The organism is Acetobacter fallax (assembly GCF_011516735.1).
Lineage (GTDB): Bacteria > Pseudomonadota > Alphaproteobacteria > Acetobacterales > Acetobacteraceae > Acetobacter > Acetobacter fallax.
In genome coordinates this window covers 1-88,078 of sequence record NZ_WOSX01000014.1, presented here as the reverse complement: position 1 = coordinate 88,078, position 88,078 = coordinate 1, and the positions used below count along the sequence as shown (strand labels likewise).

At 58.0% G+C, this 88,078-nt stretch carries 73 protein-coding genes, 4 tRNA genes and 2 pseudogenes; 50 read left to right on the top strand and 29 right to left on the bottom strand.

Annotated elements, in window-relative coordinates; translation table 11 throughout:
- Positions 1–99: pseudogene (locus GOB85_RS09200) on the top strand (IS5/IS1182 family transposase); the annotation flags it as partial.
- A gap of 969 nt (positions 100–1,068) precedes the next feature.
- Here GOB85_RS09200 and GOB85_RS09195 read toward each other — a convergent pair.
- Together GOB85_RS09195 and glf are read right to left on the bottom strand one after the other, a co-directional pair.
- Positions 1,069–2,142, bottom strand: a complete 1,074-nt coding sequence (locus GOB85_RS09195; protein ID WP_173577189.1) for a glycosyltransferase — start codon at positions 2,140–2,142, stop codon at positions 1,069–1,071.
- 133 nt (positions 2,143–2,275) lie between these two features.
- Positions 2,276–3,427 (bottom strand): UDP-galactopyranose mutase, encoded by a 1,152-nt coding sequence (gene glf / locus GOB85_RS09190; RefSeq protein ID WP_173577190.1) that lies wholly within the window; start codon positions 3,425–3,427, stop codon positions 2,276–2,278.
- Between the two features lie 482 nt (positions 3,428–3,909).
- Between glf and GOB85_RS09185 the strand changes: the two genes are divergently transcribed.
- The 4 genes from GOB85_RS09185 (at position 3,910) to GOB85_RS09170 (ending at position 6,724) form a co-directional block, all read left to right on the top strand.
- On the top strand, positions 3,910–4,128 hold the full coding sequence (locus GOB85_RS09185; protein WP_173577191.1) for a hypothetical protein: 219 nt from the start codon (positions 3,910–3,912) through the stop codon (positions 4,126–4,128).
- Positions 4,129–4,187: 59 nt separating this feature from the next.
- On the top strand, positions 4,188–4,682 hold the full coding sequence (locus tag GOB85_RS09180; protein ID WP_173577192.1) for a kinase inhibitor: 495 nt from the start codon (positions 4,188–4,190) through the stop codon (positions 4,680–4,682).
- Positions 4,683–4,791: 109 nt separating this feature from the next.
- Complete coding sequence (locus tag GOB85_RS09175) at positions 4,792–5,559, top strand: DUF2076 domain-containing protein (protein ID WP_173577193.1); 768 nt, start codon at positions 4,792–4,794, stop codon at positions 5,557–5,559.
- A 925-nt stretch (positions 5,560–6,484) separates the two neighbouring features.
- Positions 6,485–6,724 carry a (2Fe-2S)-binding protein gene (locus GOB85_RS09170; protein WP_173577194.1) on the top strand — a complete coding sequence of 80 codons (240 nt, stop codon included), beginning with the start codon at positions 6,485–6,487 and terminating at the stop codon, positions 6,722–6,724.
- Between the two features lie 110 nt (positions 6,725–6,834).
- Here GOB85_RS09170 and GOB85_RS09165 read toward each other — a convergent pair whose 3' ends face one another.
- Both GOB85_RS09165 and guaD read right to left on the bottom strand, forming a co-directional pair.
- Complete coding sequence (locus GOB85_RS09165; protein ID WP_173577195.1) at positions 6,835–8,499, bottom strand: OprO/OprP family phosphate-selective porin; 1,665 nt, start codon at positions 8,497–8,499, stop codon at positions 6,835–6,837.
- 132 nt (positions 8,500–8,631) lie between these two features.
- Complete coding sequence (guaD, locus tag GOB85_RS09160) at positions 8,632–9,966, bottom strand: guanine deaminase (protein ID WP_173577196.1); 1,335 nt, start codon at positions 9,964–9,966, stop codon at positions 8,632–8,634.
- 365 nt (positions 9,967–10,331) lie between these two features.
- On the opposite strand from guaD, the gene GOB85_RS09155 reads away from it, so the two are divergent.
- Positions 10,332–11,261 (top strand): ion channel, encoded by a 930-nt coding sequence (locus GOB85_RS09155; protein WP_338421695.1) that lies wholly within the window; start codon positions 10,332–10,334, stop codon positions 11,259–11,261.
- A gap of 581 nt (positions 11,262–11,842) precedes the next feature.
- Here GOB85_RS09155 and GOB85_RS09150 read toward each other — a convergent pair.
- The 3 genes from GOB85_RS09150 to GOB85_RS09140 form a co-directional block, all read right to left on the bottom strand.
- Positions 11,843–13,600, bottom strand: coding sequence for a glycosyltransferase 61 family protein (locus tag GOB85_RS09150; protein WP_173577197.1), 1,758 nt, complete (start codon positions 13,598–13,600; stop codon positions 11,843–11,845).
- 133 nt (positions 13,601–13,733) lie between these two features.
- Positions 13,734–14,165: an EVE domain-containing protein gene (locus tag GOB85_RS09145; RefSeq protein WP_173577198.1), complete on the bottom strand. Its 432-nt coding sequence runs from the start codon at positions 14,163–14,165 to the stop codon at positions 13,734–13,736.
- Positions 14,162–14,455, bottom strand: coding sequence for a YciI family protein (locus tag GOB85_RS09140; RefSeq protein WP_173577199.1), 294 nt, complete (start codon positions 14,453–14,455; stop codon positions 14,162–14,164). The genes GOB85_RS09145 and GOB85_RS09140 overlap by 4 nt, the downstream gene beginning before the upstream one ends.
- A gap of 222 nt (positions 14,456–14,677) precedes the next feature.
- On the opposite strand from GOB85_RS09140, the gene GOB85_RS09135 reads away from it, so the two are divergent.
- The 8 genes from GOB85_RS09135 to GOB85_RS09100 all read left to right on the top strand — a co-directional run bounded on the left by GOB85_RS09135 (position 14,678) and on the right by GOB85_RS09100 (position 20,397).
- Positions 14,678–15,481, top strand: coding sequence for a heme ABC transporter permease (locus GOB85_RS09135; RefSeq protein ID WP_173577200.1), 804 nt, complete (start codon positions 14,678–14,680; stop codon positions 15,479–15,481).
- Positions 15,478–15,651, top strand: a complete 174-nt coding sequence (locus tag GOB85_RS09130; RefSeq protein WP_173577201.1) for a hypothetical protein — start codon at positions 15,478–15,480, stop codon at positions 15,649–15,651. Before GOB85_RS09135 ends, GOB85_RS09130 begins: the two co-directional genes overlap by 4 nt.
- A complete protein-coding gene (gene ccmE / locus GOB85_RS09125) occupies positions 15,648–16,166 on the top strand; it encodes a cytochrome c maturation protein CcmE (protein ID WP_173577202.1) in 519 nt (172 codons plus the stop codon). The genes GOB85_RS09130 and ccmE overlap by 4 nt, the downstream gene beginning before the upstream one ends.
- Positions 16,167–16,239: 73 nt before the next feature.
- Positions 16,240–18,219, top strand: a complete 1,980-nt coding sequence (locus tag GOB85_RS09120; RefSeq protein ID WP_173577203.1) for a heme lyase CcmF/NrfE family subunit — start codon at positions 16,240–16,242, stop codon at positions 18,217–18,219.
- A complete protein-coding gene (locus GOB85_RS09115; RefSeq protein ID WP_173577204.1) occupies positions 18,216–18,812 on the top strand; it encodes a DsbE family thiol:disulfide interchange protein in 597 nt (198 codons plus the stop codon). Before GOB85_RS09120 ends, GOB85_RS09115 begins: the two co-directional genes overlap by 4 nt.
- Positions 18,809–19,285 carry a cytochrome c-type biogenesis protein gene (locus GOB85_RS09110; protein ID WP_173577205.1) on the top strand — a complete coding sequence of 159 codons (477 nt, stop codon included), beginning with the start codon at positions 18,809–18,811 and terminating at the stop codon, positions 19,283–19,285. Before GOB85_RS09115 ends, GOB85_RS09110 begins: the two co-directional genes overlap by 4 nt.
- A gap of 39 nt (positions 19,286–19,324) precedes the next feature.
- Positions 19,325–20,056: a c-type cytochrome biogenesis protein CcmI gene (gene ccmI / locus GOB85_RS09105; RefSeq protein ID WP_173577206.1), complete on the top strand. Its 732-nt coding sequence runs from the start codon at positions 19,325–19,327 to the stop codon at positions 20,054–20,056.
- A complete protein-coding gene (locus GOB85_RS09100) occupies positions 20,053–20,397 on the top strand; it encodes a hypothetical protein (RefSeq protein WP_173577207.1) in 345 nt (114 codons plus the stop codon). Before ccmI ends, GOB85_RS09100 begins: the two co-directional genes overlap by 4 nt.
- Positions 20,398–20,853: 456 nt before the next feature.
- Here the strand turns inward: GOB85_RS09100 and GOB85_RS09095 are convergent, their stop codons facing one another.
- On the bottom strand, positions 20,854–24,696 hold the full coding sequence (locus GOB85_RS09095; protein ID WP_242011399.1) for a glycoside hydrolase family 99-like domain-containing protein: 3,843 nt from the start codon (positions 24,694–24,696) through the stop codon (positions 20,854–20,856).
- Positions 24,697–24,863: 167 nt separating this feature from the next.
- On the opposite strand from GOB85_RS09095, the gene metX reads away from it, so the two are divergent.
- The 15 genes from metX to ilvD all read left to right on the top strand — a co-directional run bounded on the left by metX (position 24,864) and on the right by ilvD (position 39,834).
- A complete protein-coding gene (gene metX / locus GOB85_RS09090; protein ID WP_173577208.1) occupies positions 24,864–26,096 on the top strand; it encodes a homoserine O-acetyltransferase MetX in 1,233 nt (410 codons plus the stop codon).
- 40 nt (positions 26,097–26,136) lie between these two features.
- Positions 26,137–26,799 (top strand): methionine biosynthesis protein MetW, encoded by a 663-nt coding sequence (gene metW, locus GOB85_RS09085; protein ID WP_173577209.1) that lies wholly within the window; start codon positions 26,137–26,139, stop codon positions 26,797–26,799.
- The gene (locus tag GOB85_RS09080; RefSeq protein WP_338421689.1) at positions 26,796–27,719 is read left to right on the top strand and encodes a BadF/BadG/BcrA/BcrD ATPase family protein; all 924 of its coding nucleotides are present in this window, start codon (positions 26,796–26,798) and stop codon (positions 27,717–27,719) included. Before metW ends, GOB85_RS09080 begins: the two co-directional genes overlap by 4 nt.
- Before the next feature lie 404 nt (positions 27,720–28,123).
- Positions 28,124–29,389, top strand: a complete 1,266-nt coding sequence (locus GOB85_RS09075) for a DEAD/DEAH box helicase (protein ID WP_173577210.1) — start codon at positions 28,124–28,126, stop codon at positions 29,387–29,389.
- A gap of 318 nt (positions 29,390–29,707) precedes the next feature.
- Positions 29,708–30,061 (top strand): hypothetical protein, encoded by a 354-nt coding sequence (locus GOB85_RS09070; RefSeq protein ID WP_173577211.1) that lies wholly within the window; start codon positions 29,708–29,710, stop codon positions 30,059–30,061.
- Positions 30,058–30,213: a hypothetical protein gene (locus GOB85_RS09065; RefSeq protein WP_173577212.1), complete on the top strand. Its 156-nt coding sequence runs from the start codon at positions 30,058–30,060 to the stop codon at positions 30,211–30,213. The genes GOB85_RS09070 and GOB85_RS09065 overlap by 4 nt, the downstream gene beginning before the upstream one ends.
- 54 nt (positions 30,214–30,267) lie before the next feature.
- Positions 30,268–30,750, top strand: coding sequence for a Cys-tRNA(Pro) deacylase (gene ybaK, locus GOB85_RS09060; RefSeq protein ID WP_173577213.1), 483 nt, complete (start codon positions 30,268–30,270; stop codon positions 30,748–30,750).
- A gap of 540 nt (positions 30,751–31,290) precedes the next feature.
- Positions 31,291–32,010, top strand: a complete 720-nt coding sequence (locus GOB85_RS09055; protein ID WP_173577214.1) for a glycosyl hydrolase 108 family protein — start codon at positions 31,291–31,293, stop codon at positions 32,008–32,010.
- A 60-nt stretch (positions 32,011–32,070) separates the two neighbouring features.
- On the top strand, positions 32,071–32,430 hold the full coding sequence (locus GOB85_RS09050) for a nucleoside triphosphate pyrophosphohydrolase family protein (protein ID WP_173577215.1): 360 nt from the start codon (positions 32,071–32,073) through the stop codon (positions 32,428–32,430).
- 154 nt (positions 32,431–32,584) lie between these two features.
- Positions 32,585–33,229, top strand: coding sequence for a CvpA family protein (locus GOB85_RS09045; protein ID WP_242011401.1), 645 nt, complete (start codon positions 32,585–32,587; stop codon positions 33,227–33,229).
- A 51-nt stretch (positions 33,230–33,280) separates the two neighbouring features.
- Entirely contained in the window at positions 33,281–34,780 is a 1,500-nt protein-coding gene (gene purF, locus GOB85_RS09040; RefSeq protein WP_173577217.1) for an amidophosphoribosyltransferase, read from the top strand.
- Positions 34,781–34,788: 8 nt separating this feature from the next.
- Positions 34,789–35,487: an SDR family NAD(P)-dependent oxidoreductase gene (locus GOB85_RS09035; protein WP_173577218.1), complete on the top strand. Its 699-nt coding sequence runs from the start codon at positions 34,789–34,791 to the stop codon at positions 35,485–35,487.
- Positions 35,488–35,514: 27 nt separating this feature from the next.
- On the top strand, positions 35,515–36,567 hold the full coding sequence (locus tag GOB85_RS09030) for an NAD(P)H-dependent flavin oxidoreductase (RefSeq protein WP_173577219.1): 1,053 nt from the start codon (positions 35,515–35,517) through the stop codon (positions 36,565–36,567).
- Between the two features lie 133 nt (positions 36,568–36,700).
- Positions 36,701–37,861, top strand: a complete 1,161-nt coding sequence (locus tag GOB85_RS09025; protein ID WP_173577220.1) for a glycosyltransferase family 32 protein — start codon at positions 36,701–36,703, stop codon at positions 37,859–37,861.
- A 110-nt stretch (positions 37,862–37,971) separates the two neighbouring features.
- A complete protein-coding gene (gene ilvD / locus GOB85_RS09020; RefSeq protein ID WP_173577221.1) occupies positions 37,972–39,834 on the top strand; it encodes a dihydroxy-acid dehydratase in 1,863 nt (620 codons plus the stop codon).
- A 735-nt stretch (positions 39,835–40,569) separates the two neighbouring features.
- On the opposite strand, the gene infC is transcribed toward ilvD, so the two are convergent.
- The 3 genes from infC to hrpB form a co-directional block, all read right to left on the bottom strand.
- Positions 40,570–41,091, bottom strand: a complete 522-nt coding sequence (gene infC / locus GOB85_RS09015; protein ID WP_173577252.1) for a translation initiation factor IF-3 — start codon at positions 41,089–41,091, stop codon at positions 40,570–40,572.
- Positions 41,092–41,301: 210 nt separating this feature from the next.
- The gene (locus GOB85_RS09010; protein ID WP_173577222.1) at positions 41,302–42,462 is read right to left on the bottom strand and encodes a S1C family serine protease; all 1,161 of its coding nucleotides are present in this window, start codon (positions 42,460–42,462) and stop codon (positions 41,302–41,304) included.
- 191 nt (positions 42,463–42,653) lie between these two features.
- Complete coding sequence (hrpB, locus tag GOB85_RS09005; protein ID WP_173577253.1) at positions 42,654–45,242, bottom strand: ATP-dependent helicase HrpB; 2,589 nt, start codon at positions 45,240–45,242, stop codon at positions 42,654–42,656.
- Between the two features lie 397 nt (positions 45,243–45,639).
- Between hrpB and GOB85_RS09000 the strand changes: the two genes are divergently transcribed.
- Positions 45,640–47,703, top strand: coding sequence for a protein-disulfide reductase DsbD family protein (locus tag GOB85_RS09000; RefSeq protein WP_173577254.1), 2,064 nt, complete (start codon positions 45,640–45,642; stop codon positions 47,701–47,703).
- Here the strand turns inward: GOB85_RS09000 and mntR are convergent, their stop codons facing one another.
- Entirely contained in the window at positions 47,704–48,162 is a 459-nt protein-coding gene (gene mntR, locus GOB85_RS08995; protein WP_173577255.1) for a manganese-binding transcriptional regulator MntR, read from the bottom strand.
- Between the two features lie 694 nt (positions 48,163–48,856).
- On the opposite strand from mntR, the gene GOB85_RS08990 reads away from it, so the two are divergent.
- Both GOB85_RS08990 and GOB85_RS08985 read left to right on the top strand, forming a co-directional pair.
- Positions 48,857–49,807, top strand: a complete 951-nt coding sequence (locus tag GOB85_RS08990; protein ID WP_173577223.1) for a glycosyltransferase family 8 protein — start codon at positions 48,857–48,859, stop codon at positions 49,805–49,807.
- 88 nt (positions 49,808–49,895) lie between these two features.
- Positions 49,896–50,633 carry a DNA/RNA non-specific endonuclease gene (locus tag GOB85_RS08985; RefSeq protein ID WP_173577224.1) on the top strand — a complete coding sequence of 246 codons (738 nt, stop codon included), beginning with the start codon at positions 49,896–49,898 and terminating at the stop codon, positions 50,631–50,633.
- 92 nt (positions 50,634–50,725) lie between these two features.
- Here the strand turns inward: GOB85_RS08985 and GOB85_RS08980 are convergent, their stop codons facing one another.
- Together GOB85_RS08980 and GOB85_RS08975 are read right to left on the bottom strand one after the other, a co-directional pair.
- A complete protein-coding gene (locus tag GOB85_RS08980) occupies positions 50,726–51,097 on the bottom strand; it encodes an RcnB family protein (protein WP_173577225.1) in 372 nt (123 codons plus the stop codon).
- 962 nt (positions 51,098–52,059) lie between these two features.
- A tRNA-Ala gene (locus GOB85_RS08975) sits at positions 52,060–52,135 on the bottom strand.
- 156 nt (positions 52,136–52,291) lie between these two features.
- Here GOB85_RS08975 and GOB85_RS08970 point away from each other — a divergent pair.
- Entirely contained in the window at positions 52,292–52,594 is a 303-nt protein-coding gene (locus tag GOB85_RS08970; RefSeq protein WP_338421692.1) for a YggT family protein, read from the top strand.
- A 261-nt stretch (positions 52,595–52,855) separates the two neighbouring features.
- On the opposite strand, the gene GOB85_RS08965 is transcribed toward GOB85_RS08970, so the two are convergent.
- The 4 genes from GOB85_RS08965 to thiC form a co-directional block, all read right to left on the bottom strand.
- Positions 52,856–53,200, bottom strand: coding sequence for a hypothetical protein (locus GOB85_RS08965; protein WP_173577226.1), 345 nt, complete (start codon positions 53,198–53,200; stop codon positions 52,856–52,858).
- Positions 53,201–53,309: 109 nt separating this feature from the next.
- A complete protein-coding gene (gene uvrA / locus GOB85_RS08960; protein WP_173577227.1) occupies positions 53,310–56,249 on the bottom strand; it encodes an excinuclease ABC subunit UvrA in 2,940 nt (979 codons plus the stop codon).
- A 289-nt stretch (positions 56,250–56,538) separates the two neighbouring features.
- Positions 56,539–56,961 (bottom strand): pentapeptide repeat-containing protein, encoded by a 423-nt coding sequence (locus tag GOB85_RS08955; protein WP_173577228.1) that lies wholly within the window; start codon positions 56,959–56,961, stop codon positions 56,539–56,541.
- A gap of 276 nt (positions 56,962–57,237) precedes the next feature.
- A complete protein-coding gene (gene thiC, locus GOB85_RS08950) occupies positions 57,238–59,091 on the bottom strand; it encodes a phosphomethylpyrimidine synthase ThiC (RefSeq protein WP_194298731.1) in 1,854 nt (617 codons plus the stop codon).
- Between the two features lie 1,052 nt (positions 59,092–60,143).
- On the opposite strand from thiC, the gene GOB85_RS08945 reads away from it, so the two are divergent.
- From GOB85_RS08945 to ung, 3 genes are all read left to right on the top strand, one after another.
- Positions 60,144–61,499 carry an MFS transporter gene (locus GOB85_RS08945; protein ID WP_173577229.1) on the top strand — a complete coding sequence of 452 codons (1,356 nt, stop codon included), beginning with the start codon at positions 60,144–60,146 and terminating at the stop codon, positions 61,497–61,499.
- A 332-nt stretch (positions 61,500–61,831) separates the two neighbouring features.
- A protein-coding gene (locus GOB85_RS08940; RefSeq protein WP_198912203.1) for an IS5 family transposase occupies positions 61,832–62,583 on the top strand; the annotation gives its coding sequence in 2 pieces (ribosomal slippage) (positions 61,832–62,162 and positions 62,162–62,583; 753 coding nt in all).
- A 79-nt stretch (positions 62,584–62,662) separates the two neighbouring features.
- Positions 62,663–63,364 (top strand): uracil-DNA glycosylase, encoded by a 702-nt coding sequence (ung, locus tag GOB85_RS08935; protein ID WP_173577230.1) that lies wholly within the window; start codon positions 62,663–62,665, stop codon positions 63,362–63,364.
- Between the two features lie 476 nt (positions 63,365–63,840).
- Here the strand turns inward: ung and ppa are convergent, their stop codons facing one another.
- A complete protein-coding gene (gene ppa / locus GOB85_RS08930) occupies positions 63,841–64,365 on the bottom strand; it encodes an inorganic diphosphatase (RefSeq protein ID WP_173577231.1) in 525 nt (174 codons plus the stop codon).
- 154 nt (positions 64,366–64,519) lie between these two features.
- On the opposite strand from ppa, the gene GOB85_RS08925 reads away from it, so the two are divergent.
- From GOB85_RS08925 to GOB85_RS08915, 3 genes are all read left to right on the top strand, one after another.
- Positions 64,520–64,593, top strand: a tRNA-Ile gene (locus tag GOB85_RS08925).
- A gap of 107 nt (positions 64,594–64,700) precedes the next feature.
- Complete coding sequence (gene ettA, locus GOB85_RS08920) at positions 64,701–66,380, top strand: energy-dependent translational throttle protein EttA (RefSeq protein WP_173577232.1); 1,680 nt, start codon at positions 64,701–64,703, stop codon at positions 66,378–66,380.
- 86 nt (positions 66,381–66,466) lie between these two features.
- The gene (locus GOB85_RS08915) at positions 66,467–66,973 is read left to right on the top strand and encodes a GNAT family N-acetyltransferase (RefSeq protein WP_173577233.1); all 507 of its coding nucleotides are present in this window, start codon (positions 66,467–66,469) and stop codon (positions 66,971–66,973) included.
- Positions 66,974–67,297: 324 nt separating this feature from the next.
- Here the strand turns inward: GOB85_RS08915 and GOB85_RS08910 are convergent, their stop codons facing one another.
- The 4 genes from GOB85_RS08910 to GOB85_RS08895 all read right to left on the bottom strand — a co-directional run bounded on the left by GOB85_RS08910 (position 67,298) and on the right by GOB85_RS08895 (position 73,698).
- Positions 67,298–70,117, bottom strand: a complete 2,820-nt coding sequence (locus GOB85_RS08910) for a Hint domain-containing protein (protein WP_173577234.1) — start codon at positions 70,115–70,117, stop codon at positions 67,298–67,300.
- Between the two features lie 461 nt (positions 70,118–70,578).
- Complete coding sequence (locus GOB85_RS08905; RefSeq protein ID WP_242011398.1) at positions 70,579–71,475, bottom strand: glycosyltransferase family 2 protein; 897 nt, start codon at positions 71,473–71,475, stop codon at positions 70,579–70,581.
- A gap of 9 nt (positions 71,476–71,484) precedes the next feature.
- Positions 71,485–73,041 carry a glycosyltransferase family 2 protein gene (locus tag GOB85_RS08900; RefSeq protein ID WP_173577235.1) on the bottom strand — a complete coding sequence of 519 codons (1,557 nt, stop codon included), beginning with the start codon at positions 73,039–73,041 and terminating at the stop codon, positions 71,485–71,487.
- Between the two features lie 198 nt (positions 73,042–73,239).
- Positions 73,240–73,698, bottom strand: coding sequence for a methylated-DNA--[protein]-cysteine S-methyltransferase (locus tag GOB85_RS08895; RefSeq protein ID WP_173577236.1), 459 nt, complete (start codon positions 73,696–73,698; stop codon positions 73,240–73,242).
- 124 nt (positions 73,699–73,822) lie between these two features.
- On the opposite strand from GOB85_RS08895, the gene mnmE reads away from it, so the two are divergent.
- From mnmE to GOB85_RS08865, 6 genes are all read left to right on the top strand, one after another.
- On the top strand, positions 73,823–75,160 hold the full coding sequence (gene mnmE / locus GOB85_RS08890) for a tRNA uridine-5-carboxymethylaminomethyl(34) synthesis GTPase MnmE (protein ID WP_277875891.1): 1,338 nt from the start codon (positions 73,823–73,825) through the stop codon (positions 75,158–75,160).
- Positions 75,161–75,171: 11 nt separating this feature from the next.
- Positions 75,172–77,034 carry a tRNA uridine-5-carboxymethylaminomethyl(34) synthesis enzyme MnmG gene (gene mnmG / locus GOB85_RS08885; RefSeq protein ID WP_173577237.1) on the top strand — a complete coding sequence of 621 codons (1,863 nt, stop codon included), beginning with the start codon at positions 75,172–75,174 and terminating at the stop codon, positions 77,032–77,034.
- On the top strand, positions 77,034–77,627 hold the full coding sequence (gene rsmG / locus GOB85_RS08880; RefSeq protein ID WP_173577238.1) for a 16S rRNA (guanine(527)-N(7))-methyltransferase RsmG: 594 nt from the start codon (positions 77,034–77,036) through the stop codon (positions 77,625–77,627). The genes mnmG and rsmG overlap by 1 nt, the downstream gene beginning before the upstream one ends.
- Positions 77,620–78,459: a ParA family protein gene (locus GOB85_RS08875; RefSeq protein ID WP_173577239.1), complete on the top strand. Its 840-nt coding sequence runs from the start codon at positions 77,620–77,622 to the stop codon at positions 78,457–78,459. Before rsmG ends, GOB85_RS08875 begins: the two co-directional genes overlap by 8 nt.
- A gap of 8 nt (positions 78,460–78,467) precedes the next feature.
- Positions 78,468–79,358 (top strand): ParB/RepB/Spo0J family partition protein, encoded by an 891-nt coding sequence (locus GOB85_RS08870; RefSeq protein ID WP_173577240.1) that lies wholly within the window; start codon positions 78,468–78,470, stop codon positions 79,356–79,358.
- An 83-nt stretch (positions 79,359–79,441) separates the two neighbouring features.
- A tRNA-Lys gene (locus GOB85_RS08865) sits at positions 79,442–79,517 on the top strand.
- Between the two features lie 77 nt (positions 79,518–79,594).
- Here GOB85_RS08865 and GOB85_RS08860 read toward each other — a convergent pair.
- Positions 79,595–80,425, bottom strand: a complete 831-nt coding sequence (locus tag GOB85_RS08860; protein WP_173577260.1) for an IS5 family transposase — start codon at positions 80,423–80,425, stop codon at positions 79,595–79,597.
- A gap of 269 nt (positions 80,426–80,694) precedes the next feature.
- On the opposite strand from GOB85_RS08860, the gene GOB85_RS08855 reads away from it, so the two are divergent.
- From GOB85_RS08855 to GOB85_RS08845, 3 genes are all read left to right on the top strand, one after another.
- A complete protein-coding gene (locus GOB85_RS08855; RefSeq protein WP_173577241.1) occupies positions 80,695–81,084 on the top strand; it encodes a hypothetical protein in 390 nt (129 codons plus the stop codon).
- Positions 81,085–81,588: 504 nt separating this feature from the next.
- On the top strand, positions 81,589–82,320 hold the full coding sequence (locus tag GOB85_RS08850; RefSeq protein WP_173577242.1) for an SDR family NAD(P)-dependent oxidoreductase: 732 nt from the start codon (positions 81,589–81,591) through the stop codon (positions 82,318–82,320).
- 476 nt (positions 82,321–82,796) lie between these two features.
- Positions 82,797–83,102 carry a hypothetical protein gene (locus GOB85_RS08845; protein ID WP_173577243.1) on the top strand — a complete coding sequence of 102 codons (306 nt, stop codon included), beginning with the start codon at positions 82,797–82,799 and terminating at the stop codon, positions 83,100–83,102.
- 102 nt (positions 83,103–83,204) lie between these two features.
- Here GOB85_RS08845 and GOB85_RS08840 read toward each other — a convergent pair whose 3' ends face one another.
- The 4 genes from GOB85_RS08840 to hemE form a co-directional block, all read right to left on the bottom strand.
- Positions 83,205–83,708, bottom strand: coding sequence for a Spy/CpxP family protein refolding chaperone (locus tag GOB85_RS08840; RefSeq protein WP_173577244.1), 504 nt, complete (start codon positions 83,706–83,708; stop codon positions 83,205–83,207).
- 161 nt (positions 83,709–83,869) lie between these two features.
- Positions 83,870–84,319 carry a protoporphyrinogen oxidase HemJ gene (gene hemJ / locus GOB85_RS08835; protein WP_173577245.1) on the bottom strand — a complete coding sequence of 150 codons (450 nt, stop codon included), beginning with the start codon at positions 84,317–84,319 and terminating at the stop codon, positions 83,870–83,872.
- A complete protein-coding gene (locus GOB85_RS08830) occupies positions 84,316–85,014 on the bottom strand; it encodes an HAD family hydrolase (protein WP_173577246.1) in 699 nt (232 codons plus the stop codon). Before GOB85_RS08830 ends, hemJ begins: the two co-directional genes overlap by 4 nt.
- A gap of 1 nt (position 85,015) precedes the next feature.
- Positions 85,016–86,125: a uroporphyrinogen decarboxylase gene (hemE, locus tag GOB85_RS08825; RefSeq protein WP_173577247.1), complete on the bottom strand. Its 1,110-nt coding sequence runs from the start codon at positions 86,123–86,125 to the stop codon at positions 85,016–85,018.
- A 366-nt stretch (positions 86,126–86,491) separates the two neighbouring features.
- Between hemE and GOB85_RS08820 the strand changes: the two genes are divergently transcribed.
- A complete protein-coding gene (locus tag GOB85_RS08820; RefSeq protein ID WP_173577248.1) occupies positions 86,492–87,151 on the top strand; it encodes a Maf family protein in 660 nt (219 codons plus the stop codon).
- Between the two features lie 91 nt (positions 87,152–87,242).
- Positions 87,243–87,318 (top strand) — tRNA-Ala (locus GOB85_RS08815).
- A 55-nt stretch (positions 87,319–87,373) separates the two neighbouring features.
- Here GOB85_RS08815 and GOB85_RS08810 read toward each other — a convergent pair.
- Positions 87,374–87,942: pseudogene (locus GOB85_RS08810) on the bottom strand (IS5 family transposase); the annotation flags it as partial.
- Between the last annotated feature and the right edge of the window lie 136 nt (positions 87,943–88,078).

Sequence of the window (88,078 nt, the reverse complement as noted above, 5' to 3'; positions counted from 1 at the left end):
ACGAAGGATGTCGAGACAACAATCTCGTCATCCTGCGCATGGTTGATGATTGCCCATATCCGCAGAGTTCTGCGAAAAATCAATCAAACCGCTTTCTGATTCAGGCTCTTAAAAGCTCCATCCTGCTTTCGCGTCCGGCGAAGGTGATCAGTATTGTTTTGCTCACGGATTGCAACCCCAGATTGTTTTACGCTCGTTTGATATCTGCACAGGATACACGGATTAATAAAACAGACCATGCCTCCGGAGTATCATCGATTATAAATTAGATGTTTAGTCGCATCGTTTGATGGTGAGTGTTTTCCAGAATATTGATGGTTCTTTTCCTCGTGACTGGCACAGAAAATCGTATGAAATGAACTTCAATGCCATAGAGGCTGCTGAAACTGCCCCGGCGTCGCCACAAACTACAATGCGTCAGATTCCGAGGGTCTGGCCTTTGACCTGTGTGAGGCCGGGAGGTGCAGGACTGACAGTGCTCTGCCCTGGAACCCGGCAAAGGCTTGCTTTTGTAAAGGCTCTGTTGTCGTTGCGTGTTAATCTGTGATTTTTCAAATGGTTAGAAGAATCCGGGCTCTGCCCGAACCCGGCAGGGACCGTCACGCGAAGGCGTGCTGCGCACGACGGCCCCTGCACCCCTATTGATGAATAATAAAATGGTTTCCAAAGGTCTGTGACCTTTGGTGGGTTCCAGGGCAAAGCCCTGGGAAGAAGCCAACACTTAACGACAACAGAGCCTTTGAAACCCATTTTATTGAACAGATCGGGGCGCAGGGGCCTGCGATCCCTTCCGGGTCCGGGCTTGAGCCCGGATACTCTCATCCACAGGTCAATCTTCACAGCCGCTGGTATTATTATGCTTCCAATCAAAGAAGGCTGACTTCAGGACGGTTTCAAAGCATATCTGCAGGCCCGGAGATTAATCTGCCCCGGCCTTATAATTCGCAAACGGTCCCGAAGCGCTGTTGTCGCGATTCCTCGCATGGCTTTGACGCAGAGACCTCTGGCGAAACCGGCTTATGCACCAGCCTTTCCGCCAGGAAACATCAGCATTGCAATTACGGAAAATTACACAAGTTGATGAGTAATTCTAACATATTCGTCAACGTAAGTCTCACTATTCAGAGAGCTACGCATATAGTCCTGCATATTCTTTACCATTTTTCCACGTCTTTCTTTGTCCTGCAGGAGATCCTGTACAGCTTTGGTCAAAGCTTCAGGATCATCCGGCGGAACAAAATAAACCATATCATCCGCGAAATAATCTCTGAGACCTCCGGTATCTGTCACAATACAGGGCACTCCCATCACGCCGGCTTCTTCTACGACCGTCAGGCCGCTCACGTAGTTATTTCGCTTTAAAGGCACAATGATAAGAATAGCTTTCGCGTAAAAAGCAGCCATATCATCATTTGTTTTGAGTCCGGCGATTTCCATATTCACGTGTTTGCTCGCGATCGCAATCGCGGATGCATTCTGTGTCGCCAGAAGAAATTTTGTATTCATCATTTGGGATGCGCAACCGGCCAGTGTCGTCCAGTCCCGACTGCGGTCATTGCCTACAGCAATGATATTTCCGACATCTTTTGCGACATAGGGGACCATTTCGTCACAGCGGATTCCAAATTTTGTGAATTCCACGCGATTACCCGGAAACATCCTCCGTGCGATGTCTGAGTTAATCTTGCTGTTGAACGTCAGTACATCAACATCCTTCAGCAACCACCGATAAAATTTTTGCCGAAGCCTGTTATGGGGCCATTTGTCAATCAGCCATACGCTTTGCCCGATGACTTTGATCCGGTTCAGATGCAACAGTTTCTTTAGCAGCATGACACCCAGAGTCTGGGATTCGTTATAGGTCCAAACCACATCAGTTCCGGATGTGATCTGTTTTCGGTTTCGCCATACCTGTATAAAATCGAAGCCCAAAATAAGTCTTGCTATGTACCGGACTGATTTTTCAAATAAATTTTCTTTAGCGATGTCTTCTGAATATGTAACTTTGATATTATCAGATGCTCCACGGTAATATCCATAAGCATAGGGTTCGTTAGTTCCAAGAATTTTTCCATTGCGAAATTTTTCATTCCAGTTCCTAGCACCATAACCGTAACTCAACTGGACAAATACGTTGATCATCACCACCTCATACCAAAGTAATTTTATATCGAAACAGCCCGGTGCCGGACTTCAGGAAATTTTCAGACAGATCCCGAAATCCGAATCAGCAGAGCTGGATGATTTTCGCCCACCCAGGCTGCGGGTGAAACGTTCAGCCCGGATCGACAAAGAAAGACGGCAATTCCGGTATGGAAGCCTGGAGAGCACTGTCGATTTTATTGCAGGCCGCCAGCGCCTCGCTGATGGTCACGTCCATGTCAAGATACCGATAGGTGCCCAGGCGCCCAAGAAAGGAAACACCCTTCTGTTCGCGTGCAAGTGCAATATAGCTGTCGAGCATACGTTTTTCGCTCACAAGACGGATCGGATAATAAGGTATGTCATTTTCACCTGCCAGACGGCTGTATTCACGGAAACAGACCGTCTTTGAGAACCTGTCCTGTTCCCATGGCGCGAAATGCTTATGTTCGGATATGCGGGTGAACGGAATCTGCTCGTCACAGTAGTTGATGACTGCTGTTCCCTGATGGTCTCCATCGTCAGTGAACCGCTCGAAGTCGAGTGTCCTGTAGCCAAGTCGGCCGAGCCTGAACCTGAAGTAGCGATCGATCGGGCCTGTATAAAAAGTATGTGTGAACTTCTCTTCAACACTCTCGAAGGGGCAGGACAGACGGAGATCAATACCATCTACGTCCAGAATTTTCCGGATGACAGAGGTGTAGCCTTCCTCCGGCATCCCCTGGTACGGATGGCTAAAATAATTGTCATCGTAATTGAAACGCAAAGGCAGACGCTTGAGGATAGAAGCGGGAAGTTCCGTCGGCTCCAGCCCCCACTGCTTGCGCGTGTAGCCATAGAAGAAGGCACGATAGAGTTCCGGACCGATCATGCTGAGCGCCTGTTCCTCAAAGGAGCGGGGGTCAGTGATGGATTTATCAGCTTTTGAATCGATGAAGGCCCGGGCTTCTTTCGGCCCCATGGTGGTACCGAAAAACTGGTTGATAGTGAGCAGATTGACCGGGAGTGTGTAGACGCGCCCGCCTGAGATGGCCTTGACGCGATTGACATAGGGCTGAAATGTTCCGAAGCGTCTGACGTAGTCCCAGGCGTGCTGATCAGCAGTGTGAAAAATGTGAGGGCCATAGCGGTGTACCATCACGCCGGTTTCCGCATCACGTTCAGTGTGACAGTTGCCACCAAGATGCGGACGCTCATCCAGAAGCGTCACTTTGTGCCCGCGTTCAGCGAGATGACGAGCGATAATGGCTCCGCTGAAGCCGGCCCCCACGACGCAAAAAGACATTGCAACTTCTCCCATGCAACAATACAGAATCAATATTTCTTGTATTAATACATGAATAATTTTTTTTGATAAGTGATCATCAGATGGATTTCGATATTATGATTTTCATAATGTCCGTTTATGCGATACCCACAGAGAATCCGGTAACCTGATCCACGCAAACAGGCAGAGCAGTTTCATCCCCTCACCTTTCACCATGTTGCCCAGTCCTTTCAATGCCCGGTGACAAAAAAGCCCTGGTCTCAAATCACAGGCAGCGGCTCCTGTTTCATACAATTTCCCATCAGGAAGCCCATCTCGGGTATTTCGCCAGAAAAACATACCAGTTCAGGGGAAGCACACCTCACAACAGCTCTCGAGGCAACCCTTTTCCCAGCCAGGCACGCCGACCCGCAATTCCCTTTCCGGGGTTGAACCTCCCGGCGCACAGGGCCATTTTCTCCGGCAGACGGACTATTCCGGATCGTAAAAAAGGAAACTCTATGTCCTATGCCCTGCTCGACGCCGCGCGCGTCGCAAAAGCAGCCAAAACCTCGCTTGACGTGCTGAAATCAGCCAGTGAATCTTCAGAAGCGCACCAGCGCAAGATGATCATGGTCGAGCGCATCGCCGCTCTGGCCAGCGCTGCCGCCGAATCGCCATCAAATGATGGCGTCACCCTCACCTCCGAGGAATTCTGGCTCATCAGCCTGAACTGGTAAGTACGGACCGCGTTTCACGCAGGAGCGCACTTCCACGAAAGAGAAAGGAACAGAGTGCCATGGCGTTCACCCTGACCAGCACAGCCTTCGTCAATGGCGCGACCATGCCGCAGGCGCAGGTTTATTCCGGTATGGGCGAGACAGGCGGCAATCTGTCTCCTCCTCTGGCGTGGAAAGACGCACCCGCCGGGACAAAGAGCTTCGTCGTCACGCTCTATGACCCCGATGCCCCGACCGGCTCCGGCTGGTGGCACTGGGTCGTCATCAACATCCCGGCAGGCATAACTGCCCTGCCTGAAGGCGCCGGATCGGGTAAAGGCGGCCTCCCCGAGGGCGCCCTGCAACTCCGCACCGATTTCGGCGTCCCCGGTTACGGTGGCGCAGCTCCGCCACCCGGACGCGTACACCGTTACATCCTGACGGTGACAGCTCTTGATGTGCCGAAACTCGATGTCCCGGCGGAAGCAACACCCGCTATGATCGGTTTCATGCTGAACCAGCATCACCTGGCCTCCGCGCAGATCACCGTTCTCTACGGACACGACAGAAAATAGGCCTGTCCCGGCGATAGCCGGGCAATATGGGGCAGCCTTGCGATTTGCATCACTTGTCCCCACACTATGATGTGAGCTGATTTTTCACGGCCTTGAGGGGTTAAGCAGGATGACCAACGAAGAACGCGATCTGATCGCCAAATTCATCGCCCGGGTTGGCGGCGCGCCTCAGTCCGGTTTCGGCAGCGTGCCAGCCACAAGCCCGTCTCTGCCGCCAGTCGACCCGCAGGCAGACCAGTTCATCGCCGAAAACTTCCAGAAATACCCGGAAGCCCGTTATCGGATCACCCAGATGGCCGTGGTCCAGGAAGCTGGTCTGGTTGAGGCGCAGAACCGCATCCGTGAACTTCAGTTCCAGCTTCAGCAGGCCCAGCAGGCGCTCCAGCAGCAGTCGCAGCAGAAACCTGCCGGTGGCGGCTTTCTCGGCGGCCTTTTTGGTGGTGGTCAGCAGCAGCGCCCCCAGAACGCCCCCCCTCCGGGCTGGGGCGGACAGCAGGGCTACGCACAGCCGCCACAGATGCAGCCAATGCCTCCTGGCTTCCAGCCCGGCATGTTTCAGCAGCGCGGCACTGGTTTCCTTGGCTCAGCGCTCACTACAGCGGCCGGCGTCGCGGGCGGCATGATGGCGGCCAATGCACTGACCGATCTCTTCAGTGGCCATCACGGTGGAGCCGACGCTGGCGGCTGGGGCACGGGTGCGCCAGGCGAAACTATTATCAACAACAATTACGGCACCGATCCGTCCGCGTCGTCGGACCCGTTCGCAGGTCAGGGCACGGCAGTTGATCCGGGCTTCGACGCCGGCGGTGGCTCAGGTGGTGACTGGGGCGGCGGCGGTGACGACTGGGGCGGTGGCGGCGATGACCAGTCGTTCTAAGACTGAAGCATTTTCGCAATGATCAGGATTCTGCTCTGACCATTGCCTGAACTGGCGACGCTGCCCGGTGGACGGGATGCGTCGTTTTTTCTGAAAAAATGTGGCTGCCGACGAGCTGCCAGGACCGCATGTGACGCCTGTGGATAACAGTGAGGCAGTAGTCACGCATTCAGATGTTCACAGAACGATCAGGGCAGTGCAGTGCAACCCAGGCATTGAGTTAAACCGCTGTGACGTAGCCCAAAGCGGGGTTTTGCTCCGTTTTCCGGCGAAGGCGCGCCTTTGTAAAAGCTCTGTTCGCGTGTCAGGTGCCGGCACCTTCTCAGGGCTTTGCCCTGGAACGCGCCAAAGGTCGCAGACCTTTGGAAAGGCTCTGTTGTCATTAAGTGTTGATCTGTGATTTTTCAAATGGTTAGCAGAATCCAGGCTCTGCCCGAACCCGGCAGGGACCGTCACGCGAAGGCGTGCTGCGCACGACGGCCCCTGCACCCTGATTGATGAATAATAAAATGGTTTCCAAAGGGCTGCGACCTTTGACGGGTTCCAGGGCAAAGCCCTGGGAAGAAGCCAACACTTAATGACAACAGAGCCTTTGCAAACCCGCTTATTTGTCCAAAACAGACAGGAGTGAAGGGGGCCGCGACTCCTTTCGGGTTCAGCCAGAGTCCACTTCACTGTCGGCTTTAACTCAGTGCCTGTGGGCGCGCTTCCATGCTCTGAGATCTCACATGCAAGGTCGCAGACCTTCTTTCAATCCACTCACTATCAGAAAAAACCGGATGCAAATCTGCCGCTTTCGTGGCTCTGAGGACAGAATTCCGAGGGTTGCCTTCTGTCACCTGACAGCATCGTGTTGAGAATAGTATTGCGAAGCGTTCGCATTTATGGTTCTTTGGCGCGTCCTGAGTAGGCAAGAGGCGTTCGGATGTTCATCTGCTCCTGTAACGGTTTGACGGATAAAGATATTCACGCTGCGGTCGACGCAGGGGCGACGCGCCCGCAGGAAGTTTATGCTGCTAAGAAGTGCCGGGCAAAGTGCGGTAACTGCGTGCCGGGCGTTGTCTGCATGCTCCGCCAGGCGTTGCGGGACCAGAAAGCACTCACTGCCGCTCTGCGGAATGTTGGCGAGATGTCGGACAGGGGAACGATGCAGGCTGTAGCCTGACGGAAAACAGCGCTCGCGGTGCCCCGGAGCGCTGTCTGGTCTGTTTCGGGAAATTTCGTCGCTTAAATTTCCCGAAAATCAACTTCCGAAGTAAGTAGTAACCTGTTTCCTCAGAATGTTGCCTGGACGCGGGCAGCAAGAGAGTTTCCGTTTCTTCCGAAGATATCGACAGAGCCATCGTTGCTGTTGCGGCTGACAATGAAGTGGTTGAAGTCCACCATTACGCGGAAATGCCGGTTCGGATACCAGTTCAGACCGCCGGACCAGACTGTCTGCTGGCCACCACGAAGACCATTCGGGCTGTCAGGATGACTGTTAAGATCTGAGACGCTGTAACGCCCGGACACTTCAAGCGCTCCCCAGTGCCCTGTTGCCGGGTTGAATTCCTCGGACTCAGGCACGCCAGGTGCGGAAAACGCGCCCTCTTTGATGTTATAGGCACGGGCTTTGCCGAACAGGGTGTAGTTCGCAGCAGCATACCAGCCCTGGAAGCCGAGCGACGGCATGGAGGCGCCGCCGTTCTGACGGGAGCGATCAACACCAATGTGGTAGTATTCGCCCTTAAGCAGCAGGTTTCTCCAGCGAAGACCGGCTTCCGGCCCCGCTGCCCACACATTCGCGACGTTTGTAATGGTGCCTGTAGAGAGCAGGCTGTCCTCTCCGAGATTAACTTCCGGACGCTGGCTCAGCTTGAACGTGCGACCACCTGTGCCGTCACTTGGCCTGATAGCTGACAAAGCTGATACACCGAGATGCAGATCCCAGTTTTTGGTCGCGACCGGACGCCCTGCGGCCCGGAATGTTGCGCCGGTCTGGCTGTCACCGACATTGCCGTCACCACCGTAATAGCCGCTGGCGTTCCGGCCACCGAACTGCTGCCCGGTGAAGTAAGCAGCAACCCACCAGCGTTTTTCGTAGTGCAGGCCGCCGATTGAGAACCTGGCGTCGCCAGCGGCGATGCTGCGTGCGATATCGGTGATACCCGGACGTTCCATCATTTCGAAGTCGTTGGAACTCTCGGAGTCTTCTTCCGTCACGCGCGGCTGGAAATAGCCGACCGTCAGAATCGTGTTTTTCAGACCGGCATAGTTGAGGTTGGCTTCATAGAGCCCGACCACACCGTCATTGTTGCTGCCCGCAAAGTCAGGTGTGACGTTTGCAACCCAGTTTTTGTAGCGCCACGTCAGCGGCACACGCAGGCGACGGGCATTGGAAGTGAAGGAATTGAATTTCCCCTTCTGTTCACTACCCCGTGGCGCGACACCGATAAACCCGCCGAAATCCTCATGGAAGGCGAGACCGATCGAAAAGGCATATTTGCCGTCTTCGGACTGGATCGTCGGGCGACCGTTGGGGAAGCCGATCCGCATGCCGCCGACATGAACTTCCTCGCTGTCTCTGGAGGAATGCTGGAAATCCTGCCATGAGCTGACGATGCCACGATCCGAGACGGGACGTCCGTCACCGGAAGCATGATACGTCGCGGTCCGTGTAGGCTGTCCGAACTGAATGCCGGCATCCGGCCTGCCGCTGTAGTTCGGCTCGACAGGCGTGGCCGATGTGACGGCATGGCGTCCCCCGACGACCTTCTGATGCGGCTGTTTATGCAGCTCCGTGCGCATCATGGTCATTTCATGACGCATCTCAGCCATTTCACGACGAAGTTCAACAACTTCCGCGTCAGTGGTGGAAGCGCTCGCAGGAGACACACTGAAGAGAGGGATGCTCGTCAGCATGGTGACAGAAAGAAGTAGAAAACGGGTTTTTACAGGCATCGACCTCTGTCCGGCGCGGTTGGATGACAGCCTGTTAAGCTGTTACGACGCCGAACGGGGTTAAGCTTGGGTGACAGTGTTATGTCGGTTTTATGACACTCCGTTTTCTCCGGTTTTCAGCCGGAAATGCTATCAGGCAAACATGTCGCCATCACGGTCATACACGCGTGCGCCGTTCGCCCAGGTAGCCCGCACGCAACGCTCATCTCCCAGGGTCATCAGTACAAAGAGCAGCTCCTCCAGGCTCTCGCAGCGTTCCGTGCGATACGCCAGAAGCGGGGTCGCGCGGGGATCGAGAATACAGAGATCTGCCTCGAAACCCGGTGCGATTGTCCCGATCGTATCGTCGAGATGCAGGGAATGCGCCGCTCCGGCAGTGGCGAGCCAGAGAGCCTGGGCCGCATGCAGGCGGTGGCCGGTCATCAGCGCAACCTTGTAGGCCTCGCCCATGGTGCGGAGCTGAGAGAGCGATGTGCCCGCACCGACATCCGTTCCCAGACCCACCCGCACCGGGCGACGCGGATTCAGCGCATCGAACAGGCGAAAAGCACCGCTTCCGAGAAAGAGATTCGATGTCGGGCAATGTGCCAGAGCAGCACCGCTTTCATGACAGCGGCAGAATTCGGTCTCGCCAACATGAATGGCATGACCAAAAATACTGCGTGGCCCGACGAGACCGGCATGGTCGTAAACATCGAGATAAGATGAGCGTTCAGGGTAAAGGTGACGAACGGCCTCGATTTCGTCAGTGTTTTCGGCAAGGTGGGTCTGCATGAAAACGCCAGGATGATGACGGAGCAGATCACCGGCGGCCTCAAGCTGTTCCGGTGTGCTGGTGATCGCAAAGCGCGGTGTCACAGCATAAAGCTGGCGGCCCTTGCCGTGCCAGCGCCCGATCAGCCGTACCGAATCGTCATAACCCTCTTTGACGGTGTCACGCAGATTATCAGGTGCGTTCCGGTCCATCAGCACCTTGCCCGCAATCATTCGCGTGCCGATCCGATCTGATTCGGCAAGAAAGGCATCCACAGAATGGGCGTGAACCGTGCAGTAAACCGCAGCGGTGGTGGTGCCGGAGCGCAGAAGCTCAGTCATGAAGCGCTTCGCGGTGTCTTTTGCGACTACCGGGTCCGCGAACGCGGCCTCAGCCGGAAAAACGTAACGCTCCAGCCATTCCAGAAGCTGCTCGCCCCAGGAGGCAATGACGGGAAGCTGCGGATAATGGACGTGCGTGTCGATGAAACCGGCTGAAATCAGCGAGTCACCATAGTCAACGATGTCGGTATCGGCAGGCAGCGTATCACGCAGGGTTGTGGCCGGACCGACCGCGCTGATTTTTCCGTCCGCGATCAGAACCAGCCCGTCTTCTTCGATCACAAGGCTGTCGGAGGGAGAAACATCGAAAGGACTGGCGCGAAATGTGACGACACGGCCTCGGAGCGCGACTGATCGGGACTGGGTTTTCACGGCTGGCGTGCTCCAAAAGAAAAAAGCTGCGTGTCAGCAGGCAGGGAAAAGACACGATGTGTTGAATCCTGCCTGTTAACCTGAACAAACGCGGGTGTTCCATGCATAAACGACCCGTGGTCGTCATTTTATCCGCCGCTTATTGGAAGGACGACTAAAAGCAGGCCCGTCCGGAGAGGTTCTGCAGAGCGACGGGAGAGGATGCGGTGAAACGGATCTGGCGGCGTCTGAATACGCAGCAGGCATCAGCCCATGGAAAGACATGGGGACAGACAGATGAGCCGGACGACAATCCTGCGGAACCGGCAGAGCCGGAAGATGAAAAGCTCGGCGCTGACGACAGAAAGGGAAAGAAAGCCCGGTCGATCAGCACAAAGGAGGCAGTGCGCCGGTTCAGAAAGCATGCGCTGGACGAAAAAGATCACAGTGATGTCGTCCGGGTCGGCCTGAAAGATGCCCTGTGGTCAGATCTTTATCATCATGCTCTGACCGCCAACTGGTTCAGTTTCACCCTGTGGGCGGTCGTTTTCTACATTGCGGTCAATCTGTTCTTTGCGCTGCTCTACGCAATGGTCCCCGATCAGGTTTCAGCGCCACATCCGCCGTCCCTGCCCGATCTGTTCTTTTTCAGCGTGCAGACACTCTCTACCGTGGGGTATGGCGTCATGGCGCCGTCAGGCCCGGTGGCGAACACGATCGTCTCGCTGGAAGTGCTGATGGGCATGATGATCAACGCCCTTGCCACGGGCGCGGTCTTTGCCAGGATCGCCCGGCCGCGGGCACGAATCATCTTCAGCAATAAAGCCGTGATCTCGGATGAAAACGGTGTGCCTGCACTGTGTATCCGCATCGCGAACTGCCGTCGGAGTGTGATCCTGTCACTGGACGTGGAGGTCGCGCTCTCGCGGCTGACAGTGACGCATGACGGACATCTCGAACGGCAGTTCGAACCGCTGTTACTTGTGCAGGCGCATGTGCCGGTGCTGCGCTTCGCCTTCGTTCTGGCGCATGTCATCACCGAAGCCAGTCCGCTGCATAAGCACACGATCCGGGAACTGGATGCGGAAGAAGGTGAGATCATCGTGACCGTGACCGGCACAGACGAGGCGATGGGTCAGACCGTATTCTCCCGGACATCCTACGCATTTGATCGTGTCATGAATAATCATCGCTTCGTCGATATCGTTCATAGCCATCCGGGTGGCGGAATTTCCGTCGACTACTCCCGTTTTCACGACATCGAGACCCATGCGCCAAAAGCCGGAGCAACAAAGGAGCCGGTACATCCGGCGTAAGGGTTGTTTCATAGTACCGGCGGTTATGAAGATTGACCTGTGGCCGGGAGCATCCGGGCTCTGCGCCCCGATCTGTTGACTAATTAAAAGTGGTTGCCAAAGGCTCTGTTGTCATTAAGTGTTGGCTTCTTCTCAGGGCTTTGCCCTGAAACCCACCAAAGGTCACAGACCTTTGGGAACCATTTTATTATTAATCAATCGGGGTGCAGGGGCCTGCGGTCCCTGCCGGGTTCGGGCAGAGCCCGGATTCTGCTAACCCTTTGAAAAATCAAAGATCAACACGTAACAACAACATAGCCTTTCCAAAGGTCTGAGGCCTTTGGTGGGTTTCAGGGCAAAGCCCTGCCAGCCCCACACCCATCAAACCTTACACCGGTCAAAGAACAGACCCTCTGGTATAATACCAGCCAGCATTGAGGCTGATACACGGAAAGAGAGCCCCGGGGCTCCGCCCCGTACCCCGCCAAAGGTCGCAGGCCTTTGGAATCCGCTTTATTGGTCAACAGATCGGGGTGAAGGGGCCTGCGGTCCCTTCCGGGTGCGGGCAGAGCCCGGCCTCTCCTGCAGGTCGGGATCAGAGTTCAGAAAGCATCGTCAGGCAACAACCCGGAAAGCGGTCCCTCCAACCGGGGCGCAGATGATGTGTCGTCGCTAACCGGCACGCCATAGACTTCGACCTGTTCCAGACTCAGGCAGTCCCGGCTTTCAAGAAATACGCGCACCCAACGCGCCGCCACAGCAGTCCGGCCTTTGCGATCAGTCTTCGGATCCCGGAAATTATCTGCCTGCCAGCAGAGCGCATTCCCGTCATTACCGCCAAACACGCCGTGATCCGCCGGCGTCATGAGAATGCGCCATGAATTGCCGTCCAGCGAGACCGCAATGCTCAGCGCCGCAACGCGCGCCATCACCTCGGTCGTGCCCATCCGGTTGAAGACCCGGATTTCACGCAATCTGAACGGACTGCCAAGATCAACCTGCCACCAGGGCCTGTCTTCCAGCTTTGTCTGGAACCAGTTCTTTCCGTCAACAACGCCACTGACGCCCCGCGCGGCTTCGCGTTCCGGTGTGGGCTCGGTCGACCAGACCGAAACGGAGCTTTGCATGGCCGGTCGACCGGAAGCGATATTCGGAAGCTCCGCAGTATCGGACTGTATTGTCTCTCTGCGAAGATTGGGATGACTGAACTGCCCGGTGAGGCAGGCGCGGAAAGACTCTGCTTCGAATCCGACGCCTGAGGGGTCGTCCGGAATGGACGTGCCGAATATATAACCTGTGATCTGACCGAGGCGCTCGCCAATGCCCGATTGCAGGGCGTCGAATGCCACGGGTGGCTGCGCATGAATGGCGGCGACCCGCAGGCCCGGCCGGCTGAAGATCGAAGAATGAAGAGCCGAACCATAAGAGCCGACGACTTCGCGTGCCCCCCGAAACAGGGAGACCTGCTCAGGAATGGACAGCAATTCAGGTCGTAAGACGGTGAAATTCTGTTCGCGTGCGATGTCTTCGGCCTGCTCAAGCCCGTAGAGCTTCCGACCAAACTGCGCGCCTCGTGTAATGTACACGCGCCGCAGAGAAGAGGGGGGCACCAGCCCTGTCTGGTCGATCATCTCGTTGATGGTTGCAACAGCGTCCGCATACATCGGGTGACAGCGGCCGGACAGTCGCATCGCTGTCGGGACGATCAGCGTCCTGCACTGAAGGACTTCTTTATCGGGATCGTGGCGCAGAATCTGTTCATCACCGAGACCCATGACCCGCAATAAATCCCGCCCGAACGCTCCCATATTCGTCGGGAGAAGAATCCGCACGTCCTTCAGGCTGATCCCGGCAAGGGCAAGAAGATGGAATTTGGGCAGGAAGTCCACCATCCAGTGGCCATAGATCTGGTGACCATTCGTAGCCAGCAGAACGACCGGATCATCGACAGCGCGGACGACACGGTTTCCGGCTTCCCGCTCAGCACTATCTTCACTGAAGCGTGCGACGGACGCCTCATCTTCAGGATTAAGCGCGATATCGCCGCATTTCAGTCGGATGCCGTTCTGAACAAGCAACGCGCCGGTCTGAAACCAGGGACCGATCACCGTGACATCATGCAAACCGTAAACATAAATATGCGGCATGACGTCCTGGCCGCGAAAATAATCAAGAGACTCCGCGGAACAGTCGCCATAAAGAAATGCCGGATCGGGCCGCGGGCGGCGAAGGCCGTCAGCCAGCACCAGACATTCGGCGGCCGGCGGCTTTGTCGTGCGGGGCGGCCGCGTGCCAAAATGAATCATGGCGCGTCCGGCGACCTCGCGGATGTCGGCCACCCCAATGAAATCTTCCGTCACGTGGACCTCTCTGCCGGTTGTTGCGAAGCTGCTCAGGACGCAGTCTGCACCGTGCCATTCAGTACAGAATACAGATGCAGAAACTCTTTCTGTGACGCTTCGCAGAACACATCACCTGGTTCAGACCGATGGCTCAGGACTGCCAGCCGCCCATCTGGCAGAGCTGTTTCCAGTGCTCGGATGAGACCGGAACGACAGATAGCCGGGACTGGCGTACGAGAGCGAGATCAGCAAGCGTGGACTCGGCTTTGATCTCAGCCAGTGTCACCGGACGCGGCATCGGCCCGACGGCTTTCACGTCAACGCAGACCCATGAGCCGTTTTCCGCCGTCGGGTCAGGATAGGCCTCGCGTGCGATCTCGACCACGCCGACGATCTCCCGCCCCTGGTTGGAATGGTAAAAGAAGGCCAGATCGCCTTCTTTCATGGCGGCAAGATTCTTTTTTGCCTGATGATTCCGCACCCCGGTCCAGGGCTCGACATCATTGGCAACCTGTTCGTCCCAGGAGAAAGCATCGGGTTCGGATTTGACCAGCCAGTAGCAACGTGCGGCGGAACGGCTCATTCGGCCAGAGTTCCGTCACGGAATACGGTGCGCAGCGGGCGAATCACGACGCTTTCGAACAGACCGACCTTCGCGTAAGGATCGCTTTCGGCAAATCCTTCGGCCGTGGCCCGGTCAGGCACATCGATAAGCAGCATGCTTCCGCCTGGTTTGCCGTCAGCACCCATCATCGGGCCGGCGAACTGAATCTGTGAGGCATAGGTTTTCAGATAAGCCAGATGTTGTCCGCGTGTGGCGGAACGGATTTCAAACAGGCCGGGTTTGTCGGTGCAGATAATGGCGAACAGCATGGAAGGCTCCGTCTTGAGATCAGGGAGGGCCGCCTATGCGCCAGGCGACCCGTGCCAAACACTCCATGATAGTGTAGGAGAACCCTCCGCACGACCCCCCGGCTCCGTTCACGTTCCGTCTTTCGCGCATGCAGGCGGTGTGTCACAGAATGGTACGTTATATCGGGGCATTACTCTAACGGTAACGGGCGTTCTCTCTCGCCCAGGCAGGAACGACAGATTTTGAGCGCGACGCCGACACTGACAGAGCGGGCAGGAGCCCTGTTTCACCGCTATGCCAATCCCGGTCGTTTTCTGCGTCTGGGGGTGAAACTGCAACCCTGGCTGACCTGGCCTGCTCTGATTCTGAGCGTGACCGGTCTTGTCTGGGGGCTGTTTTTCTCTCCGGCGGACTGGCAACAGGGCGATTCCGTGCGGATCATGTATGTACATGTTCCCTGCGCCTGGCTCGCCTCCTCCGGCTATTTCGCGCTGGCCGTCTGCTCAGTGCTGTCCCTGGTCTGGCGCCATCCGCTGGCCGATCTGGCCGCTGTGGAAATTGGTCCCGTTGGTGCCTGCGTGACAGCGACGTGCCTTGCCACCGGCTCCCTCTGGGGCAAGCCGATGTGGGGCACCTGGTGGGTCTGGGACGCGCGTCTGACTTCGGTGCTGGTCCTCTTCTTTCTTTATCTCGGCCACATCGCCCTGATCCGCGGCTTCGATGACCCGCAGCGAGGCTACCGCGCCGCCGCGATCCTTGCCCTCGCCGGGGCGGTCGATCTGCCGATCATCAAGTTCAGTGTGCAGTGGTGGAACACCCTGCACCAGCCAGACAGCATCACGCTGCGTGGAGCGCCGACCATGTCTCACGCCATGCTGTGGCCGCTCCTGGTCTGCACGCTCGGTTTCACGCTGGGATTTGCCGCGATCGTCGTAGCGAGACTGAGGGCCGGAGTGATGGAGAGCCGGATACGCAGTCTGCTGTCCAGCCCGCGCAGAAATGGCGAGGCTGATACCAGCGGTGCCGTCGGGGAGTACGCGGCATGACGCACCTGCCTTATATTATTACCTCATACGGTCTCGCGATCGGGCTGGCGCTGTTTCTCTCGATCGGAGCGGCGCTTCGGCTCCGTCGGGACCGTGCGCGTCTCGCGGCACTTGAAGCGACACGCGGAGCTGGCCGGGCACGCGGAACCGGCCAGGGAGAGACGGCATGAAGCGCAAGACCCGTCGTCTGTGGCTCGTGATCACCTGCGTGGCTGCCCTCGGAACTGCTGCGGGCCTCACGCTTTCAGCGTTTTCCTCCAATATCCAGCTTTTCATGACTCCGTCTCAACTGAACGCCAAACCGCCTCCGGCTGACCGGACTGTTCGCCTTGGCGGCATGGTTGTGGCCGGTTCCGTGAAGCGGGACCGTAAAGGCGATACCCCGATCAACCGGTTTGACGTGACTGACGGGCAGTCCGCCGTCACGGTGAGTTTTGAAGGCATTCTGCCGGATCTGTTCCGCGAGGGGCAAAGCGTGGTGGCCGTCGGCTCGATGGCTCCTGGCGGCGGGTTCATGGCATCCGAAGTGCTGGCCAAGCATGATGAGACATACATGCCTAAAGAAGTGGCCGAAGCGTTGCAGAAATCCGGTAAGTGGGACCCGAAATTCGGGCCGCCGCCGAATGCGGCGAGCTGGAACGCGATGACGCAGAAGCAGGCATCCGCGTCGGTGCAGGGTAAATAAGAGTGATGACTGAGACCGTATTTGTGACGACCGGGCGGGACGTCTGCTTCCCCGGCAACCGGAGTCCGAACGTATGAGTCCCGAACTGGGTCGTTTCGCCCTGTCTCTGGCCTGCGTGTTCGCGCTGGCGCAGACCATTCTGCCACTGATCGGCGCGCAACGCCGCGACCGTCGCCTGATGGCCGTCGCCCCGGGACTGGCGGTGGGACAGCTGATCGCCCTGGCGGCATCATTCCTGTGCCTCGTCAACGCGGCGATCACCAACGATTTCTCCGTCTCCAACATTCTGGAGAACAGCGCCGTCGCCAAGCCCCTGCTCTATAAAATCAGTGGCGTCTGGGGAAACCACGAAGGCTCGATCCTCCTCTGGGCGATGATTCTGGGCATCTGTGGCGCCGCCGTCGCCGCGTTCGGACGCAACCTGCCCTCCGCGCTCCGTGCCCGCGTTCTCGCCGTGCTCGGTGGTGTCGCCGCCGGGTTCGAGCTGTTCTGCCTCACCACTTCCGACCCGTTCGACCGTGTCTGGCCTGCCCCGCTTGATGGTCAGGGCATGAACCCCCTGCTCCAGGATCCGGGCCTCGCCTTCCACCCGCCCATTCTCTACACCGGCTATGTCGGCTTCGCCGTTCCTTTCGCCTTCGCCATCGCCGCACTCATCGAAGGCCGCGTCGATGCCGCCTGGGGCCGCTGGGTCCGCCCCTGGGCCGTCGCCGCCTGGGCCTTCCTGACCTGCGGCATCGCGCTCGGCTCCTGGTGGTCGTATTATGTGCTCGGCTGGGGCGGCTACTGGTTCTGGGATCCTGTGGAAAACGCCTCCCTGATCCCCTGGCTCTCCGGCACAGCGCTGATGCACTCGGCTGTTGTGGTCGAGAAGCGCGAAGCGCTGAAAATCTGGACGGTCCTGCTCGCCATCGCGACCTTCTCATTCTCGTTGTCCGGCACTTTCCTCGTCCGCTCCGGTATCCTCAATTCCGTCCATGCCTTCGCCCAGGACCCGGCGCGCGGCATCTTCATTCTCGGCTTGCTGGGCGTGGTGATTGGCGGATCGCTGGTCCTGTTCGCATGGCGCGCCCCTTCGCTCACAGCGGGAGGCCTGTTCGCGCCGGTCTCGCGTGAAGGCGCGCTGGTGCTGAACAACATTCTGCTTTGTTCGCTCTGCGCGGTTGTGCTGACCGGCACGATGTATCCGCCGTTCATGTCACTGCTGTTCGGCAAGACGATTTCAGTCGGCAAGCCGTTCTTCGATGCCGCAACAGTCCCGCTGGCTATTCCGCTCTTCGCCGTCATGGGGTTCGGACCGATGCTGCCCTGGAAAAGGGCTCAGCTCTGGCCGGTGCTGCGTCGTCTGTGGATCGCAGCGCTCGTCACACTTGGCGCTTTCGCAGTCTGCCTGTGGGGTCTGTCCGGCGTGCTGCCCGTGCTGTGCGCAACGTTCGCCGTCTGGGTGATCGCCACGAGCGTGACCGATGTCACGGGCCGCGTGGCACTGTTCCGGGTTCCGCTGTCGCAGAGCCTTCAGCGGGCAAGGTCGCTGCCCCGTTCGGCATTTGGCGCGGCGCTCGCTCATGCCGGCGTTGGCGTGACGGTACTTGGGCTGGCAGCGATGTCTCAGGCCCAGCATCGCATCGTCGAGGTCCATGTCGGGCAGACGGAAAGCCTGGCAGGCTATGACTGGACGCTGACCGGCGTGAAGACCGAACCCGGTCCGAACTACGTGGCAATGGTGGCGACGATTGAAATCCGTCACAACGGTCGCATTGTCACGGTGATGCATCCCTCCAAACGCAGCTTCAACTCGCAGAATCAAACGACGACGGAGGTTTCCATTCACACCAACGGACTGTCCGATCTGTATGGCGTGATTGGCGACCGGCACGGCACGGACGCAAACCCGACCTATGTATTGCGCCTGCATTATAACCCGCTGGCGCCGTGGATGTGGTTCGGTGCGCTGATCATGGCCATGGGCGGCGCCCTGTCGCTGTCCGACCGGCGGATGCGGGTTGGCGCGCCCCGCCGTGCGCCCATGCCTGATGCGGTGGCCGCGGAATGAGCGACGATCTCCGTTCCCCTCCGTCCGGCGCTTCCGGTGATGTCACCCGCCGGCGACTGATGATGGGCCTGCCGCTCGCAGGCGCCGCGATCTGCGGTGTCGCCTTCTGGAAAATGCTCGCGGGTATGCAAAGCGGGTCTTTCAATCCGCACGACATCAACGCACCTGTCACAGGGCGGCCGGTACCGGTCTTCACCCTCGCTGATCAGATACCGGGCACAGGCTTTTCCACGGCGGATCTCCGGGCACTGTCAAAGCCGGTGCTGATCAATTTTTTCGCGTCATGGTGCATTCCGTGCATCGCCGAGATGCAGGCACTGCTCGATCTGCAGAAGCGGTTGCCGATCTGGGGCGTGGCTTACAAGGACAAGCCGGACAATGCGGCCGGGCTTCTGAAACATGCCGGCAATCCTTATGCGCGGATTGGCAGCGACCGCGAGGGCCGGGTTGCCATCGACTGGGGCGTTTCAGGGGTACCGGAGAGCTTTCTGATCGCGCCTGGTGGCACAATTATCTGGCACAGCGCGGCCGGACTGGACAATGACGAGGTTGCGGCCGGGCTGGATGGCACGCTGAAGAGGATCGGCGGATGAGCGGCAAATCTGTCTTTCGCCGTGTCCTGTTGCCGCTGCTGGTGGTGGTGTCGATCGGCGGTCCGGTAGTGGCTCTCGCGGTCGATGACCCTTCCGAAATGCTCCCCGACCCGAAGCAGGAAGCGCGTGCCGAGGCCATCGGTGCCCAGCTTCGATGTCTGGTCTGCCAGAACGAATCGATCGAGGACAGCAGTGCCGGACTGGCGCGCGATCTGCGCAAAGTCGTGCGCGAGCATGTGTCGGCGGGTGAAAGCAATCGGCAGGTCATTGACTGGATGGTCGCCCGCTATGGCAATTTCATCCGGCTCAGCCCTCCGGTTACGATTGCGACCCTCCTGTTGTGGGGAATGCCGGTCCTGGCGCTCGTGACCGGCCTTGTCGCCGCTCTGCTGGTGTTTCGCCGCCGCCCCCAGGCGACGCCGCTCAGTGCTGCTGAGCAGGCGCGTCTTGATGAGCTTACGCGTGGCGACTGATCGCTCGCGTCACATTTTCTATGTTTTCCGGGCTGTTTCATGATCTGGCTTAGTATCGCCTGCCTGAGTGTTTTCGCTCTGCTTCCTGCCGCTTTCGCTCTCTGGCGACGTGCTGTGGCGCGCGACGAGCGCAGTGCCGCGCTTGAACTGCACGAAGCGCAGCTTGTCGAACTGGACAGAGATCTGTCCTCCGGGATGATCGCGCTCTCTGAGCATTCCGTGGCGCAGCTGGAAATTCAGCGACGCATCCTCGTCGCGGACCGCGCCCCTGCTGAAATGGCCGACCGCGCTGCCCGGAACCGGGTTTTCATTGCCCTGGCTCTCGTTCCGCTCGTTGCGGTCGGGCTCTATCTGACGGGTGGTGGCCATCCCGGCTTCCCGGCGCAACCGCTGGCCCCACGGCTGGAAGCTGTTCACGCCCATGATGAAAAAGCCGGGAAGGCAATCGATCAGCTGAAACAGACACTGTCCGTGCTGCCGCCCGGCGATCCCAGTATTCGCCAGGGATATCTGCTGCTGGGACAGGCTGAAGCGTCCCGCGGGCATGACGCGGATGCGGCGGTCGCCTGGCGGAAGGCGCTTGATCTTGAATTCGCGCCGGAACTGGCATTGCAGGTGGCGGAAGAACAGGTCCGGTCTCAGGGGCGAATCAGTGCCGACAGCCTGGCGCTTTATCGCCGTGCGCTTGATGCCGCACCGAAGGACGCGCCGTGGCGTCAGGCAGTGCAGCAACGGATCGCGCAGGGCGAGCATGACCAGGAACAGCCATGATGACGGACCGGTCTGAGAGCGGAGGTGAAGACCGGCGACAATCGACGCCTTTGCCAATGCGGACTCCGGAGATGTCGGGCCTCCAGCTTTGTCCGGTCTGTCACGGCAAGATGAGACAGACAGCGGAAATCTGCCCGCATTGTGGCGCTGAGAAGCATTTCGGCGCCACATTATGGGAAATGGTGCGCTTTGTTCTGGGCGGCCTGGCGCTTGGTGTGCTGTTCACCGTTGTGACGCGGGCCGGATGGGCCGTCGGTGCCATCGCGATTGCGGCCTGCGTAGTCATTGCATTCATTATCGGCCAGGGTCGCCACGGACATCGCTGGATGAAGCGATCCTGAAGCCAGCGGTCAGAGAAACTGACCATTACGGGAATTCTCCCTGCATCCTGATGTATTAAACAAGTCAGTTTTCGGGGAAAGCACCACAGGCGCCAGGTTAAAACCGCGCAGTAAAGTGCGCTCCGCCCGTAATCGGCAGGGGTCGCAGATCTCTGGAAACCAGACTGTTAATCAACAGATCGGGGTGAAGGGGTCTGCGACCCCTGCCGGGTTCGGGCAGAGCCCGGTCTTCTGCTATACTGAGGGTCTGTCTGGCCTTTGACCTGTGTGAGACTGGCGGGTGCGGGACTGGCAGGGCTCTGCCCTGGAACCCGGCAAAGGCTCGCCTTTGCAAATCGTTTTATGATCAGCAAACCGGGGTGCAGGGGCCTGCGGTCCCTGCCGGGTCCGGGCTGAGCCCGGACACTCTCATCGGCAGGTCAATCTTCACAACCTCTGGTATAACCCTTTGAAAAATCACAGTACACTACGCACCCTGACCGGAACGTCCTCGTCTTCGGGAGCCGCAGAGGTCGAAACCGGCGGCGCAAACTGCCTGGCAAGCTCTTCCAGGTAGGCCTTCTGGCGTTTTCTGATCGTCTTGTCCGGTCGCATCTTGTCGTTGACGACCTGATGAACGCGGGAAATTTCAGCCAGATGAGCATCCGGGGCCAGTTTCCCGGTCGCCGAAGCCTGATGGCGACGATGCGCGTTCAATGGGCGCTCGACATAAGCGACCTGCACGCCAGGCTGATTGAGCAGTTCGATATACAGCCGCCAGTCGCCAGCGATGCGAAAGGATTCGAGATCCGCACATCGTGCCAGCGCGGCCTGGAGAGCATCGCGCCGGAACAGAACAGCGCTGGCGTTCATAATAAGATTTCGCTCGCCCAGGCAGTTCGCCACGAAAGCAGGACCGTCATGAATCCCGTCATGCTGCAAAGCCGTAACGCCGGAGGTGGCATAATAAGGCTTGTAGCTGTCATAGAGCGGCGCCCCGTCAGTATCGATGGCGCGGCTGTCGCAGAACGCCATAACAGCGTTCGGAGCAGCATCAAGTGCCACGCTGAGACTGGTCAGAAAGGCCGGATCGGCAATGTCATCAGCTTCCGCGACCCAGATCCAGTCGCCACGGGCTTCGTTCACCGCGCGGCGCCATTGTGCGAAAACCGAGCCCGAACCGCGCCGGGACGGAATGATACGGATCTTACGGTCCCATTCCGTTGCGACTGCTTCGGCCACGGCCACACTGTCGTCGGCAGATGCGTCGTCCAGCACTATGATTTCGAGCACCGGATAAGTCTGGGTGAAGATCGAGCTGAGCCGCGCGGCGAGATAACGGGCGTAATTATAAGACAGAACGACAACCGAAATCCGTCGCCGTTCCGGTGCGGCCAGATCAAGCAGACGCTCCGCATAGTGGTCGAAGGGAAAAAAGCCGGCGATCTGTCTGGCCAGACTGGCGCGTTCACGCAGCCCGTCGTTCAGGCCACGGGTTGCAAGCGCAACGGCCCGCCGTGCCATCCGTGTCGTGTCAGCGAGGGGCACGGTCGCCGCCATATCGTCGGTACCCAGAGTTTCTGTGATGCGGGCAAGAAGATCCGGCGCGCCACCTGAGCCCTGGAAGGCCACGCAGGGCAGACCAGCGGCCAGAGCTTCCATGACAACAGACGGATAAGGATCTTCCCGTGAGGTCAGCACGAAAACGTCAGCGGCAGAGAGGTAATCCTGTACGGTGTCCACATGGCCAGGCAAATGCAGACGGCCGCTTTCGAGCGCCTGTCCGATTTCCGCCCCGAGCCAGTCGCGCAATGCGGGGTCAGGGTTGCCCAGCCAGATAAGATGTGTCCGGCCCTGCACTGTTTCGTCAACGGACTCGGTCTGGCACCAGAGCTGAAGGAACAGATCGAACCCCTTGCGCATATCCCCGTAACCGGAACCGAGAATCAGCCGGTCTTTCGGAGAAATGCCAAGTGATTTCCGGATCGCCTGGCGCCTTTTGGGAATGAAACGGATTGGCGTGTAGAGGCCCTGCGGCAGAATTTCGGTGGCGTGTGGTGGCGCCGGCAACAGCGCAGTAACACGCTGCGCGACGGTCGTTGCCGGGAACACGGTCATGCGGGCGGCAGCAACGGATCGGGAAAGCGGCTCAGCAAGCCGTCGGTTCGCGATGATGGCCGGAAGTTCATGCACAAGCTGGATAAACCGGATTCCGGCAGCGCTCAGCGTATCCGTCAGACCCGACGCGCCGGCGGTGTTGACGATCGCATTAACATATCCCTCCTTCGCAAAGCTTTCCAGGCGGGAGAATGCTGCCGGATCATTGGGCGAGAGAAATTCCACGCTGCCGATTTCGCGGTAACGCTCCGTCAGGGCGCCCCCGTCGAGCAGCACGAACAGAATATCAAGACCATGATTGCGCCGCAGAGCCCTGCCGATATTCAGAAGCAGCATCTGCGCCCCGGCGGGGAACGTGTCATGGCCAACGAGCATCAGACGGCGCGGGGCCGTGTCCGCGCAGAACCCGGTGACTGCTCTGGCCGTCGCATTCAGGAAGGCGGCGCCAAAATGCTGATCCGGCTCAAGATAAGCCCCCTCAGCCCATTCGTTCCAGGCATTGATACAGACCAGTGGCTGCCCGAAGAACGGCGCCTTTCGGGCTTCATCGATCAGCCCGGAAAGCCATCTCTCATAAAGCGCCGGTGTCGAACCATGCATCACCAGTCCCGCGCCCTGACGCCGGGCATCATTGTCCCATGACGGAGCCGCCGTACGGATCAGTGGGAAATCGGGCGTGGGCATGTCGAGGGCGTTATCGACGACCTGACTGTAATCGTAGATCTGGCCCGTGAACTCCATGTCGAACAGCGCCATCTGCGGATTGATGCAGGACAGGCCACCAACCACCTTGTGAGGCGGAAATTCAATGGCGCCATCGATGCCGAATTTCTCCGGTTCGTTGTCACCGAAAGACTGGCTCATGACAAAAATCGGGTCGGCGCCACAGGCATCGAGGAACAGGCGTCGCCAGCGGGCGATTGTCGTTGCGCAATGAGGAATAACGCCTGGCCGGTAGACCATCAGCAGCGGGCGCCCGTCGATATGGATATAACGCGGGTCGCTGAAGTGGCGGACAAAGCAGGCGATCAGCGCCGCTTCATCCTCGGGTCTGAAATCCTGGGCGATGAGCACATCGTCCTCAGACCCGTCCCAGCGCCGGCTCCAGTTTTCATTGGCCCACATCAGACAGAAAGGCAGATCGATATCCGGACTGGCCAGCAGCATTTCCAGCGGACTGTCGAGCAGCCGGGTGCCGTTAAACCAGTAAAAATAAAAGACAAACCCCTCAATCCCCGCCTCACGGGCCATTCTTGCCTGTTCGCGCAGAATATCGGGGTTATCGAGTGTATAATGCCCCAGATCACGTGGGATGCGCGGCTGATAATGGCCGAGAAAACGCGGCATGCCGCGTGTCACATTCGTCCATTCCGTGAACCCGGTGCCCCACCATTCGTCGTTTTGAGGAATCCGGTGGAACTGGGGCAGGTAATAAGCAAGAACACGGGCTCGCCGGACAGCCGAAGCTGGCAGCGGCTGACGTGTTTCAAAAAACGGCCCGGGTCGCGTGTTGCGGCGCTGTTCACTGAACACGTTTGTTTCATCAAGACGTGCACTGGAATGGACACCCGGACGGTGACGATTCTCCAGATAATGCACCAGCGGGTTGGTGTCCGGGTCGGTCGCAAGGTAGCGGGCCCGGTAGAAAAGAGGGTCGAAATCAGCGAACGGGCGTCTGGCCTCTCTGAATCCCTGAACCATGTAATGTTCGAGCGGGTCCACGCCCGCCTGCGCCACGTCCGGATAAATTCTGAGATAAAACGCCGGATCGAACTCCGGCATCGGACTGACATCGGTCCGGTGGCGGTTCAGCAGATAATGCCGCAGAAGCAGCATGCCCTCCGGAACCGGATAAGTCTCGCGGTACCAGACAGGATCAAACCACGCGATCGGGCGACGCCCCTCGGCTTCGCCGGTGGTGATATAATGCAGCAAAGGATCGCCGGTCACTTCCGGATTTTCGGCGACATACCAGTGTGGATCGAAATACTGATTGGGGCGCCGGCCTTCGCGCCAGCCATGCTCAATATAGTGCGCCAGTGCTGCCGTACCCAGATCGGCCAGATCAGGGTAGGTGATGGTGTAGAATTCTGTGTCAAAAAGGCCGGAATGTCCGATGATCCGGAGAGAAGTAATATCACATTCCTCAGGTGAAGAGCTCGTGGAAGCCGTAGTCTTGTGAGTCTCACTCATATCGCTCATAATAGCTCTATTCCACGCGACTTCTTTATATTCGTTAATTAAACGTTAATCAAAAAACGGTCAATCAATCGCGATCAGGAAACGAAATACCCTCTTATCTCCGGTTGTTCTTGATCCCGGCAGCGTTCGCCCGTATGTGGCTGTGGCTCAAGGGGTCTCCGGAATTTATGGACCAGACTGACATTCCCGCGCCGGTCGAGCATGATCGTGCCGTATTTCCTGATGGACTGACGCTCGACTGTGGCACTGTTCTGGCGCCCGTGGAGATCGCGTACCGGACGTACGGAACTCTCGCTCCGGAGCGAAATAACGCCATCCTGGTCTGTCATGCCCTGACGGGAGACCAGTATCTGGCCGAAACCCACCCTCTGACCGGTCGGGCCGGCTGGTGGGCGCGGATGGTCGGGCCGGGAAAACCGATCGATACAAACCGGTTCTTTGTCATCTGTTCAAATGTACTGGGTGGCTGCATGGGCTCCACAGGCCCGCGGTCGCCGCGTCCGTCTGCGTCCGATACGCAGGGTGAGGCCGGCACGGATGATGTGGCGGAGCCATGGGGAACGGATTTTCCGCCCATCACGATCCGTGACATGGTTCGCGGGCAGCACGCACTGGTCAGGCATCTCGGCATTGAGCGCCTGTTTGCCGTCGTGGGCGGATCAATGGGCGGCATGCAGGTGCTCGAATGGGCCGCGACCTATCCGGAAATGGTCTTCGCCGCGATGCCGATCGCGACAGCGCCCTTTCACTCAGCGCAGAATATCGCCTTCAACGAAGTCAGTCGTCAGGCCATTTTCGCTGATCCGGACTGGCATGGCGGCCGCTACTGGGAGGTCGGCGCAATCCCGGCTCGCGGCCTGGCGGTGGCCAGAATGATGGCGCATATCACCTATCTGTCGGAAGAAGCGCTGACACGGAAATTCGGACGTCGTGTCCGCCGGGAAAGCACGCCACCGGCAACCCCCTGCACCGTGGCGGAACCACAATCCCTGTCTCTCTTCGGTGAGATTTTTGAAGTGGAATCCTACCTCCGCCATCAGGGTTCAAGTTTCGTCCATCGTTTCGATGCCAACTCGTATCTGACCATCACACGGGCAATGGACTGGATGGATCTCGGGGCAGAGCATGACGGCGATTATGCCGGGCCGTTCGCGGGAACAGCAACCCGGTTCTGCGTCATTTCATTTTCTTCAGACTGGCTGTTTCCAACATCGCAGTCCCGGGTGCTCGTCCGGGCTCTGAACCGTGCGGCAGCGAACGTGTCTTTCGTGGAGATCGGGAGTGACAAAGGCCACGACGCGTTCCTGCTCGACGAACCGGATTTCGACCGCACCGTGCGTGGCTTCCTTTCGGGAGCGGCAGAGCATGCCGGACTCGGACATCACGCAGCCGAAGCATAAGGATTGATCGTGATGTCTTTCCGGAAGGAACCATCCTGATATGCGCCTCGATCAGCGACTGATCGCCGGGATGATAACGCCCGGCACGCGGGTGCTGGATATCGGCAGCGGCGATGGTGCCCTGATCGATCATCTGTTCCGCACCAGAGGGTGTGACGCGCGGGGAATTGAAATCGATATGGGAGAGGTCACGCGTTCGGTGGCGCATGGCCTGCCGGTCGTGCATGGTGATGCTGACCACGATCTCGCACATTATCCGGATGGCAGCTTCGATTATGTGGTGCTGCAGCGGACATTGCAGGCTGTCGAACGGCCCCGCGAGGTTCTGCGGCAGATGCTGCGAATCGGTCGTTATGCCATCGTATCTTTCCCGAATTTCGGACACTGGGAATTGCGACTGAAGCTGCTCACAAGTGGCCGCATGCCCAATACGGCGGTGTGGAACACACCATGGTACGCCACGCCAAATATTCATCCCTGCACGATCCGGGACTTTCTGGCCCTGTGCGGGGAAGAAGGATATCGCGTCCATAACTGGATGGCTGTTGACGAAGACGGAGAGCGCGCGCCCTGGCGGCGCTCCATCAGACTTGCCAATCTGTTTGGCGAACAGGCGCTTTTTCTGCTGGGCAAAACACCCGGAGGAGAAGGGCGGCGCCGTGGCCCGGAGATATCCTTGTCTGACGCGGAGAAAAAACGGTGAGTGCTTCCGTATCCGCCTCCGGGGTGCAGACTGTTCTTGCGGCCATTGACGGCGGCGCGACGAAAACGATTGTCCGGCTCGCCCTGCCCGATGGCACGGTGCTTGGTGAAGGACGTAGCGGGTCAGCCAACATTGCGAGCGATATTCATCTGGCCTGTCAATCGGTCCGGACCGGCGTGGATGAGGCATTACGCAAGGCCGGTCTCTCACCGGCTGATTTCACCTCCGGCGCATTGCGTATCTTCGCCGGGGCCGGCCTGGCCGGAGCGGAAGTCGCGGACAGCGCGCAGCGGTTCAGTCACCTGTGTACAGACTTCGCAGGACTTGAAATCCGGACTGATGCATTTACGTCCTGTCTCGGGGCACATGGTGGTGCCGATGGCGCTGTTGTGGCGGCCGGAACCGGCAGTGTCGCTTATGCCATCCGCGGGGCTGAAATTCGCCGTGCCGGAGGATGGGGATTTCCCCAGAGCGATGAAGGCAGTGGTGCCTGGATAGGCCTTGAAGCCGTGCGCCATATGCTGAACGTGCAGGATCGGCGCACTCCGAAATCCCGCTTGTCGTCCCGGTTATGGGCGCATCTTGTCGAAACCGGACACGACCCGCTGTGCTGGAGTATCGGCGCTTCGGCCGCGCGGTTTGCCTCTCTCGTGCCGGTGGTGGTGGAAGAAGCGCGGGACGGCGAACCGGTCGCCGGGTCCATTCTGAATCGCGCCGGGGCTGAACTGGGGCGTCTTGCAGTTGCTCTGCTGTCAGAGGAGGGGTTTTCGTTGTTGTCATTCTGCCTGCTGGGTGGTCTGGCTCCGGTTATCGCGCCGCATCTGCCGGAGATCGTGCGTCACAGGCTGACACCGTCACAGGGAAATGCCGTGGACGGAGCAATGAGGCTTGCCGTTCGGGCATATGAAAGCACCATTTAAAAACAGGCGTTACGTTTCGTCAAAAAACTATTTCTGAAGTGCTTCTGATGGTGAAACTAATTGAATTTACTGGATAAAGATTGATTCGGGTATATTTTATGAAATTAAATATATAATCCTTTATCCCCGCCTGTGCTAAAAAACCCAGACAGCCAGCTTGAAAATCATGCTAATTTGGCATAGGATTAACTCGTTTGGCGAGGTCGGTATTTTTGCCGGTTCAGAAAAGCCGGCTCTGTTTCTACAAAGGTAATGTCGCACACAGATCAGCGTTCGCGCCGAAAACGGTCGCTTCGCTGTAAGCCTCGCAAAGCCGGGCAACAGACATAACCCCTTACTTTGGAAAGCGACGGCCTCCCGGAAGCCTTCGTTATTTCTCGCGCACCAGGAGGCGTTTTATCTAGATGACGACGTTTGCCGATCTCAAGCTTGCCGAACCGTTGCTACGTGCCCTCACTGACGAGGGGTACACCACGCCAACCCCAATTCAGGCAGGGTCCATCCCTTATCTTTTACAGGGCCGTGATCTGCTGGGCCTCGCCCAGACCGGTACAGGCAAGACGGCAGCTTTCGCTCTGCCCATTCTCCATCATCTTCTGACGCACCGGCACAGTCCGACGCCAAAAGGTGCCCGCGCGCTCGTGCTTGCGCCAACCCGGGAACTCGCGTCTCAGATTGACGCCAGCTTCAAAGCCTATGCCCGTCATATGAAACTGACGCACGCCGTCGTCTTCGGTGGCGTGGGGCAGGGCCGTCAGGTTGAAGCCCTGCGCCGCGGTGTCGATGTTCTCGTTGCCGCTCCCGGCCGCCTGCTGGATCTGATGGGCCAGGGCCATATCGATTTGCACAGTCTGGAAATTCTTGTTCTCGATGAGGCGGATCGCATGCTGGACATGGGATTTGTGCGGGATATCCGACGCATCGTCGCTTCTCTGCCACGCGAACGGCAGACTCTGCTCTTCTCCGCCACCATGCCACGCAGCATCTCGGAACTGGCCAATTCCCTGCTGCGCGATCCGGCCACGGTCGAAGTCACGCCGCCGTCCAGCACTGTCGACCGTATCCGTCAGGCTGTGATGTTCGTTGAGCAGGACAAGAAGAAAGAGGCCCTGCTTCTTCTGATGAATTCACCGAAGGTCGCCAGAGCCGTCGTTTTCACGCTGATGAAACATGAGGCCAATAAAGTTTCTGAGTTTCTCAACAAAAACAACATTTCGTCGGAAGCGATCCACGGCAATAAGTCACAGGGTGCGCGTGAGCGCGCCATGTCAGGCTTCCGGTCCGGCAGCGTGAAAGTACTTGTCGCAACGGATATCGCCGCTCGTGGCATTGACGTTGATGATGTCAGCCACGTTTTCAACTACGATCTGCCGAATGTGCCGGAAAGCTATGTTCATCGGATCGGGCGCACCGCGCGTGCGGGGCGCGAAGGCTGGGCAGTCTCTTTCTGTGATCCGGAGCAGCGTGCCTGGCTGCGGGATATCGAGAAAACGATTGGCAAGAGCGTACCTGTCGTACGGGATCACCCTTATCATTCCGACACTGCCGAGAATTCGACAATGAGGCCGCCCGTGCTGGGTGGTGGCGGTCGCGGTCGTGGCGGGCCGCCGCGAAATGGTGGTCGCAGCGGCGGTGGGCGTCCTGGTGGCGGAGCGCGCCGCGTCGCCTGATCAGAAACAGATCAGGCATCCCGGATCGTCCGTCGCGTTTTGTGCGGCAAAACACGTTCCGGGATAATCAGCTTTCAGAGGGCGTCCACCTTTCCGGTGTGACGTCCTTTCTGATTCTGGCATCGTGAAAACAGACATCACCACCGAAGGTTTATGAAGACGGATAGACTACCCGTCTGTTTCCACATGATCTGACAGTATATGTTTGTATATAGTTACTTCCGAACTTCGCGGTCTGTCTTTTTTCTTCTGTTTTGTTCACTCTGTACCGGGTGTCTGTCTCATCTGTCAGGAGGCGCACGGACGCAACTGGTCACGATGCCTCTGCCGGATCTTTTGTCCTGTGCGGGAAAACCGGCCCGCACGATGCAGATTTCACAGACGGACTGGATTCTGTCCTATGATCAGAACGAACCGGTACAGCCTGCTGTGACCCTTTCATCGACGTTGCCGCCCGGTATTACGCCCACTCTTGCGCTCGGTGCCAGCGGCACCTGCCATACGGTCATCCGGGTTCATGCGGGATATGTCGCGGCAGTGCATTTCACGGGCGTCACGCTCAGCATGGCGGGACCAACAGCCGCCTGCGCGCCGCTCATCAGGGAATGTGTTGAAAACGCTGACCGCACGTCTCTGCCAGCGGATTACGATGCCGGGAAATGGCTGCGATGACGTCCTGGTGCACCGGTGGCTGGTACGCCTGGCGAAATTCAGAAGGAAAAAGAGTCCTGCTTCGTTATGTCGCCGGTGACTGGTCGGATGAATACGGAACGCTTTTTGATGAAGCTATATTGCAGGCGCAGGGATGGCGGATTGAAACCTGAACATCCTCACCGGTGCAGACTTTGCCTGTACGGTCGATGTGATACGATGCCGGCATGACGAAGACCACGCCCGCCACGGCTTTTCTCAAACGGAAAAATATCGCGTTTGAGACGCTTGTTTATGATTATGACCCTTCCGTAGAAAAACTCGGCGTGCATGCCGCCGCCGCCGTGGGCGAGCCGCCGGAACGCGTGTTTAAGACCCTGATGGCGGAAGTAGACGGCAAACCGGTCTGCGTTGTGATCCCCGTTGCGCGGGAACTCAGCATGAAGAAACTGGCCGCCGCATTTTCAGGCAAGAGCGCGAAGATGATGAAGCCGGCGGATGCCGAGCGGATCACCGGATACAGGGTCGGCGGAATCAGCCCGTTCGGACGGCGAAAGCACGTGCCCACGGCTGTAGCTCAGGAAGCGCTGGAACTGTCCTGCATTCTGATGAACGGTGGCGGGCGCGGTGTTCAGGTGAAGCTGGCGGTTTCTGATGCGCTTGCTGCGATGGACGGTGTGATAGCTGATCTGCTCGCCTCAGCGGATTAATACCAGCCAGCATAAAGCCAGCCTGCGCAAAGATTGACCGCCGGGAAGAAAACCGGGCTCTGGCAGGGACCGCAGGTCCCTGCACCCCTGTTTATTTATAATAAACTGGTTTCCAAAGGCTCTGTTGTCATGAGGTGCTGGCACCTTCTCAGGATCTTACCCAGGAACCCGCCAAAGGTCGCAAACTTTTGGAAACAGGCTTAACGGCTTTTATCAACAGATCGGGAGGAAGAGGGCATCGTGTGCAGCACGCCTTCGCGTGACGACCCCTTCCGGGTGCGGGCAGAGCCTGGTTCTTTTGCTAACCCTTTAAAAAATCACAGACCAGCACATAACGACAACTGAGCTTTTTAAAAAGCGTTTTAAAGAAATTACAAAACAGCTTTCCTGAATTCAGGAAGACGTCTCTGATCTAGAAAACACTTTTCGTTATAAGACATAATCCTGAATCCGGGGACAGTTACACTCTGGCTTTGGCGGCCGGGCCGTTCGTGACGCACGGTGTGCCGGCCATTTCCTCCAGATCCGGAGATTTTCCTTTTGACCGGCCAGAATTTTGACGCCTGCCTTGATTTCGTGAGGACCGCGGAGGGTGGGTACAGTAATGATCCTAAAGACACGGGTAACTGGCTGCCCGAAGAGAATGGTAGCAAAGGTGCTCTGATCGGCAGTTGCTATGGTGTCTCCGCCCCCATGCTCGCATCATGGATGCAGCCTGCGAAAATCACCGAAGATGACATGAAAAATCTCGATCTCGCGACATTCGATGCCATTGCGCGTTCCCGGTTCTGGAACCCGCTCGCCTGCTCGGCACTGTCTGCCGGAATTGATCTCATGGTATTCGATTTCGGATGGAACTGCGGCGTTCATCTGTCGGCGCATCTTCTCCAGCGTATGACGGGAGCCACCCCTGACGGCATCATCGGCAATCGCACCCTCACGGCGCTGAGTCAGGCTGAGATTGACGACATCCTGCCTCAGATCGATCCTGATGCGCTTTCAGTCCTCCACGCGCGTCTCGGTCTGCCACCAAGCAGCGGGATCGGACCCGAAGTCAGGCGCGCCCTTGCCCGGCGAGGCGGTATGGATCTTCTCATGGTGCTGGTGCTGTCCGGCATGCAGGAGCGTGAATATCGGGCGCGATCCGGTTTCAGGCGGTGGGGCAGAGGATGGCTGGCGCGCACACGGCGTCGCACGGAAACGGCACTGGCAATGGTCACCGCGGCAACGGTTCGTGAAGCACACGCCGTTCCATTCTGATGCGGGCGGATGTCGTGCGGCTGATTGACCGCACGGCCCCGCGCTCGTCATGATAAGGGGATGACAAATCGCCCAACCGATGCTGCCACCGGCCTGTCTCCTCTGCCTGCGCGTCAGGTGGAGGAGGCCGGCACAGACGATACACATGCCATCGCTGCCGAATTTGGCAGCATCACGGTAGAATGTGCCATTGCAGCCATTACCGGAAACAGCCAGGGCGTGGTGCGGGGCAGCGCTGCTTTTCTTGAGGCCCTGTTCCGGCTGTGGAGCGAGCAGGATCTTGATCCGGATGCAGTCTGGAACGAACTCCATGCCCGGATTGAGATGGGTGAACTCAGTCTACGCCTGAGTCGCGCGTCCGGCCGTCATCGCCCGCGACGGGTTGGCCCGTGGCGGGTTGCAACCAGTAAACTTCCTTAAAAGACGTTATGTGGCTTTATCGCGCTCCTGACGGCATAAACGGCCCTGACGCAGGACTCGCCAGCCCTCCGATGACTCGTTTTGCCCTGTCAGATTTTGCCATATCAAAACCCTTCCGCGTGCGGACAACGCCATTGCTGCGATCCCTGTGACGATGTGGTCTCATTTTGTGCCGGACTGGGCTTCCGTGGGGACTGCGGCGCAGTCTTCCATCACCGTCGTCACGTCCAACCCGACAGGCGCCCCGGCTGTCCTGATTGACCTGATCCTGCTAGTCTCGGTTTTTTATGGCGCGAAGCGGGGGCTGTCGCGTGAACTGCTCTCGGCGGCCGGATGGATCGCCGCGCCCTTTGCCGCCATGGCCTGGAAACAGAATTTTGCGCACTGGGCCTTTCCCTCGGTGCGGCCTCAGACAATGGCGAACCTGCTCGGGTTTTGCGCGGTGTTCGTGATCGTTCTGGTGGTGTCCGGTATTCTGACCAGCATATTTTCCCACCTGGTCCGCAAATCCGTGCTGGCTGATCTCGACCGGCTGCTCGGAGGCGTTTTTGGCGCGCTGCGCGGTTGCATCGTCGTCGTGACGCTCTATTTTGTGAGTGCGTGGGTTGCGGCACCCGGAGGGGCATTGCTTTCCGGTCTCTCAGGGGGCACTTCCTATGCAGGTCCAGCCGCGGCTCTCACATATCTGGCGCCGATGCTGTCCAGATTTATGCCGTCCGGCCTTGCACAGGACGCCGGCACGCGTCATGACCTCGCCGGGCAGGAACTGCCCGATGAAGCCCATACACAGAAACCCTGACGCATCGGCGCAGAGCGCGCGCAATGGATGGTCAGGGAGGGATAAAGATTGATGTCCGACAGGCATTCTCTCCGGCAGGCGCTGACCACGCACCCCTGGTCTGACGCCGTGCATGATCATGATGACAGGTTTCATGAGGAATGCGCCGTCTTCGGGGCATGGAATGTCGCGGATTCCTCCGCGATCGCAGCGCTGGCGCTGCATGCGTTGCAGCATCGCGGCCAGGAAGCCTCCGGGATCGTCAGCTACGACGGAAAGAAATTCTCTTCTCATCGCGGGCTGGGCCTGGTCGGTGACGTGTTCAGCGATCCGAGAGTCATGGCCGGCCTGCCAGGCCCAAACGCCATCGGTCACAACCGCTATTCGACCACCGGTGACACGCTCCTGCGCAACGTGCAGCCGCTGTTCGCCGAATTCGAGTTTGGCGGCCTCGCCGTCGCGCATAACGGCAACCTGACCAACGCCAACACGCTCCGCCGGGCACTGGTGCGCCGGGGATGCCTGTTCCAGTCAACGACCGACAGTGAGGTGTTCATCCACCTCATCGCCATCTCGCTCTACGCAACCGTTGAGGACCGTCTGATCGACGCCCTCAAGCAGGTGCAGGGCGCCTATTCCCTCGTGGTCCTGTCGCAGGAAGCCCTGATGGGCGTGCGCGACCCGCTCGGCGTCCGTCCACTGGTGCTGGGCAAGATGCCTGGTGCTGCGGCAAATGACGCTTCGGGCTGGATCTTCGCCTCTGAAAGCTGCGGCCTGGACATCATCGGCGCCGAATTCGTCCGCGACGTGGAGCCCGGCGAACTGGTGATCATCGACCGGGACGGTATCCGCTCCGTCAGGCCATTCGCACCTGAACGTCCCCGCTTCTGCGTCTTCGAATATATCTATTTCGCCCGCCCCGACTCGGTGCTGGATGGCGTGCCGGTCTATAACGCCCGGAAAAAAATTGGCATCGAACTGGCCCGGGAAAGCGGTGTGGACGCCGATGTCGTGGTGCCGGTGCCGGATTCCGGTGTGCCCTCCGCGATGGGGTTCGCGCAGGAAAGTGGCATCCCTTTCGAGCTTGGCATCATCCGCAACCATTATGTCGGGCGCACCTTCATTGAACCGACGGATCAGATCCGGAATCTCGGCGTGCGGATGAAGCACTCGACCAATAAACCGGTGCTGGACGGCAAGCGCGTCATTCTCGTCGATGATTCGATCGTGCGGGGAACCACATCGCGCAAGATCGTCGATATGGTGCGGGCCGCCGGCGCGAAGGAAGTCCATATGCGGATTTCGTCGCCGCCGACCCGCCATTCCTGCTTCTATGGCATCGATACGCCGGAGCGCAGCAAGCTGCTGGCGGCACAGTATGATATCGAAAAAATGGCCGAACTGATCGGTGTCGACAGTCTGGCCTTCATCTCGTTCGACGGGCTTTACCGTGCTCTGGGTCACAAGGGACGGGACGCATCACAGACCCGTTACTGCGATGCCTGTTTCACAGGTGATTATCCGATTCCTCTTGTCGATCATGACACGGAATTCGGGCCCGGCACGGCCTGAGGGTCACCATGACCGGCCGTAACGGGCCGCTTGATGGCTGCGTCGCGCTCGTCACGGGCGCGAGCCGGGGGATCGGCCGTGCCACAGCCATTGCCCTCGCGGCACAGGGGGCGCAGTGCGTCCTGACTGCCCGCACAGCAGGTGGCCTCAACGAAACCGACGATCTGGTTGCCGCCAGAACAGGCCGCCGTGCGACATTATTGCCGCTGGATCTCGCCGACGGCGCGAAAGTCGACATGCTCGGGCCGTCGCTTGCGGAGCGCTTCGGTCGGCTGGATATCCTCATCCACGCCGCCGCGCTGTTCGTGACACCAACCCCTCTGGCCCATATTCGCGATACAGACTGGGCGCGCGCGCTGACAATCAATCTCAGCGCCACCATGCGTCTGCTGCGCACTGCAACGCCGATGCTGCGCCATGCACCGGCTGGCCGTGCGATCATGCTCACCAACAGCAGTCTGAACGGCCCGGCGCCCTTTCATGCCATCGGCGCAACCTGTGGCGCGGGAACAGAGGCGCTGGTCAGCACATGGCAGCAGGAGATGGCTGACTGCCCGTCTTTCAGGGCGCATCTTTTTGATCCAGGCCCGACGGCAACGCGACTGCGGGCTCAGGCGTTTCCGGCTGAAGAAAACGTTGCCCTTGCCACGCCAGACAGCGTCGCCAGCCGTATCGTCGCTCTCTGTACGGCATCCGCTCCGGGATAAACGTTCCCCCGGTGAAAAGAGGCTGACATGCTCCTCCGGCATCTCGTTCCCGATATCCCCGTCATTCAGGCGCCAATGGCCGGGGTTTCCACTCCGACGCTGGCAGCGGCGGTCTCAGAGGCCGGTGGCTTCGGTTCCCTGGGTATCGGGGCCATGAGTCCGGAAACGGCCCGCGTGGCGATCAGCGAGACGCGCTGCCTGACCCGCCGGCCGTTTGGTGTCAACGTCTTCTGTCACCGTTCCGTGCCGCCTGATCCGACCTGCAATCAGCGATGGCTGGCCTGGCTGCGACCGGAATTCGCCCGCTACAAGGCTGAACCGCCCGCCACGCTGCACGAAATCTATCCGTCATTCCGTGACGACAGCGCCATATGCGACATGCTGATCAAGGAGCGCCCGGCACTTGTCAGCTTTCATTTCGGACTGCCCGACCACGCGATGATATCCGCCTTACGTGGCGCAGACATCCTGCTGGCGGCAACCGTGACAGCACCGGCGGAGGCACGACAGGCGACAGAGGCCGGCATCGATTTTCTGATTGCGCAGGGTTACGAAGCCGGCGGTCATCGCGGACTCTCCGATCCTCAGGCAGAGGATCTCAGACTGGATACGCTCACTCTTCTCCGGCGGATAGCGGCCTGCACGCCTTTGCCGCTTATCGCCGCAGGTGGCATTATGAACGGCGCCGACATCGTCGCTGCTCTGAAAGCAGGCGCGGCGGCGGTGCAGATGGGAACGGCATTTGTCGCCTGTGATGAGAGCGCGGCCAGCCCGGCTCATCGTGCTGCCCTGAGCGCTGCCGGCCAGAGTGGAACCGCCATGATGTCAGCGATTTCCGGGCGACCGGCACGCGGTATCATCAACCGGTTCACATCTCTGGACGTACGACCGGACAGACCCGTCATTCCGGCCTATCCCTGCGCGTATGAGGCCGGAAAAGCACTCGACAGGGCAGCGCGAGCCTGCGGCGAAACAGGCTACGGAGCCTTCTGGGCCGGCAGCAATGCCGGACGGGTCCGTCCGATGCCTGCCGCACGTCTGATGGCCCTTCTTTCTGACGAAATCCGGGAGACGGAATGAGGAAATAATATGTCAGACGACGATGTCGCCATTGACTGGACGATGATATCAGAATGGTGAATATCCGGGGTGATAATCGCTTCCAGGCGGGTGGTGATTGCGCCCCGGTGACAAAGGCAATAAAGATCAGATCATGACTGCTGAACCCTCTGAACCGGCAACGTTCCTGACGCTTCCGATCGAAAAAATCTCCGATTTTACTCTGGAGGACTTCGCCGGCAATCATCAGGCGATGGATTATTACCATACGCATAAAGCAGATACGCTTCAGCATGTGTTTACGCTTGCGAATATTCTGCATATGCACAAACTTGTCAGGGAAGCCGCGAATTTTTACGGTCTTGCCTACAATATGCATTCTAAAAAGCCGGATGAGTACCCGCTGGCATCGTCGCTGCTTCAGGCCCGCCTCCTTTGTCTCCTGAAATCAGGAATGGAACCGCCGCCGGAGGAACTCGGGTATCTCCGCACTTTGTCCCAGACAATGTATGACTACATCAGCGGCATCGAAATCGCATGGCGCCAGCATGATCCTGTCAAAGCTCTGAAGCGCATGGATAACTGCTTCGAGAGCTTTCACACCGGTGAGGAAGTCGACGTCCTCTACCTTGAGACCGCCCTTTCGATTCTGCCGCAGCCCACGCTCCCCGGAACACAACCCGAAGATCAGCGTATCCCGTCAAAGATCTATATGTACTGGGATAAAAGCCCTCCGCCGGAAGTCGAGGAAAACTACGACTACCACTGCGACCTTGATAATTTCGACGTCCATATCTTTGACCGGGACGAAGGCGCTGCCTGGATCTACGAATATTACGGCAAGGAAGCGCGGGATCTGTTCCTGAACGCGAGACACCCGGCCGAAGCGGCGGATTTTCTCCGTGTCCACGTGATTCAGGAACTCGGTGGCTGGTGGCTGGATGCCGATATCCGGATCACCTCACCTGAAACGCTGGAAAAATATACGTCGCAGAATCCGTCACATCTGTTCTTTGTAACGGACAACTACTACGTTCATAATGACTTCTTCGGAAGCCGCAGCAACAGCCCCATTCTGTCCGACTGCCTGCTCTCTCTCTACAGAAACAGCTATCTGCATCACGGGCTGTATATCGCCTATAAAACCGGCCCTGGCGTATTCAACCGCGCCCTGAACCGCAGACTGCATACATCATTCCGGACCGGGCAACCTTTTGATCCGTCCGTGCTGATTCTGCGCGCGCCGGAGTTTGAAAGCATCATCCAGGACATGGATATGGCCTATAAAAAAGGCGGTAACTGGCACGCCGCCTGAGGCTTTAGCTGACGCAGGGTGGTTTTCCGGCTATAGGGGCCCACATCATCAGACCGGGTGGCATCGTCCGCCAGCCCGTCACCCCTGTTTCAGAGCAGAAAGATCCTCTCATGTCCGGTTACCGTTCCCGCACGACCACTCATGGCCGCAACATGGCCGGGGCACGCAGCCTGTGGCGTGCCACGGGCATGACGGACAGCGATTTCGGCAAGCCGATCATTGCGGTCGCCAATTCGTTCACGCAGTTTGTCCCCGGTCATGTCCATCTCAAGGATCTTGGTCAGCTCGTCTGCGGCGCAATCGCCGAAGCAGGGGGCGTCGGCCGCGAATTCAACACCATTGCCGTCGATGACGGCATCGCCATGGGCCATGGCGGCATGCTTTACAGCCTGCCCTCGCGTGAGTTGATCGCGGACGCCGTGGAATACATGGTCAATGCCCACTGCGCGGACGCGCTGGTCTGCATCAGCAACTGCGACAAGATCACGCCCGGCATGCTGATGGCGGCGATGCGCCTCAACATCCCGACCGTGTTTGTCTCAGGCGGACCAATGGAAGCCGGACGGGTGATGGACGGACAGATCGAAAAGCATGTCGATCTCGTCACCTCCATGGTCGCGGCTGCCAGCCCGTCTGTCAGCGAGGCAGAATCGGATGCCATCGAACGCTCCGCCTGCCCGACCTGCGGCTCCTGCTCGGGCATGTTCACCGCCAATTCCATGAACTGCCTGACCGAAGCCCTCGGGCTCTCGCTACCTGGCAATGGCAGCCTCGTCGCGACCCATGCCGACCGAAAGGAACTGTTCCTCAAAGCAGGCCGGCTCGTGGTTTCGATGGCAAAACAGTTCTATGAGGATGGGGACAGCAGCGTCCTCCCGCGCTCCGTTGCGACGCTTCAGGCATTTGAGAACGCAATGACCGTGGATATCGCCATGGGCGGCTCGACAAACACGGTGTTGCATCTTCTGGCAGCGGCTCATGAAGGCGAAGTGCCCTTCACCATGGCCGATATCGATCGTCTGTCCCGCAGAGTGCCCAATCTCTGCAAGGTCGCGCCGTCAAAGGCGGACGTGCACATGGAAGATGTACATCGGGCAGGCGGCGTGCAGGCCATCATGGGCGAACTGGACCGCCTGGGCCTGCTGCACCGCACGGTCCCGATGGTGCATGCGCCCTCTCTGGCGGATGCACTGGTCGAATGGGACATCGGCTGCGAAACGGCCACGGATGCGGCAAAAGGCTTCTACCGCGCGGCGCCGGGCGGCGTTCGCACAACCGAAGCGTTCTCGCAGGCAAATCGTTATAAAGAGCTCGACACCGACCGTATCAAAGGCGCGGTTCGCTCCGGCGATCACGCCTTCAGCAAAGATGGTGGCCTGGCCGTACTTTACGGCAATATCGCAGAGGATGGCGCCATCGTGAAAACGGCTGGCGTTGCGCCCGGCCTGCTCACTTTTTCCGGCCCCGCCCGCGTGTTTGAAAGTCAGGATGCCGCCGTATCCGCCATTCTCGGTGGAAGAATTTCCGCCGGTGATGTGGTGGTCATCCGCTACGAAGGCCCGAAGGGCGGTCCCGGCATGCAGGAAATGCTTTATCCGACAAGCTACCTGAAATCGAAGGGTCTGGCGGAATCCTGTGCCCTGATCACGGATGGCCGGTTTTCCGGCGGCAGCTCCGGGCTTTCCATCGGCCACATCTCACCGGAAGCCGCCGAAGGAGGGGTAATCGGTCTGATCGAGGACGGAGACATGATCGAAATCGATATTCCGTCCCGTATTCTTCGCACCTCAGTGCCGGACGCCGAACTCTCGGCCCGGCGCATACGGATGGATGAGCGTGGCGACGAAGGATGGAAACCGCTCCGTGACCGTGTGGTCTCGACAGCACTTCAGGCCTACGCGGCACTGACCACGAGCGCCGCCCGCGGTGCGGTGCGTGATCTCTCGCAACTGACCCGACGCACTTCGCGCTGAGTTTCAGCGTCTCATAAGTAATAAGGGGCTGTTTCAAAAGGCTCTGTTGTCATTAAGTGCTGGCACCTTCTCAGGGCTTTGCCCTGGAACCCACCAAAGGTCGCAGACCTTTGGAAACCTGCTTATTTATCAACAGATTGGGGTGAAGGGGTCCGCGACCCCTTCCGGGCACGGGCAGAGCCCGATCTTTTTCTAACCCTTTGAAAAATCACAGATCAACACCTAACGACAACAGAGCCTTTCAAAAGCCTCACTGCTGAGGGAGAACACTCCTGACCGGCGTGTGTTTTTGAGCACGGAAGCAAAGCGGCCGTGCGGGCCGCGTGAGCATCGGAGCGCAGCAAACGCGCGTCGGATTGCCGGCTGACAGGCTTTTGAAACAGCCTCTGATACCAGAAGGTCTGGCCTTTGACCTGTGTGAGACTGGCGGGTGCGGGACTGGCAGGGCTCTGCCCTGGAACCCGGCAAAGGCTCGCCTTTGCAAACCGTTTTATGATCAGAAAACCGGGGTGCAGGGGCCTGCGGTCTGATCTGTTGATAAACAGGCCGGTTTCCAAAGGTCTGTGACCTTTGGTGGGTTCCAGAGCAAAGCCTTGGGGTGAAATTCAGGCGGCAGCATCGGCAATTGAAAGCGAGCTTCTGTGCCAGCCTCCGTTTCGGGTTCGGCCAGAGCCATAAAAAACCCCGAAATGCCTGAGCATTCCGGGGCTGTGTCTCCTGCGAAAGCAGAACGCCTTACCTGGGAGAGAGCACCATCACCATCTGACGGTTCTCAAGCCGGGGCATCTGCTCGACTTTTGCCTGCTCGTCCATTTCAGTGCGGATTCTCTCCAGCACCTTCACGCCGAGATCCTGATGAGCCATTTCACGGCCACGGAAACGAAGCGTCACCTTGACCTTATCACCCTCGCCGATGAACGACTTCATGGCGCGCATCTTCACCTGGTAGTCATTTTCGTCGATGTTCGGACGAACCTTGACTTCCTTGATCTCGATGACTTTCTGCTTCTTCCGCGCTTCATTCCGCTTTTTCTGCTGCTCGTACTTGTACTTGCCATAGTCAAGGATTTTGCAGACAGGCGGTTCAGCGTTCGGACTGATTTCCAGCAGGTCGAGACCGACACCATAGGCACGGGCCAGAGCATCACGCGTTGTCATAACGCCCTGCATCTCACCATCCTGATCAATCAGGCGAACCTGGGGTATACGAATCTCCTCGTTGACGCGGGGCCCCTCACGGCTTGGGGGAGAGGGAATGGGTGGTCTGGCTATGGTCAGCTCCTGTCGACGTGACAAAGAAAAGCGCGCGGACCGCAGGCCCGTCACGCTTAATGATTCGCGCTTATAGTATGTGCGTAAACGGCCGCACAAGATCAAGCGTTCCCGCCATGCTTCGGCTGCGATCAGCTATGCGAAAACCGCCCGGCAGACCGGAGATGGTAACAAGGTCGTGTTTCCGGGTTACTTTTACTGGTCGTCGCCATCGTTGTCGCGACCATCATCGGCCGGACGGGCACCGATGGGAACCTGGAGCACCACTGTGGCTGTCTTGCGGCGAACCGTCAGCGGAAGCACCGTTCCGGGCTTTGCCGCCGCCACCGCACGGATCAGAGTCCGGGCGTTTTCCACCCGCTCCGTCCCGACTGTCGTAACAAAATCACCCTTGCGCACGCCACCTTTCTGCGCCGGACCGCCCTTATCGAGGTCGACAACCCGCGATCCGTCCTGCCCGTCAATATCCTCCAGCGTGACCCCAAGCCAGCCGCGATCGATATGTCCCTGAGTCCGCAGCGCCTCAACGACGGGAATCACGATTTCGGACGGTATGGAAAAGCCGATCCCGACCGACCCGCCGGTCGGTGAAACAATGGCGGTATTGATGGCGATCACCTCGCCACTCATGCTGAAGGTCGGACCACCGGAATTGCCGGGATTGATTGGCGCGTCGAGCTGCAGAAAGTCATCGAAGGGACTGGCGCCGATATCCCGCCCGCGTGCGGAGACAATGCCCGCCGTCACCGACGATCCGAGACCGAACGGATTGCCCGCGGCCATGATCCAGTCACCGACCTGCACATGCCGACTGTCGCCCCAGCGTACAAACGGCAGCGGCGTCCGGCTTTCAACTTTGATCACGGCAATGTCGGTCAGATCATCACTACCCAGAACCCGCGCCGGGAGTTCGCGGCCATTTGCCAGTGAGACCGTGATGTTATTGGCATCGCCGACCACATGATTATTCGTCACGATGACGCCCGAAGGATCGATAATAAAGCCAGACCCCGCGCCCAGCATTTCCTCGCCATGCCGGCGCAGACGCTCGCGGAATTTCCGTTCGAGCGGTGTGCCCCGAACATCCGGCAGCACATGCAGATGACGGTTCGAAGACGGGTCCATATCGCGCGTGACCGCGATGTTCACCACGGCGGGCACCACCTTCCGCACCAGTGGGGCGAATGTCACCGGCAGTCCCGCAACCAGAGGCAGACCACCCGTGCCAGTCTCTGGTGTCACAGCAGCATCGCCCGCACCGGAAGTACTGACCTCGGCCCGGGCAGCCGGAATGAGCAGACGTCCCGTAAGCCCGTTCCCGAAAAACTCCGGGAGCAGAACAGCTGAAACCAGCATAAGATCTCTTACGGAACGCGGACAACATGCCATCAGCACGCGGCCCGGACACGGGCGTGAGGACTGTGCAGGGGACATCAGCGGAGGCGGAATTCTCATCAGGAGTTAAGTCTTTGGTCACAACCTCACGAGAGCGCAATGCCCCGCTTCCTTCTGAGACACATTTCCCGGCGGAGTGTGTCTCGCAGCCCTCACCGTTTGCCCTGCTTTCCGGAACCTCCCGGCCTTTCGCCACGCGGCGCCGGTGGTTCGGCAATCGCAGGATTCTCCGGCCAGTCGTGACGGGGATAGCGTCCACGCATGTCCCTCCTCATGTCGAGCCAGCCTCCTGTCCAGAATGCGGCCAGATCCGCTGTCAGCGCCTGCGGGCGCCCTGCCGGAGACAGCAGCGCGAGACGCAGCGGCACGCGACCGCCAGCCAGCCGCGGTGTTTCGGTCGTGCCATAAAAAACCTGCGCCCGGGCCGATGCCACAGGGACCGGCTCCATGTAATCAACTCTGATCCGCCCGCCCTTCAGAGTCAGTTCTGCTGGAAAGTCGCGATCCAGCGCCACAAGATCCGCATGAGAAAACCGTGCACGCAGGATGGCCAGAAGGTCCAGATCTTTAAGTCCGGAGAGCGTGGTGATCCCGCTCAGCCAGGGAGACAGCCAGTCCTCTGCGGAGGCCGCCAGCACCGCATCGGACAGATCCGGAAGATCGTCTCGTCCGAGCGCGCTCCGGGCCAGGGCGACCCGGGCCTGAAACTGCCGGATGGTGTCCGTCCAGGTGAAGGCGGTCGGGAGCGAGGCTGCCGCCTGCGCCAGCAGCAACCCCGCCGCGTCCTCGCTTTTTACCGTTTCCGTGCGATCCCGCAGCACCAGCGCGCCGATCCGCAGACGTCGCCGGGCCATGATCGACCCGCTGACCGAATCCAGCGCGGTCTCGACCTGTTCGGTTGCCCGCGCCAGCAGAGCTTCGGGCAGGGCATCCGGGTCCAGCGGCGCGGCCAGGCGGATTTCGGCACTCTTACGCAAAAATAGCGATGCCACGGCCAGCAGACGTCGGTCAGCCAGCCGGTCGGCGCGCCCGATACGGGCGCTGCCACCACCGGAGAGCCGGAAACTCCCCACTTCGCCGCGCCCCTGTGCGATCCGGTCCGGAAAGCCCGCCGCGATGAGCGCCGCCGGATCCCCGACTGCCTGAACGCCATGCGGGAGACGCAGCCGCCGCCGAAACTGTCCGGCGGCCTGCCGGATTCGGGCCAGAGCGCCACGATCCGCATCGGGATGATCATCACCCGCGATCAGATCGAGCCGGAGCACGATATCGGCGGGAGGAATGGGGGGCGGCCCGCCTCGTCCTCCCCCCATGCGAGGACGCAACGGGTCGCGTTCTTCCAGTAAGGCCGCCAGATCCGCCGCCAGGGCAGCTTCCCGCGCATCCCGCGCGGCCAGCAGCATCGCGGCCAGACGCGGATGCGTTCCCAGCACTGCCATGCGCCTGCCTGATTCGGTCGGTTTTCCATCCGCATCCAGGGCGCCGAGCAGGACGAGCAGATCCCGCGCCGCAGCCAGACCACCGGCAGGAGGTGTATCGGCGAAACGCAGCCGGGTATCCTCGCCGCCCATCGCCTCTCGCCAGAGGCTGATCGCGAGTGCGAAATCGGACAGATCGGCGTCGAGAATTTCCGGACGGTCATGCGGTGCCTGTCCGCGCCCCGTCGCTTCTGTCCATAGCCGGATTCCGAGACCCGGCGCTTCGCGCCCGGCACGACCCGACCGCTGCGTGGCCGCCGCGCGGGAAATCCGCATTGTTTCCAGCCGGGCCAGTCCGGCTCCGGGATCAAAACGCGGTGCCCGCCGGAAACCACCATCGATCACGATACGCACGCCCGGCACTGTCAGGGAAGTTTCGGCAATCGAGGTTGAGAGGATGACCCGTCGCCGCCCGTCCGGTTCGGGTGTCAGAACACGAGCCTGCTCGCCAGGAGGCAGCTCACCATGCAGTGGCAGCACGAGCGCCGGAACGCCTTCCAGGAATTGCGTCGTCCGGCGGATTTCACCGGTGCCCGGGAGAAAGACGAGAATGTCGCCTTCGTTTTCCGCCAGGCTCTCACGCACGGCCTGGGCCGCGGCCTGTGGCAGATCGCGTGCCGAAGCCAGATCCCGTTTCGCGTGGCGGATAGTGACCGGAAACTGACGCCCCATACTTTCCAGAACGGGGGCGTGCATGAGGTCTCGTAACGTTACCGTATCCGCTGTTGCGGACATTGCAAGCAGACGAAGATCTGGTCGCAGTGCCTGTTGCAGGTCGAGCGCGAATGCCAGAGCCAGGTCAGCATCGAGCGATCTTTCGTGAATTTCGTCGAAGATGACGCAGGCGACACCATCCAGCATCGGGTCTGACAGAAGTCGGCGCAGGAACAGACCTTCTGTCACCACCTCGATCCGTGTCGCTTCCGAAGTGGCCGATTCCAGGCGGGTTCGGAACCCGACGGTCTGCCCGACCGGCTCGCCGAGCAGGCTGGACATGCGCTGTGCCGCCGCGCGTGCCGCGAGGCGTCTGGGCTCCAGCATGACAATGCGATCGCGCGCTCCACGCCAGCCAGACTGAAGCAGGGCCAGCGGAACCAGTGTCGTCTTGCCTGCTCCGGGAGGGGCAACCAGGACCGCGTTGGGCTCCTGTTCCAGTGAAGTTATGAGATCAGGGATACAGGCCCTGACCGGCAGATCATCGCCAGACGCGGACAGGAGGGCGGCGATCACTGCGGCCGGATCGATGGAGGAACTGCTGACCATGAGCGGGGTTATGGCGGGGTCGCGGGCTGCCGACAATCGGGGCTCTGGAGGCGTTCAGTGTGTGAGGCAGCATTTCCGGTGACCGGGCTTTGCCCGAATCCGGCGGGGATCTCAGGTTCCTGACCCGTGGTTTGTCTATAACAGACTGTTTTGTATGGTATATTTAGTATAAAGATTTTAGATCCGCAGATACAAAAAGGGGTGCAGGGGGCCACGCTCCCTGCCGGGTTCGGGCAGAACCCGGTCTTTCTCTCCCCGGTTTATCTTTGCTGCCCTGTGGACTCAGCCCGGCTCCGGTATAGAATCCCGCTCCCTCCCGCATTTCTCTCATCGCAGGACCGCAGCGTTGCGCCAGACCATTGCTCTTTTCCGCCTTCTTCCTGTTCTCAGCGGTCTGATGCTGGCAGCCGTCTGTCTTCTGTCGCCTGGCTCCGGCACGGCTATCGCTGCGGAAAGCAACGCCATCACGTCTGCCCGCGACACCGCGTCGCTGATCAGCGACAGCGACACCCTGCAACCGGGCCAGCCGATCCGGTTCGGGCTGCTGCTGCATCTCAAACCGACATGGCACACCTACTGGCGCAATCCGGGCGATGCCGGCGAGGCCCCGACACTGGCTGTCACCCTGTCGGGCGCGGCAACCGGTAAAGCAGATGCCATTGACTGGCCGGCTCCGAAGCGTCTGCCTGACGGGCCGCTGATGTCATACGGCTACATTGACGATATCCTGCTTCCCGTCAGCCTTACGCCCGGCGCCAGCCGGCAGGATTCAGCCAGCGTCACAGTGACGGCGCATGCCGAATGGCTTGTCTGTGCTGCCGTCTGTGTTCCCGAAGAAGGTGATTTTCATCTCACGCTGCCTCTCGGGCCATTGGTACCCTCTCCGCAAGCCCCGCTCTTCGCCCGCGCTGCTGCGGCCCTCCCGCTTCCGTCGCCTTTTGCAGCCACGATTGCGCCGGACGGAATGCTTGGTCTGTCAGGAGCGGGACTTTCTCCGCAGACAGTGAGTGACGCCTGGTTCATCCCGGACACGCCGGGCATCATCAATCAGATTTCTCCACAGCCCCTGAACATTGCCCCCGGACGCCTGACCCTCGCCCTGAAACCACTGGATGCGTTTCATGCCGGCACACCGCTCGGCGGCATCGTCGTTCTGCGTGACGCCGCCGGTCAGGAAAGCGCTCTGACCATTGAAGCGAAGCCCGAAGCCGCTCCGACCTCCGGCTCGTCATCCCGATCCGCCACGGGGACTCGCGCCGGCTGGCTTCAACTCGCCTTGCTGGCTTTTCTTGGCGGCATGATTCTCAATCTCATGCCCTGCGTCTTCCCTGTACTGGCCATGAAAGCGCTGGCTGTCGTGCGCATGGGGTCTGAGCAGGCCCGGGTGAAGAGCGCTCTGGCCTACACGGCAGGTGTGCTTGCAACCTTTGCCGCACTCGGTGCTGCCACGCTTATCGTCCGCAATGCGGGTCTTTCCGCCGGATGGGGCTTCCAGTTTCAGTCCGAAGGGTTCGTCGCCGCCATTTGCTGGCTGCTCTTTGCCGTTTCGCTGGGCATGCTTGGCATCTTCGAGCTTCCCGTGATCGGCGCTGGTCAGTCTCTGATTTCCCGCAGCCATGGTCTGCTGTCGGACTTCCTGACCGGTCTCCTCGCGGTCCTGGTGGCCACGCCCTGCACCGCGCCTTTCATGGGGGCTGCCATCGCGGGCGCGCTTTCGGCACCGCCGGTCTTTGCCCTGAGCATTTTTCTGAGCATGGGGCTTGGACTTGCAAGCCCTTACCTGCTGCTTGCCGTCATCCCAGGTTTCGGGCGTCTTCTTCCCAGGCCCGGCGCGTGGATGGACCTGTTTCGACAGGTTCTCGCTTTTCCGATCCTTGCGACCTGCGTCTGGCTTGCCTGGGTTCTGACCCGGCAGGGCGGTGGAGACGCCACACTCATTCTCGGCATCGGCCTGCTCGCGCTCGGTTTCAGCGGCTGGCTCGCTGTCACTGCCCGCACGCGCACTTCGTATACTGTAATGAGAGGGCTGCGCGTCGCCGCTCTTCTGGTCGCCCTGGCGCCGCTCGCGCTCCTTCCGCTGCTGCCGTCCGCTGTGTCTGCCGTGGCTTCCGCAAAAACCGGCCAGGTGGATGCCAGCTCATTCTCCCCGCAGCGGCTTGCTGCGCTTCGTAGCGAGGGGCGGCCCGTATTCATCGATATGACAGCTGCCTGGTGCATTACCTGTCTGGTCAACGAGCGCGTCACACTGAACAGCACACGCGTGCAGGATGCTTTCACCCGCCATAAAGTCGCCTACCTCAAAGGAGACTGGACCAATCGCGACAGTGCGATCACGGCTTTCCTGCGCGAACATGATCGCGATGGTGTGCCGCTTTATGTCTACTACCCGCCGCACGGGGAGGGGCGGGTGCTGCCGCAGATTCTGACACCAGATCTGGTTGCGGGCGCGCTGGGCGAGTGATTACGGCGCCTTCCCGTCGCGCCGGAGTGTTGTCATAAACTGCTGCAACCCGCCTTCAATCGCTCTCTGAAACTGCGCCAGCGTTTCTCCACCGACATAGTGTTCCACCCCTTCCGCGTCGATCAGAGCATTTTCCCGACTGACACCGAGTGCCAGCAAAAAAGCCTCGACCACCCGGTGGCGTCTGCGTGCTTCATCGGCAACTTTCTGACCGGCATGGGTCAGAAACACACCGCGATAGGGTTTCTGTGTCACCAGACCATCCGTTGCCAGACGGGCCAGCATTTTCGCAACGGTCGGCTGCGACACGCCAAGGCGGCCGGCAATATCGACCTGACGCGCTTCACGCCCTTCGGCCAGAAGATCCGAGATGAGCTCCAGATAGTCCTCAACCAGTTCATTCTGCCGCGCCACCCGCGCGGCGCGAAATCCCTCTGACTGAGTCTGCGCATCGGGCATCACACCTGCGGTCAGGCCTCTCTTTTTTCCTGGCACGTCGCTATCCTGAGCAAACAATATTCGCATTCGAATAAAAGATACCGCGTCATTAATCCAGCACTGTGAAACAGGCCCGGAAACTATTTTAACCGATCATCCGAGGGATTGGGTTCTGATCTGTCCGCAGCATGAAGTGGGTTGCCTGTGATGACACGCACAAGGTCACAGACCTTTGGAAAGGCTCTGTTGTCGTTAGATGTTGATCTGTGATTTTTCAAAGGGTTGGCAGAATCCGGGCTCTGCCCGGATACTCTCATCGACAGGTCAATCTTCACAACCTCTGGTATTATTTATAATAAAATGGTTTCCAAAGGTCTGTGACCTTTGGTGGGTTCCAGGGCAAAGCCCTGGGAAGAAGCCAGCACTTAATGACAACAGAGCCTTTGGAAACCGGCTTGTTTATCAACAGATCGGGGTGAAGGGGTCCGCTGCCCCTTCCGGGTTCGGGCAGAGCCCGGTCTTTCTCCAACCCCTTGAAAAACAACAGACAAACAGGAAACGAAAACAGAACCGATGCCACAGACCTTTGCAAATTACTCTGTTTAATAAACAATACGAAGCGCGGGGATCGGGTTCTGCAAACATGGCCCCGGTGCCATGGCGGCGCTAAACCGGCCGCTGACATCGGCCCGACACGAATTCACACGGAGTTTTTATGGCAAAAGTCTGCGTCTGCTACACGACCGACACGGGCTATCTGTTTCCGAGTTTTGTCAGTGCGCTCCAGGCGAGACGCAACAGCAGTCCGGACAATGCCGATGTCCTCCTTGCCGGCTTTGATCTCGCTCCTGAGGCTGAGCACCTCTTTGCCGAGGCGTGCAGGCAGTCAGGAATCCTCTTCGCCGCCCATCGGCAGGCCGATATTGGTGATGCGCCCGCCATGCTGGGGCGACTGTTTCTCGCCGATCTTCTGCCGACACAATATGACCGGCTACTTTATATCGATGGGGACACGCAGATCACCGGCAGCCTTGATCCACTGCTCACAACACCAGTCCCCGCCGGTAAATTTTACGCAGCGAATGACCCGATGACATTTTTCATCGATGAGAACGATGAACTGGCACGCGACCTGCGCGCTCATCTGACAAGTATTGGCCTGAGCCCGGCTGACTCAAAGCGTTATTTCAACTCCGGTGTCATCTACGCGGAGCGGGAGGCCTGGGCAAAGACAGGGCATGATGCCTGGAGGAAGTTTTCCTCTCAGCCTGCAGGAACACGCTTCCCTGATCAGGATATTCTGAACGTCGTCGGTCTTCCCAACCGTCTTCCTCTGTCACTGGCGTGGAATTTCCCGATTTTTCTCCGCAATGCGAATGTGGAAGACATCATCCGCCCGCGTATTACGCACTTCATGTCTCGCCCTAAACCATGGGAAGGAGTGTTCGCTCCCTGGAACCAGACGGCGTTCACGCCTTACCGCGAAGCAGCCACCCGGTTCCCGGGTCTCGCTCCCTACTGGCACAGGATGAACTGGCGGAAACGGATGCGTTACGTCGCGCAGCAGCGCTACAAACAAATGACCGAAACAAGGAACTGGTCCCGAGGTCTGCGCCACGACCGGATTCTGACGTATGAAGCGCTGACCGGAAACGACTCAGAGTGATTTTCTGAAAGACTGAGGAATCCTGAAGGCCGACCCCGCAGATGCTTTCGGGTTGCCCAACGACACCAGATCCCGGCAAACAGCCCATATGCTTCGCTTTTGCCTTCTGCCGCTACTCATCTTCTCAACAGTTGCGTCTCATGCGGCCTGCCCGGATCACTTTGTCGGGCAGACACAACCGGCAACATCTGCCTCCGTCATTCTTCTGTGCTCGACCAGCTACGCAGCCGGTTACTCCGCTCAGGATCATGAAGCCGCATGGAGTGCTGAACATCTGACACGGGACAATATCACCCGGTCAGAACAGTTGCAGGGTCGCGGCTCGTTTCATGAAGATCTGAGGTTGCCGCCAGGTGAACGTTCAGAACCCTGCGACTACAAACGCTCCGGCTGGTCTCGCGGACATCTCACACCCTCCGGCGATGCACCGACCCGCGCAGCGCGTGAAGAGACATTCGCTTTTTCGAACATTGTGCCCCAGGCAGCCAGGCTGAATTCGAGCGGGTGGAATCATATTGAGGCCAATATCCGCAAACTGGTTAAGCGTAAGGGCGAGGTTTTCGTCGTCACCGGACCGGCCTTCCGCGAGCCAATGGGAACGATTGGCCCGGACCATGTGCGGGTACCGTCATCCCTCTGGAAAGCTGTTTATATCCCGACGATGAACGCGGTTGCTGTCGTGGTCTGCAAAAACACAGCGCCGTATCGCTGCAACGCCGTCAGTCCGGAATCACTGGAGCGGGTCACCGGCATCAATCCGTTTCCCTCTCTTCCTGACGGGAAGACGATCAGATCCCCGGAACTGGACCGCTCGCTTATACATTGAGGTCACTCTGATTATTGCCTGACGTTGCCAACGCAGATCGCGCTGACGAGCCTGATAACCAGAACGTCATTTCACCGGGCACATCCCGGTTTTCACCGATAAGGCCCGACCATCGCTCCGGCAACGACGGCCGATATCATACCGGTTGCAATTGCGGTCAGCAGGAACTGATTGCCGGAACGCACCCAGCGATACCCATAAGGTGGAGCATAGAGTCCAGGGTATGCCTGCCAGTTCGAAATCCACGGATCTCCGCCCCAGTAACGATAGCCCGGTCGCCAGACCGGCGGTGGCCTGTGCCAGCGGCCCGGAGGTCCCCATCGCCCTGGCCCGCGTGGTGGTCCGCCACGCCAATGTCCTGGTGGACCATGCCGCCATGCACCCGGCACTGGTTGCGCCTCTGCACACATGGGAGCGATTCCGAGCACTGTTGCCATGAGCAGCGAAAGAGCTTTTGCCGGCATGGATTCTGCCTCCTGCATCAGTCGCCTGACCGATACGACATTTTGAAAATCACCTGACTGTATCGGGTCTTCGGCCCGGGTCGCAACAATACGGATAAGCCTGATTTCCGCGGGCTATGCTGTTCGGTTTACTGCCTCTACAGCCCTATCGTATCCCCGAATTCCCGCACCACGTGACATGTATCCCATTGTCCCGGGCCGCGACCAAACGCAAAAATATGCGCTCCCACTGCATCCGTCAGCCCTTTACGCACCTGTTCGAAGCGCAGTTCCGCCTCATGGCGTGAGCGGCAGAAGATCAGTCGATCAGGTCCCGTGTAAAGTTTACCTTCCCCGGCTGTTTTTTTACATAGGCCTGAAACGCAAAATCCTTTCCTTCCGGCATGGCAATTCTCCGAATTTATATTGTTACTTAATATGTTTGTGTTTTGCGGATACTGGTGAACAGCACGGACAGCCGGAGGTCCGGACAATCTGCCATCGCGTCTAACTACCCGGATTGCGATTGGTTGCATGACGCTGACTGCATCATACCGGGGCATCATTTTTCCGGCTTCACGTATGGCGGGCTAAGGGCCGGAAGTACAATCGGCCTCGTCGGGTGATTGAAACCGGCAGGACAGACACGACATGCCGCAAGCGCGGGATGAACAGGGCAATAGCCACGAACAGCGCGCTTTCTGACGATGCGGCATCAGATACGAAAAATGAGTGCCTTATTCTCAGGGGTTGTTTCAAAAGCCTCACTGCTGAGCGAGAGCGCTCTTGAAGAGTATGACCGGCGGGATGCCATGGGGTATGAACCCGGAAAATTCCGGCACCTTAAATTTTACACAGTAAATACCTGCCCCGCCTGAGGCACAAAAAACCAGTGTGAACTCAGACAAAGTATCCTGAATTTCCCACCCGGGAGATAAATTTTATCTCATAATTTCAGCTTATTAGCTGGTAAACAAGGCGGCTGGTGGAGCTGAGGGGAATCGAACCCCTGACCTCCTCATTGCGAACGAGGCGCTCTCCCATCTGAGCTACAGCCCCGCCTTAACTGTGGATTACATAGCCCCATGAGACACAGTGTCAAGCCGTCTCACGCCACAGAGACATCGTTACCATATTGTCTGGATCAGGCCGTCTCTGTAGGATCCGGGCTATAATCCCGGCGTTCTCCCGGGCATTCTTCAGAGGGGTCAGAATTTGTTGCTGTTTGGTCTGTGTCGAATCATTCTGACACTACTTAACCTCTATGAAGGGGTCGTCTTCGTCTACTGCATCTTCAGCATGCTGTATTCATTCGGCATTCTCGATGCACAAAACCGGATTGTCTGGCAGATCGGCAATTTTCTCAACAAACTTGTTGAGCCTGTTCTCAATCCCATCCGGCGCATTATGCCCTCCCTTGGCAATGTTGACCTGTCCCCTCTTATCCTTCTCCTCGGGCTGCAATACCTGGTTCAGCCGCTCGTCGTCCAGATAATGGTCGCAAGCCTCACCAGATAGACGTATGGCTGACAATATCGTGATACACGCTGGCATATTATTCGCGCGCCCAAACCCCGGCAAGGACGCGCCTTTGCAAACCTTTTTATTTTAACAAATCGGGGGCAGGGGTCGCCGCCCCCTTCCGGGTGTGGACCGAACCCGCTTCACTGCCCGACTTTAACTCAGTGTCTGTGGGGCAGCGCCCTGAACTCAAAACAACGCTGAACAGACCGTAATTTTTTAAAATCGTGACCAGACAACCACCCGCGTCACGATCCCTTACCGGCGCTCATTATCAGCACCACTCCCACCTTGCGTAATACCCGCACGGTCAGGGGCATCAGAGCCGGGCTCTACGGTACGCGTTACCGAAGCGACGGCAACATCATCTCCGAAATCAGCATCAGGGCCTTTCGCGTATTTATGATGCAGACGTGTCGGCTGATCGAGATTGTCGCGCAGGACGTTTTCAACTGCTTCAGGGTCCGTATTCTCCGCCTGGTCGAGCAGTTTATCGGCAAGCACCTGATCGCCTTTTGATTCCGCGCGCAACGCCGCTTCAGCCAGCTCGCGGGCTGTGCCATGCTTGCCCGCTTCGGAATCATCTCTGATGAATCGTGACATGGGAAGCTCCTTTATCTGTGATCTTCAGTCCGGCCGCCTTCCCGGACCCTCATCAGGACAGCACACCGCCCTGATGAGACCCCAACGCCTTATCAGCAGGTGCGTTCCGTCAGGACACCTTTGCCCGCTTACGTGACTTTGCAACCGGCCTCTTCTTCATAGGCCCTTTCTCCGCCGCTTCCTCAACTTTCCCCTGCTCCAGAAGTGGCCTGAGAAAACGCCCGGTATAACTCTCCGGACAGGCAGCAATATCTTCCGGTGTTCCGGCAGCCAGGATGCGCCCCCCGCCATCACCACCTTCCGGGCCAACATCGAGAATCCAGTCGGCCGTCTTGATGACTTCAAGATTGTGCTCGATCACCACAACCGTGTTGCCCTGGTCGACAAGCGCATGCAGCACTTCCAGCAACTTCCGCACATCCTCTGTGTGTAATCCCGTCGTCGGTTCATCGAGAATATACAGCGTGCGTCCGGTGGCCCGGCGAGCGAGTTCCTTCGAAAGCTTGACGCGCTGCGCCTCACCACCCGAAAGCGTCGTCGCCTGTTGCCCGAGCGCGACATAACCCAGCCCCACCTTCTGCAGAATCGCCAGCCGGTCCCGAATGCGGCTCTGCGCCTCGAAATAGGGCAGTGCTTCATCGACGCTCATCGCCAGCACATCGGCGATGGACTTACCCTTGAACTTCACATCCAGCGTTTCGCGATTGTAGCGCGCGCCTTTACAGGTATCGCAGGTCACAAACACATCCGGCAGGAAGTGCATTTCAATCTTCAGTACCCCGTCGCCCTGACAGGCTTCGCAGCGACCGCCCTTCACATTGAAGGAGAACCGGCCCGGCTTGTAGCCACGGGCGCGGGCTTCGGGCAGTTCGGCGAACCAGTCGCGGATCGGAGTGAACAGATCCGTATAGGTGGCCGGGTTGGAACGTGGTGTGCGACCGATCGGAGACTGGTCAATATCGATGATTTTATCGAGCAGTTCCATGCCATCCACACCTGAGCATGGCGCAGGCGACTGACCGGAACCCATCAGGTTCCGCGAGAGAGTCTTGTAAAGTGTGTCGATGACCAGAGTAGATTTACCGCTTCCGGACACGCCGGTGATACAGGTGAACGTTCCAAGTGGAAACTGTGCGGTGACATCTTTCAGATTATTGCCGGTGGCGCCACGCACAGTAATGAGTCGCTTCGGATCGAGAGGGCGTCGCGTCTCCGGCACCTCAATGCGTTTCCGTCCGGAAAGATAAGCCCCTGTCAGGCTGTTTTTATTAGCAGCAACCTGTTTCGGCGTGCCGGCGGCAACTACAGTGCCGCCCATTACGCCAGCACCAGGCCCCATATCGATCAGCCAGTCCGCGCTGCGGATCGCATCTTCATCATGTTCGACAACGATCAGCGTATTGCCAAGGGATTTCAGACGCTCCAGCGTGCCAAGCAGACGTTCATTATCGCGCTGATGCAGCCCGATGGACGGCTCATCCAGAACATAGAGCACGCCGGTCAGGCCGGACCCGATCTGACTCGCAAGACGGATACGCTGACTTTCACCACCGGACAGAGTCGCGGAGCCACGGGCGAGGGTCAGATAATCCAGGCCGACATCGACAAGAAATTTCAGCCTGTCGGTAATTTCCCTGAGAATACGGCGTGCGATTTCGGCACGTTGCGGAGTGAGAGTTGGCAGAACAGCCTCAAACCATTCAAACGCGGCCCGAATGGAAAGCTCAGATGCCTGCGCGATGTTAAATCCGGCGACACGCACGCAGAGCGCTTCCGGCTTAAGACGCGCACCGTGACAAAGATGGCAGGGCTTATCGGACTGATAGCGGGAGAGTTCCTCGCGTGCCCAGATGCTCTCCGATGTTTTCATGCGGCGTTTGAGATTCGCCATCACACCATCAAAGGGTTTCGTGACGGTGTAGCTTTTCCCACCATCCCGGTAGACGAAATGAATGTCTTCATCCGTGCCGTCGAGAATGGCCGTCCGGACGTCTTCCGTCAGGTCGCGCCAGGGGGTGCTCATTTTCACGCCCAGATGGGCGGCGACGCTTTGCAGAGTCTGTTCGAAAAGCTGTGACTTTTCACCACGCCATGGCGCGATTGCGCCCTGCTCAAGAGAAAGGTTTTCATCAGGCACAACAAGATTCGGATCAAAGAACGTCTCTGTTCCGATTCCGTCACACGCGGGACAGGCTCCCTGCGGAGCGTTGAAGGAAAACAGACGAGGCTCGATTTCCTCAAGCGTGAACCCACTTTCCGGACAGGCAAAACGCGAGGAAAAGACTGTACGCTCAGCGGGCTCGGACTCATCTCGCCTCACCTCTTCGGCATAGACGATGCCATCCGCAAGGGAGAGGGCTGTTTCGAAACTGTCGGCGAGGCGGTTTTCAATACCCGGTTTGACCACGATACGGTCCACCACGGCCTCAACTGTGTGGCGGAGCTTGCGATTCAGATTCGGGACGTCAGCAATTTCATACAGCGTACCGTCGACCTTCACGCGGGCAAAGCCCTTGCGCTGCAACTCACCGAGTTCCTTGCGGTATTCGCCTTTACGATCGCGAACGACCGGCGCCAGCAACATCAGTCGCGTGCCTTCCGGCATCGCCATGACACGATCCACCATCTGGCTGACAGTCTGGGCTTCAATCGGCAGGCCGGTGGCGGGTGAGTACGGCACACCGGCACGCGCCCAGAGCAGCCGCATGTAATCGTGAATTTCGGTGACAGTGCCGACAGTCGAGCGCGGGTTCTTTGAAGTCGTCTTCTGCTCAATGGAAATTGCGGGCGACAGACCCTCAATCGAATCGACGTCAGGCTTGCCCATCAGTTCCAGGAACTGACGGGCATAAGCAGACAGACTTTCGACGTAGCGACGTTGCCCCTCGGCATAGATCGTATCGAAAGCCAGGGAGGACTTGCCCGAGCCTGACAGGCCGGTAATGACGGTAAGCTGGTCGCGGGGAATATCCACATCGACCGATTTCAGATTATGAGCACGGGCGCCTTTGACCCGGATGGCGTGGCTGAAGGCGGATTTTTCGGTCATCGGTGCTGTCGGTCGTCCTGTCATTCACGATGTTAAGATATAGGACGCCGGAACGGTTTTGACAGGGCAGGCAGGGCATATTTGTGGGAGAGCAAAGTCCAGGACGGCAGCCACAGGCCAGAACTATTCGATTTAAATAAATCAGGATGCAGGGGCCTGCGTTTCCAAGCGGGTTCGGGCAGAGTCTGAAAAAGATACTTACATTCAGAAAATCAGACCGGATTCACGAAAACTCTTTTCAGGTTAACCCTGTTTACAAACCAAAAAACCACAGATCCGGCAGCCTCCGTCAATGACCACGCCCCCAGCCGGTATTGCCAGCGCCGATATTGCCCACACCGGTATTTCCCCGGCCGACATTGCCGCTGCCCGTATTCCCGGCACCGGTGTTTCCCCAGCCGACGCCACCGTTGACGCCAGGATTCGGCCCGGATGCACTGTTCATGCCCGACTGACCTTCAGCGCCAGTATTACCGGTATTCCCGTTGTTTCCGGCGCCACCGCCATATCCGTTGCCATACATGCCCGGAGAAATAATCACCTGCGCAGGCGGCGGCGGATAACCTTCATACGACTCAGACGGCCCAGGCCTGCTGCCGGCGGAATAATCCCAATGTGTCGAATTCTGCGCAGGACTGGTGGAATAATCCTGAGCCCGGGCAACACAGGCAAGCCCGGTCAGACCGATGATAATTCCAGCGAATTTCCTCATATTTCCTCTCCCTTCTGATCGGATGAACAGCAGGACACAGGAAATATCTTAAGAATTTACGTTTTATGAATATGGCTCGCTGTCTCCAGGGCGCTGCCCCATAAGCACTCCGTTAAACCGCTTTGACGTGGAATAAAGCGGGGGAAGGGGCTGACAACCCCTTCCGGGCGCGGGCAGAGCCTGCCTCACTGTCTTAATTGCCTGCGGGACGCAGCCCAAAGATATGCAAAGGAGTCGCGATCCCATTCTCATTCCGTGAGTTACAGGCGTTCCAGGTTATTCCGCCGGAACGTACACTTTATTCCCCGCATCGCGGAACTCCCGGCTCTTCTGCTCCATGCCGGCAATACGCTGCGCATCATCACGAATGCCCTGGCTGATCCGCATGGAGCAGAATTTAGGTCCGCACATTGAGCAGAAATGCGCCGTCTTGTGCGCTTCTTTCGGCATGGTCTCATCGTGATACGCTCGCGCCGTGTCCGGATCGAGCGACAGTTTGAACTGGTCCTCCCAGCGAAAGGAGAACCTGGCACGACTCAGTGCATCGTCGCGCAACCTGGCAGACGGATGCCCTTTTGCCAGATCAGCCGCATGAGCAGAGATGCGATAGGTAATAACCCCCACCTTCACGTCCTCCCGATTGGGCAGACCAAGATGCTCTTTGGGCGTCACATAACAAAGCATCGCCGTGCCGAACCAGCCAATCATCGCAGCACCGATGGCCGAGGTGATGTGGTCATAACCGGGCGCAACATCTGTGGTTAGCGGGCCAAGCGTATAGAACGGTGCCTCGTGACAGTCGCGAAGCTGCTTGTCCATGTTCTCCCTGATCTTGTGCATCGGCACATGACCGGGGCCTTCGATCATCACCTGACAGCCTTTTGCCCAGGCGATTTTCGTCAGGTCTCCAAGCGTTTCCAGTTCCGCGAACTGCGCCGCATCGTTGGCATCGGCAACAGAACCGGGCCGCAGACCATCACCCAGAGAGAACGACACATCATACTTGCGCATGATGTCGCAAATGTCCTCAAAATGCTCGTAGAGGAAGCTCTCGCGATGCTCCATCAGGCACCAGCTCGCCATGATCGAGCCGCCACGTGAGACAATGCCGGTGACGCGTTCAGCTGTCAGCGGAACATGCGCGAGGCGGACGCCGGCATGGATGGTGAAGTAATCCACCCCCTGCTCGGCCTGCTCGATCAGGGTGTCGCGAAAGACTTCCCACGACAGTTTACTGACCTCGCCACCGACTTTTTCCAGCGCCTGATAGAGCGGCACGGTGCCGATCGGCGTCGGAGCGTTGCGGAGGATCCAGTCACGGATGTTATGGATATTGCGCCCGGTGGAAAGATCCATGACGGTGTCCGCGCCCCAGCGGATCGACCAGACCAGCTTCTCCACCTCTTCCGCCGCCGAGGATGTGACGGCGGAATTGCCGATATTGGCGTTCACTTTCACGAGGAAGTTGCGACCGATGATGACCGGTTCCAGTTCCGGATGATTGATGTTCGCCGGAATGATGGCCCGCCCGCGTGCGATCTCATCACGAACAAATTCGGGCGTGACGAATTCCGGGATGGCCGCTCCGAAATCCTCCCCGTCTTTTCGACGCACGGCAGCCCCTTCCGCAGCCTTCAGGCGACCAAGATTCTCACGGTGCGCCACGTAGATCATCTCTTCCGTGATGATCCCGGCACGGGCAAATTCATACTGCGTCACACAGGTCGCGTCGCCACCTTCCAGCACGGCATGGGGCGCAGGACAGGGAGCGACGAGCCGGTCACCGGTCGCGCCGCCATTATCTTCGGGGCGAACCGTGCGGGGCGTTGCCTTCGCAAAGCCACGTCGTGTCAGCCACTCCGTGCGGATCTTTGGCAAACCGTTTGCGACATCAATGGCGATCTCCGTGTCCGTGTATGGACCGGAGGTGTCATAGAGGCGCAGCGGCGGCTCTTTCGCAGACGGGTCGAGCGCGATCTCGCGGAAGGGCACGCGAATATCCGGATGCTTTTCGGGGCTGGAATAGACTTTGCGCGAGCCCCAGATCGGGCCGGTCGTGACTTTCCCCGGCTCAGGAGCCTGTGTGGATGCGGGTGACTGCTGAAGGCCGTCAGACGTTATATGGTTCATGAAATCTGTCCTCGCGTCTCTGCGAGAAACGGGTCAGGCCCGATATTCTGTCGTCACACCCGGGAACGGTTTCCGGGGCACCACGACTCCGCTCGTGGCAGGACCAGTCCCTCCGCCGGTATTAACCGGATCAGGTTCCCCGGACGCCGTTTCCAGCGACCGGCAGGGTCGCCGCGCCATCCTGAATCAGGACAATAGCGGCCTCTCAGTTCCTTGACGGAACCCCCCTTGGTTCGGTGATGAGTCTCTTTTGTCGCCCCGTCTGTCAATCTTTTCCCGGCTCCGGAACCTGTTCCGGCGCGAGTCTCACGGAAAATTGCGACAAACCATGCCCGCGGCGGCGATGAACCACAGAACGATCATGGCGTGAATCGGAGCCACCGGGCTAGCCTGACAACATCTGAAAACGGGCACAGATATTCTGATTTTTACGGAACCATTATGAGAAAAATGTCATTCTGCTCGTCAGATCGAGGCCATATGTTAACGTCTGGCATAGTTCACATAAGTGTTTCCGTCTTTTCAACATGACAAAAATATTAAATATTATTCATTCAAATTACGATCAGAAAATGTTATCCCCTGCACATTATCAATGTTCGCAGAGGAGGCCAGAGGTCCGGCTTACCCGGTTTTTCGTCCTGGATTCAGATTTTCTCTGACATTCAGCGGCTTCTGTTCAAATCCGGTCTTTACGGGAACGTCGCGCACGCCAATGTGTGCTTCTGCTGTCTGAACGGCACGTTTTTCTCCGTTCCCGTCGCGATAACGTGTTTCCAGCGTTGTTCTTCGCATGACCCGGCGCATCTCCGCGCCATCCGATCGTTTTTCGATCGTTCCTCAAAGTCCGCGTCCTACACGCCCCATCCGGCGTAAGCGGAACGCATTTGCCCCGGCGGCAATACGCGTCACATGAGGTCATTCATCCCCAGATTCCGGACACTGCGTCCCCGATGCGTGCTCCGGAGAACTGCAGCCAGTTTTGAAACTCCGCAATCCGGTGGAGACTTTCTCAGTATAACGGTTGCCTGCGTAAAGAGGAGTATCTCCCCTTGACACAGACAGACCCTCTGTCAAATCCAGCCCCGTCCTTTGCGGAACGCCTCGGCATTCCCGCTCCCCTGTTCTGGGGATTCGTCGGACTTCTGTTTTTCATGATCGGTGACGGCGTCGAGGCCGGTTACCTTGCACCCTATCTCGAAGGTCATGGCATCACCTCGCGTGATACCGCTTTTCTGTTCACGATCTACGGCGTGACGGTTTCCATCTCCGCATGGTTGTCCGGCCCCCTTTCCGACCTCTGGGGTCCGAAGCGCGTCATGTGGATCGGCCTTGGAATCTGGACCGTATTCGAAGTCGCATTTCTGGCTGGCGGTGTTGCGACCAGCAACTACTCAATTATGCTGCTGGCCTATGCGATGCGTGGCTTCGGCTATCCACTGTTCACATACGGCTTTCTTGTCTGGATCGCGGCAGCGACACCGCCACGCCAGCTTGGTTCAGCCGCAGGATGGTTCTGGTTCGCCTTCTCGGGCGGTCTGCCGACACTCGGTTCTCTGTTCGCCAGTTTCGCCATTCCGGTTATCGGCGAGATGACAACATTCTGGGCCTCACTCGGCATGGTGCTGGTTGGTGGCCTGCTGGCTCTGCTGCTCACAAAGGAGCCAGCGGGCAGTCAGCGCCTGGCTCCGAAAGATGTAGCGGCATCCACCATCTTCTTCAGCTCGCTCAGCATTCTGTGGCGTGAGCCCAAGACGTTCATCGCGATGATCGTGCGGACCATCAACACGTCATCCGAATATGCGTTTCTCGTGATCATGCCAGCATTCTTCACGAAGGTAATCGGGTTCTCGCTTTCACAGTGGCTGCAGCTTCTGTCCATCGTCTTCCTGTCGAATATTCTCGTGAATCTGTTGTCGGGAATTTTTTCGGATCGCATCGGACACCGTACTGTCGTGGCTTTCGGCGGAGGAATCGGAGCGGCACTCATGGTGCCGGCATTTTATTATGTGCCCCTGATGTACCCGGGGAATTTCTTCGTCGCAGCCGTGATTGGCGCGCTCTATGGTGCGACGCTGGCAGCTTTCGTTCCACTGTCCGGTCTTGTTCCGCAGATCTGCCCGAAAGAAAAGGCAGCGGCCCTGTCCGCTCTTGGTCTTGGCGCTGGCGCCAGCACCTGGGTGGGCCCGGCTATTGTCACATGGTTTGAATCCTGGCGTGGCATTGAAGGCATCGTCTGGATCTTCTCCGGACTGTATGTGGCGTCGGCCCTTATGACTCTGGCCCTGACGGTTTCACCTGAAGCCCGTCGCCATCTGGACAAGATGGCAGCCCGCGAACGCAAAGCAGCGCAAGCCGCCGCACGCGGTGATGTGGCCGAAGACCTGGCTCTGGGCGAACGCGCCTGACGATCACGGAGCATTTGTCGACGTCATAGCGACATCGAATAGTATGTATCCGCGTGAAGCCGGAGCTCATGATCGTGAGCTCCGGCTTTTTCATGGTGGTTATGATCCCTGCCCGTATCCGGCTTCCCCATGTCATTGCGGAGTTTTTCGTTGCCAGGTCCTGGTGCCCGAAATCTCTGCCTGACGCTGCCCTGCCTCGCCGTAAGCCTTCTGAATGCCCGCATACAAATGCCTGCACAGGAAAATACCGTGCGCCTGGCTCTTTCTGCGATCCGGCCGCCCTAAGGCTTGTGGGGATTCACATGAGGCTTGAGCTATGATTCAAGCTTGTGATGGAACGCTTTGTGCTGACGGACGCCCAATGGGCGCTGATTGAACCCCATTGCCTTGGCAAATCGACGGATCCGGGCCGAAGTGGTCGGGACAACCGCCTTTTCATGGAAGCGGTGCTGTGGATTGTGCGCACTGGTAGTCCATGGCGTGATCTGCCCGCCCTGTTTGGCAACTGGAGCACGGCTTTTCGTCGCTTCAGCGACTGGCGCAATGCTGATGTCTTCGAACGGATTTTCGATGCCCTGTCGGGTAATCCGGACATGGAATATGCCATGGTCGATGCAACGATTGTGAAGGTTCACCGGCACGGCCAGGGAGCAAAAGGGGGACTCAGAGCCAGGCCACAGGCCGCTCGAAAGGCGGCATGACGACGAAAATTCTCGCGCTGACGGATGCCCTGGGTAATCTCGTGCGTTTCCGCCTGATGCCCGGACAGCGCTTCGACAGTGTGGAAGTGCCCCCGTTGATTGACGGTCTCACATTCGATGCCTTCATCGCCGACAAGGCATTCGACAGCAACACCATCATCGCTGAACTGAATGAAAGGGGTGCAACAATCGTCATTTCCCAACATCCGCGACGTTCAAAACCGCTGCCGCTGGATCGGGAAATGTATAAATGGCGGCATCTGATCGAGAACTTCTTCTGCAAGCTCAAGGAATTCAAACGCATCGCAATGCGGGCCGACAAAACAGACAAAAGCTTCAGCGCCATGATCTGTCTCGCCGCAGCCATCATCCATTCACGGTGAATCCCCACAGACCTTAGAGCAGGATTGCAGAAAACCTGCCAACGTCCCAGAAACAAACCGGACGCAAAAAGGAGGCTCCATGACTGAGACCACTATTCAGCTGGACCCGAGCTGGCGTGCAGCCCTGCAACCGGAATTTGATGCGCCTTATATGAAGGAACTCAAGGCGTTCCTTGTGACGGAGAAAAAAGCCGGGAAAGTTATTTTTCCGAAAGGCGCTGACATGTTCCGCGCCCTCAACCTGACACCGCTCGGTTCGGTGAAAGTGGTCATCCTCGGCCAGGACCCTTATCATGGCGATGGTCAGGCCATGGGTCTGTGCTTCAGCGTACGCCGGGGCGTGAGAGTGCCTCCGTCTCTGGTCAACATCTATAAAGAGCTTCAGAGCGATCTCGATATTCCGCCAGCCCGCCATGGTGATCTGACACACTGGGCAAAGCAGGGCGTGCTTTTGCTCAACAGCGTCCTCACCGTTGAACGTGGCCGGGCGGCTTCCCATCAGGGCAAAGGCTGGGAACGTTTTACGGATGCGGTCATCGCCCGTGTCAACGAGCAGAAGACGCCGGTGGTGTTCATGCTTTGGGGAGCTTATGCCCAGCGCAAGGCATCGTTCGTTGACGCCACAAGACATCTCGTCCTGAAGGGACCTCACCCGTCACCACTCTCAGCACATAACGGATTCTTTGGTGGCCACTATTTCTCAAAAGCCAACGCTTTTCTGGAAGAACACGGCCAGAAACCGATCGACTGGCGCCTGCCGGAAGACCCGGGCGAAGACTGATGCTGAGACCCTTGCAGACTGATTTCTGTGCGGCCCGGCCCGTATTCACCAGCAACAACAGGGGCGGAAGCGACAGAGTAAAGCTGGACAACCGGAAGCCAGGACTGTCGACCATGCAAGCCTGCTACATAAGAGGCTTTTGAATGGCTTTGTCAGCGTTACGTGCTGGCATCTTCTCAGGGCTTTGCCCTGGAACCCACCAAAGGTCACAGACCTTTGGAAACCATTTTATTATTAATCAATTGGGGTGAAGGGGTCCGCGATCCCTTCCGGGTTCGGGCAGAGCCAAGTCTTTTGCTAACCCTTTGAAAAATCAAAGATCAACACGTAACGCTGACAGAGCCATTCAAAAACCTCTGAATAAAAAACCCGCACTCCCTTGTCAGGAGGCGGGCTCTTTCTCTGTCACCGGATCTGCAGTTTTCCGTCCGCACAAAAATCTGTCCGGCATAAATTACAGCGTTCCGGGAAAAATTTTATTTCTTCGCGGCTTCCAGGGCAGCTTTAATCAGTTCACCTGCGCGGGCCTTATCACCCCAGCCTGTGACTTTCACCCACTTCCCCTTCTCCAGGTCTTTATACCGGGTGAAGAAGTGCTCGATGGCCTGAATGGTGATCTCGGGCAGATCCTCGATCTTCTCAACCTTCGAGAACTCGGGATGAACCTTGTCATGCGGCACGCAGAGAATCTTCTCGTCCTGCCCGGCCTCATCTTCCATCAGCAGCACGCCGATCGGCCGGGCGCGGATCACGCAGCCCGGTACCACGTCACGTGGCGCCAGCACCATGGCGTCAGCCGGATCGCCATCGGCCGCAAGCGTGCCAGGAATAAAGCCATAAGCTGCCGGGTAAGCCATTGGCGTAAACAGGAAGCGGTCAACGAACAGTGCGCCGCTTTCCTTGTCGATCTCATATTTAACCTGCGATCCCTGAGGGATTTCGATCACGACATTGATGTCGTTCGGCACGTCCTTGCCGGGGGAAAGTTTCGACACGTCCATCAGGCTGCTCCGTCTGCAATAATAGCGGGCGGAGCCTATCCGGGCGGGGACGTATTGCCAAGCAGAAGCGACCGGCTACCAGCAATCAGTAAAGAATTGCTGCACGTCGCATCTTGCAAAAAGTGTTGGGTTGAGCGAATCAGGGGGCGCCTGCGCGCCCGTAGCTCAACTGGTTAGAGCGGGCCGCTCATAACGGCTTGGTTGCGGGTTCAAGTCCTGCCGGGCGCAGGCACACCATATTGCGGGCTTCTGCTCACCGATGTGGTAACCTCGCCTTCAGCATTCCGGTCCTGCATCGGTCGCTTTTCACCGCCCGTCTTTCAGGAGTTCGTCTCATGGCGCCCTATCAATATGTCTATGTGATGAAGGACCTGACCAAGGCCTATCCGGGTGGTCGCGAGGTCTTCAAAGGCATCACCCTCTCCTTCGTGCCCGGCGCCAAGATCGGCGTACTCGGCGTGAACGGTGCCGGTAAATCGACGCTGCTTAAAATCATGGCCGGCATCGATAAGGAATACGGTGGCGAGGCCTGGGCCGCTGAGGGCGTACGCGTCGGTTACCTGGAGCAGGAGCCGAAACTCGATCCTAAGCTGACAGTCGGCGAAAATGTCGCCCAGGGCTTTGGTGACCTTAAAAGAGCGCTGGACCGGTTCAACGAAATTTCGATGAAATTCGCTGAGCCTATGGAAGAGGATGAGATGAACACTCTCCTCGCCGAGCAGGCCGAGCTTCAGGAAAAGATCGACGCCGGCGACGGATGGGAACTCGATCGCAAGCTCGAGATCGCTCTGGACGCCCTGCGCTGCCCGCCTGCCGACAGCCCTGTGGACAAGCTGTCCGGTGGTGAGCGTCGTCGCGTGGCCCTATGCCGTCTGTTGCTCGAAAAGCCCGAACTGCTCCTGCTCGATGAGCCAACCAACCATCTCGACGCCGAAAGCGTCGCCTGGCTGGAAAAAACACTGCGGGATTATCAGGGCACCGTCATGGTCATCACCCATGATCGCTATTTCCTCGACAACGTGACCAACTGGATCCTCGAAATCGAGCGTGGTCGCGGCTATCCGTTCGAAGGCAACTACTCGTCCTGGCTGACACAGAAGCGCAAGCGTCTGGCCCAGGAAGAGAAGGAAGAGAGTTCCCGCCAGCGTGCCCTCGCCGCCGAGCAGGAATGGATTGCCTCCAGCCCGAAAGCCCGTCAGACCAAAAGCCGCGCCCGTATCACGAAATACGAAGAGATGCTGGCCCAGAGTGCCGAGAAGGTTAACGGCACAGCCGATATCGTCATCACGCCTGGTCCGCGTCTGGGCAATGTGGTGATCGACGCTGAAAATCTCAGCAAAGGCTTCGCTGACCGTCTGCTGATCGACGATCTCAGCTTCAAGCTGCCGCCCGGTGGTATTGTCGGTGTGATCGGCCCCAACGGCGCGGGTAAATCCACGCTGTTCAAAATGATCACCGGTCAGGAACAGCCCGACAGTGGAAAGCTGATCGTCGGTGACACCGTGAAGCTGGGTTATGTCGATCAGTCGCGTGACAGCCTTGATGACAACAAGAGCGTCTGGGAAGAAATCTCCGGCGGCACGGATGTCATCTATCTCGGCAAGCGGGCTGTTCCATCACGCGCTTATGTCGGAGCCTTCAACTTCAAGGGTGCCGACCAGCAAAAGAAAGTCGGTATTCTCTCGGGTGGTGAGCGCAACCGCGTCCATCTTGCGAAGATGCTCCGCAAGGAAAGCAACGTTCTTCTGCTCGATGAGCCAACCAACGATCTCGACGTCGACACCCTGCGCGCCCTTGAAGATGCGCTGGCCGAATATCCGGGTTGCGCGGTGATCATCACCCATGACCGCTGGTTCCTGGATCGTCTCGCAACGCATATCCTTGCGTTCGAGGGCGACAGCCATGTCGAGTGGTTCGAAGGAAACTTCGAGGCTTACGAAGCTGACAAACGGCGCCGTCTTGGCGATGCCGCGACTGAGCCAAGCCGTATCAAATACCGGCCTCTGGCTCGCTAAGCCTCACATTCCGGCCCTGACGATGGGTGTGGAGCATTGACGGAAGACAGAAAAAGCCCGGATTTCTTCCGGGACACTTCCCGGTCATGAGTCTCAATACCCTCCGTACGGCTCGCCTGGTGCTGGAGCCCGTCTCCTGGCGCGACATGGACGACATTGCCCGCCTGAAATCGGATGGCGCCGCATTTGGCATGATGCTCGGGGGCGTGCGCAACCGGCAACAGGCTGAAGAGGAAATGGCGTCTGATATTTCCTGCTGGGCCCGCCATGGTTCGGGAATTTTCGCAATCCGCGAAAATGGTCGTCTGGCTGGCATCACCGGAGTTCATGAGCGCCCCGACGGACGCGGGATGGCACTCCGCTTTGCGATTTACCCCTGGGCAGGTGGACGTGGCCTTGCCCGCGAAGCTGCCGCTGCCGCACTCAGACAGGCTCATGCCGCGGGGATTAACCGCGTGATCGCGATCGCCCGGGAAACCAATATCGCATCCCGCAAGGTGCTCGGCGGCATCGGGATGCGTGTCTGCGACCAGTTCGAACGGGACGGTCATGACATGCTTGTTTTCGAAAGTGATGTGAGCGCAGCGGATTAAGGTCTGGTCCTGCTACCTCATACCAGAGGGTCTGGCCTTTGACCTGTGCAGAACTCTGTCAGGGCTCTGCCCTGGAACCCGGCAAAGACTCGCCTTTGCAAACCGTTTTATGATCAGCAGACTGCGGTACAGGGGCCTGCGGTCCACGCCGGGTCCGGGCTGAGCCCGGAAGGGAGCATGGACTCATCCGGAAACTCATCAAAAGCTGACAGCATCCGCAAATTTTACCGCACAGTTTCCTGATCGCCACACATAAAAAAACCGTGGCGAAATTTACTCGCCACGGTTCCTTTAAAAACGCTGACTACTCTGAAGATTCAGAGATCAGGCACAGAGACGAACGCGATCTTCAGACGTCTCGACAAGATACGGACCAGCTGCGGCAATACGGATCGTCAGCATACCCTTCGTATCCGGGGTTCTGTCACCCAGATCCAGAACGGCCTGACCAGCTGTCCAGCGGCTATCCGCATCAGGCTCCATCGCATGCCATCCGGTCGCAGTGCCACCATCCACATGACTGCGAATAACGCGGCGCACGCTGCCATCCTGCAGGGTCACATCGCTGACCAGAACGCCAAGCTGACGACGGTCATCGACAAACGGTCCGATAACATCGGCCGGGCTGCTCGTGCGTGACAGAATACGGATCTGCGTGACGTTTTCCGGCACTTCGATCGTGACCACACCATCCTTCTCGTTGAGACGACGCAGAGCAGTACCCTGCTGTGTCTCAAAGTGAAGCTCCGACTTGCGTGTCGTCGCATGACGAACCGGCGCTGCCAGAGAGAGAGTCTCAACAGCACGGGCGAGAACCCGCTGATGGATGGCTTCCACCACATCGCGCTGCGTCAGAAGCGGTGCAGCCGCATCATCTGCCCAGTTCAGCTGACGGGATGTCAGAGAAACAACGGCTCCGGATGTGAACGAACGACGATGTCCGGTGTCGAGATAACTCTCCGTCGGCGTGTTTTCAGCAACGATCACACTGTGCTGCTCAGCCTCGACGTGGAAATAACGGTATTCCGTGATTGTCCGGTCGTAGAAGATACTTGCACCGTTCACCAGCATACGCACTGGCACGAACCCCCCGTCGATGAAGAGGCAATGCTCCGCCGTGACCAGAAGGTCGCGGGAAGGAATATTCTCTGCAATCGCGTCCTTCAGAATACGAACCGGATACCCGGCTTCGCTATCATCCAGAGCAGGATTCACCACCGTGCTCTTGCAGCCCACCCAGACAACCGGACGAGTCGCTTCACCTGCACCGAGAACAACGAGCTGATCGCCAGCCACCAGATCCTCAACCGCAACGTCCCCACGATCCGTGCGGATCAGCGTGCCTTCCACGAAACAGACATCAGTACCGGAAGTGCTGATAACCCAGTCACCAGCGGCATCCTGCGTAAAGGACGTGCTACCCGGCACGAAGCCCTGCGCCGCGTTGATATCGCTCAGCACAGTGGTGCTGCCATTGCTCAGTCCGATGGTCAGCGTGTAGCTGCCGTCACTGTTCTGCGTATAAACGGCAGAAACAGGCTTCGCTCCGACATCAGCATCAATCGCGAACTGCGTGTTGGTGCTGACATTGTTGAACACCGTTGTGATATCACCGGAAGCGCTGCTCATGACGACGGTGTTGCGTGAGTCGTCGAAGTTGATCGTGCTGCTGTTGCCATTCAGCGCCGTATAGAACGTGCTGTCATCCTTCAGATTGATCGTTGGCAGATCAACACGGATCGGATTCGCTGGCGTGCCGAACGTAGAACCATCAAGCGTCAGCGTACCGCCACCTGCCAGATGGTCACTGTCAACAACAACATTGCCGTCATTATTTGTAACCGTCAGCGTACCATCAATGGCACTCACACCGCCGAGTTCAACGCGGGCAGCCGTGTCTATATTCAGCTGACCATTGCCACGCACCTCGACGCCGGCAGTAGCGAACACATAGCTGTTCGGATTCTGACCAGCAGGCGCGGTAATGGTCAGTGTTGCATCATTCAGAACCGAAAGACTGACGAACTGCCCGACATTGGCCTGACTGAAAACAACATACAGAGGATTGTCAGACGATCCCTCCAGCGTCCCCTGATAGCAACTGTCAGATTGCGGGATAACTCCCAGCTGCCAGTTTGACCCATCTGACCAGTCCGCCGGATTTGTGGCCGTGCCGGCTCCGGTAAAGTGGTCATTCTCCATGGACGTGTGATTGACAACACCGCTGGTTGCATAATCCGACGTATCGCCGCCCGTCTGGCTGGCTGCTGTCGCAACCTGCTGCAGATCTTCATGTGTCGTGGACGTCGTATAATCTGGAGTCGTTGATGCCGCGTTCTCATCGGTGATGACGTAATCACCAGCGGCGTCCTTGGAGATCGTAGCGGCGCCCGGAACGAAACCAGTTGCTACGTTCACATCAGACAATGTCAGCGCATTGCCGTTCGACATCTCAACAACAAGCGTATAGGTGCCGTCGCTATTCGCAGAAAATGCGGCACTGACCGGCGTCACACCGTCATCACCGTTAATCGCGAAATGAGAATTCTCGGAAACACCGTAGATCGGTGTTGAGAGCGTCGAATCATTCCCCTTCAGAACCAGCGTATTGCTCGTCGCCGGATCGAATGTGACCGAAGCGCCGGCAGCATTCCAGCCGGAATAGAATGTGCTTCCACCCTGCAGAGTGACATTCATGCCAGAAACACTGACCGGCGCATCCGCACTGCCAAGTGTCGAGTTTACAAGATTGAGCTGACCATCACCGTTGAGCGAATTACCATCCGCAACAACCGTACCCGGGTTGTTCATAATGGTGATCGTGCCACCCCGGTTCTGGGTATACAGGCCCAGTTCCACAGGCGCCGCCGTATCAATGATCAGTTGCCCCGTGGGGGCAATCTGCATCGCATAAACCGAGAACACGTAACCGGAAGAATCCGCAGAAGCTGTGATCTTCAGCGTGCCATCATCGCCTATAGTCAAAGAATGAATCTGACCGTAGGAAGCGCCGTTCGCTACCGCCGTGCCATCGGAAATATTCGCATCCTGACACGTCGCGCTTTGCGGCACATCGCCATTCTGCCAGTTTGAATCGTCGTAAAAATCCCCGGAGGTCGACCCCGTCCAGTATGCCGTCGCCATATCTCAACAGACCCTTATCGTGCGGAATCTATCGCAGTGACTCCCGCATACAAGACCGAATTTCTCGGGCAAACAGACGGGCAGCAAACGGTTCGTTAATATTATCCTGACAATATTATACACACTTAATTAACCACCATCAAATGTTTGTGTTGCGTATAAAATTCTCGTGAAATATATGGGGCAATGCACTATTTTTTAGATTTTTGACATAAATCTGTTTGACGTCATCATTAATGTGAAAAAATTATCCGAAGCTCCGACCGCAGCAGCATTCACATTTCGACGTAGCCTGCCGCATCGAAAGACTATCGTCTTCAGAAAGATTAACAACAAAGAGCAATGCTCATGCAGACGAGTCGGCCATGCCTCACCAGCCCGAACAGAGGCCATCATTTTTCATGATGTCAGCATAGACGTCGGATCTGTAATCAGCTGCAATTCTATCCTCTGGATTTTCTTTATCGTAAAAATCGGGCTGAAACTTCAGCCTGCGCTCTGAAAGCGGCCCACGAAAAATATCCTTCAATTCGCCCCGTCAGCATCCTCAGATAATACCCGGCATAGCCAGGCATACCGCGAAGGAGACTCAGCAAAATTCCGCCAAAAGGACGAATCATAAAAATCGCTACGAGTCCCGCGGAAGCATTATTTTTACGCAGAGCGTAGCCCATTCCCCGGGCATAACTGCGAGCCCGATCACGTTTGACATCATCCGGTTTGTCCGGGTGCATCACCAGAAGATCGGAATCAAAATACCCTCTCGCCCCGCTTCGCAGCAGACGCAACCCCAGATCCTGTCCTTCAGCAGCTACAAAATCACATCCCGGCCCCATATCGATATCGAACCCTCCGACGGCCTCGTAGAGATCACGGCGGATGAACATGTTAAATTCTATCAGGCCAGTCCATATCGTTTTCTGATTTAGCCACGCACTTTTCTGCAGCCAGCGTCCCATACGCGTTCGACTGCCTTCAAAATTGATGACAGCCCCCGTGAGAAACCCCAGCTCCGGATCATCCCGGAAGTGTTCGTCAACCCGGGTAAGTGTATCAGGCCTGTACACACAATCATCATCAGGAAACGCTATGATGTCTCCGATTGCATGAGCTGCGCCAACGGCGCAGGCATACCGACATCTGCGCACATTACTCCGAATATGTCTCAAACACAGGCGCGATGAAAACTCCTCCACAACCTGATCATAGAGGTCGCTTCCGCTCTGATCGACAATGATGACTTCAAGATCAGTAAAGGGCTGACCGATCAGCCCTTCCAGAAACATTTTCAGACTGTCAGGTCTGTTCAGTGTCGGTACGACAAGAGAAAAGCGCATAGCAGAGGATAAAACGTTCATTTCCTTAATTTAGATAGAACGGATGCGTTCCGGATCAAGACGTCCGGAAAAGAGATCCCGCCAGGCTTTCCAGTTACCGCTCCTTCGTCCACGACGATCAATCCACGATTCCGGGCGAAAACTACGGACAATATTGATAAGCGTGTGCCGTCCGGCACTTTTAAGGGCATGATCCCACGGATACGTCCCTTTACGCGCCATATAGATGGGATTGGCAATCTGAGAATATCCCAGTCTTACACCAGATGTTTTTCCACTTTTGCTTCCCAGATGCACGCCGGTCGCCGCATCTGCACGCACAATACGACCATACGGCAAAAATCTCCGCGAGAAATCAATATCCTCATACCAAGCATATAGCGGCAGTCTTTCATCAAAACGCAGACCGGCTCGCCTGATCGCGTCGAGTCGAAAAGCCATATTGCAGCCATATGTATTGAACACGTCAGTTATACCTGAATCGGGATCAGGCACCGCACGAGCCAACTGATCCGCAGCATATTCGACCGGATACCCTGGCCCCTGCGCGCCATCCGCCAGTACATTTCCTGTGATGCCAAGAACACGCGCATCCTTGCTAAACACATCGATAATCGTCTTGATATAGTCCAGTTGAGGGAAAAAATCGTCATCAAGAAACAGAACTATGTCAGCGTCTTCCGAATGATCCAGAATAACATTCCGCTGCGCCGGCAAACCACGGCTTCCCTGCAACAGAACAAGCTGCGTACCGGGAACCAGATCGTCGGAAATTCCATTGATATCGTCCGGATTCCGATAACAAACAACAATCTCGGATGGACGAACCGTCTGGCGGCCAATATCTGCAAGCAAAGCCTTCAGGATTGGAGCACGACCGGAGGTCGCAATCCCGATAATAACCCTGGGATTATCGGGGAGTGCTGGCATCGTATTTTGCAGACCGAGCAGATCATGTGTCAGTCTGACATGCTGCTTCGCAGAAGCAACCGAATTAAGGCAATCACGCATACGCTGCTGTCCGTGCTCCGTTCTCACACGCGCCGGACCCATCTCATCCGCACGAATTCCAGGCCGGATCTGCTCAATACGCAGGCCCGGAAACAGTTCAGAGCCAGCCGCCATATTCCGCGCAGAATGAACCGTCAGAACATCCAGTCGCTTCAAAAGAAATCCGAACAGAATCCGTCTCGGCAAGGGCTGCCTTTTCCACCGGTCTATCAGCCAGACAGCCTGACCTATAACCTTCGGCGGATGCCGCGGATGCAACAACCTGAGCAACAACAGCACTGCCAGCCCCTGAGATTCAGTCTGCGTCCAGACGACATCCGCGTTCAGGATACCTGCACGATTTCTCCATGCATGAACGAAATCAAATCCCAGGACAGAGCAAACACTATGACGGAGCAATTTCTGAAATGGATTTTCAGGCTGGTCTTCCGAGCAGGTAATCGTCACCGCATCCGATGCCGCCCGGTGACATCCGTACACCTGTTCCTCATCCATCCCGAGGATCACGTCGTCCTGCCAGCGTTTCTGCGAGGTTGCCCCTCCCAAACCGTAAGCTAACTGCACAAATACTTTCATCAACACGTGCCTGGGAAATCCTGGTTACCTGTTTCCGTAGCCTCAGAGCTTTACCATGGGAATACCACAAAAAAGCATAGCTTTTATGACCTTTTATTTAGCCGGCAAAAGAAAAAATATGAAACTTCCACCGGAAGACAGAGCAGACCCTTCAAACCGGCATTTAACGGCAACAAACGCCCAGTTCTGAAGACCGCTTTAAGTCCCGGTTACAGGTCGAGCCCCTTCAAACTCCAGAAGCCACAATTTATCATCAACTCCGCCATCACCGGAATATCCACCCAGGGAATGAGCACCCACAACCCTGTGGCAGGGAATAAGGATCGGTATCGGATTACGCCCGACAGCCTGCCCCACAGAACGGGCCGAACCCCCGATCTCCGTAGCGAGTTCTCCATATGTCCGAACCTGCCCGACGGGGATTTTCATCAGAGCGGCCCATACTTTTTTCTGATAAAGCGTCCCTTCAGGCGCCAGCGGAAGCAGGAACTGCCCTTCCGGCTGATCGAACCATGCATCCAGCCATTCCCGCGCAGATGTCAACAGCACAGTTTCAGTCTGGTCACGCCCCCAGCCCCAGTCAAGCGCGATGATGGCGCCGTCTTCCTCCGACAGCGTTAACGGCCCGAGAGGAGAATGAAGGGAAAGCTGAGGCATTATTCCGACCTTGCAAGACGCACAGAGAGCCACGACGTGGTAACATCTTTCAGCCTGCAAGGCAGGCCCGTCAACCAGTTCATCACCACAGGCCGAACAGCCCGCGCCCAACGGAACCGTCCCCTTGTCCACACACCCGACAGAGACTCATCAACAGGGTCTCCCACCCGTTTTTGCCCTCGCGACAGGAAGTGGTCGCGCCGCCGTCGCACTCATGCGTGTCAGCGGAAACGGCTGCGCGGACATTCTCACCAGACTGGCAGGCAAACTTCCACCACCACGGCGCGCTGCACTCCGCCGTCTCTGGCGAGATGCCTCAACCAGCACGGACCATCTCGACGATGCACTGGTGCTCTGGTTCCCTGCACCGCGCAGCTATACCGGGGAAGACAGCTTTGAACTCCACCTTCATGCCGGACCGGCCGTTATCACAGCCGTCGCGGATGCCCTGATCGACGCCGGAGCACGCCCCGCCGAGCCGGGCGAATTCACCCGCCGCGCCTTCATGCACGGGCGCATTGATCTGACCGAGGCCGAGGGCATCGCAGATCTTATCGCGTCAGAAACGGAAGCCCAGCGTCGCCAGGCACTCGCCCAGCTTGATGGCGGCCTCAGCACTCTCTATCGGGGATGGGCTGATCGTCTCAGGATCGTCCTCGCGCAACAGGAAGCCCTGATCGATTTTCCGGATGAAGATCTCCCCCTCCACGTCGAAGCAGGTCTCCTCGCCGAAATCACGTCTCTCCGAAACGAAATCACCGCCCATATCACCGATGGAAATCGTGGCGAGCGCATCCGTCGTGGCCTCGCTTTCGCGATCATCGGGCCGCCCAACGCCGGCAAATCCAGCCTTCTGAACTGGCTGGCCGAACGGGACGCCGCCATTGTCTCCCCCATTGCCGGGACAACACGGGACGCCATCGAAATCGCCATTGTCCTCGCGGACGCAAAAGTGACCCTCGTCGACACAGCCGGTCTCCGCGAGACATCCGACCCGATCGAAGCCGAAGGTGTCCGACGCGCGATGTTTCACGTGGAACATTCGGACTGCGTCATCCAGATGTTCCCGTCCGATGAATTACCAGACACCCTGCTCCCTGACAGCATTGCCGTGTGTAATAAGATTGATATTATCCCCGCACCTGACTTAATCAATGACACACCGGTGCTCGGCATCAGCCTCAGAACGGGCGACGGACTCGCGCGACTTCACGCCGCTCTTGAGGAAAAAGCCCGAATCCTTACAGCCGGAAATGGCGCACCACCGCTCACCCGGGCCCGTCATCGCGCCGCCGCTGAAGCGGCACTGGCAAACCTGGATGAAGCTTTACGGGTTGACTGGCCGGAGATGCGCGGCGAGGAACTCCGGCTCGCCATGCGGTCACTGGGCAGGCTCACTGGCGAAGTGGGGGTTGAAGACATACTGGATACGGTCTTCGGACAATTTTGTATCGGCAAGTAAGGAAAACGATCATGAAGACGCGGTTCGACGTCATCGTCGCCGGAGGAGGCCACGCCGGTTGCGAAGCCGCCGCAGCAGCAGCCCGCTGCGGAGCAAAGACTTTGCTGCTGACCCAGCGCCGCGACACGATCGGAGCCATGTCCTGCAACCCGGCCATCGGTGGCATCGGCAAAGGTCATCTCGTCCGCGAGATCGACGCCCTTGACGGACTCATGGGTCGGGCCGCCGATGCCGCCGGAATCCATTTTAAGCTCCTCAACCGTTCCAAGGGTCCGGCTGTCCACGGCCCCCGCGCTCAGGCTGATCGTGGCCTTTATCGGCAGGCCATACATGATCTGCTGGCGGGAACTGAAAACCTTACTATCGGGGAAGGCACAGCAGGCGATCTCATCCTTGCACCGGACGGCTCAATCGCTGGCCTTTCATGCGAAGACGGGTCGATATTTCACGCCCCATCTGTCGTCATTGCCGCCGGCACTTTCCTTCGCGGCATTATCCATTTCGGACATGAAACAGAACCAGCGGGCCGCCTCGGTGATCGTCCGGCCAATGCTCTCGGACAACGTCTCGAAGCGCTCGGTCTCCCGATGGGGCGCCTCAAGACCGGTACACCCGCGCGTCTTGCTCGCGACAGCATCGACTGGGACTCACTCCCCGAAGACAAAGGCGACGCTGATCCTGAACCATTTTCCCGCCTCACCGAAAGCATCACCAATCCGCAGATTTCCTGCAGGATTACAGCCACAAATGAGAGAACTCACGAAATCATCCGTGAATATCTTCATCTTTCCGCAGTCTATGGAGGCGCCATCGCCGGTCGTGGACCCCGTTACTGCCCGTCAATTGAAGATAAAGTCGTCCGCTTCGCAGATCGCACAACTCATCAGATATTCCTTGAGCCGGAAGCGCTTCAGGACAACCCCGGTGGTGATCTCGTCTATCCGAACGGCATTTCCACCAGCTTGCCTCCCTTCGTGCAGGAAGCAATGATTCACACCATTGCCGGCCTGGAAAATGCCCGGATCGTCCGTCCCGGTTACGCGGTTGAATACGATTACATCGACCCGCGTGCCCTCGCGAACACGCTGGAACTCCATGCCATCCCCGGGCTCTATCTCGCAGGTCAGATCAACGGCACAACCGGTTATGAAGAGGCCGCTGCCCAGGGCCTGCTCGCCGGTATCAATGCCGCCCGTCGCGCTGGCGGAAGCTCCCCCGTCACCATTGACCGGAGCGAAGCCTATATCGGCGTCATGATCGATGATCTCGTCACTCAGGGCGTATCTGAACCCTATCGCATGTTCACATCGCGTGCCGAATACCGTCTCAGCCTCCGCGCCGACAACGCCGATCTTCGCCTTACCCCGCCGGGGATTGCCTGGGGTTGCGTCGGAGCTGGTCGCGCAACTCTCTTCACACAGATGGAAATCACATTGCAGGCTGCGACAGATCGGGCCCGATCCGATTCCTGGCTTTCCGGCGCTCTGATGGAAGCTGGCATAACCGTCTCCCAGGACGGACGCAGACGAACCCTGTTCGATATTCTTGCCTCAGGCGCCGACCCTGCAATCGCAGGCCGTCTTGCCCCGTGGTTTACCGAACTCCCTCCCCGTATCCGCGCGCATCTCGAAACGGAAGCACGCTATAGCGGCTACCTCACAAGGCAGGCGCGTGAAATCAAACAGCTCAATACGGAATCCGCCATCACGGTCCCCGCCGGTTTTGACTTCTCCGACATCGGCGGCCTCAGCAATGAAATGCGCGAGCGCCTCGAACGCGCCAGACCCGCCAGCTTCGCCGCCGCACAGCGTATTCCCGGCATGACGCCATCCGCGCTCATGGCCCTGCTGGCTCATCTGAAACAGGCCGCCTAATGCCTGACCACACCAGCCTGCCCGATGTTTCACGTGAAACCCTGGAACGCCTGACCTGCTTCGCCGATCTGCTGACGCGCTGGACAGCCCGAATCAATCTCATCTCGTCAGGTGACGTTCCCCATCTCTGGGACCGTCACATCAGGGATTGCCTGCAACTGGTTCCTCTGGTGCAACGGGGCACACGAATCACCGATCTGGGCTCAGGTGGTGGCTTTCCAGGCATCATCCTTGCTATCGCTGCCGACGCGGAAGTCACCCTTGTGGAATCAGACCGTCGTAAAGCCGCTTTTCTCCGTGAAGCCAGCCGCGCTACCGGTTGCCGCACCCATATCGTAGATCAGAGGATTGAAAATATCGATATCCCGCCAGCACCTGTCGTAACCGCTCGTGCGCTTGCCAGCCTGTCACAACTCCTGAGCTGGACGGAGAAATTTCTCACTCCGGACGGCTATGCTCTCTTTCTGAAAGGACAGCATGCCCCGGACGAGTTGACCGACGCCGCCCGCGACTGGCACATGACAGTTAACCAAATTCCAGGCCGCACCGCAGGCGGCGTGATCCTGAAAATAAGTGATATCAGGCGTGTCTGAATCCTCGAATACCCGCAAGACAAAATCCGGCTCCCGCCCCGCGCAGGAGCAAAAAAACGCCGTCATCCTCGCCATAGCCAACCAGAAAGGTGGCGTCGGCAAAACCACGACTGCCATCAATCTTGCAGCAGCTCTGGCCCAGGACGGCGCGCGTGTCGTGCTTATCGACCTCGATCCGCAGGGCAATGCCTCCACCGGGCTTGGTGTCGATTATAATTCAAGAAAGCTCGGATCCTATGCCCTGCTAATGGGCGAACGCGACGCGCCATCACTCGTGCAGCCCTCCAGTATCGACAACCTCCAGGTAATTTCCGCCGGGACTGAACTCGTCGGTGCGGAAATTGAACTCATCAGCGTGGATGATCGCGAACAGAGGCTCAAAGCAGCGCTCGAACCGCTCCTTGAGCACAACGATTACATCCTGATCGATTGCCCACCCAGCCTGGGGTTACTCACCCTGAACGCACTCGTTGCCGCCAGCGGCGTGATCGCACCACTTCAGTGCGAGTTCTTCGCCCTGGAAGGCATCAGCCATCTGACCCGCACTGTCGAACATGTCCGGCGGCAGTTCAATCCGGCCCTGCAGACCACCAGTATCGTGCTGACCATGTATGATCGCCGGAACAATCTCTCAGAACTCGTTGCCGCCGACGCCCGCAGCTTCTTCGGTGATGCCGTGATGGAAACGGTCATCCCCCGTAATATCCGTATTTCCGAAGCCCAGAGCCACGGCACGCCGGTAATGTCCTACGACCCGCGATCAAGTGGCGCCGTATCCTATCTTGCACTCGCCAGCGAACTAAAATCCCGCCTGACCCGACAGAAAAGCTGAGGCCCCGCGTGAGCACGAACAAGACACCTTCCCGTCCACGCCTTGGTCGTGGCCTCGCTGCTCTTCTCGGCGATCAGCCACCCGCTGCTGCTGCAGGCCCCCAGCCACAGGCAAAAGGCGGTATCAGTTCCCTCCCGATCGAGTCTCTCGAACCCAGCCCCTTTCAGCCGCGTCAGGTGATGGAACCACAGGCACTGGCCGAACTTGCTGAGTCGATCCGTTCCCGTGGCGTGCTGCAACCTCTGCTTGCACGGCCGCATCCGGAAAAGCCGGGTACATATCAGATCATTGGCGGCGAACGGCGCTGGCGTGCCTCACAGCAGGCAGGCCTGCATGAAATCCCAGTTCTTGTCCGCGATCTCAATGACTCCGACGCCATGGCCGCCGCCCTCGTCGAAAATCTCCAGCGCGCTGACCTCAACCCAATGGAAGAAGCAGAAGGTTTCAGCCGTCTTATCGAGGATTACCGGCTGACCCAGGAAGAACTCGCCCAGGCCATTGGCAAGTCCCGCCCGCACATCACCAACACGCTGCGTCTGCTGCGTCTGCCACCTGCTCTGCGGCAGGATGTCACACAGGGTAAACTCTCCGCAGGCCACGCCCGCGCCCTTCTGGGCCATCCCGATCCGGTTGCCGCCGCTCGTGACGTCATCGCCAGAGATCTATCCGTGCGTCAGACAGAAGCACTCGTGCAGAAAGCTAACAAGGCTCCCGCCACCGATCCCGCAAAACCGGTCCGTGAACGCCGCGATCCTGAGATCTCCATGCTGGAACGTGATCTTTCCGCAAAGCTCGGCCTTCAGGTTCAGGTCCAGTTCGATGGTAAAGGCGGCTCGATCCGCTTCTCCTACCGCACACTGGATCAGCTGGATTCCCTGCTCGCCCTTCTGAACAGATAAATCTGGTGGCAACGCTTGCACTCAGGCAACACCACTGATAAAAACCCGCCAGTCGCCGCGAAAACCGGTGTCGTGAAAATCCTGGGCGCATAGCTCAGTTGGTAGAGCAGCTGACTCTTAATCAGCGGGTCCAAGGTTCGAGCCCTTGTGCGCCCACCAGGATTTCATCTCTTTATAAATCGGTAAATGTTTCACACGAACGCTCTTTATTTATTGCGGTCGCCTGAGAGCCTGAATCAGAAAGCGGTTTGATTGATTTTCCGCAGAACTCTGCGGATATGGGCGATCATCAACCACGCGTGGGATGACGAGATTGTTGCCTCGACATCCTTCGTGAGGCGGCGGCAGCGTCCGAGCCATGCAAAGCTGCGCTCCACGATCCAGCGTTTGGGCAGGACGACGAAGCCTTCGGCCCGATCGCTACGTTTGACGATCTCGATCGTCCATCGGCCGAGTTCAGCCAGCGCACCATGCAACTTTTCGCCAGCATACCCGCCGTCACCGATCAGATGGCGAAGCCAGGGAAACAATGAGCGTATCCTGACCGCTACCAGCGGCGCACCATCACGATCCTGAATGTCGGCGGAATGTACGACAACCGCCACGACATGACCCAGCGTGTCGGTCGCGATATGTCGCTTGCGTCCCCTGATTTTCTTGCCCGCGTCATAACCGCGTGGGCCGCCATTTTCAGCGGTTTTAACCGACTGGCTGTCGATAATGCCCACTGAAGGCGTGGCGTCTCGCCCGTCCTGCTCACGCGACAGGATCACGAGAATATGGTTCATGGCTTCCCATCTTCCCTCGCGGATCCAGCGGTAGAAATAGCCCTGTACGGTCGTGAAGGCCGGAAAGTGCCGGGGCAACTGCCGCCATTGGCAGCCGGTCGTGACGATATAGAGGATCGCCTCCATGACCCGGCGCAAATCCGTACGTCGTGGTCTGCCCAGCCGTTTCTTCTCGGGCATCAGCGGCGCAATCAGCGCCCACTCCGCATCGCGCAGGTCGCTTGCATATTCCAGGTCGTCCCGGCGATACTGCGCTCGGGTGATTTCAGTCCAGGCCATCTTGATCTCATCAGGTTCTCGCAAACCCATGAATCATAACCTGCTGAAATCACTCAACTCATTTTCGGTCAGACACTGAAACTAAACATGCGGGTTCTACCTGCGATAACCGACAAAAACTATCAGCCATTCTGTTTCAGAAAACCGGAATGCAGGTGATCCCTGATCTCCTTCAGGCAGGGGAAAGTCCGGTCTTTCTCCCTTGCGAACCCATGAGAAGCAGGGCGTTATGCCGCACAGACCAGGTTTCAGTTTGACAGGATACGACCATGGACGTGCAGACAATCGACCAGACCTACAATCAGCTTCAGACGCAGGCACAGCAGTCAGCACAGGCTCTGCAAACACTTGGCAACAAACTCCAGGCAGCAGCCAGCAGCGGGGACATGCAGGCCCGTGAGTGGCTGCTTGATCTTCGTGAACTCGCTCTCTCATTCCAGGCCGAACAGCAGCAGGTCACAACCCTGCTTCAGACACTTCACACAACCTGCATGCAACAGATCGCACCCGCCGCGCCGGAGACGCAGGCGCAGCCTGCTCCGACACCACAGCAATCGGACGGGTTCTTCAGCGATCTTCTCAGATCCAGCTTCGGTCAGGCCATCGCAAGTGGTGCAGGTTTCGGAATCGGCGATGATCTGGTGAAGAAAATTTTCTGATCTGCATTCAGGCGGTCAATTTCTCTCCGCCTGTCGCCTTTTTCATGAACTGGCAGGCTCCCCGACCGAAGGCCTCTGTGCCCCAGTTTGTTAATCAACAGGCTGGTTTCCAAAGGTTCTTTTAGCATTGAGTGCTGGCTTCCTCCCAGGGCCTTGCCCTGGAACCCACCAAAGGTCGCAGACCTTTGGAAACCATTTTATTATAATCAAACTGGGGTGCAGGGGCCTGCGGTCCCTGCCGGGTTCGGGCAGAGCCCGGTCTTTCGCCAGCTCATTGAAAAATCACAGATCAAAACGCAACGCTAACAGAGCCTTTACCGGGGCTCCATGGTTGAACCCTGTTAAGCCCCACATCGGCCAAAGGCCGGACGCTCTGGTATACGATTACAAAAACCTGAGCTCTGAAAATAATATATTCGCAAATTTTTGCGAACTCCGATGCAAGGGGCGCTATTTTCCATTCACTGTCTGATACATATTTCAAACCCGAAAAGGAGCACATTCATGACTACACCTGTTGCAATCATCACTGGCGGAAGCCGCGGCATAGGCGCCGCCATCGCAAAACGACTGGCAAAAGATGGCTTTGATATCGCGATCACATATGCCCGTAACGCCGAAGCCGCCAGGCATGTCACCTCCGCAATTGATGCCCTCGGACGCAAAGCACTGGCCATTCAGTCCGACAGCGGCAATGTCACAGACAATGCTGATCTGGTTAAGAAAGTTGTCGATGCTTTCGGCAGACTTGATGTGCTCGTCTGCAATGCCGGCGCCTACCCTTATGGCGGCCCGGACACAATAACGATAGAAGACATCTCCCGCACACTCGATCTCAACATGCGTGGCGTCATGGTCGAATCCGTCTGCGCCGCACGGGCCATGCAGAAGGGTGGTCGGATCATTCTGATCGGTTCAGCCTTCGGCGAGCGGGTTCCGCTGCCTGGAATTTCGATTTACAGCGCCACCAAGGCCGGTCTGGTAGGATTTGCAAAAGGCCTGTCCCGCGATCTCGGACCAAAAGGCATCACTGTCAATGTCGTCCAGCCCGGCCCCATCGACACGGAAATGAACCCGGCGGACGGACCGGCTGGCGACGCTCTGCGTGCGGTTCTTGCTATTCCAAAATATGGTGAGGCTGCGGATGTCGCCGATCTTGTCAGTTTCCTCGCCAGCGACAGCACGTCCTACATCACCGGCACAGCGCTCAGCGTCGACGGCGGTCTGACGGCATAATTTCCCTTCCGAAGCACGGGGACAGCATCGTGTCCCCGGCAAAGGGTCACATATCTGGCCAGGCTCGTAAAAACCGTCAAAAGTCAAAGACCTTTGGAAATCGAATTGTGAATACGGAATATCCAGGCACAGCCCGAACCCGGCAAGGACCGCAGGCCCCTTCATCCCGATCGGTTGACTAACAAAGCAGATTCCAAAGGTCTGCGACCTTTGGCGGGGTACGGAGCGGAGCCCCGGGACTTGCTCAGCCTCAACACTGGTCGGTATTACAAGGGCGAGCCTTTGCCGGAATCCAGGACAAAAGCCCCGTCAATCTCATACAAATCAAAAACCAGACTGGCGTTAACTCTGCAAAAAATCACACTTCAACAATGCTCTGAAAAGAAAAACTTCTGGCAGAGACGGATAGGCTTCACGCCAGTTCCATCCCTTTTGAAGAAGCGTAACGCAACGCTTTGCGGAGACTCTGCCCGCTTATGAATACTGCCAGCATCCTCGACACAATTTTCAGGCTTATTCCACCATCATATCTGGCAACCGCGACATCCATCGTTTCTTTTATTATCGCAGGATGCGCCCTGGCCATGCGCTTCTGGAAGCCACCCGCGAAAGAGTCCCGCTGGGCCACTGTCTATCGCGTTGTCAGTGCGCTCGCACAGGCGCGTGGATGGAACGCAAGCGCTTACCAGCCTGACCGCAAAGCGGTCATGATTCCAGTCTCTGCCAATCGCTCAGAAATTGCCGAAAATCTTGGACTCGACGTAGACGAAACCCGCCCATAAACGAAAATTTCGATATCACCTGAACTCTGTTCCAAACCCGGACAAAAGGCAGGGGCATATACTACCCCTGCCTTCTTCAGACAGAACCGTATCCGCAGCTCTTCAGTCCTCATCTTTCGGGTGCATGAGCGCATGCAACTGATCCATCAGCGCAGAGATCTTATCATGACGGTCTTTCGCCTGCGTCAGTTGCTCTGTCGTCAGAATATCGTGGATTTTCACCGCCATGGCCAGCCGGTCAGCATCCTTTTTCGCGGCCAGCGCCGTTTCCTGCTGCGTCAGACTCTGCAACTGCGTCGTGTCAATTTTCCCCGGCGTCAGGAGAAGATTTTCCACCTGATCATGAAGGGCCCGCTCCTGCTGGTGCAGATCCTTTGTGCTGTCATGGCTTTGTTTGAAAATCTGATGCACCGCGTCTTTCTGTTTTTTCGTCAGATCAATCCCCTCAAGCAGGGGCATGCCTCTACCAGGCCCACCTGGCCCGAAATCACCCGGACCATGACCTGGAAACGGCGGATGAGCCCACGCTCCGGGTGGATCAAAAACAACAGCACCAAATGCAAGCGCTGCCACGGGTACCATCGCCATCAAGCTGCGTTTCATCATCTATCCTGTTCAGCAGGCAACCAGGCCTCTCCCGGTCGCACTCTCTGATCACAGTGAAAACTAAAAAGCGTGACGAAAAAATCGCAAGATTGCTACGAAATGTAAGATTAGTTACCGGGATCCGATCGGATATAATCCGTTTTTCAAGTTTAATGCTGATCTCAGAACGGTTTTACTACAACCATGATGACAATAATGATCATCAGAATCGTCGGAACCTCATTCGCCATCCGGTAAAATCGCTCCGTGTGATGATTGGCATCCCGCGCGAAATCAGACCGCCAGCGGGCACAGCCTCCGTGAAAAGCGAACAGACACGCAACAGCCAGCAGCTTGACGTGCCACCACCCGGCAGACCAGTCGATGACGCCCGGAGTCAGCACAAGCAGCACACCGAAAAGCAATGTCGCCAGCATCGCCGGTGTCATAATCGCCCGGAGCAACCTTTGCTCCATAATCTTAAATCGCTCGCTTTCGGCGCTGCCTGAAGCGACCTGACAATGATAAACGAACAGACGGGGCAGATAGAATGTCGCCGCCATCCACGCGATCAGCGAGATAATGTGAAACGCCTTCAGCCAGGGATACCATGGCTGCAGCACCGCAATCATGACCGCCGCTGATCCTGCACCGCGAGCACGTTCGCAAGAAGAACCGGAAACTCGGAAAGCTTTTCAATCCGGACCAGGCCAGGCCAGGCCGGTGCCGGCTCACTCCGTGGGCGGAGCAGAACACATGCCATCCCTGCCACAATCGCTGCCCGTGCTCCGGTATCACTGTCTTCCAGCACAACACAGTTTTCAGGCTTTAGGCCTTCCTCGGCCGCAGCTTGGAGATAAACATCCGGCGCGGGCTTAGGCGCATTCATATCGACCGCAGAATGGATCCTGCCGGCCAGCCGGTCCTGAAGACCGGTAGCGCCAAATTTCGTATCCATCTCCGCGACAGATGAATTCGAACCGACACGAACCGGCAGCCCAAGAGCCTCCACCGCATCAAGCATGTCATGCGTGCCGTCGATCACCTCAACTCTTTGCGCGAAAGCCGCGATGAACCGCTCTTTCATCACCTGAGCCCAGTCATCAGACAGGGATTTACCACTTGCCTGTTCGATCTCACGCCTGAGTTCGGGCAACGCCTTGCCCCCAAAACGTTCCACAGCATCGTCATCGGAAACAGTCAGCCCTGCTTCCCGTGCGACTTCAGCCACAATGCGGCAACTTGTGCCCTCACTGTCAATCAGAACGCCGTCACAATCAAAAATGACAAGACGCAGAGAACCATCCGGGGACAATGCTGATGTCATCTCAGTTCACCTTTCTGATTGCCGCGATCAGTTCCCCGACATGCTCCGGAGGAGTGGTCGGCAAAACACCATGCCCCAGATTGAAAACATGCGGGCGTCCACGTCCGGCTTCACGAATAGCCAGCGCCTCTTTCAGCATTGCCTGACCACCAGCCAGAACCGAAACCGGGTCAAGATTGCCCTGCAACACCAGATCCGGGCTGACCTGTCCCGCAACCGCCGCAAGATCGGCACTCGTATCAAGCGCCATCGTATCCACACCAGTCTCACGCGCATATTCAGCCGCCATGCCGCCAGCCAGACGCGGAAAGCCAATGACCGGAACGCCTGGATGACGTCGCTTCAGTTCACTGACAATCTGTCGTGTGGCCCCGATCACATGCCTCCGGAATTCGAGCGGCGGCAACAGCCCGGCCCAGGAATCGAACAGCATCACAGCCTGAGCGCCTGCCTCGATCTGAGCGGACAGCATGTCCGTCGTCGTCTCCGTGAGAAGAGCAATCAGCTGGTCGAACAGCCCGGGCTCCTGATACGCCATCAGCCGTGTCTGCGCGAACTCTCTGGAGCCTCCGCCATCAACCATGTAGCAGGCCACTGTGAACGGCGCTCCGGCAAAACCAATCAGAGTCACCGTATCCGCCGCCGCGACCCCCACAGGCTCCCTGAGCGCCTTACGGAGCCGGGACAGCGTCTCCATCACCGGCGCTGTCACCTCCGGCACCCGTTTCGGATCAAGCCGGTTCAGATCAGCCTCACTACGGATTGCTCCCAGAACAGGTCCCCGGTTTTCAACAAACTCCAGAGACTGCCCCATCGCCCAGGGCAGCACGAGAATATCCGAAAACAGAATGGCCCCATCCATGGCAAAGCGCCGGACCGGCTGAAGCGTGATTTCCGTTGCAATGTCGGGCGTCATGCACCGTGTCAGAAAATCAGCCTTTTCCCGAAGAGCACGGAACTCAGGCAAAAAACGACCAGCCTGCCGCATCAGCCACACCGGAGGTGGCCACATCGTTTCCCCTTTCAGGGTGCGCAGGAGCCGTCTGTGTTCATCAGTCCCGTATGTCGCCGTCACTATCCGCCCACCAGCTTTCTCGATCAGTGCTCCCATCTCTAAACAAGAAAAGAGAATAAAGAAATGTTGAGTTGGTTATAGGGCCTGTGGATGACGGGGTACCCGCTATTCCGAAAATGTACCCCATGTTTCCCCAGATGTGTACAGATTGGAGGCCTTTGAAAAAGCGCCATTTTTCCGACTTATCCAGAAATTCCGCTCAGGCTCCTGTGTACAACTCACCGCGTTTGCAGTTGTGCTGTTTGTCCACGGTACTCGGTACTCCGCATCCTGCACTCCCGTACTATCCCCATGTACCCCATCGCCGCACAAAGTACCCGACATAGTACTCACTGAAGTACTAACGTCTCCCAAAACCGGATGTGTTTCCGATTCGGCGTATTTTTAAAAGGAAAACCTGCAATGACCGAATCGAGTTTCGGACGAAATGAAGTACTGAGGCTTTCAGGTCACTTCATTAGTACACGTCTCGTGCTCGCCAGCAGCTCCGCTGCACGCCGTTCCCTTCTGGAGGCCAGCGGTCTTCCGTTTGAGGTTCACACCGCAGATGTCGATGAAAACGTTCTCAAACAGGCAGGCCAGGCAGCCGGAGATTCCCCCGCAACCGTCGCCATCCGTCTCGCCAGCGCCAAAGCGCTCGCCGTTTCCGAAATGCTTGCTGATCCGCATGCCATGACCATTGGCGCGGACCAGATGCTCAGCTGTGATGGCACCTGGTTCGACAAACCAGTTTCTTCTGCCCAGGCGCGCGAGCAACTCGGACAACTCCGCAACAGGACCCATCACCTGTATTCCGCCGTCGTGCTGTGCCAGGGCAGTACCATCCTCTGGCACCACGTCTCCACACCGGCCCTGACCATGCGCGCTTTTTCCGATGCCTTCCTCGATACTTATTTTGCCCTCGACGGGGGCGCCTGTCTCTCCTGTGTCGGAGCCTATCGTCTGGAAGGCCCAGGTATTCATCTTTTCGACCGCATCGAAGGTGAACAAAGCGCCATTCTGGGGCTTCCTCTCCTTCCTCTGCTCCGCGCATTGCGAGATCATGGAATCCTCGCCGGATAAAACCATTTCCGAATTCAGGGCTTGTCAGAGACAATTTCCCCCGCTATATCGCCCGCACTCCGATACGTGTCTGACGACGCGGTTCGCGAGCGGGGCCATAGCTCAGTTGGGAGAGCGCCTGAATGGCATTCAGGAGGTCGTGAGTTCGATTCTCATTGGCTCCACCAGTTCCCCGGAAAATATCAAAATAAAACAAGAGATTATGGTTGAGCCCTCAATGGCTACTCCCCTTAAAAACGGCGCTACTCTGAACCGGTCGGCATCATAACCCCTGTCACCGGGAAGCCATTGTGCTTTGTTGGGAAGGCTGTCCGGCAGGGCTGCGGCGCCGGTGTAATCGCTGATCTGGCTTGCGGTCATGAAGAAATTAAGGGGACGACCGTTCGCATCGGTCACAACCATGCAGTTTCGTGTTCATCCCGCCTTTGGTCCGTCCAGTCAGTCGCCCTGGATCCTCTTTTTATCCGCAGGCTCGTCGAGGCCGTGCGGTGCGCCTTCAAACAGGTCGCATCAATCATGACGGTCCGGGGTTCTGCCTTCCTGGACGACAAGCCCTCCATCATCCTGGCGAAGACCCCCATGGTTCCCCAACGTTTCCAGCGGTTACAGAGCGTCTTGTGAGGACCATACTCTCGCGGAGCATCCTGCCAACGCAGGCCGTTCCGATTGACGAAGACGATGCCACTCAACACACGGCGGTCATCCACCCGAGACCTGCTGTGGCTCTTCGGAAAAAAGGGCGCAAGTGCGCCATCAGAACCGCCGCCAACCGGGTAAGAATGTTTCGGCAGACCGGCAGTCTGGCGCCTTAGCAGTCTGTCGGGTTGGGCATTTTGCGGCTGATAACGCCGAGGCTGACCCGGCTTATGCTGTTTGAAGCCGTGCCATTCTTTTGCAGTTGTATGCGAGAGCGACGAGTGTCCATTC

Excerpts from the sequence above, each read along its gene's own strand:
- rsmG (WP_173577238.1), top strand. The coding sequence starts at position 77,034 with ATGCCTGACCACACCAGCCTGCCCGATGTTTCACGTGAAACCCTGGAA.
- GOB85_RS09130 (WP_173577201.1), top strand. The coding sequence starts at position 15,478 with ATGACGCACCTGCCTTATATTATTACCTCATACGGTCTCGCGATCGGG.
- ybaK (WP_173577213.1), top strand. The coding sequence starts at position 30,268 with ATGACGAAGACCACGCCCGCCACGGCTTTTCTCAAACGGAAAAATATC.
- hrpB (WP_173577253.1), bottom strand. The coding sequence starts at position 45,242 with ATGGTCAGCAGTTCCTCCATCGATCCGGCCGCAGTGATCGCCGCCCTC.
- glf (WP_173577190.1), bottom strand. The coding sequence starts at position 3,427 with ATGTCTTTTTGCGTCGTGGGGGCCGGCTTCAGCGGAGCCATTATCGCT.
- uvrA (WP_173577227.1), bottom strand. The coding sequence starts at position 56,249 with ATGACCGAAAAATCCGCCTTCAGCCACGCCATCCGGGTCAAAGGCGCC.
- ettA (WP_173577232.1), top strand. The coding sequence starts at position 64,701 with ATGGCGCCCTATCAATATGTCTATGTGATGAAGGACCTGACCAAGGCC.
- GOB85_RS08955 (WP_173577228.1), bottom strand. The coding sequence starts at position 56,961 with ATGAGGAAATTCGCTGGAATTATCATCGGTCTGACCGGGCTTGCCTGT.
- GOB85_RS08840 (WP_173577244.1), bottom strand. The coding sequence starts at position 83,708 with ATGATGAAACGCAGCTTGATGGCGATGGTACCCGTGGCAGCGCTTGCA.
- GOB85_RS09170 (WP_173577194.1), top strand. The coding sequence starts at position 6,485 with ATGTTCATCTGCTCCTGTAACGGTTTGACGGATAAAGATATTCACGCT.
- GOB85_RS09100 (WP_173577207.1), top strand. The coding sequence starts at position 20,053 with ATGATGACGGACCGGTCTGAGAGCGGAGGTGAAGACCGGCGACAATCG.
- GOB85_RS09000 (WP_173577254.1), top strand. The coding sequence starts at position 45,640 with ATGCTGGCAGCCGTCTGTCTTCTGTCGCCTGGCTCCGGCACGGCTATC.
- GOB85_RS08900 (WP_173577235.1), bottom strand. The coding sequence starts at position 73,041 with ATGAAAGTATTTGTGCAGTTAGCTTACGGTTTGGGAGGGGCAACCTCG.
- GOB85_RS09095 (WP_242011399.1), bottom strand. The coding sequence starts at position 24,696 with ATGAGCGATATGAGTGAGACTCACAAGACTACGGCTTCCACGAGCTCT.
- metW (WP_173577209.1), top strand. The coding sequence starts at position 26,137 with ATGCGCCTCGATCAGCGACTGATCGCCGGGATGATAACGCCCGGCACG.
- GOB85_RS08915 (WP_173577233.1), top strand. The coding sequence starts at position 66,467 with ATGAGTCTCAATACCCTCCGTACGGCTCGCCTGGTGCTGGAGCCCGTC.
- ilvD (WP_173577221.1), top strand. The coding sequence starts at position 37,972 with ATGTCCGGTTACCGTTCCCGCACGACCACTCATGGCCGCAACATGGCC.
- GOB85_RS09065 (WP_173577212.1), top strand. The coding sequence starts at position 30,058 with ATGACGTCCTGGTGCACCGGTGGCTGGTACGCCTGGCGAAATTCAGAA.
- GOB85_RS09185 (WP_173577191.1), top strand. The coding sequence starts at position 3,910 with ATGTCCTATGCCCTGCTCGACGCCGCGCGCGTCGCAAAAGCAGCCAAA.
- GOB85_RS09050 (WP_173577215.1), top strand. The coding sequence starts at position 32,071 with ATGACAAATCGCCCAACCGATGCTGCCACCGGCCTGTCTCCTCTGCCT.
- GOB85_RS08850 (WP_173577242.1), top strand. The coding sequence starts at position 81,589 with ATGACTACACCTGTTGCAATCATCACTGGCGGAAGCCGCGGCATAGGC.
- GOB85_RS08905 (WP_242011398.1), bottom strand. The coding sequence starts at position 71,475 with ATGAACGTTTTATCCTCTGCTATGCGCTTTTCTCTTGTCGTACCGACA.
- hemJ (WP_173577245.1), bottom strand. The coding sequence starts at position 84,319 with ATGATTGCGGTGCTGCAGCCATGGTATCCCTGGCTGAAGGCGTTTCAC.
- GOB85_RS09075 (WP_173577210.1), top strand. The coding sequence starts at position 28,124 with ATGACGACGTTTGCCGATCTCAAGCTTGCCGAACCGTTGCTACGTGCC.
- GOB85_RS08965 (WP_173577226.1), bottom strand. The coding sequence starts at position 53,200 with ATGTCACGATTCATCAGAGATGATTCCGAAGCGGGCAAGCATGGCACA.
- GOB85_RS09010 (WP_173577222.1), bottom strand. The coding sequence starts at position 42,462 with ATGCTGGTTTCAGCTGTTCTGCTCCCGGAGTTTTTCGGGAACGGGCTT.
- GOB85_RS08860 (WP_173577260.1), bottom strand. The coding sequence starts at position 80,425 with ATGGCCTGGACTGAAATCACCCGAGCGCAGTATCGCCGGGACGACCTG.
- GOB85_RS08895 (WP_173577236.1), bottom strand. The coding sequence starts at position 73,698 with ATGCCTCAGCTTTCCCTTCATTCTCCTCTCGGGCCGTTAACGCTGTCG.
- GOB85_RS09035 (WP_173577218.1), top strand. The coding sequence starts at position 34,789 with ATGACCGGCCGTAACGGGCCGCTTGATGGCTGCGTCGCGCTCGTCACG.
- GOB85_RS08910 (WP_173577234.1), bottom strand. The coding sequence starts at position 70,117 with ATGGCGACGGCATACTGGACGGGGTCGACCTCCGGGGATTTTTACGAC.
- GOB85_RS09030 (WP_173577219.1), top strand. The coding sequence starts at position 35,515 with ATGCTCCTCCGGCATCTCGTTCCCGATATCCCCGTCATTCAGGCGCCA.
- GOB85_RS08820 (WP_173577248.1), top strand. The coding sequence starts at position 86,492 with ATGACCGAATCGAGTTTCGGACGAAATGAAGTACTGAGGCTTTCAGGT.
- ccmE (WP_173577202.1), top strand. The coding sequence starts at position 15,648 with ATGAAGCGCAAGACCCGTCGTCTGTGGCTCGTGATCACCTGCGTGGCT.
- ccmI (WP_173577206.1), top strand. The coding sequence starts at position 19,325 with ATGATCTGGCTTAGTATCGCCTGCCTGAGTGTTTTCGCTCTGCTTCCT.
- ppa (WP_173577231.1), bottom strand. The coding sequence starts at position 64,365 with ATGGACGTGTCGAAACTTTCCCCCGGCAAGGACGTGCCGAACGACATC.
- ung (WP_173577230.1), top strand. The coding sequence starts at position 62,663 with ATGACTGAGACCACTATTCAGCTGGACCCGAGCTGGCGTGCAGCCCTG.
- mntR (WP_173577255.1), bottom strand. The coding sequence starts at position 48,162 with ATGCCCGATGCGCAGACTCAGTCAGAGGGATTTCGCGCCGCGCGGGTG.
- GOB85_RS09045 (WP_242011401.1), top strand. The coding sequence starts at position 32,585 with ATGTGGTCTCATTTTGTGCCGGACTGGGCTTCCGTGGGGACTGCGGCG.
- GOB85_RS08985 (WP_173577224.1), top strand. The coding sequence starts at position 49,896 with ATGCTTCGCTTTTGCCTTCTGCCGCTACTCATCTTCTCAACAGTTGCG.
- purF (WP_173577217.1), top strand. The coding sequence starts at position 33,281 with ATGTCCGACAGGCATTCTCTCCGGCAGGCGCTGACCACGCACCCCTGG.
- GOB85_RS09180 (WP_173577192.1), top strand. The coding sequence starts at position 4,188 with ATGGCGTTCACCCTGACCAGCACAGCCTTCGTCAATGGCGCGACCATG.
- hemE (WP_173577247.1), bottom strand. The coding sequence starts at position 86,125 with ATGGGAGCACTGATCGAGAAAGCTGGTGGGCGGATAGTGACGGCGACA.
- GOB85_RS09110 (WP_173577205.1), top strand. The coding sequence starts at position 18,809 with ATGAGCGGCAAATCTGTCTTTCGCCGTGTCCTGTTGCCGCTGCTGGTG.
- GOB85_RS08980 (WP_173577225.1), bottom strand. The coding sequence starts at position 51,097 with ATGCCGGCAAAAGCTCTTTCGCTGCTCATGGCAACAGTGCTCGGAATC.
- mnmG (WP_173577237.1), top strand. The coding sequence starts at position 75,172 with ATGAAGACGCGGTTCGACGTCATCGTCGCCGGAGGAGGCCACGCCGGT.
- metX (WP_173577208.1), top strand. The coding sequence starts at position 24,864 with ATGGACCAGACTGACATTCCCGCGCCGGTCGAGCATGATCGTGCCGTA.
- GOB85_RS09070 (WP_173577211.1), top strand. The coding sequence starts at position 29,708 with ATGCCTCTGCCGGATCTTTTGTCCTGTGCGGGAAAACCGGCCCGCACG.
- GOB85_RS08855 (WP_173577241.1), top strand. The coding sequence starts at position 80,695 with ATGGACGTGCAGACAATCGACCAGACCTACAATCAGCTTCAGACGCAG.
- GOB85_RS08830 (WP_173577246.1), bottom strand. The coding sequence starts at position 85,014 with ATGACATCAGCATTGTCCCCGGATGGTTCTCTGCGTCTTGTCATTTTT.
- GOB85_RS09140 (WP_173577199.1), bottom strand. The coding sequence starts at position 14,455 with ATGCTGTTCGCCATTATCTGCACCGACAAACCCGGCCTGTTTGAAATC.
- GOB85_RS09145 (WP_173577198.1), bottom strand. The coding sequence starts at position 14,165 with ATGAGCCGTTCCGCCGCACGTTGCTACTGGCTGGTCAAATCCGAACCC.
- GOB85_RS09025 (WP_173577220.1), top strand. The coding sequence starts at position 36,701 with ATGACTGCTGAACCCTCTGAACCGGCAACGTTCCTGACGCTTCCGATC.
- GOB85_RS09195 (WP_173577189.1), bottom strand. The coding sequence starts at position 2,142 with ATGATCAACGTATTTGTCCAGTTGAGTTACGGTTATGGTGCTAGGAAC.
- GOB85_RS09115 (WP_173577204.1), top strand. The coding sequence starts at position 18,216 with ATGAGCGACGATCTCCGTTCCCCTCCGTCCGGCGCTTCCGGTGATGTC.
- GOB85_RS08845 (WP_173577243.1), top strand. The coding sequence starts at position 82,797 with ATGAATACTGCCAGCATCCTCGACACAATTTTCAGGCTTATTCCACCA.
- GOB85_RS09120 (WP_173577203.1), top strand. The coding sequence starts at position 16,240 with ATGAGTCCCGAACTGGGTCGTTTCGCCCTGTCTCTGGCCTGCGTGTTC.
- GOB85_RS08990 (WP_173577223.1), top strand. The coding sequence starts at position 48,857 with ATGGCAAAAGTCTGCGTCTGCTACACGACCGACACGGGCTATCTGTTT.
- GOB85_RS09165 (WP_173577195.1), bottom strand. The coding sequence starts at position 8,499 with ATGCCTGTAAAAACCCGTTTTCTACTTCTTTCTGTCACCATGCTGACG.
- thiC (WP_194298731.1), bottom strand. The coding sequence starts at position 59,091 with ATGAACCATATAACGTCTGACGGCCTTCAGCAGTCACCCGCATCCACA.
- GOB85_RS09175 (WP_173577193.1), top strand. The coding sequence starts at position 4,792 with ATGACCAACGAAGAACGCGATCTGATCGCCAAATTCATCGCCCGGGTT.